This is a genomic window from Paraburkholderia sp. SECH4 (assembly GCF_030511745.1).
GTDB lineage: Bacteria > Pseudomonadota > Gammaproteobacteria > Burkholderiales > Burkholderiaceae > Paraburkholderia > Paraburkholderia madseniana.
This window is the reverse complement of record NZ_JALOCP010000012.1, coordinates 1-113963: the sequence shown is the minus strand read 5'-3', so window position 1 is coordinate 113963 and position 113963 is coordinate 1. Positions and strand designations below refer to the sequence as shown.

General features: G+C 62.7%; 109 protein-coding genes, 2 tRNA genes, 1 other RNA gene and 2 pseudogenes (1 of these 114 running past the window's edge). 48 read left to right on the top strand and 66 right to left on the bottom strand.

The features are described from left to right. From M0D67_RS18330 to M0D67_RS18275, 12 genes are all read right to left on the bottom strand, one after another. Nucleotides 1-515: the start of a MucB/RseB C-terminal domain-containing protein gene (locus tag M0D67_RS18330; RefSeq protein WP_154560649.1), read on the bottom strand. 529 nt of this gene lie to the left of the window's left edge; 515 of the gene's 1044 nt are visible here — the first part of the coding sequence; the start codon lies at nucleotides 513-515; its stop codon lies beyond the left edge, outside the window. 4 nt (nucleotides 516-519) lie between these two features. After that, on the bottom strand, nucleotides 520-1146 hold the full coding sequence (locus M0D67_RS18325) for a sigma-E factor negative regulatory protein (RefSeq protein WP_154560648.1): 627 nt from the start codon (nucleotides 1144-1146) through the stop codon (nucleotides 520-522). 82 nt (nucleotides 1147-1228) lie between these two features. Continuing rightward, the gene (gene rpoE / locus M0D67_RS18320; protein ID WP_006051939.1) at nucleotides 1229-1828 is read right to left on the bottom strand and encodes an RNA polymerase sigma factor RpoE; all 600 of its coding nucleotides are present in this window, start codon (nucleotides 1826-1828) and stop codon (nucleotides 1229-1231) included. 100 nt (nucleotides 1829-1928) lie between these two features. After that, a complete protein-coding gene (locus M0D67_RS18315; protein WP_266239341.1) occupies nucleotides 1929-2219 on the bottom strand; it encodes a hypothetical protein in 291 nt (96 codons plus the stop codon). A 212-nt stretch (nucleotides 2220-2431) separates the two neighbouring features. After that, nucleotides 2432-3670, bottom strand: coding sequence for a beta-ketoacyl-ACP synthase II (gene fabF, locus M0D67_RS18310; RefSeq protein WP_093640472.1), 1239 nt, complete (start codon nucleotides 3668-3670; stop codon nucleotides 2432-2434). 329 nt (nucleotides 3671-3999) lie between these two features. After that, on the bottom strand, nucleotides 4000-4239 hold the full coding sequence (gene acpP / locus M0D67_RS18305) for an acyl carrier protein (protein WP_004197638.1): 240 nt from the start codon (nucleotides 4237-4239) through the stop codon (nucleotides 4000-4002). A 151-nt stretch (nucleotides 4240-4390) separates the two neighbouring features. Then, nucleotides 4391-5140, bottom strand: a complete 750-nt coding sequence (gene fabG, locus M0D67_RS18300) for a 3-oxoacyl-ACP reductase FabG (RefSeq protein WP_154560647.1) — start codon at nucleotides 5138-5140, stop codon at nucleotides 4391-4393. An 84-nt stretch (nucleotides 5141-5224) separates the two neighbouring features. Further along, nucleotides 5225-6160: an ACP S-malonyltransferase gene (fabD, locus tag M0D67_RS18295; protein WP_154560646.1), complete on the bottom strand. Its 936-nt coding sequence runs from the start codon at nucleotides 6158-6160 to the stop codon at nucleotides 5225-5227. 111 nt (nucleotides 6161-6271) lie between these two features. After that, a complete protein-coding gene (locus M0D67_RS18290; RefSeq protein ID WP_266239340.1) occupies nucleotides 6272-7261 on the bottom strand; it encodes a beta-ketoacyl-ACP synthase III in 990 nt (329 codons plus the stop codon). Further along, entirely contained in the window at nucleotides 7261-8367 is a 1107-nt protein-coding gene (plsX, locus tag M0D67_RS18285) for a phosphate acyltransferase PlsX (RefSeq protein WP_097390021.1), read from the bottom strand. The genes M0D67_RS18290 and plsX overlap by 1 nt, the downstream gene beginning before the upstream one ends. A gap of 172 nt (nucleotides 8368-8539) precedes the next feature. Next, a complete protein-coding gene (rpmF, locus tag M0D67_RS18280; protein ID WP_006051932.1) occupies nucleotides 8540-8719 on the bottom strand; it encodes a 50S ribosomal protein L32 in 180 nt (59 codons plus the stop codon). A 101-nt stretch (nucleotides 8720-8820) separates the two neighbouring features. Continuing rightward, the gene (locus M0D67_RS18275) at nucleotides 8821-9465 is read right to left on the bottom strand and encodes a DUF177 domain-containing protein (RefSeq protein ID WP_154560644.1); all 645 of its coding nucleotides are present in this window, start codon (nucleotides 9463-9465) and stop codon (nucleotides 8821-8823) included. 256 nt (nucleotides 9466-9721) lie between these two features. On the opposite strand from M0D67_RS18275, the gene M0D67_RS18270 reads away from it, so the two are divergent. Further along, nucleotides 9722-10339 (top strand): Maf-like protein, encoded by a 618-nt coding sequence (locus tag M0D67_RS18270; protein ID WP_266239339.1) that lies wholly within the window; start codon nucleotides 9722-9724, stop codon nucleotides 10337-10339. Continuing rightward, on the top strand, nucleotides 10336-11055 hold the full coding sequence (locus tag M0D67_RS18265) for an SAM-dependent methyltransferase (RefSeq protein WP_154560642.1): 720 nt from the start codon (nucleotides 10336-10338) through the stop codon (nucleotides 11053-11055). Before M0D67_RS18270 ends, M0D67_RS18265 begins: the two co-directional genes overlap by 4 nt. 117 nt (nucleotides 11056-11172) lie before the next feature. On the opposite strand, the gene M0D67_RS18260 is transcribed toward M0D67_RS18265, so the two are convergent. The 4 genes from M0D67_RS18260 to M0D67_RS18245 are packed head-to-tail and all read right to left on the bottom strand — an operon-like array spanning nucleotide 11173 to nucleotide 14298. Beyond that, entirely contained in the window at nucleotides 11173-12177 is a 1005-nt protein-coding gene (locus M0D67_RS18260) for a S49 family peptidase (RefSeq protein ID WP_154560641.1), read from the bottom strand. Nucleotides 12178-12210: 33 nt separating this feature from the next. After that, on the bottom strand, nucleotides 12211-12603 hold the full coding sequence (locus tag M0D67_RS18255; RefSeq protein ID WP_154560670.1) for a Rieske 2Fe-2S domain-containing protein: 393 nt from the start codon (nucleotides 12601-12603) through the stop codon (nucleotides 12211-12213). Between the two features lie 8 nt (nucleotides 12604-12611). After that, nucleotides 12612-13271, bottom strand: a complete 660-nt coding sequence (locus M0D67_RS18250) for an HAD-IIIA family hydrolase (protein WP_154560640.1) — start codon at nucleotides 13269-13271, stop codon at nucleotides 12612-12614. Beyond that, nucleotides 13264-14298, bottom strand: coding sequence for an RluA family pseudouridine synthase (locus M0D67_RS18245; RefSeq protein WP_171925412.1), 1035 nt, complete (start codon nucleotides 14296-14298; stop codon nucleotides 13264-13266). Before M0D67_RS18245 ends, M0D67_RS18250 begins: the two co-directional genes overlap by 8 nt. Nucleotides 14299-15030: 732 nt before the next feature. Here M0D67_RS18245 and M0D67_RS18240 point away from each other — a divergent pair. From M0D67_RS18240 to M0D67_RS18215, 6 genes are all read left to right on the top strand, one after another. Beyond that, nucleotides 15031-18357, top strand: coding sequence for an Rne/Rng family ribonuclease (locus tag M0D67_RS18240; RefSeq protein ID WP_266239338.1), 3327 nt, complete (start codon nucleotides 15031-15033; stop codon nucleotides 18355-18357). A gap of 221 nt (nucleotides 18358-18578) precedes the next feature. After that, on the top strand, nucleotides 18579-19688 hold the full coding sequence (gene moaA / locus M0D67_RS18235; protein ID WP_266239337.1) for a GTP 3',8-cyclase MoaA: 1110 nt from the start codon (nucleotides 18579-18581) through the stop codon (nucleotides 19686-19688). 12 nt (nucleotides 19689-19700) lie between these two features. After that, a complete protein-coding gene (mobA, locus tag M0D67_RS18230) occupies nucleotides 19701-20315 on the top strand; it encodes a molybdenum cofactor guanylyltransferase MobA (RefSeq protein WP_154560637.1) in 615 nt (204 codons plus the stop codon). A 74-nt stretch (nucleotides 20316-20389) separates the two neighbouring features. Further along, the gene (gene glp / locus M0D67_RS18225) at nucleotides 20390-21691 is read left to right on the top strand and encodes a gephyrin-like molybdotransferase Glp (protein WP_266239361.1); all 1302 of its coding nucleotides are present in this window, start codon (nucleotides 20390-20392) and stop codon (nucleotides 21689-21691) included. Between the two features lie 99 nt (nucleotides 21692-21790). Further along, nucleotides 21791-22066 (top strand): hypothetical protein, encoded by a 276-nt coding sequence (locus M0D67_RS18220; protein WP_054036190.1) that lies wholly within the window; start codon nucleotides 21791-21793, stop codon nucleotides 22064-22066. Beyond that, nucleotides 22066-22554 carry a GNAT family N-acetyltransferase gene (locus M0D67_RS18215; protein WP_154560636.1) on the top strand — a complete coding sequence of 163 codons (489 nt, stop codon included), beginning with the start codon at nucleotides 22066-22068 and terminating at the stop codon, nucleotides 22552-22554. The genes M0D67_RS18220 and M0D67_RS18215 overlap by 1 nt, the downstream gene beginning before the upstream one ends. A gap of 27 nt (nucleotides 22555-22581) precedes the next feature. Here the strand turns inward: M0D67_RS18215 and rmuC are convergent, their stop codons facing one another. From rmuC to pncB, 5 genes are all read right to left on the bottom strand, one after another. Continuing rightward, nucleotides 22582-24030: a DNA recombination protein RmuC gene (gene rmuC / locus M0D67_RS18210; RefSeq protein ID WP_154560635.1), complete on the bottom strand. Its 1449-nt coding sequence runs from the start codon at nucleotides 24028-24030 to the stop codon at nucleotides 22582-22584. Next, nucleotides 24027-25016: a D-glycerate dehydrogenase gene (locus tag M0D67_RS18205; protein ID WP_154560634.1), complete on the bottom strand. Its 990-nt coding sequence runs from the start codon at nucleotides 25014-25016 to the stop codon at nucleotides 24027-24029. Before M0D67_RS18205 ends, rmuC begins: the two co-directional genes overlap by 4 nt. 66 nt (nucleotides 25017-25082) lie before the next feature. After that, nucleotides 25083-26510: a sodium:proton antiporter gene (locus tag M0D67_RS18200; RefSeq protein ID WP_154560633.1), complete on the bottom strand. Its 1428-nt coding sequence runs from the start codon at nucleotides 26508-26510 to the stop codon at nucleotides 25083-25085. Between the two features lie 67 nt (nucleotides 26511-26577). Further along, the gene (locus M0D67_RS18195) at nucleotides 26578-27240 is read right to left on the bottom strand and encodes a lactate utilization protein C (RefSeq protein WP_154560632.1); all 663 of its coding nucleotides are present in this window, start codon (nucleotides 27238-27240) and stop codon (nucleotides 26578-26580) included. Nucleotides 27241-27423: 183 nt separating this feature from the next. Further along, entirely contained in the window at nucleotides 27424-28620 is a 1197-nt protein-coding gene (gene pncB / locus M0D67_RS18190; protein WP_154560631.1) for a nicotinate phosphoribosyltransferase, read from the bottom strand. 280 nt (nucleotides 28621-28900) lie between these two features. On the opposite strand from pncB, the gene fdxA reads away from it, so the two are divergent. The 8 genes and pseudogenes from fdxA (at nucleotide 28901) to M0D67_RS18150 (ending at nucleotide 33565) form a co-directional block, all read left to right on the top strand. After that, nucleotides 28901-29224 (top strand): ferredoxin FdxA, encoded by a 324-nt coding sequence (gene fdxA, locus M0D67_RS18185; protein WP_054036179.1) that lies wholly within the window; start codon nucleotides 28901-28903, stop codon nucleotides 29222-29224. Nucleotides 29225-29339: 115 nt separating this feature from the next. Beyond that, nucleotides 29340-29415: transfer RNA gene (locus tag M0D67_RS18180), tRNA-Asn, on the top strand. Between the two features lie 62 nt (nucleotides 29416-29477). Further along, nucleotides 29478-29553: transfer RNA gene (locus M0D67_RS18175), tRNA-Asn, on the top strand. 227 nt (nucleotides 29554-29780) lie between these two features. Beyond that, the gene (locus tag M0D67_RS18170) at nucleotides 29781-30257 is read left to right on the top strand and encodes a CreA family protein (protein ID WP_154560630.1); all 477 of its coding nucleotides are present in this window, start codon (nucleotides 29781-29783) and stop codon (nucleotides 30255-30257) included. Between the two features lie 134 nt (nucleotides 30258-30391). Further along, the gene (locus tag M0D67_RS18165) at nucleotides 30392-31219 is read left to right on the top strand and encodes an AraC family transcriptional regulator (protein ID WP_154560629.1); all 828 of its coding nucleotides are present in this window, start codon (nucleotides 30392-30394) and stop codon (nucleotides 31217-31219) included. A gap of 86 nt (nucleotides 31220-31305) precedes the next feature. Next, nucleotides 31306-32019, top strand: a pseudogene (locus M0D67_RS18160) (AzlC family ABC transporter permease); the annotation flags it as partial. Between the two features lie 122 nt (nucleotides 32020-32141). After that, nucleotides 32142-32465 carry an AzlD domain-containing protein gene (locus M0D67_RS18155; RefSeq protein ID WP_154560628.1) on the top strand — a complete coding sequence of 108 codons (324 nt, stop codon included), beginning with the start codon at nucleotides 32142-32144 and terminating at the stop codon, nucleotides 32463-32465. A gap of 329 nt (nucleotides 32466-32794) precedes the next feature. Then, entirely contained in the window at nucleotides 32795-33565 is a 771-nt protein-coding gene (locus M0D67_RS18150) for a DUF4088 family protein (protein ID WP_154560627.1), read from the top strand. 8 nt (nucleotides 33566-33573) lie between these two features. On the opposite strand, the gene M0D67_RS18145 is transcribed toward M0D67_RS18150, so the two are convergent. Both M0D67_RS18145 and M0D67_RS18140 read right to left on the bottom strand, forming a co-directional pair. Next, complete coding sequence (locus M0D67_RS18145) at nucleotides 33574-35790, bottom strand: ATP-dependent helicase (protein ID WP_266239336.1); 2217 nt, start codon at nucleotides 35788-35790, stop codon at nucleotides 33574-33576. 189 nt (nucleotides 35791-35979) lie between these two features. Continuing rightward, nucleotides 35980-36435, bottom strand: a complete 456-nt coding sequence (locus M0D67_RS18140) for a hypothetical protein (protein ID WP_154560625.1) — start codon at nucleotides 36433-36435, stop codon at nucleotides 35980-35982. Between the two features lie 313 nt (nucleotides 36436-36748). Between M0D67_RS18140 and M0D67_RS18135 the strand changes: the two genes are divergently transcribed. The 4 genes from M0D67_RS18135 (at nucleotide 36749) to fumC (ending at nucleotide 41965) form a co-directional block, all read left to right on the top strand. After that, entirely contained in the window at nucleotides 36749-36967 is a 219-nt protein-coding gene (locus tag M0D67_RS18135) for an RNA-binding S4 domain-containing protein (RefSeq protein ID WP_054036168.1), read from the top strand. A 237-nt stretch (nucleotides 36968-37204) separates the two neighbouring features. Then, nucleotides 37205-38617 (top strand): MATE family efflux transporter, encoded by a 1413-nt coding sequence (locus M0D67_RS18130; RefSeq protein ID WP_154560624.1) that lies wholly within the window; start codon nucleotides 37205-37207, stop codon nucleotides 38615-38617. A gap of 254 nt (nucleotides 38618-38871) precedes the next feature. Continuing rightward, nucleotides 38872-40548 (top strand): phospholipase D family protein, encoded by a 1677-nt coding sequence (locus tag M0D67_RS18125; protein ID WP_168435706.1) that lies wholly within the window; start codon nucleotides 38872-38874, stop codon nucleotides 40546-40548. Nucleotides 40549-40564: 16 nt separating this feature from the next. Continuing rightward, nucleotides 40565-41965: a class II fumarate hydratase gene (fumC, locus tag M0D67_RS18120; protein WP_154560623.1), complete on the top strand. Its 1401-nt coding sequence runs from the start codon at nucleotides 40565-40567 to the stop codon at nucleotides 41963-41965. A gap of 163 nt (nucleotides 41966-42128) precedes the next feature. On the opposite strand, the gene M0D67_RS18115 is transcribed toward fumC, so the two are convergent. The 4 genes from M0D67_RS18115 to M0D67_RS18100 all read right to left on the bottom strand — a co-directional run bounded on the left by M0D67_RS18115 (nucleotide 42129) and on the right by M0D67_RS18100 (nucleotide 45392). Then, the gene (locus M0D67_RS18115) at nucleotides 42129-42635 is read right to left on the bottom strand and encodes an acyl-CoA thioesterase (RefSeq protein WP_154560622.1); all 507 of its coding nucleotides are present in this window, start codon (nucleotides 42633-42635) and stop codon (nucleotides 42129-42131) included. Nucleotides 42636-42781: 146 nt separating this feature from the next. Then, entirely contained in the window at nucleotides 42782-43843 is a 1062-nt protein-coding gene (locus M0D67_RS18110) for a GlxA family transcriptional regulator (protein WP_266239335.1), read from the bottom strand. After that, entirely contained in the window at nucleotides 43843-45111 is a 1269-nt protein-coding gene (locus M0D67_RS18105; RefSeq protein WP_266239334.1) for an MFS transporter, read from the bottom strand. Before M0D67_RS18105 ends, M0D67_RS18110 begins: the two co-directional genes overlap by 1 nt. A 137-nt stretch (nucleotides 45112-45248) precedes the next feature. Continuing rightward, nucleotides 45249-45392: a hypothetical protein gene (locus M0D67_RS18100; RefSeq protein ID WP_166618192.1), complete on the bottom strand. Its 144-nt coding sequence runs from the start codon at nucleotides 45390-45392 to the stop codon at nucleotides 45249-45251. 246 nt (nucleotides 45393-45638) lie between these two features. On the opposite strand from M0D67_RS18100, the gene M0D67_RS18095 reads away from it, so the two are divergent. Both M0D67_RS18095 and M0D67_RS18090 read left to right on the top strand, forming a co-directional pair. Further along, nucleotides 45639-46352, top strand: a complete 714-nt coding sequence (locus M0D67_RS18095) for a helix-turn-helix transcriptional regulator (RefSeq protein WP_154560619.1) — start codon at nucleotides 45639-45641, stop codon at nucleotides 46350-46352. Nucleotides 46353-46534: 182 nt separating this feature from the next. Further along, a complete protein-coding gene (locus M0D67_RS18090) occupies nucleotides 46535-49135 on the top strand; it encodes a DUF6600 domain-containing protein (RefSeq protein WP_266239333.1) in 2601 nt (866 codons plus the stop codon). Between the two features lie 125 nt (nucleotides 49136-49260). Here the strand turns inward: M0D67_RS18090 and M0D67_RS18085 are convergent, their stop codons facing one another. Both M0D67_RS18085 and M0D67_RS18080 read right to left on the bottom strand, forming a co-directional pair. Beyond that, nucleotides 49261-50232: a thymidylate synthase gene (locus M0D67_RS18085; protein WP_266239332.1), complete on the bottom strand. Its 972-nt coding sequence runs from the start codon at nucleotides 50230-50232 to the stop codon at nucleotides 49261-49263. 164 nt (nucleotides 50233-50396) lie between these two features. Next, the gene (locus tag M0D67_RS18080) at nucleotides 50397-51791 is read right to left on the bottom strand and encodes a sigma-54 dependent transcriptional regulator (protein ID WP_097390052.1); all 1395 of its coding nucleotides are present in this window, start codon (nucleotides 51789-51791) and stop codon (nucleotides 50397-50399) included. Nucleotides 51792-52327: 536 nt separating this feature from the next. On the opposite strand from M0D67_RS18080, the gene M0D67_RS18075 reads away from it, so the two are divergent. From M0D67_RS18075 to M0D67_RS18035, 9 genes are all read left to right on the top strand, one after another. Then, entirely contained in the window at nucleotides 52328-52888 is a 561-nt protein-coding gene (locus M0D67_RS18075; RefSeq protein WP_154560616.1) for a hypothetical protein, read from the top strand. Between the two features lie 62 nt (nucleotides 52889-52950). Continuing rightward, nucleotides 52951-53442: a hypothetical protein gene (locus M0D67_RS18070; protein WP_154560615.1), complete on the top strand. Its 492-nt coding sequence runs from the start codon at nucleotides 52951-52953 to the stop codon at nucleotides 53440-53442. After that, nucleotides 53439-54086, top strand: a complete 648-nt coding sequence (locus tag M0D67_RS18065; RefSeq protein ID WP_154560614.1) for a hypothetical protein — start codon at nucleotides 53439-53441, stop codon at nucleotides 54084-54086. Before M0D67_RS18070 ends, M0D67_RS18065 begins: the two co-directional genes overlap by 4 nt. A gap of 29 nt (nucleotides 54087-54115) precedes the next feature. Beyond that, the gene (locus tag M0D67_RS18060) at nucleotides 54116-55519 is read left to right on the top strand and encodes a hypothetical protein (RefSeq protein WP_154560613.1); all 1404 of its coding nucleotides are present in this window, start codon (nucleotides 54116-54118) and stop codon (nucleotides 55517-55519) included. Between the two features lie 169 nt (nucleotides 55520-55688). Beyond that, a complete protein-coding gene (locus tag M0D67_RS18055; RefSeq protein ID WP_233464871.1) occupies nucleotides 55689-56303 on the top strand; it encodes a C39 family peptidase in 615 nt (204 codons plus the stop codon). Between the two features lie 99 nt (nucleotides 56304-56402). Then, entirely contained in the window at nucleotides 56403-57110 is a 708-nt protein-coding gene (locus tag M0D67_RS18050) for a peptidase C39 (RefSeq protein ID WP_233464870.1), read from the top strand. Between the two features lie 101 nt (nucleotides 57111-57211). Then, entirely contained in the window at nucleotides 57212-58651 is a 1440-nt protein-coding gene (locus M0D67_RS18045; RefSeq protein ID WP_233464869.1) for a hypothetical protein, read from the top strand. Nucleotides 58652-58675: 24 nt separating this feature from the next. Then, nucleotides 58676-60283 (top strand): sigma-54 dependent transcriptional regulator, encoded by a 1608-nt coding sequence (locus tag M0D67_RS18040; protein WP_266239331.1) that lies wholly within the window; start codon nucleotides 58676-58678, stop codon nucleotides 60281-60283. 71 nt (nucleotides 60284-60354) lie between these two features. Then, complete coding sequence (locus tag M0D67_RS18035) at nucleotides 60355-60855, top strand: dihydrofolate reductase (RefSeq protein WP_154560610.1); 501 nt, start codon at nucleotides 60355-60357, stop codon at nucleotides 60853-60855. 169 nt (nucleotides 60856-61024) lie between these two features. Here M0D67_RS18035 and pmbA read toward each other — a convergent pair whose 3' ends face one another. Next, nucleotides 61025-62395, bottom strand: a complete 1371-nt coding sequence (gene pmbA / locus M0D67_RS18030; protein ID WP_054036131.1) for a metalloprotease PmbA — start codon at nucleotides 62393-62395, stop codon at nucleotides 61025-61027. Between the two features lie 234 nt (nucleotides 62396-62629). Here pmbA and yjgA point away from each other — a divergent pair, with 234 nt between their 5' ends. Both yjgA and mog read left to right on the top strand, forming a co-directional pair. Beyond that, nucleotides 62630-63241 carry a ribosome biogenesis factor YjgA gene (gene yjgA / locus M0D67_RS18025; RefSeq protein WP_154560609.1) on the top strand — a complete coding sequence of 204 codons (612 nt, stop codon included), beginning with the start codon at nucleotides 62630-62632 and terminating at the stop codon, nucleotides 63239-63241. Continuing rightward, nucleotides 63222-63866, top strand: a complete 645-nt coding sequence (mog, locus tag M0D67_RS18020) for a molybdopterin adenylyltransferase (protein WP_171925362.1) — start codon at nucleotides 63222-63224, stop codon at nucleotides 63864-63866. The genes yjgA and mog overlap by 20 nt, the downstream gene beginning before the upstream one ends. A gap of 22 nt (nucleotides 63867-63888) precedes the next feature. Here mog and orn read toward each other — a convergent pair whose 3' ends face one another. After that, nucleotides 63889-64506 carry an oligoribonuclease gene (gene orn / locus M0D67_RS18015; protein ID WP_154560607.1) on the bottom strand — a complete coding sequence of 206 codons (618 nt, stop codon included), beginning with the start codon at nucleotides 64504-64506 and terminating at the stop codon, nucleotides 63889-63891. A 190-nt stretch (nucleotides 64507-64696) separates the two neighbouring features. Between orn and M0D67_RS18010 the strand changes: the two genes are divergently transcribed. The 3 genes from M0D67_RS18010 to M0D67_RS18000 are packed head-to-tail and all read left to right on the top strand — an operon-like array spanning nucleotide 64697 to nucleotide 67245. Then, nucleotides 64697-65956: a M48 family metallopeptidase gene (locus tag M0D67_RS18010; protein ID WP_171925363.1), complete on the top strand. Its 1260-nt coding sequence runs from the start codon at nucleotides 64697-64699 to the stop codon at nucleotides 65954-65956. After that, entirely contained in the window at nucleotides 65953-66894 is a 942-nt protein-coding gene (gene rsgA / locus M0D67_RS18005) for a ribosome small subunit-dependent GTPase A (RefSeq protein WP_154560605.1), read from the top strand. The genes M0D67_RS18010 and rsgA overlap by 4 nt, the downstream gene beginning before the upstream one ends. A gap of 30 nt (nucleotides 66895-66924) precedes the next feature. Next, complete coding sequence (locus M0D67_RS18000; protein WP_093640613.1) at nucleotides 66925-67245, top strand: DUF2007 domain-containing protein; 321 nt, start codon at nucleotides 66925-66927, stop codon at nucleotides 67243-67245. 15 nt (nucleotides 67246-67260) lie between these two features. On the opposite strand, the gene M0D67_RS17995 is transcribed toward M0D67_RS18000, so the two are convergent. The 6 genes from M0D67_RS17995 to rpsP form a co-directional block, all read right to left on the bottom strand. Further along, a complete protein-coding gene (locus tag M0D67_RS17995) occupies nucleotides 67261-68199 on the bottom strand; it encodes a CobD/CbiB family protein (protein WP_154560604.1) in 939 nt (312 codons plus the stop codon). A gap of 115 nt (nucleotides 68200-68314) precedes the next feature. Continuing rightward, entirely contained in the window at nucleotides 68315-69031 is a 717-nt protein-coding gene (locus M0D67_RS17990) for a CoA pyrophosphatase (protein WP_154560603.1), read from the bottom strand. Between the two features lie 93 nt (nucleotides 69032-69124). Next, nucleotides 69125-69514, bottom strand: a complete 390-nt coding sequence (gene rplS / locus M0D67_RS17985; RefSeq protein WP_012433948.1) for a 50S ribosomal protein L19 — start codon at nucleotides 69512-69514, stop codon at nucleotides 69125-69127. Between the two features lie 144 nt (nucleotides 69515-69658). Next, entirely contained in the window at nucleotides 69659-70426 is a 768-nt protein-coding gene (gene trmD, locus M0D67_RS17980) for a tRNA (guanosine(37)-N1)-methyltransferase TrmD (RefSeq protein ID WP_054036120.1), read from the bottom strand. A gap of 24 nt (nucleotides 70427-70450) precedes the next feature. Continuing rightward, nucleotides 70451-71185, bottom strand: a complete 735-nt coding sequence (gene rimM, locus M0D67_RS17975) for a ribosome maturation factor RimM (protein ID WP_266239330.1) — start codon at nucleotides 71183-71185, stop codon at nucleotides 70451-70453. A 117-nt stretch (nucleotides 71186-71302) separates the two neighbouring features. Continuing rightward, a complete protein-coding gene (gene rpsP, locus M0D67_RS17970; protein ID WP_006476550.1) occupies nucleotides 71303-71557 on the bottom strand; it encodes a 30S ribosomal protein S16 in 255 nt (84 codons plus the stop codon). 274 nt (nucleotides 71558-71831) lie between these two features. Between rpsP and M0D67_RS17965 the strand changes: the two genes are divergently transcribed. Beyond that, nucleotides 71832-72938: a sorbosone dehydrogenase family protein gene (locus tag M0D67_RS17965; RefSeq protein ID WP_174825290.1), complete on the top strand. Its 1107-nt coding sequence runs from the start codon at nucleotides 71832-71834 to the stop codon at nucleotides 72936-72938. Nucleotides 72939-73031: 93 nt separating this feature from the next. Then, nucleotides 73032-73499 (top strand): NINE protein, encoded by a 468-nt coding sequence (locus M0D67_RS17960; protein WP_266239329.1) that lies wholly within the window; start codon nucleotides 73032-73034, stop codon nucleotides 73497-73499. A gap of 16 nt (nucleotides 73500-73515) precedes the next feature. Here the strand turns inward: M0D67_RS17960 and M0D67_RS17955 are convergent, their stop codons facing one another. Beyond that, nucleotides 73516-74661 (bottom strand): PA0069 family radical SAM protein, encoded by a 1146-nt coding sequence (locus M0D67_RS17955; RefSeq protein WP_171925364.1) that lies wholly within the window; start codon nucleotides 74659-74661, stop codon nucleotides 73516-73518. 98 nt (nucleotides 74662-74759) lie between these two features. Next, the gene (locus M0D67_RS17950) at nucleotides 74760-75248 is read right to left on the bottom strand and encodes an Lrp/AsnC ligand binding domain-containing protein (RefSeq protein ID WP_054036112.1); all 489 of its coding nucleotides are present in this window, start codon (nucleotides 75246-75248) and stop codon (nucleotides 74760-74762) included. Nucleotides 75249-75417: 169 nt separating this feature from the next. On the opposite strand from M0D67_RS17950, the gene M0D67_RS17945 reads away from it, so the two are divergent. Next, a complete protein-coding gene (locus tag M0D67_RS17945; RefSeq protein ID WP_154560599.1) occupies nucleotides 75418-76704 on the top strand; it encodes a D-amino acid dehydrogenase in 1287 nt (428 codons plus the stop codon). A gap of 152 nt (nucleotides 76705-76856) precedes the next feature. Here the strand turns inward: M0D67_RS17945 and M0D67_RS17940 are convergent, their stop codons facing one another. From M0D67_RS17940 to M0D67_RS17915, 6 genes are all read right to left on the bottom strand, one after another. Continuing rightward, entirely contained in the window at nucleotides 76857-78647 is a 1791-nt protein-coding gene (locus M0D67_RS17940; RefSeq protein WP_266239328.1) for an acyl-CoA dehydrogenase, read from the bottom strand. Between the two features lie 103 nt (nucleotides 78648-78750). Beyond that, nucleotides 78751-79686: an electron transfer flavoprotein subunit alpha/FixB family protein gene (locus tag M0D67_RS17935; RefSeq protein WP_154560597.1), complete on the bottom strand. Its 936-nt coding sequence runs from the start codon at nucleotides 79684-79686 to the stop codon at nucleotides 78751-78753. Between the two features lie 13 nt (nucleotides 79687-79699). Then, nucleotides 79700-80449 carry an electron transfer flavoprotein subunit beta/FixA family protein gene (locus tag M0D67_RS17930; RefSeq protein ID WP_171925366.1) on the bottom strand — a complete coding sequence of 250 codons (750 nt, stop codon included), beginning with the start codon at nucleotides 80447-80449 and terminating at the stop codon, nucleotides 79700-79702. Nucleotides 80450-80697: 248 nt separating this feature from the next. Next, complete coding sequence (locus M0D67_RS17925; RefSeq protein ID WP_266239327.1) at nucleotides 80698-81498, bottom strand: MetQ/NlpA family ABC transporter substrate-binding protein; 801 nt, start codon at nucleotides 81496-81498, stop codon at nucleotides 80698-80700. 34 nt (nucleotides 81499-81532) lie between these two features. Further along, entirely contained in the window at nucleotides 81533-82186 is a 654-nt protein-coding gene (locus M0D67_RS17920) for a methionine ABC transporter permease (protein WP_054037200.1), read from the bottom strand. Then, nucleotides 82176-83210, bottom strand: a complete 1035-nt coding sequence (locus M0D67_RS17915) for a methionine ABC transporter ATP-binding protein (protein ID WP_154566318.1) — start codon at nucleotides 83208-83210, stop codon at nucleotides 82176-82178. Before M0D67_RS17915 ends, M0D67_RS17920 begins: the two co-directional genes overlap by 11 nt. 251 nt (nucleotides 83211-83461) lie before the next feature. On the opposite strand from M0D67_RS17915, the gene M0D67_RS17910 reads away from it, so the two are divergent. Then, the gene (locus tag M0D67_RS17910; RefSeq protein ID WP_171925367.1) at nucleotides 83462-84364 is read left to right on the top strand and encodes an alpha/beta hydrolase; all 903 of its coding nucleotides are present in this window, start codon (nucleotides 83462-83464) and stop codon (nucleotides 84362-84364) included. A 152-nt stretch (nucleotides 84365-84516) separates the two neighbouring features. On the opposite strand, the gene M0D67_RS17905 is transcribed toward M0D67_RS17910, so the two are convergent. Together M0D67_RS17905 and M0D67_RS17900 are read right to left on the bottom strand one after the other, a co-directional pair. Continuing rightward, nucleotides 84517-85317, bottom strand: a complete 801-nt coding sequence (locus M0D67_RS17905; RefSeq protein ID WP_266239326.1) for an enoyl-CoA hydratase — start codon at nucleotides 85315-85317, stop codon at nucleotides 84517-84519. A gap of 63 nt (nucleotides 85318-85380) precedes the next feature. Then, a complete protein-coding gene (locus tag M0D67_RS17900; RefSeq protein WP_154566315.1) occupies nucleotides 85381-86304 on the bottom strand; it encodes a histone deacetylase family protein in 924 nt (307 codons plus the stop codon). Nucleotides 86305-86546: 242 nt separating this feature from the next. Here M0D67_RS17900 and mltB point away from each other — a divergent pair, with 242 nt between their 5' ends. Then, nucleotides 86547-87734, top strand: coding sequence for a lytic murein transglycosylase B (gene mltB, locus M0D67_RS17895; RefSeq protein WP_233465106.1), 1188 nt, complete (start codon nucleotides 86547-86549; stop codon nucleotides 87732-87734). A gap of 163 nt (nucleotides 87735-87897) precedes the next feature. On the opposite strand, the gene cysM is transcribed toward mltB, so the two are convergent. The 17 genes from cysM to gyrA form a co-directional block, all read right to left on the bottom strand. Beyond that, a complete protein-coding gene (gene cysM / locus M0D67_RS17890) occupies nucleotides 87898-88800 on the bottom strand; it encodes a cysteine synthase CysM (protein WP_154566313.1) in 903 nt (300 codons plus the stop codon). Nucleotides 88801-89076: 276 nt separating this feature from the next. Next, the gene (locus M0D67_RS17885; protein ID WP_154566312.1) at nucleotides 89077-89475 is read right to left on the bottom strand and encodes a helix-hairpin-helix domain-containing protein; all 399 of its coding nucleotides are present in this window, start codon (nucleotides 89473-89475) and stop codon (nucleotides 89077-89079) included. 77 nt (nucleotides 89476-89552) lie between these two features. Next, the gene (rfaD, locus tag M0D67_RS17880; protein WP_154566311.1) at nucleotides 89553-90545 is read right to left on the bottom strand and encodes an ADP-glyceromanno-heptose 6-epimerase; all 993 of its coding nucleotides are present in this window, start codon (nucleotides 90543-90545) and stop codon (nucleotides 89553-89555) included. A gap of 146 nt (nucleotides 90546-90691) precedes the next feature. Further along, nucleotides 90692-91699 (bottom strand): D-glycero-beta-D-manno-heptose-7-phosphate kinase, encoded by a 1008-nt coding sequence (gene rfaE1, locus M0D67_RS17875; RefSeq protein WP_302273457.1) that lies wholly within the window; start codon nucleotides 91697-91699, stop codon nucleotides 90692-90694. Next, nucleotides 91653-93068, bottom strand: coding sequence for a UDP-glucose/GDP-mannose dehydrogenase family protein (locus M0D67_RS17870; protein ID WP_154566309.1), 1416 nt, complete (start codon nucleotides 93066-93068; stop codon nucleotides 91653-91655). Before M0D67_RS17870 ends, rfaE1 begins: the two co-directional genes overlap by 47 nt. 126 nt (nucleotides 93069-93194) lie before the next feature. Further along, complete coding sequence (gene lapB, locus M0D67_RS17865) at nucleotides 93195-94370, bottom strand: lipopolysaccharide assembly protein LapB (protein ID WP_154566308.1); 1176 nt, start codon at nucleotides 94368-94370, stop codon at nucleotides 93195-93197. A 69-nt stretch (nucleotides 94371-94439) separates the two neighbouring features. Beyond that, entirely contained in the window at nucleotides 94440-94733 is a 294-nt protein-coding gene (locus tag M0D67_RS17860; RefSeq protein WP_054037219.1) for a lipopolysaccharide assembly LapA domain-containing protein, read from the bottom strand. A 348-nt stretch (nucleotides 94734-95081) separates the two neighbouring features. Next, entirely contained in the window at nucleotides 95082-95408 is a 327-nt protein-coding gene (locus M0D67_RS17855) for an integration host factor subunit beta (RefSeq protein ID WP_028200079.1), read from the bottom strand. Nucleotides 95409-95512: 104 nt separating this feature from the next. Beyond that, complete coding sequence (gene rpsA, locus M0D67_RS17850; protein WP_063496917.1) at nucleotides 95513-97246, bottom strand: 30S ribosomal protein S1; 1734 nt, start codon at nucleotides 97244-97246, stop codon at nucleotides 95513-95515. A gap of 159 nt (nucleotides 97247-97405) precedes the next feature. Further along, nucleotides 97406-98092 carry a (d)CMP kinase gene (gene cmk, locus M0D67_RS17845; RefSeq protein ID WP_171925368.1) on the bottom strand — a complete coding sequence of 229 codons (687 nt, stop codon included), beginning with the start codon at nucleotides 98090-98092 and terminating at the stop codon, nucleotides 97406-97408. Nucleotides 98093-98127: 35 nt separating this feature from the next. After that, nucleotides 98128-99432, bottom strand: coding sequence for a 3-phosphoshikimate 1-carboxyvinyltransferase (gene aroA, locus M0D67_RS17840; RefSeq protein ID WP_233468701.1), 1305 nt, complete (start codon nucleotides 99430-99432; stop codon nucleotides 98128-98130). 18 nt (nucleotides 99433-99450) lie between these two features. Next, nucleotides 99451-100392, bottom strand: coding sequence for a prephenate dehydrogenase/arogenate dehydrogenase family protein (locus M0D67_RS17835; RefSeq protein WP_168435966.1), 942 nt, complete (start codon nucleotides 100390-100392; stop codon nucleotides 99451-99453). A 51-nt stretch (nucleotides 100393-100443) separates the two neighbouring features. Then, nucleotides 100444-101556 carry a histidinol-phosphate transaminase gene (hisC, locus tag M0D67_RS17830; protein ID WP_154566305.1) on the bottom strand — a complete coding sequence of 371 codons (1113 nt, stop codon included), beginning with the start codon at nucleotides 101554-101556 and terminating at the stop codon, nucleotides 100444-100446. 81 nt (nucleotides 101557-101637) lie between these two features. After that, nucleotides 101638-102720 carry a prephenate dehydratase gene (pheA, locus tag M0D67_RS17825; RefSeq protein ID WP_154566304.1) on the bottom strand — a complete coding sequence of 361 codons (1083 nt, stop codon included), beginning with the start codon at nucleotides 102718-102720 and terminating at the stop codon, nucleotides 101638-101640. A gap of 78 nt (nucleotides 102721-102798) precedes the next feature. Further along, a complete protein-coding gene (gene serC, locus M0D67_RS17820; RefSeq protein WP_154566321.1) occupies nucleotides 102799-103881 on the bottom strand; it encodes a 3-phosphoserine/phosphohydroxythreonine transaminase in 1083 nt (360 codons plus the stop codon). 356 nt (nucleotides 103882-104237) lie between these two features. After that, nucleotides 104238-104840 carry a DUF2059 domain-containing protein gene (locus M0D67_RS17815; RefSeq protein ID WP_154566303.1) on the bottom strand — a complete coding sequence of 201 codons (603 nt, stop codon included), beginning with the start codon at nucleotides 104838-104840 and terminating at the stop codon, nucleotides 104238-104240. Between the two features lie 123 nt (nucleotides 104841-104963). After that, on the bottom strand, nucleotides 104964-107552 hold the full coding sequence (gyrA, locus tag M0D67_RS17810; RefSeq protein WP_266239325.1) for a DNA gyrase subunit A: 2589 nt from the start codon (nucleotides 107550-107552) through the stop codon (nucleotides 104964-104966). A 546-nt stretch (nucleotides 107553-108098) separates the two neighbouring features. On the opposite strand from gyrA, the gene ompA reads away from it, so the two are divergent. From ompA to M0D67_RS17785, 5 genes are all read left to right on the top strand, one after another. Beyond that, nucleotides 108099-108749 carry an outer membrane protein OmpA gene (gene ompA, locus M0D67_RS17805; RefSeq protein WP_097390093.1) on the top strand — a complete coding sequence of 217 codons (651 nt, stop codon included), beginning with the start codon at nucleotides 108099-108101 and terminating at the stop codon, nucleotides 108747-108749. A 219-nt stretch (nucleotides 108750-108968) separates the two neighbouring features. Beyond that, the gene (gene ubiG, locus M0D67_RS17800) at nucleotides 108969-109667 is read left to right on the top strand and encodes a bifunctional 2-polyprenyl-6-hydroxyphenol methylase/3-demethylubiquinol 3-O-methyltransferase UbiG (RefSeq protein WP_154566320.1); all 699 of its coding nucleotides are present in this window, start codon (nucleotides 108969-108971) and stop codon (nucleotides 109665-109667) included. Between the two features lie 33 nt (nucleotides 109668-109700). Beyond that, nucleotides 109701-110414 carry an HAD family hydrolase gene (locus M0D67_RS17795; RefSeq protein WP_154566301.1) on the top strand — a complete coding sequence of 238 codons (714 nt, stop codon included), beginning with the start codon at nucleotides 109701-109703 and terminating at the stop codon, nucleotides 110412-110414. A gap of 190 nt (nucleotides 110415-110604) precedes the next feature. Continuing rightward, nucleotides 110605-110974, top strand: a transfer-messenger RNA (tmRNA) gene (gene ssrA, locus M0D67_RS17790). A gap of 245 nt (nucleotides 110975-111219) precedes the next feature. After that, complete coding sequence (locus M0D67_RS17785) at nucleotides 111220-111588, top strand: hypothetical protein (protein ID WP_154566300.1); 369 nt, start codon at nucleotides 111220-111222, stop codon at nucleotides 111586-111588. Nucleotides 111589-111710: 122 nt separating this feature from the next. Here the strand turns inward: M0D67_RS17785 and M0D67_RS17780 are convergent, their stop codons facing one another. Further along, a complete protein-coding gene (locus M0D67_RS17780; protein ID WP_154566299.1) occupies nucleotides 111711-111977 on the bottom strand; it encodes a hypothetical protein in 267 nt (88 codons plus the stop codon). Nucleotides 111978-112086: 109 nt separating this feature from the next. Continuing rightward, nucleotides 112087-113166 carry a substrate-binding domain-containing protein gene (locus M0D67_RS17775; protein WP_154566298.1) on the bottom strand — a complete coding sequence of 360 codons (1080 nt, stop codon included), beginning with the start codon at nucleotides 113164-113166 and terminating at the stop codon, nucleotides 112087-112089. 134 nt (nucleotides 113167-113300) lie between these two features. Here M0D67_RS17775 and M0D67_RS17770 point away from each other — a divergent pair, with 134 nt between their 5' ends. Further along, a complete protein-coding gene (locus M0D67_RS17770; RefSeq protein WP_154566297.1) occupies nucleotides 113301-113786 on the top strand; it encodes an NAD(P)H-dependent oxidoreductase subunit E in 486 nt (161 codons plus the stop codon). Next, a pseudogene (locus tag M0D67_RS17765) lies at nucleotides 113783-113963 on the top strand (formate dehydrogenase); the annotation flags it as partial. The gene M0D67_RS17770 and the pseudogene M0D67_RS17765, both read left to right, overlap by 4 nt.

Sequence of the window (113963 nt, the reverse complement as noted above, 5' to 3'; positions counted from 1 at the left end):
TACGCGTCTTTCGGGTCGAGCTCGATCACCTGGCTGTCGATACCCGCGACGCGGTCGTCGCCGAGCAGCTTCGGCTCGTACACAGACAGCACCTGCTCGCCGCTTACAGCCAGCAGCGCAGGAAACGAATCTTTGTTCTGGCGCTTCTCGACCACGCACAGATGCCGCTCAGGCACGAACGTGTAGAGATCTTCGTTGTGGCGAAGCATTTTGCGCGGCTTGCCGTCGAGACTTTCGAGTTGCTCGAATTCGCCGTCAGTACGGGTCGCGTAGTGCGCGATCCGCGACGTCTGAACGAAATTACCGCGCTGATAGACGAACGCGCCCTCGTAGTTCTGCTGCTGGGCGGCCTGATGGATTCGATCGAGCAGCTCCGCGGCCGTGCGACGGGCGACGAGTGGATCGTCGGTTTGCGCAAAGACCTGCGGCGTGGCGGACAACAATACGGCTGCGCAGAACAGAAATACCGGCAGCCGCCCCCAGATAGTCGTTTTATTCAACCGCGGAGTCTGCATCAAACTATTGGCCTTGCGTAGAAACGGCGGCAGCGCGAATCAGCGGCATCGAGCCCGGTATGACCGGTTGTTGCGCGAATTGCTGGTGAGCTTCCAGGTACTGGTCGAGACTGGCGTCGCGAATGATGTTGGCGTCTTGCGCGACCGGCTGGAGCGTAGCGGCCGGCACCGATGCCATGGCCACCCGTTGCAGCGAATCGCCATGCGACTGGGTCGACGCGACTTGCGCCACACCCGGGCCGCCCGGCACGCCTTGCAGTTGCGGCACGACGATCCACGTCAGCGTGGCAGCGGCGGCGGCGACAGCAAAGGCCGGCACAACGCGGCGGCGCAGCGCCAACAAACGGCGCGCGACCGGCATTGCGGCAGGCGCGAGCACGTGCGGCTCATTGTCGAAACGCGCCGCAAAACCGTTCAGGAACGCGCTGCTCGCCGCCGGGCTGACCGCCAGATCGTCGGAACGCAGAGCGTCGCCGATCAGGTGATAGCACGACCAGGCGGCACGATCTTCGCCGTCCAGTTCGGAAACAAACGTGTTCAGATGCTCTTCGCCGAACAGCTCACCGTCGACAAAAGCGGACAGACGCTCGCCGCGCGAGCTGGCTTGCGATTGCATCGAGACCGACCCCATGATGCTCCCCATCTTACAAATACCCCGTAGTGACACCACTAATCCAGATATTGCACCCGCGCCCCGTCCGGCGGGCTGGTGTTTACCAGCGCTTGCCTTCAGGTGTGTCAAGCAACGGACGCAATTTTGCCGCAATGGCTTCGCGAGCGCGGAAAATTCGTGATCTGACTGTGCCAATTGGGCAACCCATCATCTCAGCGATTTCCTCGTAACTCAAACCTTCAATTTCACGAAGAGTAATGGCGGTACGCAACTCTTCCGGTAAAACCGCCATCGCAGCATTGACCGTCTCAGCGATCTGCTTGCTCATCAACATCGACTCAGGCGTGTTGATATCCCTTAGTTGGTCGGCGTCCGAGAAAGTTTCAGCTTCTTCAGCATCTGCTTCGGTCGAAGTCGGTGCGCGCCGCCCTTGGGTCGCAAGGTAGTTCTTTGCCGTATTGACCGCAATCCGGTACAACCACGTATAAAAGGCCGATTCGCCGCGAAATTGCGGCAACGCCCGGTACGCCTTGATAAAGGCGTCCTGAGCGACGTCTTCCACTTCGGCCGGGTCCCGCACGAGACGGGAGATCAGCCGGAGAATCTTGCGGTGGTATTTGGAGACCAGAAGCTCGAACGCGGCCTTGTCGCCCTTCTGGACGCGCTCGACCAGCACCTGATCAATTTCTTTTTCGCTCACCTGATAAATCCGTTAACTATAGGGCGCATGGCGGGGGACCATTGTAGCGTCCCCATCATCGCGGCACGTTACTCCGGTAACACGGTTACAGTCGTTACAGTCACGCACCGGCGCCACGCCGGCCCAGCACGGCCAGCTCCCGGAAAACGGACGCAGGAAGCGCGTCAGCAGCAAGAAGCAGCGTGCGGGAGCGTCCATGATCCGGCGCCAGCGCCAAAACGAGCAGGCGACCGCTCCATTGCGCACAGCCGGCAATGCGGCCTTGCGCCAGCAAATTGCCGGCCCGGTTCCAGGCGGACAATCCGTCCGGGCCGATTTTCAGCGCGACCGGCTGCGCATGCTCATGTTTTACCGCACAGAGCGTCAGCAGCGTCCACACGGCAAGCGTCAAGGGAACCGCCTGCCAGGCGCCCAGATGCGACGCGAAGCAGGTATAGACAGCGCGCCAGTCGCCATCAGGACGAACACCCCCAAAGCGGCGCACATGGCAACGGAGCGCCGCAACGTAATCCGCTGCGGCGCTCCGTCGGGCGTTGCCGATTCGAGGGAAACCGCCGGGCAAGCCGGCGTTTTCGACTGGTGTGTCACCAAACGATCGGGCGATCAGGCGCGCTTGAAGACCAGCGTGCCGTTTGTGCCGCCGAACCCGAACGAGTTCTTCAGCGCAACGTCGATCTTCATCTCCCGCGCAGTGTTGGCGCAGTAATCGAGATCGCAGGCCGGATCCTGATTGAAGATGTTGATCGTCGGCGGCGACACCTGATGATGCACGGCAAGCACGGTGAACACGGATTCCAGACCGCCGGCGCCGCCCAACAGGTGACCGGTCATCGACTTGGTCGAATTCACGACCATGTCTTTTGCGTGGTCGCCGAAAGCGCGTTTGATGCCGGTGGTTTCAGCCAGGTCGCCCAGCGGCGTGGACGTGCCGTGCGCGTTCAGGTAATTCACCTGATCCGAATTGATGCCCGCGTTCTTCAAGGCGGCCAGCATGCAGCGGCGCGCACCGTCACCATCTTCCAGCGGAGCGGTCATGTGATAGGCGTCGCCGCTCATCCCGTAGCCGCTGATTTCGGCGTAAATCTTCGCGCCGCGCGCCTTCGCGTGTTCGTACTCTTCGAGCACCATCACGCCAGCGCCTTCGCCCAGCACGAAACCGTCGCGATCCTTGTCCCACGGACGGCTCGCCGTTGCCGGATCGTCGTTGCGCTGCGACAGCGCCCGCGCCGCCGCAAAACCGCCGACGCCGAGCGGCGACACTGTCGATTCGGCACCGCCTGCGATCATCACGTCGGCGTCGCCGTATTCGATCAGGCGCGAAGCCTCGCCGATACAGTGCAGACCCGTCGTACACGCGGTAACGATGGCGAGATTCGGACCCTTGATGCCGAACTTGATCGACAGGTGGCCGGAGATCATGTTGATGATCGATGCCGGCACAAAGAACGGCGAAATACGGCGCGGGCCGCGATTGAGCAGCTCGGTTTGCGTCGCTTCGATCATCGGCAGGCCGCCGATGCCCGAACCGACCACCACGCCGATGCGCTCCGAATTCTCGTCGGTGACTTCGAGGCCGCTGTCCTGCATCGCCTGGATGCCGGCCGCGACGCCGTAATGGATGAACGTATCCATGTGGCGCGCTTCCTTACCGGGGATGTAGTCCTCGATATTGAAGCCCTTCACCTCGCCGGCGAAACGAGTCGAAAAGTTCGACGCATCGAACTTCGTGATATTGGCAATACCCGACTTGCCGGCGACCAGATTGGCCCAGCCGTCGGCAACATTATTGCCAACAGGCGAAATCAGCCCCAGGCCTGTAACAACAACACGACGGCGGCTCACGGTAACCCCTTTTTCATAGATGACAAAAGCACAAAAGCCACAGCGGCCACAGGAACCTGCCCTGTGTGCCCTGTGGCTGTTAGCCGCCCCTACCCCTGGCGCTTCGCACCAGGTGCCCCCGAGGGGGGCAATCCCCCAAGGGGACTTCCTTCGGGGCGGAAAACGCAGGGCGGCCCGGCGTTTTCTTGAAAGTCGGCAATCGCGCGAAAAGTTGCGCTGTCAACATCGCTGCCTCCTGCACGGCAAAAAGCGCCAGCCCTGCTGGCGTCGGAAACCGACACGGCAGGGCGTCATACGCCGCCAACGCAGGAACGCAGGCGCGGATGACTTTAGGCCTTGACGTTCGCGCGAGCGTAGTCGATCGCTTGCTGAACGGTAGTGATCTTCTCGGCTTCTTCATCCGGAATTTCCATGCCGAATTCGTCTTCGAGGGCCATCACGAGTTCAACGGTGTCGAGCGAGTCGGCACCGAGGTCGTTCACGAACGAAGCTTCGTTCTTGATCTCAGCTTCTGCAACGCCCAGTTGTTCTGCGACGATCTTCTTGACGCGCTGTTCGATATTGTCCATTACCCCTCCAAGGGAAAAGAAGTTCAAAAATACAGGTGCGCGCATTTTATCAGGTTTGACCCGGCAAAAAAGCGGCGCATCGGGTTCCTGTCAAGGCATGCGCCTTACGCTTTTGCAAACGCATCAAGGCGCGGATAGTAACCGAATTTGGTTACGACATGTACATTCCGCCGTTCACATGCAATGTCGTGCCGGTGATATAGCCCGCTTGCGGCGACGCGAGGAACGCCACGGCATGCGCGATATCGTCCGGGCTGCCAAGGCGGCCGAGCGGAATCTGCGTCTTCAGCGCGGTTTGCTGCTCTTCCGGCAGGGTCTTGGTCATGTCGGTGTCAATGAAGCCCGGCGCGACGCAATTCACCGTGATGCCGCGGCTGCCGATCTCGCGTGCCAGTGCGCGCGTCATGCCTGCTACGCCCGCTTTCGCGGCTGCATAGTTGACCTGCCCGGGGTTGCCTGCCGAGCCGACCACCGACGTGATGTTGATGATGCGGCCGCCCTTGGCCTTCATCATCGGACGCAGCACTGCGCGCGACAGGCGGAAGACCGACTTGAGATTGGTGTCGATCACCGCATCCCAGTCGTCGTCCTTCATGCGCATGGCGAGCTGATCCTGCGTGATGCCGGCGTTGTTCACCAGCACGTGCAGCGCGCCGAATTCCTTCACGGTGCCGTCGATCAGCGCTTCGGCTGCGGCGGCGTCGTTCACGTTGAGCACCGCGCCGCGGCCGCTCAAGCCAGCCGCGTTAAAGGCTTCGCTGATCGCTGCCGCGCCGCTTTCGCTGGTTGCCGTGCCGATCACTGTCGCGCCCTGGCGCGCCAGTTCCATCGCGATTGCACGGCCAATGCCGCGCGACGCGCCCGTCACGATTGCGATCTGCTTGTCGAGAGTCTTTTCCATCTGTCAGTCCGGATGCCCTTTCGGAGGGCTGATTGATTCTTGATGTCGAGCCTGGCGCCTTGCTTGCGCCCTATGAAGCGGCGTTCAGCCTGCCGTCACCAGCTTGAGCGTTTCTTCGAGCGAAGCCGGGTCGAACACCGAGGCGCCGACCAGATTGCCGTCGATACGCTTCGTCAAGCCCGCGAGGACCTTGCCGGGGCCGCATTCGATCACATGCGTGACGCCTTGCGCCGCCATTGCCTGCACGCTTTCGACCCAACGCACCGGGCCTGCTGCCTGACGCACCAGTGCGTCCTTGATCTTTGCCGGCTCGTTGACTACGGCGACGTCGACATTGTTGATCACCGGAATCGACGGCACCTGCACGTCGACGCTGGCCAGATACTCGCGCAATTGATCCGACGCGGGCTTGAGCAGCGACGAGTGGAACGGCGCAGACACCGGCAGCGGCAACGCGCGCTTTGCGCCCTTCGCCTTCGCGACTTCGCAGGCCTTTTCGACAGCGGCCTTGTGACCGGCGATCACGACTTGCGCCGGCGCGTTGAAATTCACTGCTTCGACGACACCCGCGACCGACGCTTCGGTGCAAACCGCGCGGACTGTGTCGTCATCGAGGCCGAGAATCGCGGCCATGCCGCCAACGCCGACCGGCACGGCCGTTTGCATAGCCTGCGCGCGAAACCGCACGAGCGGCACAGCATCGCGAAACGCGATCGCGCCCGCCGCGACCAGCGCGGTGTATTCGCCGAGGCTATGGCCGGCGACGATAGCCGGCTTCGGGCCGCCCGCCTGCTGCCACGCGCGATAAATCGCGTACGCGGCGGTCAGCATGACCGGCTGGGTATTGGTGGTGAGGTTCAGATCTTCGGCGGGGCCTTCGGCGATCAGCTTGCCGAGGTCCTGATTGAGCGCGTCGGACGCTTCCTGAACCGTCTCACGCACGACCGCGTGATCAGCGAATGCGTTGAGCATGCCGACCGACTGCGAACCTTGCCCAGGAAAAACGAACGCAAATTTCATATCGTCCCCAAAATCGGTGTTGTCAGATGTGGGTGGCGCGCCCGGTTGATGGCAAGCGCGCTCAAGCGTAGCCGAGCGCCGCAAGGAGCGCTCGCCATAACGTCGCCGCTATCAGTAGCGGATAACCGACGCGCCCCAGGTGAAGCCGCCGCCAACGCCTTCGATCAGCACGTTCTGGCCGCGCTTGATGCGGCCGTCGCGCGCCGCGACGTCGAATGCGAGCGGAATGGACGCAGCCGACGTATTGCCGTGCTCGCCCACCGTGACGACCATGCGTTCCTGCGGCAAGCCAAGCTTGCGGCAGGTGCTTTGCATGATGCGGATATTGGCCTGATGCGGAATCAGCCAGTCGATCTGCTCGGCCGACAGATTCGCTTTTGCGAGTGCCTCGACTGCAACCTTTTCGAGCACATTGACCGCGAGCTTGAACACAGCCTGGCCGTCCATATGCAGGAACGCGCTGCCCTCGATCACGCCGCCGTTCACATTGCCCGGCGTGCAGAGAATGTTCGAATGGCTGCCGTCGGCATGCAAAGCGCTCGCCAGCACGCCCGGTTCTTCGGACGCCTGCAGGATCACCGCGCCGGCGCCGTCACCGAACAGCACGCAGGTGGTGCGATCCTTGAAATCGAGAATGCGCGAGAAGGTTTCCGCGCCGATTACGAGCGCCGTGCGATGCTGGCCGCCGCGAATCAGGCTATCCGCCATTGCCACCGCGTAAGCAAAGCCGGAACAAACGGCCTGCACGTCGAATGCCGCGCCGTGGTTCTTGATGCCGAGCTTGTTCTGCAACAGGCACGCCGTACTCGGAAACACGAAGTCAGGCGTGGAGGTTGCAACGATGATCAGATCGATGGATTGCGGATCGATATCGGCCGCTTCGATCGCGCGCTGCGAGGCGAAGAGCGCCAGATCGCTGGTGGTGACATCGGGTTCGGCGAAGTGGCGTGCATGGATGCCCGTGCGGGCAACGATCCACTCGTCGCTCGTCTCGACACCTTGCTTGGCGAGACGTTCGGCCAGATCCTGATTGGTGACGCGCCCGGGCGGCAGGTAGCTGCCGGTGCCCAGCACGCGGGAATAAATTGTCGATTGAGCCATTATGCCTTCGAGGATTGCGCAGCGTAGGGCTCGGCTGGCTGGCCTGCGATCGGGCTTGCGTGACCCGCACCGCTTGCATCGCGCGCTGCCTGTTCGAGAGAACCTGCATTCTCTTCCATTGCTCGCGCAAGGCGTTCCAGCACGCCGTTTTTGACGGCATCATACCCGCGTTTGATAGCCCACTCAAACGCGTAGGCATCCGCCGAACCGTGGCTTTTGATCACCAGCCCACGCAGGCCCAGCAACGCGGCGCCGTTGTATTGCCGATGATCGACGCGTTTCTTGAAACGCATCAATACCGGCAAGGCGAGCACCGCCATCACCTTGGTGAGCCACGAGCGGCCGAACTCTTCCTTGATGATGTTGGAGAGCATCTGCGCGAGGCCTTCCGACGTCTTCAGCGCGACATTGCCGACAAAACCGTCGCAGACGATCACGTCGACCGTGCCCTTGAAGATGTCGTTGCCTTCAACGTTACCGTGAAAGTTAAGTGTACTCGCGCGCAGCAGTTCGCCGGCACGTTTGATGGTGTCGTTGCCCTTGATGACTTCTTCGCCGATGTTGAGCAGGCCGATGGTGGGCCGCTCCTTGCCTTCGAGCGCGGACACGAGCGCGTGCCCCATCTCCGCGAACTGCAGCAGATGCTGCGGCTCGCAATCGACGTTGGCGCCCAGGTCGAGCATCATCGTGTAGCCATTGGGATTGGGCAGTGCTGACGCAATGGCCGGGCGCTCGATGCCCGACAGCGTTTTCAGCACATAGCGCGAGACCGCCATCAGCGCGCCGGTATTGCCGGCGGAAATGCAGGCTTGCGCCTCGCCTTCCTTGACGCGATTCAGCGCTACGCGCATGGATGAGTCTTTTTTCTTGCGCAGCGCGACTTCGACCGGATCGTCCATGGCGACGATTTCGGAAGCAGGTACGACGGTCAGCGCCGGCAGGTCTTGAGCCTTCAACTTCTTTAGCTGCGCACGAATCGCACTTTCAATGCCGACGAGCAGCAGCTCAGCATCGGGATGCGAACGAACGAAGTTGACGGCTGCGGGAACGGTCACGGACGGGCCGTGGTCGCCTCCCATGCAATCTATCGTGAGCTTTACTGTCATGGAGTGCGACGAATTTCAGGCGCCCTGCATGGGACCACAGTAAGCGCTACAGCGCCAACTGCGATCGACACAAAAAAGCGGCAGATGAATGCCGCCTTTTTGCCGAGCCGGGAAAATGTCAAGCGAGCCGATCGCCACGCGAAACGCCAAGGGGCGCAACGCAGTGAAACGATTAGTCGTTCTTCGTCTTGACGACTTTCTTGCCGCGATAGTAGCCGTTCGGGCTAACGTGGTGACGCAGATGCACTTCGCCCGTGCTCGGTTCCACGGCCAGCGGCGCTGCCGTCAGGAAATCGTGCGAACGGTGCATGCCGCGCTTCGACGGCGACTTCTTATTTTGTTGAACTGCCATGACTAACTCCTAAAAATTTTCCGAATTCTAACACAGCCCGACCCGGTGTCCGCCATTGACCGAATGGCCAATGCGCCCGCTTCGCGCTCCCATGCAACTGTTCAGTGCTTCTTGTCGCCCGGCTCACCGCGCTTGAGACTTTCGAGCGCCGCAAACGGATTAGGCCGTTCGGGCTCACCGCCCTCACCAGCTTCGTCCGGCGCAGCCTCGTCGCCCTCGCCTTCTGCTCCAGCCACACCAGAGACGAGGCTCTCGTGCACTTCGGGACACACCTCGTGCTTGGGCACGAGCGGCAAGGAAAGCAGCAACTCTTCTTCGATCAAGTCGATGAGATCGAACTGGCGCGAGCCCACGATCACTTCGACTTCATCCTCATCGAGCGGAAACTCTTCGGCTTCCGCCTCAGTGCTGACGATCCGGTAAGTTGCATCGACATTGAACGCCTGCAGATACGGTGTCATGCACCGCTGACATTCGAGCCATGCAGCACCGTGAATCGCCAGCCTCAGATAAGGCTGCGGACCCTCGGTGCCGTCGTCCTGCAATTCCGGCTGCGTCGCCCCTTCGGCTTGCCAGGTGAACGCGGTATCGCGGTCTGGCGCTTCAACCGGGACTTCGTTTAACATGCGCGGCAGTTGCGAGACGCGCACGACACCCGCGGCCTGACGCCCACTCCGCGCAAATTCGAACAGATCGATATCGTGCGGGTCGGACAGACCAGCAGGGTTGCCAGGATGTTGAGTCATGTGCGCTCCTGCGTCGGCAAGGATTTCGCCGGGGGTAAATCGGTTTGCAAAGCAGTCCGCGGAACTCATGCGCTGCCCGGCGTTGCTCAGTATGCCCAAGCGCGTTACCTAAGCAGCGGCCCGCCTGTGCAATAGCATACCGATGAAAAGCCCGAAATCATATCCGTTTTGTCTTTTCGAGTCAAACACTTAAGCCCGTACACGTGCGCTACCCGCACAACCCCGTACGACCCGCCTCTCTAGCCGTTGGTTGCACATGCCAGATTCCCTCAATCGCCCGCCACGCCTGATCCTGGCGTCGAGTTCACCCTATCGCCGCGAGCTGCTTGAGCGCCTGCGGATTCCGTTCGAAGTCGTCGTGCCGGCGATCGACGAAACGCCGCTCACCGGCGAAACGCCCGAAGTGACGGCCCTGCGCCTCGCCGAGGCAAAAGCCCGTGCGGTGGCAAACAACCTCGGCGCCGGTGAAGCCGCACTCGTCATCGGCTCGGATCAGGTCGCCACCTACAACGGCCTGCAGATCGGCAAGCCCGGCACGCACGACAAGGCACTCGCCCAACTGCAGGCAATGCGCGGCCGCGAAGTGCTGTTTCATAGTGCGCTGTGCCTGTTCGACAGCCGTTCGGGGGCGGCACAAGCCGTCGACGTCATCACTCGCGTGCAATTCCGCGACCTGCCGGACGCCGCGCTGGACGCCTATCTGCGTGCCGAAACGCCCTACGACGTGGCGGGCAGCGCCAAATCCGAGGGCCTCGGCATCGCCGTGCTCGAAGCAATTCACTCGGACGACCCGACCGCACTGGTCGGACTGCCGCTGATCGCACTGTCGCGCATGCTGCTCGCAGTGGGCTATCCACTCCTGGGGGCGCAATGAGCGGCACCTTATATCTGATCCCGAACACACTAGGCGAAGGCGATGCCGACGCGCTCGACGCCGTCCTGCCCGCGCCGGTGCGCGCCCGCGCGGCGTCGCTCAGCTATTACATCGGCGAAAACGCGAAAACCACTCGCGCCTTCCTGAAAAAAGTCGGCACCGAAAAGCCGATCCAGGAAATCGAGATTCGCGAACTGAACGTCAACACGCCGGCCGGCGAGATCGACAAACTGCTCGCGCCTTTGCTTGCGGGGACGGATGCGGGTCTCGTGTCCGAAGCCGGCTGTCCGGCGGTCGCCGATCCGGGCGCCCTGCTGGTGCGCCGTGCGCATGAGCGCGGCGTGAAGGTCGTGCCGTTTGTCGGACCGAGTTCGATTCTGCTGGCGTTGATGGCTTCCGGTCTGAATGGCCAGAGTTTTGCGTTCCACGGCTATCTGCCGGTCGACGCCACCGAACGGGCCAAGCGCCTGCGCGACCTGGAACAGCAGTCGCGCAAAGCCAAACAAACGCAGATCTTTATCGAGACGCCCTATCGGAATAAGCCACTGCTCGACACGTTGCTGGCGACGTGCGCGCCGTCCACGTTGGTCTGCGTCGCCGTCGATCTGACGCTGGAAACGGAAACCATCGCCAGCCGCACTGTGGCCGACTGGAAAAAGAAACCGGCTCTCGATCTCCACAAGCGGCCGGCAATTTTCCTGATCCTCGCCGTCTGACCGCTGCTGCGGCTCAAGCAGATCAGCTTGCCGATCGGTCGCGGTTTAACTAGCGGCAAAAACAAAAAAGCCCCGCGCGGTCGACACTCAACCGCACGGGGCTTTTTCCGCATTAGATCACCGCAAATTCATCTTCCCGCCAAGCGCCATCGCATGAACGGCGCCACTGCCGACTGCCGCACCGAACTTGCGCGCTACGCGGTCCGTAATGCTCTCCTTGACCGTGTAGTCGACGATATCCGGCGCCTTGAAAAGGTCGCGCGCGACGTAGTCCGCGTCGCCGAAACCATCTGCAAGCCCCAGTTCGACGCTCTTCTGCCCCGTCCAGAAAAGGCCCGAGAACATGTCCGGCGTTTCGTGCAGGCGCTTGCCGCGACCTTCACGCACGGCGTCGATGAACTGCGCGTGGATCTGATCGAGCATGTCCTGCGCATGTTCGTCCATCTTCGGGGTTTCCGGCGAGAACGGGTCGAAAAAGCCCTTGTTCTCACCCGAAGTGTGCAGGCGGCGCTGGATCCCCAGCTTATCCATCAAGCCCGTGAAGCCGAAGCTATCCATCAGCACGCCAATCGAACCAACGATGCTCGCCTTGTCCACGTAAATCTTGTCCGCCGCCGCGGCCGCGTAATAGCCACCCGATGCGCACATGTCGCCGACCACGACATACAACGGGATCGACGGATACTTGGCGCGTAGCCGGCGGATCTCGTTGTAGATAATGCCGGCCTGCACCGGGCTGCCGCCCGGGCTGTTACAGCGCAGGATCACGCCTGCCGTACCGGCGTCGCCGAACGCACTTTCAAGCGCAGTGTTGACATCTTCCGCGTTCGCGTTCGTATCAGCAGAGATTTCGCCGTCAAGCGTGATCATGGCCGTATGCCGGCCTGTGGCCGTCACCTTGTCGCCCGAGAATTCGAACGCGCCCCATACCGCCAGCAGCAGGACGATCAGGAACACAAATCGGAAGAAAATCTTCCAGCGGCGTGCCGCGCGCTGCTCGGTGATTGCCGCAAGCGCGATGCGCTCGAGCGCGGCGCGCTCCCACCCCGGCTCATCGGCAGGCGTGCGGGGACGGCCTGTCAGGGACGGTTCCTTCGGTTCGGGAGTCAAATTGTCGGACATGCGGTGCAGTGGAAAGGTCGAAGAGGAGAAAAATCAGGGCGTGGCCGGACGCAGTTCACCGTCCGGCAGCCAGAACACGGCACGGCCTTCAGGTGTGTCCCGCTCGTCAACCTGGACGGGACGCAACCGGCCGCCTCGGCACGGGCCGCCGACGCATTTGCCCGTATCTGGCGCGTAAATCGCGCCATGTGTGGCGCACATCAAGTATAAACCGGACGATTCGAAGAACTGCCCTTCGGCCCAGTCGAGTTCCATCGGCACGTGCGCGCAGCGATTCAAATAGCCGTATGCACGGCCATCATAGCGAACAAAAAATATCACGACGTCGCCACCGCCGAGCCTGGCCGCGCGCCGCACGCCGGCGCCGCCATCGACCAGTTCTTCGGACGCGCAAATGCGAACCGCTTCCGTCGCCGTCTCGGTCATACCCGTACTCACGCGTTCTCTCGCAGCCAGCCGGACAGGTCGGTCACGCTGGAGGCGACGAATTTCGGCGACAAAGCCGTCAACGAGCCGGCAGGATGCGCGCCGTATGTGACACCAATGCCCGCGACGCCCGCATTGATCGCCATTTGCAGATCGTGCGTCGTATCCCCCACCATCACCGTGCGCGCCGGATCCTGCCCCAGTTCACGCGTAAGCTCGTGCAGCATCGCGGGATGCGGCTTCGAGAAGGTTTCGTCCGCACAACGGGTGCCGTCGAACAGGCTCGTCAGACGCGACTGGTCGAGCGCGCGGTTCAGCCCGACGCGGCTCTTGCCGGTCGCCACCGCCAGCAGATAACCCTGATCGCGCAATTCCTGCAGCATCTCGCGCACGCCGACGAACAGCTCGGTGGTCTGGTCCTTCACTAAATAGTGGAAGCGATAGCGCTCCGCCAGACGCGGGTAGTCGGACGGAGCGAGCGTAGGCGCGGCGATTTGCAGCGCGTCGCGCAGGCCGAGGCCGATCACGTAGCTGGCGGCCTCATCGGCGGGAACCGGCAGACCGAGATCGCGGCATGCCGACTGGATGCTGCGCGTGATGTGCGCGGTCGAATCCATCAGCGTTCCGTCCCAGTCGAAGACGATCAGATCAAATTGCTCTCTAGCCATGCGGTGTCGTCTCCGGGTTTGACCCATTTCGTAATTCACGTAATTCATTGAGCTGCGCCACGAAACTGCGGCATTCGGCCGGCAGCGGCGCCTCGAACTGCACGGGCGCGCCGGTTGCCGGATGCGTCAGCTTAAGGCGGTATGCGTGCAGGAACATGCGTTTCAGGCCAGGCTTCGCATTGGCGCGGGCCAGCGCCTTGTTCAGCGCGAAGTCGCCGTATTTGGCATCGCCGACGATCGGCAGTTCCAGATGCTGCAAATGGACGCGAATCTGATGCGTGCGGCCGGTCTTCAGTTCCGCCTCGAGCAGCGCGTACTCCGGCCAGCGGTCAATCAGATTGAAAACCGTGTGCGACGCGAGGCCGTCGGCCTGGACGCGCACGCGCCTCTCGCCGTCCGCAGTCAAATACTTATGCAGCGGCTCCTTGACCGCGCGGCGGCGGCCCCAGTCACTCGCCCATTCGCCGTGGACGCACGCATAGTAGCGCTTATCCATCTTGTTCTCGCGAATCTGCTCGTGCAGATTGACGAGCGCGGAGCGCTTTTTGGCGAGCATCAGGATGCCGGACGTTTCACGGTCCAGCCGATGCACCAATTCGAGGAATTTCGCCTGGGGCCGGGCTTCGCGCATCTGTTCGATCACGCCGAACGCGACGCCGCTCCCACCGTGAACCGCCACACCGGCCGGTTTGTCGATCACGAGCATATGCTCGTCTTCAAAAATAATTTTGAAATCGGCGCTCGGCACCGGCGCCTGGGCGATCGCCTCGTTCGGTTGAGCGACGCGGATGGGCGGCACGCGCACCAGATCGCCCAGTTCGAGGCGGTACTGCGCGTCTATCCGACCCTTATTCACACGCACCTCGCCGCTACGCAGGATGCGGTAAATATGGCTTTTTGGCACGCCCTTACAGACGCGCAAAAGGAAGTTATCAATGCGCTGTCCGGCCGCACTGTCGTCGATCTCGATCATCGAGACCTGGTCGCTTGCGACCGATTTCTGGGATATTTTGCCTAACTCTTTCATTATGAATATAATTTGCCCAGCAGTCTGCGGCGGCCGGCGCAGTGTCCGGAATTCGGGCGGATTGCGCAGGCGCAAGCGATAAACCGTTATTTTACTTGCGCCGGGGTCTGGTTGCTCACCCTGAAAATGAGATGCAACATGTTGCACGCACGAAGTCAGTGCCCGGCAGGGACGGCGCCCACAGGCGCGTTCGGTCAAGGTCGGCTTCGACGGTAACGGAATTTTGGTAAAAAAGAATTTAACTTTCAGCTTCGGTATCGGGCGGTCTGACGCCTTGCTGTAGGAAGCTGCGAGTTGCGAAAATACGGCGTGCGCCCGAGGCGTCTTGTAGAAAATACAAGACATGGCGACGTCAAAATGAGGCGAGACACCCCCAGCGAGAAAAGACGCGCCGACTGCGCGAACTTCCCGCTGCGGCATGACCGCAGCCTCCGGCCCTCCGGTCACGCGCCCAGTTGGCGCACCGGCGCGAGTGGACGAAAGGCTTATGAAGGTCTGCTGGCAGAACCCGCGGCGTGTCGGGTCGTTATTTGAAGCCGTGTTCGCATGTGCCCTGCGGCACCGTGCCCATTTTTCAATGGGGCCGGGCCCTCTCAGGCAATTCTCCCGCCATTTTTCCCGCTCCAGCGTGCTTGTGAAAACACAATAAGGCGCGGCATGCCGCTGCCCTCGTGGCTCTCGCGACTGACAACCGCGCAGCTGAGGGCTAGCTAAGCCGCCTGGAGCCGTTCAATGAAACGAATGTTGTTCAACGCGACGCAGCAGGAAGAACTGCGCGTCGCCATCGTCGATGGGCAAAAACTCATCGATATCGACATCGAAACCGCCGGGCGCGAACAACGCAAAGGCAATATTTACAAGGGCATCATCACCCGCATCGAGCCGTCGCTCGAAGCCTGTTTCGTCAACTACGGCGAAGACCGCCACGGCTTTTTGCCGTTCAAGGAAGTCGCCCGCCAGTATTTCCGTGACGGCGTCGACATGCGCTCCGCGCGCATTCAGGACGCCCTCCGTGAAGGCCAGGAACTGATCGTTCAGGTCGAAAAGGAAGAACGCGGCAACAAGGGCGCGGCCCTCACCACCTTCATCTCGCTCGCCGGCCGGTATCTGGTTCTGATGCCGAACAACCCGCGCGGCGGTGGCGTATCGCGCCGGATCGAAGGCGACGACCGCCAGGAACTGCGCGAAACCATGGCGCAACTGCAATTGCCGGAAGGCATGAGCATCATCGCGCGCACGGCCGGGATTGGCCGCTCCGCCGAAGAACTGCAGTGGGACCTGAACTACCTGATGCAACTGTGGCGCGCCATCGAAGCTGCGTCGCAAAGCGGTTCGAGCGGCCAGCCGATGCTGATTTATCTCGAATCGAGCCTCGTTATTCGCGCGATTCGTGACTATTTCCAGCCGGATATCGGCGAAATCCTGATCGACACCACCGAAATCCATGACCAGGCTCGCGCCTTCATGGATATCGTGATGCCGGATAATGTCAGCAAGGTGAAGCGGTATCACGACGACGTGCCGCTTTTCTCGCGCTTCCAGATCGAACACCAGATCGAAACCGCGTACTCGCGCACGGTCCCACTGCCTTCGGGCGGCGCTATCGTGATCGACCACACGGAAGCGCTGGTCGCGATCGACGTGAACTCGGCACGCGCCACCAAGGGCGCCGACATCGAGGAAACGGCTGCACGCACCAACCTCGAAGCCGCCGACGAAGTGGCCCGCCAGTTGCGTCTGCGCGACCTGGGCGGCCTGATCGTGATCGACTTCATCGACATGGAATCGGCCAAGAGCCAGCGCGAAGTCGAGCAACGCCTGAAAGACGCGTTGAAGCACGACCGTGCACGCGTCCAGATGGGCAAGATCTCGCGCTTCGGCCTGATGGAACTGTCGCGTCAACGTCTGCGCCCGGCTCTGTCGGAAGGCAGCCATGTGACCTGCCCGCGCTGTAACGGCACGGGCCACATCCGCGATACCGAATCGTCCGCGCTGCAAGTGCTGCGGATCATTCAAGAAGAAGCGATGAAGGAAAACACCGCGGCGATCCATTGCCAGGTGCCGGTCGAAGTGACCGCCTTCCTGTTGAACGAAAAGCGCGCCGAAATCAACAAGATCGAATCGCGTTTCAAGGTCAACGTCGTTCTGATCCCGAACAAGCATCTCGACACGCCGCATTACAAGCTCGAGCGCCTGCGTCACGACGATGCACGCCTCGACGAGCCGCGCGCTTCGTGGAAGATGGCCGAAGAAGCAGCCCGCGAACTGGAATCGGAAACCGGTTACAGCAAGCGCGCCGAGGAAGTGAAGCCGAAGCAGGAAGCCGCGGTCAAGGGCATTACGCCCGAGAAGCCGGCCCCGAGCGCGCCGGTCCGTCCGGCGGTAACTCCGGCACCGGTGGCCGTCACTCCGGCCGGCGGCGGCTTTATCGGCTGGTTGAAGAATCTGTTCGGCATGCAGCCGGTCGCGCCAGCGCCTGTCGCACCGGCTACGACCGAAAAGCAGACGCGTCCGCAACGCGGCGAACGCACGGAGCGCGGTGAGCGCACCGGCGAACGCGGCGGCGATCGCAACCGCAACCGCCGTAGCGGCGCAGGCGGCCGCGATGCAGCAGGCCGTGGCGAAGGCACGACCGGCGGCCGTCAGGCTCAGGGGCCGCAGCCGTCGCAGCGTCGCGAGGAACGCGAACCGCGTGAAGCACGCGAAGGTCGTGAGCCGCGTGAAGCACGTGAATCGCGCGAGCCGCGTGCTAATCGTGAGCAGCGTGAACCGCGTGAGGCCCGTGAAGGACGCGAACCGCGCGAGGCTCGTGAGCCGCGTGAAGGTCGCGAGGGCCGCGAAAACCGTGACCGCGACAATCGCGGCACCGATCGTGCGGAAACCGTCGAGGGCGCACCGCGCGCCGAACGTGGCGAGCGTCAGGAACGCGGTGAACGCCGTGAGCGTGGCGAGCGCGCTGAACGTGGCGAACGCCGCAAGCAGCAGCCGGAAGCCGCAGATGCATTGACGCAGAACGACACGCAAACGGCTGAAGAACTGGCGCAAAACCAGACCGCCTTGGGCGAAAACGGTATGCCGGTCGATCAGGAAGCGGTGGCGCGTGAAGGTGAAGAGCGTCGTCGTCGCCGTCGCGGCCGTCGTGGTGGTCGTCGTGAGCGTGAAGAAGACGTGAACGGCAACCTGGCTGCGGACGTTGCGGAAGGTGAAGGCGACAACACCAATGTGACCGATGACGCACCGGTGCGCACCGCGCATCAAGCGGTCGAGCACAAGGCTGAAGTCAACGAAGCGACTGCTGTTAAGCCGGTGGAAGTGGTTGTCGCTGCTGTCGCGACGAAAACCGTTGTCGTCAGCGAATTGCACGCTGTAACCGAAACGCCGGCTCTGGCCGTCGAGCAGGCTGCGAAGGCGGAAACGGTTGTGCCGGTCGCAGAAGCGCCGGTGGTGCCGGTTGCGTTCGAGCAGGCAGTGGAAGCGCCGGTGGCGCAAGCCGTTGCCGCGCCGGTCGAAGCCGCGCAAGTTGCGCCGGCCGTCAGCGAGACGGTTTCGTTCGCCGAACCGGTCGCTCGCTTTGAAGCTCAGGTTGAAGCCCCGGTTGAAGCTCGGGTCGAAACGCCGACAGTTGCTCCGGCAGTTGAGGCGCAAGCCGCACCGGCTCCAGTGGAAACCATCGCTCCGGCAGCAGTGGTCGAAGCACCGGCCGCCCAGCCGGCACGGCAAGCCGATATCTTCGAAGCGCAACCGGTCGTTGCAGCGGTCGCACCGGCAGTTGAAGCGGTCGTTGAACCGGCAGCAGTCGAGCCGGCGCCCGTTGCCGTTGCTGTGCCGCAAGCGCCGCAAGCGCCACGTTATGCCGGTGTGTCGGCTGAAGCCCTGAAGCCGGTGCTGGAACAAGCCGGTCTCGTCTGGGTGAACACCGACGCCGACAAGCTGCGGGCCGCGCAGGAAGCTGCTGCGCAAGCGGCCAAGCCGGTTCGCGTGGGTCGCGAGCGTAAGGCATTGCCGCCGGTCGAAACTGCGCCGATGCAAATGGTAGAAACCGGTAAGCATCCGCAGTAAGCGAACCGCCACCATGCAAAAAGCCCGCCCTCACCGGCGGGCTTTTTGTTTTATGGGCGCCGCGCACCCGTCCGCTTGCGGGCTTTATTCCACTCCCCGTATACCCGGACGGCGTCTGGAGGCCGGCAGCCGCTGGATGCATTTCCGCTAGAATGAAGATCTAGGTTCCAATCGCAGCAGCACTTGAGCAGCCCGAAACGAAGCATCAAGCGAAGCAATTCATGTCCCGACGCATCATCCCTGTTGCCGATCTCAGTGCGGTGCCGGTCATTACCGGCCCCGTGCAGGCGCCTAGCGGCGCGTTGCACGACACGCTGGCGCGCCCGCTGCGCGATCTGCGCATCTCGGTGACGGACCGCTGCAATTTCCGCTGCGTCTACTGCATGCCGCGCGCGGTGTTCGACAAGGATTACGCGTTCTTGCCGCATAGCGCATTACTCAGCTTCGAAGAAATCGAACGGCTGGCGCGGCTCTTCGTCGCACATGGCGTCGAGAAAATCCGTCTTACGGGTGGCGAGCCGCTCCTGCGCAAAAATCTGGAATTCCTGATCGAACGGCTCGCGCAACTCGCCACGCCGGAAGGCCGCCCACTCGATCTGACGCTGACCACCAACGGCTCGCTGCTGGAGCGCAAGGCGCGCAGCCTGAAAGACGCCGGCCTGACCCGCGTGACGGTGAGTCTCGACGCGCTCGACGACACCCTGTTTCGCCGCATGAACGACGCCGACTTCGCGGTCGCCGACGTGCTGGACGGGATCGCCGCGGCGCAAGCGGTGGGGCTCGCGCCGGTGAAAGTCAACATGGTCGTCAAACGTGGCACCAACGACGGCGAAATCGTGCCAATGGCGCGTCATTTTAAGGACTCGGGCTCGGTACTGCGCTTTATCGAGTACATGGACGTGGGCACGTCGAACGGCTGGAACATGACCGAGGTGCTGCCTTCCGCCGACGTCGTGACGCGCATCGCCGAGCATTTCCCGCTCATGCCGCTCGAAGCGCACAGTGCGGCAGAAACCGCCCAGCGCTGGGGTTACGTGGATGGCGGTGGCGAAATCGGCGTGATTTCGAGTGTGACACGCGCGTTTTGCGGCAGTTGTACGCGAGCGCGTCTGTCGACCGAGGGCAAGCTGTATCTGTGCCTGTTCGCCTCGTCCGGTCACGATCTGCGCGCGTTGCTTCGCAGCGGCGCGAGCGACGCCGATATCGCCACCGCCGTCGCCGAAATCTGGCAAGGCCGCAGCGACCGTTATTCGCAATTGCGCGGCAGCAATGCAGCCGCACCCCGCGCGCAGGACGCCCGCCGCGTGGAAATGTCGTACATCGGCGGCTAAGCGGCCGCGCCCATGAACCCGGCTCGCGAACACATCACCGGTCTGGTCCTGGCGGGCGGACGCGGCATGCGTATGGGCGGCGTCGATAAGGGACTGCAAACGCTGCACGGCGAGCCGCTCGCCGCTCACGTGCTGAAGCGACTCGCACCGCAAACCGGCGCCCTCCTGATCAGCGCCAATCGTCACCCTGAGGCCTACACGGCGCTGGGCGCGCCGTTCGGCGCCAGGGTGCTTGCCGATACCCTACCCGGCTTTCCTGGACCGTTGGCGGGCCTGCTCGCCGGGCTGCGCGCGGCCGGCACCGCGTACGTACTAAGCGCACCCTGCGACACGCCTGGACTGCCCGCCGAACTCGCAGCCCGCCTCACGCAAGCACTCGACTCGAATCAGGCCGACATCGCCACCGTCACGACCACCGACGCCGAAGGCCACGTCTCGCTCCATCCCGTGTTCGCGTTGCTGCGCACGAGCCTCGCCGACGACCTGGCGGCCTTTCTCGAAGCCGGCGAGCGTAAGGTCCGCGCGTGGTACGCGCGCCACAAGACGGTCGAAGTCGCCTTTACCGACGAGCGCGCGTTTTACAATATCAATTCGTTACAAGAACTCGCCGACCTCGAGCGTTGTTGAGGCCCCGGTTGAAATCCCGCTCCGGCCGCACGGCAACAGCCGCTTCCGCCGCCGATCGCGACGTCCAGCCCTTCATGACCACGCTTAACGAATTTTCCCGCTGCGTCGCGCAGTACGATCCTCATGCGCTACCTGTTTCGGCCGCCCAGGCGATCGTCCGTCAGTGGGCCACGCCCGTCACGGCGGTCGAACGCGTGCCATTGCGCGATGCGCTCGGCCGCGTGCTGGCGGCCGATATCGTCTCGCCGATCGACGTCCCGTCGCACGACAATTCGGCCATGGACGGCTACGCGTTCAACGGCGCGGCATTGGCAACCAGTGAATCCACGATCGATTTGACGATCGTCGGCAAAGCGCTGGCCGGTCATCCGTTCCCGGGCCTCGTGGACACGACGCAATGCGTACGCGTCATGACGGGCGCCTCTATGCCGGCTGACTGCGACACCGTCGTGCCGCAGGAGCTTGTCGAGCGCAGCGCCGATTCCACCTCGATCCGTTTTGCGGCCAACGCCTTGCGGGGCGGCGCCAATCGGCGCCTCGCCGGCGAAGACCTCGCCCGCGGCCATGCCGCGCTACGCGCCGGCCGCATCATACGCGCGTCGGACCTCGGTTTGCTCGCTTCGCTCGGCATTGGTGAAGTCAACGTGCGGCGACGCTTGCGCGTCGCGTTTTTCTCAACCGGCGACGAATTGCGCTCGCTCGGCGAGCCGCTCGACCCGGGTTCGGTGTACGACAGCAACCGCTACACGCTGTTTGCGATGCTTCGGCGCCTGAACATGGATACGCTCGATCTGGGTGTGGTGCGCGACGAACCCGCGGCGCTCGAGGCTGCATTGCGCAGCGCCGCAGCCAGCGCCGACGTGGTGTTGACGTCGGGCGGCGTCTCGGTGGGCGAGGCGGATTTCACCAAGCAATTGCTGCAGACGTTCGGCGACGTCGCCTTCTGGAGTCTCGCGATGCGTCCGGGCCGGCCGCTCGCTTTTGGCCGCGTCTGGTCCGGCGAACATCCGGGTCTCGGGCTACCCGCGTTATTCTTCGGCTTGCCGGGTAATCCCGTGGCCGTGATGGTGACGTTCTACCAGATCGTGCGCGAAGCGTTGCTGCTGATGTCCGGCGCGACGCCGCAGGCGCTGCCGGTCTTGCGCGCCGCCAGCCGCCAGGCCATCCGCAAGCGCGCCGGCCGCACCGAGTACCAGCGCGGCGTCGCCGGGCAGGATGCGCACGGCCAATGGCATGTCACGCCGACCGGCTCGCAAAGCTCCGGCGTCTTGAGTTCTATGAGCGAAGCAAATTGTTTCATCGTTCTCGGGCACGATGAAGCCGATATTGGCGAGGGCGAGCACGTCGATATCATGTTGTTCGACGGCCTGATCTGACGCCTGACTGCACGCTTTCACGGCGGCGTTTTACGGCCGCGCCGGCAGCCGCATTTGCAGCTTTACCCATTACCACTACGACACACGGGTTTGACTTACATGAAAAAACAGATCTCGTTCATTGCACCGGGACAGACGGCCAAAGCGCTTATCCTCGTGTACCTGACATTCTCGGTGCCGATCGTGCTGCTCGGCGTGCTGGTGGCGTTCATCCGCTATGGCTCGGTCGAACTGAGCACCGTGTTCAGCGCGCTGCTGCTGAACGCGATTCTCGGCTTCATCCTGCTGTGGATTGCGTGCCACGCCTACAACTGGGTGGCCTCGCGCTTTGGCGGCATCGAAATCCAGTTGACCGACGCGCCGGAAGAAGCGTAATGCCCGCGACGATCCGCACCGCGACACCCGCGGATACGAGCGCTATCTTCGCGCTGACGTACGAGCTGGCCGAATTCGAAAGCCTCACGCACGTATTTGTCGCGACCGAGGACGGATTGCGCGACGCCCTGTTCGGCGCGCGGCCCTCGATCGAAGCGCTCGTCGCGGAAAACGAAGGACGCATCGTCGGCTATGCGCTGTTCTTCCACAATTACTCGAGCTTCGCCGGCAAGCGCGGGCTGTATCTCGAAGATGTCTACGTGCAACCGAGTCAACGCGGCAGTGGTCTAGGCGCCGCGATGCTGGCTAGGCTGGCGGCACTGGCAGTAGAGCGACAGTGCGGACGCTTTGAATGGACCGTGCTCGACTGGAACAAGCAGGCCATTAGCTTCTACGAAAAATTGGGCGCGACAGTGATGCCGGATTGGCGCGTCGTGCGTCTGACGGGCGACGCGCTGGAACAGTTGGCCGCAGCAGCCGCCTCCTGAGTTTTAGTTTGGGCCAACCGTCAGACTCTACTGTTCGTCGGGATCCACGCCCGTCAGCGCATCGCCGAGCAACCCGCTCGCCTCTTCCCCCGGCAACGCCTCGACGTCACGCAGCTTACGGTTCATGACGCGGGTGCGCGTTTCCGCGGCTTCGATCGAACGCGTAACGGTTTCAAGCTGCGCCTTGGTCCTGGCCAGCACGTCACCGAATTTTCCGAACTCTGTTTTCACCGCGCCGAGCACTTGCCACACTTCGCTCGACCGCTTCTCGATCGCTAGCGTTCGGAAACCCATTTGCAGACTATTGAGCAAAGCGGTCAGCGTGGTCGGGCCGGCAATCGTCACGCGATAGTCGCGCTGCAGCAGGTCCGTCAGGCCCGGCCGACGCAGGACTTCTGCGTACAGGCCTTCGGTCGGCAGAAATAGCAGCGCGAAATCGGTGGTGTGCGGCGGCGACACGTACTTTTCTGCGATCGTGCGCGCCTCGGCGCGAATCCGCGCTTCAAGCGCGCGCGACGCCTCCTCCACCGCAACCGGATCGGCACGTTCCTGAGCCTCGATCAGCCGCTCGTAGTCTTCGCGCGGGAACTTGGCGTCGATCGGCAGCCAGACCGGCGTAGCTGGACCACCCACCTCCGCGCGGCCCGGCAGTTTGATTGCGAACTCGACGCGATCGGCGCTCTTCGGTACCGTCGCGACGTTCTTTGCGTATTGATCCGCCGTGAGCAGTTGTTCGAGCAATGCTTCGAGCTGCACTTCTCCCCACGTGCCACGCGTTTTGACGTTAGTGAGCACTTTCTTCAGATCGCCGACACCCGCAGCCAGCGTCTGCATTTCACCGAGACCGCGATGCACCTGTTCCAGCCGGTCCGACACCAGCTTGAACGATTCGCCCAGGCGTTGTTCGAGCGTGGCGTGCAATTTTTCGTCGACGGTGCGGCGCATCTCGTCGAGCTTGGTCGAGTTGTTGGCCTCGATGTCTTTCAGCCGCTGCTCGATCGTCGCACGCACTTCGGCGAAGCGGCGATCGTTCGCCTCGGTGAGTTGACCCAGTTGCAGGGTCAGCGTGTCGCCGAACTGCTTGAGCGTGCGCCCTTGCTCATCGCGTGCCTGCTGGGCCTGCTGCTGCAGGCTGTGGCGCACTGCGTCGAGTTGCTGCGCGAAGCCATCGATCTTGCCGCCCTGCACCGTCGTCATACTGCTGAATTGCGATGCCAGCGTTTGCTGAAAGTGTGCGAATCCGCTGCTCTGCTCGGTACGCGAGACGCGCGCCGTTTCGGTGATGTCATTGCGCAGTTGCCGCTCGAGCCGCTCATAAGCATGCGACTGCGCATCCGCCGCTGTGTCGATACGTTCGCTGAGATTCTCGAATTGCTCGCTTCCGTCAGCGCGACTAAGGCCGCGCATCAGCAATGCCAACGCGATGACCAAGGCGACCGCCAGCACGGCAACGGCCGCCACCAGAATCATTGTCATGAACGCGCCCTGCCGATGACCTCGGGGTTGATCGGATTCGGTGGCCGGCCGGCGCGCGGGCCTTCACCCAGCGCTGCGATCAGATTGTCCGCGGCGAGGTTTGCCATGGCGCGGCGCGTTGCCTCGGTCGCGCTGGCGATGTGCGGCGTCAGTACGACATTCGGCACGGTCAGCAGATCCGGATTCAGATTCGGCTCGCCTTCGTAGACATCGAGACCGGCGGCGGCGATCTGCTTCGTACGCAGTGCTTCGACCAGCGCCGCATCGTCAACGATGCCGCCGCGTGCGATGTTGGTAAGCGTTGCGGTCGGCTTCATCTGCGCGAGTTCGGCAGCGCCGATCGTATGGTGGTTTTCCTTCGTGTACGGCAAGACGAGCACCACGTGATCGGCGCGCTGCAGCAGGTCCTGTTTGGACGCGTATTCCGCGTTCAACTCCGCCTCGATCTCCGGCGCGACTCGCGAACGGTTGTGATAGATCACCTGCATGTTGAAACCCTTCGCGCGACGCGCCAGCGCCTGCCCAATCCGGCCCATGCCGATCACGCCGAGTGTCGAACCGTAAAGGTCGGTGCCGAGAAAACCGTCATAGGCCCACTTCTGCCATTTGCCGGCGCGCAGCCAGTGCTCCGATTCGGCAATGCGGCGCGCCGCGGCCATCATCAGCGCCCAGCCGAAATCGGCGGTCGATTCGTTCAGCACGTCCGGCGTGTTGGTGCCGAGTACGTTCGCCGCGTTGAACGCAGCCATGTCGAAGTTGTTGTAGCCCACTGCCATGTTCGACACCACGCGCAGACGCGGCGCCGCTGCGAGCGCCGCCGCGCCGACCGGATCGCCCGCGGTCAGCGCGCCGTCTTTATCCGCGAGACGTCGCGTCAACTCGTCTGCGGGCAACACATCGCCCTGGTGCCAGTCGACATCGAAATACTGTTTGAGCCGTTCGATCACATCGGGAAAGATCGGACGGGCGACGAGGATCTTCTGCATTGCAATTCTCCGGAAAGCGCGTCGAGTCCAACGACCTCGGCGTCAGGATAAGCGTGAAATCAGGCGTCAAAAAAACAGCCAGCCGGTGACGAGAAACAGCGGCATGAGCACCACAACCGACCAGCCGAGATACGAAAAAAAGCTCGGCATGCGAATGCCGCGCGACTCCGCGATCGCTTTCACCATGAAGTTCGGTGCATTGCCGATATACGTGTTGGCGCCCATGAACACCGCGCCGGCCGAGATCGCCGCGAGCGTCGTGGCACCGGTGGTCATCAATGTCTGCGCGTCGCCGCCGGCCAGGTTGAAGAACACCAGGTAGGTCGGCGCATTGTCGAGAAACGACGATAGCAGGCCAGTCGCCCAAAAGTACATCAGGTCGTGGGGCTGACCGGACGGGTTGACCAGATGGACGATGCCGGCGAACGCGCCCGCCTCACCGGCACGCAGGATCGTGATGACCGGCGCGATCGTCACGAAGATGCCGGCAAACAGTTTGGCGACCTCTTCGATCGGTGCCCAGTTGAAGTCATTACCCGCGCGTGCCGCGCGCGGCGTCAGTGCCAGCGAGAGCAAGGTGACGCCGATCAGCGCGACATCGCGCACGGCATTTTGCAACGCGACGTGCGTACCGAAAACGTCGAACACGATGTCTGACTTCCAGAACCCACTCATCAGAACCAGCGCAATCACGGCAGCGAGAAGCACGAAGTTGATCCTGCCGTCGACGCCTAGCGGCGGCGAATCCGGCGTCGGGTCGAGAAAGCGCGAACGCTCTTCTTCACGCCGATGAAAATAGTACGAATCCAATGCATAGAACGCGGCCAGCAGCACGACGCAGACAAACAGCATCGGCAACGCCAGATGCGTGGTGGTCCAGAAGAAACTGACGCCTTGCAGGAAGCCGAGAAAGAGCGGCGGGTCGCCGAGCGGCGACAACGAGCCGCCCGCGTTCGCGACCAGAAAGATGAAGAACACCACCACATGAACGACGTGCTTGCGATTGTCGTTAGCGCGCAGCAATGGGCGGATCAGCAGCATCGCCGCACCGGTCGTGCCCATGATGCTGGCCAATAGTGTGCCGAGCGCGAGAATCGCGGTATTCAGACGCGGCGTGCCATGCAGATTGCCGCGCACGCAGATGCCTCCCGCGACCGTATAAAGCGCCGTCAGTAACACGATGAACGGAATGTATTCTTCGAGCACCGCGTGCACCAGCGTTCCGAATGCGGCGCCCGTGCCGAAAGCAAGCGCAAACGGTACCAGGAAGAGCAACGCCCACGCTGCCGCGATCTTGCCGAAATGGTGATGCCAGAATGCCGGCGCGACCAACGGAAACACCGCGATAGACAACAGCACGCCCGCAAAGGGCAAGCCCCACAATGCCGACAAGCTCGCGCCGTCGATCGTAGCCGCCGATGCCAGTTGAGGCCACCCTGCCAGCGTCAATGCAGCGGCGAGCACCATGCTCGCCCCTACGGCATGTCGTTTCATATTCTTGAAGTCCTTGTAACTGCGGGCAGCCGTGCGCGCCGCAAGGAGACAGCGACGCGTGCCGCGCTCAGGCGCCACGTACGACGATCACATGCACCCGATACGGCCCATGTGCGCCAAGCACGATAGTCTGTTCGATATCGCCGGTGCGCGATGGCCCGGAGACAAAATTGACGGCGCGCGGAAGTTCACCGCGTTCGCTACGGATCAGCCCGAACGCCTCTTCATGTCCCGAGACGATGCGCGAAGCCGGCACGATTGCAATATGCGTTTCCGGCAACAGACCTGCCGATGCGTAGGTTTCCGGTCCGGACAACAGAACGAGCGTGCCCGTCTCGGCGGTCGCACAGAAGCAGCCAGTGAGCCCGACCACGTCGCCGTCTTCAGGTTTGCGGAATTCGACGTTGAGGCCGGCTTCGGCCCATTGCAGATCTTGCAGGGTTTGCCATGCGATAGCCTGCAGCGGCAAAGCGTGTTCAGTGAGGTAGCGATGCGCGGCGGAAGGCACGTCGCCCAGCGATTCGACGGTATCGACGGTGGTCGCCATTCTCTGCGCTTCTTCGATGAAGCGCGTGGTCAGATCGGCCGGCATCTCCGGACGCGGACCCTCGGGATGGCGCGCCAGATAATCCGCAGCCGCCTCGCGCTCGGGAGCGGACGGTTCAGGCTCACGCCCCTGCGCTGCGCGGATGCGCGCCAGGATGTTGCGGCGGGCAATCGATGTGTCCATATGCGAAATCCTCGTGTCGACAGCCGTGCGATATGGCGGGAATTATACCGGCCACCCTGGGCGCGAACACCCTGGCCGAACGGCCTGGGGCAACGTATCGACCACGCGGCGAACACGATCTCAGCAAGATATCGACACAAGACAGCGGCGCATAAGTCGCACACGCGCCGCGCAGACGCCACGTTACTTCGCAGCGTCTTCCTCGGGCTGCGCAATGCCGAACACCTGACGCAGATACGCGAGATAGGCCTTGTCTTCGCACATGTTCTTGCCCGGCGAATCCGACAGCTTCGCCACCGGCTGACCGTTGCAGCGAACCATCTTGATGACGATCTGCAAGGGGTTGTAGCCCAGGTCGTTTGTCAGATTGGTTCCTACGCCGAATGCCAGCTTGCAGCGGCCGCGGAAACGCTCGTACAGTTGCAGCACTTTGGGAATGTCGAGCGCGTCGGAGAACACGAGGATCTTGGTGCGCGGGTCGCAGCGGTTCGCCTCGTAGTGCTTGAGCAGGCGCTCGCCCCAGTCGAACGGGTCGCCGGAATCGTGGCGCGCGCCGTCGAACAGCTTGCAGAAGTACATGTCGAAGTCGCGCAGGAACGCCTCCATGCCGTACACATCCGACAGGGCGATACCCAGGTCGCCGCGATACTCCTTCGCCCACATCTCGAAGCCGAAGATCTGCGAATCGCGCAACCGCGGACCGAGCGCCTGACACGCCTGCAGGTATTCATGCGCCATCGTGCCGAGCGGCGTGAGGCTGTGCTTCATCGCGTAGAAGACGTTGCTGGTGCCGGCGAATTGTTCGCCGAGGCCGTCTTTCAGCGTGAGGATCACTTCTTCGTGCCATTGCTTCGAGAAGCGGCGGCGCGTGCCGTAGTCGGCGATCTTGCAGTCGGCGAATTCCGGGCGCGCGCCGAGCAGCTTGATCTTCTCGACGAGACGGCCGCGCCCTTCGCTGTAGTCAGGTTTCTGCTGGGTGTTGCGGAAGTAGACTTCGTTGACGATCGCAAGCATCGGGATCTCGAACAGGATCGTGTGCAGCCACGGCCCCTTGATCTCGATGTCGATTTCACCATTGCCCTTCGGCGAGGGCGAAATCGAAATGTATTTCTCGTTCAAATGGAACAGCGCGAGAAACTCGATGAAGTCGCCCTTGATGAAGCGCATGCGCCGCAGGTAGTCGAGTTCGTCGTCGGTGAAGCGCAGATCGCAGAGCTTGCGCACTTCGTCGCGAATCTCGCCGATATACGGCACGAGGTCGACATTCGGCGTGCGGCAGCGAAACCGGTACTCGACGTTCGCCGCGGGAAAGTGATGCAACACCACTTGCATCATCGTGAACTTGTACAGATCGGTGTCGAGCAGCGAAGTAATAATCATGATGGTGCGAACTGGACTGCAGGAAAAACGGAAGGCTTGGCTCGACCAACCGCGTCAACCCATGCGCGTGCGGCGCGCCCCGTGCGCGCCAACCTGACGCATGTTACCCGAATGCATCCGGATTCAGCACGCCGGCGGGCGGCGCTCGCCGGACGCCATAAACTAATCACAAAAACGTATAAAAGCCGTTGCCCGATGCTGCATGCGGCTCTTGACGTTACGTTACAATAGCGTTTTTGGCGTTTCGCCTCCCCTGATTCCGCATGCAGGAGCTGCCTGAATGACTCACGTTGTGACCGAAAGCTGCATCAAGTGCCGCTATACCGACTGCGTCGATGTGTGCCCGGTGGACTGCTTTCGCGAAGGTCCCAACTTCCTCGCGATCGACCCCGACGAATGCATCGACTGCGCCGTGTGCGTGGCCGAATGCCCGGTGAACGCCATTTATGCCGAAGAAGACGTGCCGGGCGACCAGCAGCACTTCACCGAGCTGAATGCCGATCTCGCGAAGAACTGGCCGAGCATCACCAAGACCAAAGCGCCGCTGCCGGAAGCCGACGAATTCAAGGACGTGAAGGAAAAGCTGGCCCTGCTCGTACGCTGAGCGGCGCGGCCTGCACCCCGCTGTTGCATTCGGACCAAATCGAGATGAATGCAGGGTATTGACAGGCGCCTAGTCACCTCCTACAATTTCGCTTCTCTGCTGTTTGTTGTTCTGTTCCTCGATAGCTCAGTCGGTAGAGCGCCGGACTGTTAATCCGTAGGTCCCTGGTTCGAGCCCAGGTCGAGGAGCCAAGAATTGCAAAAGCCCGTTAACCAATACGGGCTTTTTTATGTAGATCAAGTTGTACTGCTGTTCCTCGATAGCTCAGTCGGTAGAGCGCCGGACTGTTAATCCGTAGGTCCCTGGTTCGAGCCCAGGTCGAGGAGCCAAAATTTTGAAAGGCCCGCATTCGTGCGGGCCTTTTTGTTTTGGTCTGGCCTATTTGAATGCCGGATCCGGTGGCTTGAATCGGGGGGCGACGGTCCGTTCCGGCCGGAAGATTGCGCATGCCCCAGAGCATTTGCACTGACCCTCTGGCGGACACGCCGTTATACGATGGCGCTTTATCGACGCCGATCTCTCGCGCCCAACCCAAGCACTCATTCCCGGCCCTCCCATGAATCCCACCGTGTTGCGCATCGCACTTGCAGTCACTACCGCCCTGCTCCTGTCCTCGGTCCACAGCGAAGAAGTCGGCAGCGTCAATACCAACTTCCGCATTACCGGTTCCGATCGCGTGGTCGTCGAGGCCTATGACGATCCGCTCGTCCAGGGCGTGACCTGCTACGTGTCGCGGGCGCGCACGGGTGGCGTCAAGGGGACACTGGGCATCGCCGAAGATCCGACCGAGGCGTCGATCGCTTGTCGGCAAGTGGGCGCGATTCATTTCACCGGCCCCGTGAAGCAGCAATCCGATGTGTTCTCGGTCAGCATGTCGCTGATCTTCAAATCGCTGCATGTGGTGCGGGTGGTCGACGCGAAGCGCAACACGCTGGTGTACATGACTTACAGCGACCGCATCGTCAGCGGCAGTGCGAAGAACAGCGTGAGCGCCGTGCCGATGCCGGCCGGCACGACAATTCCGGTCAAGTAACCGCCGCCCCGCGGCAAAGCTCACAGCGCAAAGACATACACGCGTGAGTCACCGCAAAGGCCACGGCGCGCTACACTGACTGGTCATGCCGGATCGCCGGTACTACCGGACCGCAGGATCGCCAGACTTTCACCATGACCGCCCATCGTTTCCAGGATTCCGCCCGCTACTGGCGTACGCCGCTTTTGCCCGGCGCGGATCTGCTCACAGCGGAATATCACGATCACGAGTTCTCGCCGCATTGGCACGATGCGTACACGATTCCGGTGATCGTCGCCGGCGCCGAGGGCTATCGGTATCTCGGCTCGGACTATGTCGCCGAAGCGGGCAGCGTGCCGATCATCAATCCGGGAGAACTGCACACGGGCTCCAAGGCTGTCGAGGCAGGCTGGCGCTATCGCGTGATGTATGCGCCGGTGGATTTCATTCACGAGCTTGCCAACGACGTTGCCGGCAAGCCGCAAGCATTGCCGTGGTTCGCGCCGGGCGTCATCCGCGATCCCGATCTGGCGCAGCGGCTGGCGCGCGCGCACTGTCTGCTGGAGGCCGGCGACGATCCGCTCGCCGCCGAGGCCGCGATGCTTGACGCGCTGTCCACCTTGCTGGTCCGCTACTCGCAAACGCAGCCGGAAGCGTGGCGCCTCGCCGCCGACGACGCCCGCGTCGCGACGATGCAGGAGCGCCTGACCGGCGACCTCGCCGAAGCTGTCACGCTGGCCGAGGTCGCGCAGGCAGCGGGACTCTCGCCCTTCCACGCCGCGCGCCTTTTCACGCAGACCACCGGATTGCCGCCGCACGCGTGGCGCAATCAGGTGCGCTTGCAGCGCGCGCTCGCGCCATTGCGAGCGGGCGTTTCGGTGACCGATGTCGCCGCGGCAAGCGGTTTCACGGATCAAAGCCATTTCACGCGCCATTTCAGGCGCATGTTCGGCGTGCCGCCGGGGCGCTGGCAAGGCAGTTGACGCACGCTTCGCCCCCATCCACCGCAAGAACGTACAAGCCCCCGCCCAGCCTTGCCCGCTATCCTTTGCGCATCAAGGAGGCAAGATTGACCCATTCCAACCCAGGCCAGCCCTCAAGCACAGGCCACTTAAAAGAATTCACCGCCGGCGCGCGCGACATCATCCCGATGATGGTCGGCGCGGCGCCCTTCGGCGTGATCTTCGGCACCCTGGTCGCGTCCGGCCCGCTGCATCTGTGGCATGGACAACTGATGTCGCTCGTCGTGTTCGCCGGTTCCGCGCAATTCATCGCATTGGGCCTGATCGCCGGCCACGCGAGTTTTGCGGTGATCTGGGCGACCACGCTCGTCGTCAACCTGCGTCACGTGCTGTATAGCGCGACGCTCGCGCCGCACGTCGCGCACCTGCCCTCGCGCTGGCGCTGGGCGCTCGGCGCGCTGCTCACCGACGAAGTCTTCGCGGTCGCGTGGGAACATTACCGGCATCGGGAGCCCGGCACGGTCGGCCCGCACTACTTCTTTGGCGCGGGTCTGGCCATGTACCTGAACTGGCAGATCTGGACCGTCGCCGGCCTGCTGTTCGGCGCGGCCTTTCCGGGCCTGCAGTCGCTCGGGCTCGATTTCGCGATGGTCGCCACTTTCATCGCGATCGTCGTGCCGCAGCTCGTCGCGCTGCGCTATATCGCTGCGGCCGCGACCGCGGGCACGCTGGCTTTCTTCTGGCAGGCGTGGCCGTACAAGCTCGGCCTGCTCGGCGCCGTGTTCGCGGGTGTGGCAATCGGTGTCTTGCTGTCGGCGCCGCGATTTGGGCGAGGCGCGCGGGGAAATCGCGAATCCTCGCGAGCAACTTCGCGCGAAACCTCACAGGGCCCCCACCGGGAAGCCCCGCGGAAAACCTCAAAGGAAACCATGGAGGCGTCGCGATGAACTACGTCGTTCTGATCCTCGGCATGGCCGCCATTACGTGGGTGATCCGCGCCGCCGTCTTCGTGCTCGGCGACCGGCTGGTGTTTCCGCCGCTCGTGCGCACCGCGCTCGGCTTCGTGCCCGTTACCGTGCTGACGGCGATCATCGTCCCGATGGCGGTCTCGCCGCACGGCGCCGGCGCCGAACTGACCTGGCGCAATCCGCAACTGGTCGGGGCGCTGGCCGCCATCGTAGTCAGCGCGCTGACGCGCCGACCGCTCCTGACCATCGCGGTCGGCCTGACAGTCTTTTTTGTCTGGCAAGGCGTTGTGCTTAAATAGGCGCTGTTCGACGCCTACATCGCGTGCAAACGGCGCCCAGATTGCCATAGGCGCCAGGCGCGGCGGGCTCGGGATTGGGGTGGCGCCCGCCATGCGCTGCCCTAGCAGGCGACGCATTCCTCTAAAGCCGCCGCCGGCGCCTCGCGCACCCTTAAGTTTTCCCTGAATCCGCCGATAAGATGTCGAGGTCCGCTCGTCGGGATACGTCCCGCTGGTTACGCGGCAACAGGCAGCAATCAACCGCGCCGGCATAGGCGTCGCGTCTCACGGGGTCCGTGCGCGAACGCCGACATGACGAAGCAGCGCGGCAGGACCAAACGGGATAACACATGGGTCAGATCACCCTCACACTCAAAGACGAGACCATTGCGACGCTACGCAAGGACTTCGACGCATTTCTGCGGGTTTCGCTGAAGCTCGATCCGCAGTTCGCGACGCCGTCGTTTGAGGACTTTTTGCGCGCCAAGCTGCTCGACAACATGGTGCCGCTAACCGAACACGCGGTTCAGCGGATGTTGCAGGGCGGCCAGTACGCATGGGCGAAACGCACGCTGGACAAGGAATTCCCGGACGTCGTCGCGATCCTGATGAGGCAGGCGGGGGAATTCGGTTTCGGCTTTGCAGCCCGTTCGGAATGGACGCCGGAAGAGCTCGCCAAGCAGTGCCGCGACTGGGCCGCTGCCATCGTCAAGGAAGCGGAAGGCGACGCGGCGTTGATCGATCCTCTCGCGGCGCAGATCAAGAGCGCCGCGCAGGACATCCAGGCGCTCGAGGAAGTCATGCAGACGCCGGCCTGGCGTCTGGTGGAATCGCTGCGTCAGCGCGTCTACGAAGCCAAAGTAGCGTGCGAAACGAGCGTGGGCAGCACTGCGCGCGAAAAGCTCGGCGAACTGCGAGGACTGCTGCGCCTGGGCATTTCGCACGGCTCGTTCCAGAAGCAGGAAGCGCAGCAGATCATGGAGTATTTGCGCCTGCTGAAGCCGGAGATTTTCGTCGAAGAACCGTATGACGTGTTCTCACGCCTCGCCGCCTGGCTGCGCAATTTCTTTGTGCCGCCACGGCCGGTGCCGCAACAGCAACAACAACGGCAGTCACGGTAAAAGCAGGTTCAATCCCACATCTTTCTGAGCTTCGCCCCAATCTCGATCTTCGCTTGCGCCGCCGTTGCCAGTCCCGCCGCTGTCGGCGCGCTCGGCAACGGCACGCGCGGCCAGGCGTAGGCGTCGAACAAGGGCATCAGATGCGCCGGAATGAACCGCGTGCGCGACGCCCACACGTGACGGTCGCCCATATGGGTCTGGTTGTGCACGTAAAAGCGCTGCGGCACGACGATATGCAGGTCTTCCTTCGCGCGCGTCATCGCCACGTACAACAGGCGGCGTTCCTCGTCGATTTCCTCTTCGCTGCCGGTGCCGAGATCGGATGGAATGCAACCGTCGACGCCATTCAGCACGAACACGTTGCGCCACTCCTGCCCTTTCGCCGAATGAATCGTTGACAGGATCAGGTAGTCCTCGTCGATCAGCGGCACGCCGGATTCGTCGCTCGTCGCGTCGGGTGGATCGAGTGTCAGCTCAGTCAGGAAGCGTTCGCGCGACGCATAGGTGCCCGCGATGCTTTCCATCTGCAGCACGTCCGCATGACGGATCGCCGCGTCCTCATGGTTGCGCTCGAGATGAGGCTCGTACCAGCGCCGCACCATTTCGAACTCCGCCGGCCACGGCGTCTGCCGGCCGTACACGCTCGACATCAGCTTGACGAACGGATGCCAGTCCTCCTGCGCGCGAGCGGGCGGCGCAAAGGCGGCCAGCGCGCCACCGGCGCTATGGGTGAAATCGGCCGGATTGCCGGCGCCCACCCGGGCCACGACCTCGTCCAGCACCTTAGCAGCGGTGGCGGGGCCGACGCCCGGGAGCAATTGCACGACGCGAAAACCCGCGACACGGTCGCGCGGATTCTCCGCCCAGCGCAGCACGGTGAGCATATCCTTGACGTGCACCGAATCGAGAAACTTCAGGCCGCCGAACTTCACGAACGGAATGTTGCGCCGGGTCAGTTCGATCTCGAGCGCGGCGCTGTGATGCGCGGCGCGGAACAGCACCGCCTGTGACTTGAGCTTCATGCCCTGCTCGCGCGCTTCGAGCACCTGTTCGACGATATAGCGCGCCTGATCCGCTTCGTCGGCGACCGTCACCAGACGCGGGCGCTGCGCCGATGCTTTGTCAGTCCACAGATTCTTCGTATAGCGCTCGCTGGCGAGCTCGATCACCGCATTCGACGCCGCCAGAATCGGCCCGGTCGAGCGGTAATTGCGCTCGAGCGTGATCTGCCGCGCGGGCGGATTGAAGTGCGCCGGGAAGTCGAGAATGTTGCGCACGGTCGCGCCGCGAAACGAATAGATCGACTGGGCGTCGTCGCCGACCACGGTCAAGCCGCGGCCGTCGGGTTTCAGCGCGAGCAGGATCGACGCCTGCAGGCGGTTGGTGTCCTGATACTCATCGACCAGAACGTGATCGAAGCGCGCCGACAGATCAGCCGCGATCGCCGGCTCCGCGGCCATATGCGACCAGTAGAGCAGCAGGTCGTCGTAGTCGAGCACGCTCTGCTTCTGCTTGGCTTCGACGTACGCGGCGAACAGCATGCGCAGATCGGCTTCCCACTCGCGGCACCACGGAAACGCGCTGTTGAGCACGTCGGCAAGCGACGCGCCGGTGTTCACCACGCGCGAATAGATCGCAAAGCAGGTCCCCTTGGCTGGGAAGCGCCGCTCTTTCGCCGACAAACCGAGCTCGTGGCGCACGAGATTCATCAGGTCGGCGGAATCCTCGCGGTCGTTGATCGTGAAGGCGGGCGCGAGGCCGATCAGGTCGGCGTATTCGCGCAAAAGCCGCGCGCCGACGCTATGGAAGGTCCCTGACCAGGTCAGCCCTTGCGCCAGCGCAGCCCGCGTACCGAGCGCCGCACCAGCGATGCGCGTGACGCGGCGGGTCATTTCGAGCGCGGCGCGGCGTGAGAAAGTGAGCAGCAGAATACGGCGCGGATCGGCGCCCTTCACCACCAGATTGGCGACCCGGTGCGCCAGCGTGTTGGTCTTGCCGGAGCCGGCCCCCGCGATCACCAGCAGCGCGCCCGGCGGCGCGTTGGGGCTGTCGGCGCCGTATTCGACGGCTTCGCGTTGCGCGTCGTTGAGCTTTGCGAGCCAGGAGGCGGTATCGGTATCGTTATCGGTACCGGAAGCAGACGGTGGCGAAGATTCAGCGACGGAGAGCACAGTGGATTCGGGCCTGAGGTGGAATTGACGCGGCGACGCATACTGTATATCCATACAAGTATCAGAGACAAGCGGCCCTTTTTTCCCTGCCGCCCCCAAAAGAAATGACCCGGGCGCTTACGCGCTCCGGGCCATTTCTTCGCGAGGGCACTGCGAGACTTTGACGAAGCCCCGCAGCAAGGTTGGCTGAGGCAACGGCTAAGCTTGTTGTCGAAGCGCCTTGTGTTTCAGAAGAACTCTGGCTTAGTGCTTCACGTCGGCGCCGTTGTCCTGATCGGAAGCCTGACCCTGCATATTTATCTTCATTTCGTTGTTGGCTGCCTGCTTGTCAGCCTTCTGGTTGACCTTGGCGTCGCGCACCTGCTCCTTGTACTGCGACTTGGCAGCCTTTTGCTGCTGCGCCAATTCCGCCTTGGACGCCTTCTTCGACGCCTTGTACTCGGCGTTAGCCTGTGCGTTGGCGTCGCGCTTCTGGACCAGCGGATCGGTCGAACCCGATGCCGTCAGACGCGTCGGCGCCGGCGTCACCGGCTGCACACCTTGCGCGGCCGGTGCTGCGGGTGCGACATCGGCGCCTTGGGCCTGGACCTGTGCCTGGCCGTTCACACCGGCGGCCGGTTGCGCGGTCTGCGCGAACGCCGCGGTAGCGGCAAAAGCAGTCAGGGCGGTACCAATCAGGAGCGTACGAATCTGAGTCATGGCTAAATCCTCTCTAAGGTTGTTCTGACGCGGGCGCCGTATCCGGCGCGGCACATTGACGTGCGCTTCATCCAATGCGCACCTCGCCCGGTCTATTCGTCGCTGGAAAAATCCAGCAAGCTTTCCTACAGACCCGCACTTTACGAGTGAAGTTCGTGATATGCGACCCGTGTTACGGAACGTTTCATTTTCTGACAACTACATAACATCTGCTTGCAATCGCCCGAATCCGGTCCGGGAGCACGGGGGACTATTCATTCAGGGCAAGCTTCTGGCTTATCATGCGAACCCTTTGCTTCAAGGCGCAAACGCCATGCCCAACCTCGATTTCACACTGACCGGCGACTACGTCGAACTGCACAATCTCCTGAAGATAACGGGGCTTGCGGACAGCGGCGGACAGGCAAAAATGATGGTCGCGGACGGCGCGGTGACCGTCGACGGCCGGGTCGAAACGCGTAAAACCTGCAAAATCCGCGCGGGCCAGGTCGTGCTGCTGGGCGATACGCGCATCGCGGTGCACGAGGCTTGACGCGCCAAGTCCGAAAACTCGGGGGATCGCGCGCACCAAAATCGTGCCTCTTCCATCGACATCCCCGCGCCTAAGCAATAAGCTGTCAGTTTCGACAGACAAACAATCGGCTGACAGCCGCCCTACGCTCCGGTGAGCCACCGCATTTCGCCGCCTCACCGGCAGCACGCAAGCCCCGCGAATCGGCCGGGCTGCGCCCTCCGCCACGCTGTCGCCCCTTCCGCTTCCAAGCGCTCCATGACTCAATCCGGCTTCACCCGGGTGGCCGCCCGGCCGCCGACCCTGACCCGCCACGCCGCCGACACCGCCCGGCTCGCCGCGCCGCTCGCCATCGCGCAACTTTCGCAAATGGCGATGGGCGTCACCGACACGATCCTGCTCGGCTCGCTCGGCCCCGACGCGCTGGCCGCCGGCGGCCTCGGCGCCAACCTGTTCTTCGTCGTGGTCACGCTGCTGCAGGGCGTGCTCACCTCCGTCAGCGTGAGCGTCTCGCATGCGCGCGGCGCGCAGGACGAAGGGCGCGTGCCGCATATCTACTGGACCGGTCTCGTGTTGTCGGTGCTGCTGTCGGTGCCCGCGTTCTTCCTGCTGTCGTTCGCCACGCCGATCCTGCTGGCCTTCGGCGAACCCGCGCTGCTCGCGCACAACGTCGGCGAATACGCGGCGGTGCTGCGCTGGGGCTCGCTCGGCAGTCTGATCGGCGTCGGCCTGATGCGCTCGTTCCTGCCAGCCATCGGCGCGGCCAAGCGGCTCCTGTGGGTGTCGCTCGTCAGCGTGTTCGTCAACGGCTTTCTCAACTACGGGCTGATTCACGGCGTCCACGGACTGCCTCGCTTGGGCTTTCTCGGTTCGGCGGCGGCCACCTCGATCACCGTCTGGCTAAGCGCGCTCGTGCTGATGGCCTTGTTGCATCTGCGGCCACGCTATAAGCATTTCGTCGTCGCGACGCGGCCGAACGTGCCGCTAATGGGCGAGTTGTTCGGCATCGGCTGGCCGGTCGCGATCACCTATGGCGTCGAATCGACGCTGTTCCTCGCCACCGGCCTGATGGTCGGCCTGCTCGGCGAATCGCAACTGGCCGCGCATCAGATCGCCTTGAACGTCGCCTCGGTGGCCTTCATGGTGCCGCTCGCGATCGGTCAGGCAGCCAATGTGCGGATCGGCTACTGGTCCGGCGCCGGCCAGCCGCTTGCCGCACGCCACGCGGGTTTCGTCGCGCTCGCGCTCGGCGTCGGCTTCATGACGCTGTCGGGCATCGTGCTGATCGCCGCGCCGCACTGGATCGTCGGCCTGTATCTGCATCTCGACGACCCAGCCAACGCCGCCACGGTGACGTTGGCAAGTTCGCTGCTCGGCGTGGCCGCGATCTTCCAGATCGTCGACGGCATGCAGACGGTTGGCTCAGGCTGCCTGCGCGGCCTGAAGGACACGCGCGTGCCGATGATCGCGGCGACGTTCGGGTACTGGGTCATCGGCTTTCCGACTGGTTATGTGATGGCATTTCACTTCGGGCTGGGGGCGCGCGGTTTGTGGTGGGGACTCGCGGCCGGCCTTGCCAGCGTTGCGCTTCTGATGACGCTGCGCTTTCACAAACTGAGCTTGCGGCGCGTGCCAGTTATGCCCGGCACGCCGCCGGCCCCTTCGGCCTGAAGTCACCTGAGGTCGACCTTAACCCGCCATTTCGCGGATGGTTGCGGGCGCAACCATCGTTTCCCGGCAAACACACCGCGAACGATAAAATGCACCCTCTGGCAAAACCGCGCGCACCCGCGCGATGCACGTCGCAGTCACACGGAAGATCGAAAGCCCACACGCCTGATTCCCCTTAGAATGCATTTCTCGACAGCGTGAGCACGCTACGCGCGCTGCCGCCATGAGAAGCGTGCAATCAAGGGAGAGCCGGCGTGTCGTGGCATCAAAATCAGGATCAGACTGCACCGCACCGCACGTGCGCGTTCAGCACGGCCCGCAGGAAGACCCCTTGGGAGACGACGAGACATTTCTTCCTGCTGTGCTGCGCAACGGCATTTCTGACCGCTTGCGCGACCAAGCCGCCCGCCACCGCATTCGACCGTCCGGTCACCCACGCACTGTCCGCCACTCAACCAACGCCGCTTCACACGGCCCTCGCGCCGCTCGAAGCCGCGCATCCGAATCAGTCCGGTTTCCGGATACTGTCGAGCGGCACCGACGCCTTGCAGATGCGCATTGCGCTCGCACGTGCGGCGACGAAAACCCTCGACATGCAGTACTACATCGCCAACGAGGACACCACCGGCAAGCTGCTGCTCGGCGCCGCCCTCTACGCAGCCGATCGCGGCGTGAGAGTGCGCATGCTGGTCGACGATCTGAACTTCAAGGACATCGACCAAACGATGGCGGGTCTGAACTCGCACGACAACATCGAGATCCGCGTTTTCAATCCATTCGGCAGCGCGCAGGAAGGCGTATTCGAACGCACTACGAACGTGTTCACGCAGATCGGCCACTTCACGCGCCGCATGCACAACAAGTCGATGATCGCCGACAACCAGTTGGCCATTGTCGGCGGCCGCAATCTCGGCGACGAATATTTCAGTGCGAGCGAAACGCTGCAGTTCCGCGACCTCGACGTGCTGGCCGCCGGCCCGGTAGTCGCCGACGTCTCCGCCAGTTTCGACGACTACTGGAACAGCAGCATCGCCTATCCGCTGCGGGCGCTGAACAAGCAGAAGTTCGATGCGAAAGAACTCGACCAGACGCGCGACGATTTACGCCAGCACTGGCGCACCAACGCCGACCCGTACAACGCGAAACCGCTGAACGCTTCGCCGCTCGCCACGCAGATTGCCCAGGATCAACTTGGCTTGACGTGGGCGCCGGCCGAATTCAAAGCGGACTTGCCGGAGAAAATCGAACATCCCTCGCCGGACTACGTCAGTCCGCCAATGCAGCGACTGGGCGAGCTGATGCACGACGCGCAGAAAGATTTTCTGATTATTTCGCCCTACTTCGTACCGCACGAGAGCGGCGTCAAGGCAGCCGGCGAACTGACGCATCGTGGCGTACGCATCGCCGTGCTGACCAACTCGCTCGCGGCGACCGACGCGGTAGCGGTACAAGCCGGCTATAGCCCCTTCCGCGTGCCGCTGCTGCAACAGGGCGTGGAATTGTATGAATTCAAACCGCAGCAGAAGGCGCGGCGTGTCGGTTTCGCCGGATCCAGCTCGCGAGCCAGCCTGCACGCAAAGACTTATGTCATCGACCGCAAGATTCTGGTGATCGGCTCGATGAATCTCGATCCGCGCTCGGCCAATCTGAACACCGAGCAGACGCTGGTCATCCATAGCCCGGCGCTCGCCGAGCAGGTTGCACAGATCTTCGAACGTGCCATCGCGCCCGAAGCAAGCTACCAGGTCACGCTCGCCGACGCGGCGCAACTCGCCTATCTGCGCTCGATCGGCGCGCCCCTCTCGCCGCTCGTCTGGACCGACGTCGAAGACGGCGCGCGCCGCACCTATATCTTCGACCCCCAAGCGGGTTTTTACCGGAACGCGCTAACGGGTCTATTCTCCTTATTGCCTGTCAACGCAGAACTTTGAAAAGCGGAGTTGAACCATGACTGAAGACGTACGAATGGAGCGCGACACGTTCGGTGAAATCGCTGTGCCGAACGCTCGTCTATGGGGCGCGCAGACCCAGCGCTCGCTGCAGAATTTCCGCATTTCGTCTGAAAAACAATCGCCCGAACTGATCACCGCGCTGGCCGTCATCAAGCGCGCCGCCGCCGAGGTCAACCAGGGTCTGGGCGTGCTCGACGAGAACAAGGCCAAGGCGATCATGCAGGCGGCCGACGAGATCATCGACGGCAAGCACCCTGAAGAATTTCCGCTCGCGGTCTGGCAAACCGGCTCCGGCACGCAGACCAACATGAACCTCAACGAGGTGATCGCGAATCGCGCGAGCGAGCTGCTCGGCGGCGAGCGCGGTGAAGCGCGCAAGGTGCATCCGAACGACGATGTGAATCGCGGCCAGTCGTCGAACGACGTGTTTCCGACGGCGATGCACGTGGCCGCCGCCTACGCGATCGTCAAGCATCTGCTGCCCGCGCTGAAGACGCTGCGCGAGACGCTCGACGGCAAGGCGAAGGCCTTCGCGGACGTCGTCAAGATCGGCCGCACGCATCTGCAGGACGCCACGCCGCTGACGCTCGGCCAGGAGTTTTCAGGCTATGTCGCGCAACTCGATCACGGCATCCGTCACGTGGAATCGGCGCTGCCGCATCTGTACGAACTCGCCCAGGGCGGTACGGCAGTCGGCACCGGTTTGAACGCGCATCCGCAGTTCGCCGACAAGGTGGCGGCGGCAATCGGCAAACTGACCGGCTTGCCGTTCGTCTCCGCGCCCAACAAATTCGAAGTGATGGCCGCGGCCGATGCGCTGGTGTTCGCGCATGGCGCGTTGAAGACGGTGGCGGCGAGCCTGAACAAGATCGCAAACGACATCCGTTGGCTCGCGAGCGGCCCGCGTTGCGGCCTCGGCGAACTGTCGATTCCGGAGAACGAACCAGGCAGTTCGATCATGCCGGGCAAGGTCAATCCGACCCAGTCCGAAGCCTTGACGATGCTGTGCGCGCAAGTGTTCGGCAACGACGTCGCGGTGAATATCGGCGGTGCGAGCGGCAACTTCGAGTTGAATGTGTTTCGGCCGATGATTGCGCACAACGTGCTGCAATCGGTCCGTTTGCTCGCCGACGGCGCGCACAGTTTCAACGACAACTGTGCTGTGGGCATCGAACCGAATCGCGAGCGCATCGATACGTTGCTCAACGAATCGCTGATGCTGGTAACAGCGCTCAATCCGCACATCGGTTACGACAAGGCCGCGCAGATTGCGAAGAAGGCGCACAAGGAAGGTACGACGCTGAAGGCGTCGGCGCTCAAGCTCGGCTATGTCACCGAGCAGCAGTTCGACGAATGGGTGCAGCCGAAGGATATGGTCGGGCATTCGGCGGGGTGATCGCCGATGGGATCGGCCGGAGCTTGGCCGATCCGGCAGATTGGCTGACGTGAATGCAAACAGCAGGCCGCGCGGACGCAATGTTCGCGCGTCCTGTTGTGCATGCCCCTGGCAAGCGGCGGCACGTCCCCGCAAGGCGTGCCGATGCCGACCGAGGCGCCCCTTAAACCTTCCCCTGCGCCACTTCTTCCGGCTTCAGTTCGACGATCGCGTCGAGCGCTTCCTTCACGTCCATCGCGTACCTGGCAAGGCGCTTCTGTTCATCTGTTTCCGGTACGAACGCCGGCACCGGCACGGGGTGGCCGTTCTCGTTGACCGCGACCATCACCACCAGGCAGTCCGTGGTTTGCAGCAGCTCGCCGCCCTTCGGATCGCCTGCCTGCACCGACACGTGGATGTGCATGCTGGTACGCCCCGTCGCCACGACGCGCGCGCGCAGCTCAACCAGGTTGCCGACGAGAATCGGTCGACGGAATCGGATATTGCCCACGCTGACCGTCACGCAGTAGCGCCCCGACCACACCGCCGAGCACGCGTACGCGGTCTCGTCGATCCACTTCATCAACGCGCCGCCATGCACCTTGCCGCCGAAGTTGACCGAGCTGGGCTCGGCGAGAAAGCGGAAGGTGGTTTCGGAACGGTCCAGGGGCGCTAAGGCAGGGGTGCTCATCTTGACTCCGGTCAATCGGACGCATTTAAAGGAGGCGATTATACGAGCGCAATATTGACCCCGTCGCGGATTGGGTGGGGTTATGTAGCCGAATGTCGGCCTGGACGAGCGCAATGCTTTCGTCGAGCTTTCGTTTAGGAACCCGCTTAACCCGCCGCCACAACCGCAGAAACCGCCGCGCGCTGCGGCACGACCGCCGACTCGAAACGCTCCCGATACTCCAGCGGCAATACGCCGAAGCGCCGCACAAAGGCGCGCCTCAAATTCTGCTCGCTGCCGAAGCCACAATCGAGCGCAATCCGCTTCAGCGGCCGGCGCGACTCCGCCAACGCCCGCGCGGCCGCCTCCAGCCGCAGTGCCGACACCGTTTTAGCCGGCGTGCGGCCAACCTCGTCGACGTAGCGTCGGGCGAAAGTCCGCGGACTCATCTGCGCGCGCTCGGCCAGCCGCTCGACCGACAGGTCGTCGCGCAAATGGCCCGCCATCCAGCTATGCAACGCCTCGAATGGTCCGCCTGCCGAGGCCTGCGCTGCCAACGCCGCGCTGAATTGCGACTGGCCGCCGGGCCGCTTCATGAACACCACCAGCCGCCGCGCCGCCTGCATCGCGACCGCGTGGCCGACATCTTCTTCGATCAGCGCCAATGCCAGATCGATTCCCGCCGTCACGCCCGCCGATGTCCAGACGACGCGCCTTTCTTCGCCATGGCCCACGTCGCGGATAAAGATCGGATCAGCGTCGACCTGTACGTTGGGAAAGCGGCGCGCGAGATGCGGCGCTTCCCGCCAATGGGTGGTCGCCCGGCGGCCGTCGAGCAGGCCCGCCGCAGCCAGATAGAAGGCGCCCGTGCAGACCGAGCAGACGCGCCGCGCCTCCGGCGCACGACGCCTGATCCACGCGACGAGTTCCGGCTGTAATGTGCAGTGGTCGTCGATCGGGACGCCGGGGACGATCAGCGTGTCGATCGGCTGGTCGTCGAGCGAATCGAGCCGTTGCGTGACGACCGGCAGGCCAGGAAAGGTTTGCAGCACGCCGCCGTCGATCGACGCGACCGTCGTGCGATAGGCGACCGGCTCGGCAGCGTTGCCAGACTTACCCGCCGCAGCCACCATCGTCAACTCTGCGCGCCAGAACGCCTCAAGCGGCCCGCACGCATCGAGCAGCACGAGTTCAGGAGCGACCGCGAAAACAATATGACGTGCAGTCATCAGGACACCCCCGCAGCAAGTTGACGCTTCCTCGACCACGCATACGCCACCGTAGCCAACGCCGCCAACCCCAACAGCGGAAAAATCGCGGCATTGATCGTCGCCCAGCCGAAGCGCGCCAGCAATTGTCCGGCGAACAGCGAGCCCAGCGCGGAAAACGCAAACGTCGTGAATTCGCTGGTTGCCTGCGTCTTGGCCCGCTCGGACGGCCGGTACGATTGTGCGAGCAGCGTCGAGCCGCCGACGAACATGAAATTCCACCCCACGCCCAGACATGCGAGCGCCGCGTAGAAGTGCGGCAGATCGGTCGAGCGCAGCGCCAACACACCGCACAGCGCCGACAGCACGATCCCCGCACCGATCACCGGCAACACGCCGAAGCGCCGGATCAGCCGCGCGGAAAACAGCGACGGCGCGAACATGCCGACGAGGTGCCATTGAATGATCGCCGCGCCGTCGCCGATCGTGTGGCCGCACGCGACCGCAGCAATCGGCGTCGCGGTCATCACGAACATCATCACGGCGTAGCCGAGCGCGTTATTGGCGAGCGCCGCGGCAAAGATCGGCTGCCGTACGATTTCGCCGAGCGGCCGCGCCGGTTCGTGCGTCACGGCCGCACTCGCGGACGGTGCGGCGTCGCGATACAGCAGCGCCAGCATGGCGATCGATACGAGCCCGAAGCCGGTGACAAGCGCATAGGAGCCGGCGAACGCCACCGGCGCGAGCCAGTCCTTGCTCCATGCGGCAAGAAGCGGTCCGCAGACGGCTGCTACCACGCCGCCGGTGAGCACCGTCGAAATTGCGCGGCTTTTCCCTTCGATTCCGACGGCGTCCGCGGCCGCCAGCCGGTAGTACTGCGCGAACGCCTGGAACACACCGACGGTCGCCGTGCCGGCGCAGAACGCCCAAAAGCTGTGATGAAAGATCGCCCACACCGAGACGGCCCCGCCCAGCGCGCCGACACCCGCGCCGAGCATGAAGCCCGCGCGCCGTCCGATGCGCGCCATCAGGAACGACGCGAAGATGGTGGTGAGTGCGGCGGCGACGGTAATCAGCGAAAACGGCAGCGTCGCGAGCGCCTTGTCGTCGGCAAGCGTGTAGCCGACCAGACCGGTCAAGGTCAGATCGATCGAGACCGATGAGGTGTAGAGGGCCTGGCAGACCGCCAGCACGCGCGCGGCGCGCCGGCTATGAGGGTCGGCGTGGCCGGAGCCGGTTTGAGTGGCGGCAAAGGAAGAAACGGTGGAGGGAGCAGTGGGTGGCGGCATCGGTAGGCCTCGGACGGCGAAAGTGGCGATGCCTGGATCGTCACATGACCGGAGGTGGCAGGAATGACAATGATGCATCAATTCCAGCCAGTCGCCGCACTCGTCCACCTGAAAATGGGGCCGCACGCGCCTCGCACTTACTTGCGGACCGTAACGCCTTCGTCGATCGTGCCGTACATCGTGATGCTGCCTGTGCCCGGACCCGAACTCGAGCCGGAACCGCCCTGCACGCACGCGCTGAGCAGCAGAACTGCGGCAGCGGCGGCAAGAAGAAATTTCATGACAGCGTGTTCCTGCAAGGACAGGGTTCGATTCTAGCCTGGCAGGCTAACGCGACGCCAAAGCGGCATCGCTGTACTGGAACGCAGAAGCAACGCCCCGCCGAAGCACGCACTAGCCCGCCCTGCCCGCCGGATTTTCGTAGCCACTGCATTCGACCATTCACGCTAAGCTGAAACATCGAATACGGCAGCCAGATACAGTGGACTGCATGGCGCCCTGCCCGCGCCGCCAACCGGAGACGCCTGATGCCCACCACCCTCACCGACGAACAGAATCACTTCCCCGGCTTAAGCCGCATCGGTGCGCTGCTCGCCGACCCTGGCCGCGCCGCCATGCTGTGGTCGTTGATGGACGGCAGCGCCCGCCCGGCCGGTGAACTGACGATGATCGCCGGGCTCTCGCCGTCGGCGGCCAGCGCTCATCTGGCGCGTCTGACCGACGGCGGCCTGCTCGCGCTCGAAGTGCGCGGCCGGCATCGCTATTTCCGGATCGCCTCGCCGGATATCGCTGCCTCCATCGAAGCGCTCGCCAATGTTGCGCAGGTCAGCGCCCCGCAACGGGCCGTGCCGCGACCGGTGCGCACCGTGCCGGTCGACATGCGCTACGCCCGCACCTGCTACGACCATATGGCAGGCGAACTGTCGGTACGGGTGTTCGAGCGGCTGGTCGAGCGCGGCCTGCTGACGCTGCACGGCTCGTCGCTCGAAGCCACTACCGACGGCGCCGCCTGCTTCGCCGAGTGGGGCATCGACATGTCCGCCCAGAAGAGCCGCCGGCGCCGCTTCGCCTGCACCTGTCCCGACTGGAGCGAACGGCGTCCGCACCTGGGCGGCGCGCTCGGCGCAGCGCTGCTCGATTCGTGGTCGGCGCATGGCTGGGTCGAACGCACTGAGCGGCCACGGATCTTGCGCATCACCCCGGCAGGCCACCGCCATTTCGACGCGTTCCTGGCCGCTTGAAACACGCTTAACTGATTGACGTGATTACAAAATTTGCGCATTCAGCTTACGAAACGCCCCATCGAGACCTTTTGTTACAGGCTCGTGAGGGAGCCTTACAAAAGTGGGGGCCTTGAAACAATCCGTACGGGTAGAGTGGTTCTCACGGATGCTGCACAATGCGCGTCCGTCGGAGCCAAATCATGAGAACAGTGACCACACCCCAACAATCGAAACGCCGGATCACCGGCTACACGCTGATCGCCGCCGCGGCGTTCCTGTTCGCGGCGCAAGCCACCTTCGCGCAGGAAGCCGAACAGGCGCCGCCAGGGGCTGCTTCACAGAACACCGATCCGCCTGGGCGTGTTGCGCGTCTGAACTACACCGCCGGCGCCGTAACCACCGAACCGGCCGGCGCAACCGACTGGTCATACGCACAGATCAATCGCCCGCTCACCACCGGCGATCAATTGTGGAACGATCAGAATGCGCGCTCCGAACTGCACATCGGCTCGACCGCGGTACGCCTCGGCCAGTCCACCAGCCTCGACATCCTCAATCTCGATGACAACAGCGCGCAGTTGAAGGTCGCGCAGGGTACGTTGTCGGCGCGGGTGCGCGGACTGGCGCCCGGCTCCTCCTATGAAATCGACACGCCGAATCTGGCGCTCGGCCTGAACGGCCCGGGCGACTATCGCGTCGACGTAGCGCCAGACGGCAGCAGCACCACCGTCACCGTGCGCAGCGGCAGCGCGACCGTGTACGGCGACAGCGGCCAGGTGCCGGTCGCGGCCGGCCAGCAGATCCGCTTTGCCGGCACCAACCTGCAACAGGTCGGCGACAACGGCGCGCCCGGCCTCGACGGCTTCGATCAATGGGCGGCGAGCCGCGACGCTGCGGAAGACCGCTCAGTATCGGCGCGCTATGTGTCGCGCGACATCCCCGGCTATCAGGATCTCGACGCCAACGGCACGTGGCGCAGCAGCCCGCAGTACGGTGAAGTGTGGGTGCCGCGTGAGACACCCGCCGGCTGGGCGCCTTATCACGACGGCCATTGGGTATGGCAAGCACCGTGGGGCTGGACCTGGGTCGACGACGCACCGTGGGGCTTCGCGCCCTACCACTACGGCCGCTGGGCCTACGATGACGACTCGTGGGCATGGGTGCCGGGACCGGTGGTGGAAAGCGAACCGCCCGTCTACGCACCGGCGCTGGTCGCCTTCGTGGGCGGCGGTGGCGACGGAGTCAACTGGGGCGTGAGTCTCGCGATTGGCGGCGCGGTCGCGGCCGGCGTCGCGTGGTTCCCGCTGGGCCCGGGCGAACCGTGGCATCCGCACTGGGGCGATCACGACCATTGGAGCCCGGGTTACTACAACCGCGTCAACAACACCACGGTCGTCAACAACTACAACCGCAACGTGACGAACGTGAATGTGACCAACATTCACAACACGTACATCAACTATCGCGCGCCGGGCGGCGTGACCGCGGTGCCGGCGACAGCCTTCGTGCACGGTCAATCGGTTGGCCGCTTCGCGCAGAAGGTCGATCCGCAACAGTGGCGCAACGCGCAGATCAATCCGGGCGGTCCGGGGATCGCGCCGGTGAAGGAAAGCTTTGGACCGGGCCTGCGTAACGCGAATTACCGTCCGCCGGCCGGCGTGACGGCGCGTCCGGTCGTCGCGACGCGCAGTCCGGCCGTGCCGGCGGCGTACCACGACAGTCTCGCGCAACGTTTTGCGCAGAGCGGCGGACGTGTGCCGGGCGCGGGCGAGCCGATCGTGCGAACCTCGGTGCCGGCTCACATGGCGGGCGGTCCGGGGGTCATGCCGGCGCAGAACGTGCGGGTCGTGCAGTCGCATATGGCCGGACGGACGCCGGGCGCAGCGCCGGGTGCACCGGGTGCGCCTAATGGCATGCAACAGGCAGGTCAGCGGCCGGGCGAAGCGCCGCTCAACGGTCAACCGCAACGTGGCGGCGAACCGCAGGCGCGGCCAGGCATGCCGCCGCAAATGGCCAACGTGCATCAGCAACCTGGCGAGGCAGCTCGTCCGTCCAATGGCGTGCCCCGTCCGCCGCAAGCGAACGGCGCCAACCCGAACGCTTTCGCGCAACAGCACGGCGCACCGGCGCAAGCCGGTCAGCAACCCAGTGCGGAAGGACGGCACGAGCCTGCATGGACGCAACCGCATACGCCGATGGCCCAGCAGGCGCAGCAGCATGGTGCCCCGCAGGAACAGGCTCGCCAGCCGGAGGCACGTCCTGGGCCGCAGCAACAGGTTCAGCGCCAGCCAGAAGCGCAGCCGCCGCGCGCACCTGAAGTGCGCGCCCAGCCGCAGGCGCCCCAGCCGCAACAGATGCAGCAGGCGCAGCAGCAACCGCGCCAGGAATATCGTCCGCAGCCGCAACAGGTACAGCAGCCGCGTCCTGAACCGCAACCGCAGCAAGTGCAGCAGCCACGTCCGGAGCCGCGCCCGCAACCGCAGCAGGTACAGCAGCCGCGCCCTGAGCCGCGCCCGCAACCACAGCAGGTACAGCAGCCGCGCCCTGAGCCGCGCCCGCAACCGCAACAGGTGCAGCAGCCACGCCCTCAACCGCAACCGCAACAGGTGCAGCAGCCGCGCCCTCAACCGCAACCGCAACAGGTACAGCAGCCGCGCCCTCAACCGCAACCGCAACAGGTGCAGCAGCCGCGCCCTGAACCGCGTCCGCAGCAGGCGCAGCAGCCGCGCCCCCAGCCGCAACCGCAGCACGCCGACCAGCATTCGAGCGGCGGCAATCGTGACGAGCATCACAAAGGTTAAAGGTTACGCGCGCAGCTAGATGCGCTGACAACCCGATAGCCGGAAAGCGGCAAGAAAAAACCCCCGCGATTCGCATCGCGGGGGTTTTTCTTTGAGCGGGCTGCGAGCAGACGCTCAGAGCGCGTTCAGACCGCCATCGGCGCCGTGAGCGGCTCGTGATGCCGGTAGCCGACCAGCGAGAAGTCCGACGGCTCGATCTTCTCGAGCCATTCCGGCTCATACACACCGGTTTTCGCGTAGTCCGGCACACGGTCCGAGATCGCGAAAGCCGGGCTTTCATACGGCTCGCGCGTGAGCTGTTGCTGCAGCATGTCGAGCTGATTCTCGTAGATGTGCGCGTCGCCGATGAAGTAGGTGAACCAGCGCGGCGTATAACCCGTCAGCCGGCCAACCAGATGCAACAACGCCGCGCCTTCGGTCAGATTGAACGGCGTGCCGAGGCCGACATCGTTGCTGCGAATGTACAAACACAGCGAAATTTCGCGCCGCGCAACATTCGGCAGGAACTGATAAAGCAGGTGGCAAGCCGGCAGCGCGATCTGGTCCAGCACGGCGGGGTTCCAGGCATGAAACAAAATTCGCCGGTCGGCCGGGTTCTGCATGATCGTGTCGAGACACTGCCGCAACTGGTCGATCGCCTTGTACAGCAGCACCTTGGGGCTGCCGTCTTCTTCGAATTCCGTCACCACCTGGAAGCCGCGCGCCGTGGCGTCGGCCAACTGCGCGCTCGCGCCTGCGTCCAGCACCTTGTAGGCCGGCCACTGGCGCCACTGCACGCCATACACGTCGCCGAGATCATCCGGGCCCTGGCGATACGGATTGGCGAGCCATTGCGGATTCTGGTTGGCGTTCGCGTCCCACACCTTACAGGCGAGGTCGCGAAAATCCGCGGCGCTGCGCGAGGCGCGCAGAAAGCCGACCAGCTCGCCCACCGCCGATTTGAACGCCAGTTTTTTCGTGGTGACGGCGGGAAAGCCCTGCTGGAGGTCGAAGCGCAACATGGCGCCCGGCATGCTGATGGTGCGGATGCCGGTGCGGTTCTCCTGCCACGTGCCGGTGTCGAGAATCGTGCGGACGAGGTCGAGGTATTGTTTCATGCGGGTTCCTTCGACGAAGCGCGCCCTTGGGTCAGGTGCATGCGCCACGGAGATTGAGCGGAAAACCCGATTTTAACAAGCGCAGCCGGGCGGCGCCCGGTCAAGGTGCGTCGCCGAGAAAATATCGGTGGCTAAGTGGGCAACTAAGTGGGCGACCAAGCCCGTCAGAGATGCGGTACCGAGGCCGGCAATTCGCCGTGCGGCGTGACCAGCGGTTCGCCTTCCATATGGCGCATGCCGTGCGAGCACAGCAGGCGATACAGCGTCACGCGCGAAATGCCGAGTTCCTGCGCGGCGTCGCCAAGACGACCGCGATGACGCAGCAGCGCGAGTTCGATGGCCTGGCGTTCGGCCGCTTCGCGCGCTTGCGCGAGCGAGACGGGCACGATCTCCACATACTCGGCCAACTCGAGATCGCGGGCCGTGATCGCGCGCCCTTCCGACATCACGATGGCGCGCCGCACGCGATTGATCAACTCGCGCACGTTACCCGGCCAGCCGTAGTTATGCAGCGCCGCGATAGCGTCGGGCGCGAAACCGCGCAGACGGCGGCTTGCATCTTTCTTGAAACGTTCCAGCATGTGCCGCGCAAGCAGTTCGATATCCTTACCACGTGCACGCAACGGTGGTTCGTCGATTTGCAGCACGCACAAACGGTGATAAAGGTCGGAGCGGAACCGCCCTTCGATCATCGCGGCCGTCATATCTACGTGGGTCGCCGAGATGATACGCACATCGACGTCGATTGAACCGTGGCCGCCGAGCCGCTCCACCTTGCGTTCCTGCAGGAAGCGCAGCAGGCTCGCCTGGCTTTCGAGCGGCAGATCGCCAATTTCGTCGAGAAACAGTGTGCCGCCGTTGGCCGCTTCCACGCGGCCGATCTTGCGCTGATTGGCGCCGGTGAACGCGCCGCGCTCATAGCCGAATAGTTCGGATTGCAACAGATGCGGTGGAATCGCGCCGCAGTTGATCGGCACAAAAGGCGCATTGCGGCGCGCCGAGCGTTCGTGGATCGCGACCGCGGTCAACTCCTTGCCTGTGCCCGATTCGCCCGAGATAAACACCGGCGCGTCGGTCATGGCCACTTTGCGGATCGAGCGGAACAGCGCGAGCATCGCGTCGCACGAACCGACCATTTCGCCTTCCGCGCCTTGCGACCCATCGTTCGATGCCGGCTCGCCGAGCGAGATCATGCCGTATGCATGGCCGACCGAATCGACGATCCTGTCGCCCGAGTAAGGCACCGTTACATAGTCGAAACAATAGTCCCGCACGAGCCGGCGCAAGGCCGCGTCCTGCAATTGTCCGGGGGTGGTCGCCGCAACCCAGCCGACGTTCGGCATGGTAAGGCAGGACTCGAAGGCGGCAATCTCGTGTGGCTGAAAATCGCTAGACAGATCGAGCAGGCCGCCCGCCGCCATTCCGGCGCGAACAGCACGGCGCACATCGCGCGCCGACCCAACGACTTCGACATGCCAGCCGCGCTGATGGAAGCGAGTATTCAGTTCCGCGCTCGGATCGCGTGAAACGTAAATCAGTTGCCGCGTTGCGGGTTCCATTATTCAGATCCTCTCGTCAACGAACGTTAAGGATGACGCACGCACCTGAACTTCAGTTCAGACACGCTGACTCGTTCGGGATTCGCGATATAGCAAAAACCGAACGGCCATTCCATTCCGTGCGGACAGCTGATCCCCAAGAAAGCGGCGTGTGTGTTTGAGACGGCCCGTTAGCGGGCTTTTTTAAATCTGAAGCTGTTTTCGAGAGCTTACTATACACGCGCCGCTTGGAAAACAATTATGCGAATTTAATCGGAGACTCCTTGTCCAGCAAGGCCAAGCGGCCGATGAATAGTTATTCAGCTTATGAATAAAAGCATTGTGGAAGCGCTTTTCCTGGCGTTCACCCCAAGGTACTTCATACCTTCGGATTTAACGAATTACAGGTATTTTCTGCCTGCCGTTTCAGCGCTGAAACGTTTTTGTCCGATTTCTTCCCTGTTACTCCGCGGTATGCGGGTCACATCCAGACGCACCAATGGATTGCGACTCATGGCACATGTTTCGCTAAATGCTGTGCACCAAGGAGACACATCATGCGACTCGCTTTCCGCATCGACCTGAGCAGCATTGCACCTTGCGCCGCACTATGCGCCGCCGCGGTGACCTTGACCGTGCTGTCCGCTGGCGTCAATGCACAGGAATCCGCACAACCTCAATCCGCCACGATGGCCGAAACCGCCGATGCCGGTTCCGCCACCCTCGCGAGCACGACGCTCGCAGCGGTGGCCTCGCCGAACCCGACGGCCACGGATGTCACGAATACGGCGAGCGTCGCCGCGGTGGACAACACCGTGGCCGCCACGAACGACAGCGCCGCGCCCCGCAACGATCTGGCCGGCAACGCGCTGAGCATTCCCGCCGACGCCGCGTCCGTGACCGATCTCGTGCTGGACGACCAGGCGCTGTCCCACCAACGCGGCGGCTTCGGCGGCATGTTGATGGTCTCCGCGACGCCGCAACTGATGCGCGGCTTTAACACCGGTGGCAACGGCGTGACGCTGTGGGACGAAATCGCCCCGCCGTCGCAGTTGCCGGTTCCCGTCGACGTCGCCCGCTCCGCACAAGGCAACATCACGAGCTACCAGAGAAATTAGCGCAACGACCCGCTCGCTGCCGAAGACCGCACCGACCGATCGTCCGCCCGCAAGGAACTGACATGAACGCTTCAACCCAGAAGGCGGGCAGCCGCCACCGCTGCGCAGCCTTGCTGTCCGCGCTGCTCGGCGTGCTCGCTGCCGGCGCCGTGACGAGTGCCACCGCGCAGCAGGTGAGCCAGCCGGGCAACCTCGTCATCGAGCGCGACATCACGCCACGCGATGCGTTCGTGCCGGTGCCGAAGAGCCAGGACCCGATCGCAGTCCAGGTTCAAACCTTCCCGAGGGCGACCTTCGATCGCGCGATCGGCACGATGGCGAGCGACCTCGACCTGAACGGCGCGCACGGCACCGCCGGCATCTCCGGCAACGGCTATATGCCTGCGCTAGTCGGCGCCAACGGTATTACACACATGCTGGCGGGCAACGGCAACAACGTTCCGGTCGGCGCAGGCGCCAGCTTCGGCGGCGCAGGTGGAATCGGCAGCTCGATTGCCCAGTCGGTCAACGGTGCACTCGCCCCCCTGGGCGCCGCTCTAGGAGCCATGAAATGACAACCTCACGCGCGCCGGCCAAGCGCCTTCCGTCACGCAAACAGTCGCGCTGGCCCCTGCTCGCCTGGGCATTGCTTGGCTGTGCGAGCTTCGCGGCCCATGCCCAAACGGTGCCGGCCCAGATCGACGCGCAGTCGCTGATCGGCAACGGCGCGGTCATCGGCGCCACCGGGGTTATCGCCATCAACGAGGCATCAGGCCTCGATAACGTACAAGCGAACCAGGGCGTGCTCACCAACGGCAAAGTCCCTCTCAACCTGATCGGAAGCTCGCAGAGCGCGTCCACGAACGCCAGGACGACGGCCGCCAGGAGCACGATCGGTAGTAATGCATTTTCAAACACCTCTGGCCTTATCGAAGTGAATCAGTCGGCGGGTGTAGGGAATCTTCAGCGGAACAGCGCCGTTATCGGAACTGGGCCGATTGAAGGGGAGATCGTAGCGGATGGGGTGCTATCCGCTACGACCGCCAAAGGCGGTGGCCTGGGAAGGTCCGGCGAAAACCACGACGCACGCGAGGTATCCATCGGTGCGGACGCGCTCAAAAACGTCAGTGGGATCGTCCAGATCAACCAGACAGCCGGCTCAGGTAACGTCAGTTCAAATAGTTTTGTGCTCCGTCCCCCGGCGGGCACCTTTTTCTAACGAGCCACACTCTTTATCGGAGCGTCATCATGAAGCGCACAATCATTGCAGCGGCTGTTCTGTCGACGATGGCAGCAAGTTCGGCTTATGCAGAAGGATGCACGGCCGGCTGCGACCCGGCTGAGCTTTTTACGGCCACGAACGTCTACACCGAAATCGGCGAATTCGGCTTCATTACGCTGCACGGCAAGGTTAACGTGTCGAGCAGTTCCGGCGCCACGGTCAACAACACGCAAAGCGTGAACATCGGCGGCGTCGACATGAAAACGCCTCCGCAGAGCTATGTCTCCGGCAACGTGACCACAACCGTCAACACGACGGATAGCTGGAATCATGCGAGCGGCAGTGGCAGCGGCTGGGGTGTGAGCCAGTCGTATAGCGACCACGCCTGGGCCTATAACAAGACCAACACGCAAACCAGCACGGCCTCGTCGAGCTCCTCGTTTAGCCAGGGCGGCGGCTCCGCTGCGGGTATCGCGTCGTCGTATAAGGGCTACGACTACGTGAACACACATGCCTCCGCGAACGGCTTCATCGCAGCAGGCTTTATCGCTGGTCTCGGCGGCGGCCCCGGCGTCATCTTCGGCGGCGTCGCAGCGGGCTTCGCCGCCGCCCTGAACACGCACGCCTCGGACAACTACGGCGGCGGCTTCGCTGGCCAGGCAGCCGGCTACAGCGTGGAGTGGGGCAGCACCGCAGCAGCCAGCGCGAGCACGGCGACGGAAAGCAGCAGCGGCCATGGCGAAAAGGTCAGCGCCAGCTACTCGTCAAACAGCCACGCCTACGGATGGACCCATAACTACGACGACAGCAAGGGCTCCGTCACGGTCACGGGCAGTGTGACCCAGCACATCAACACCGAAACGCCGACGACGATGTCCGCCGGCATCGGCGATCACGCGCTGGATACCGCGAGCGGCAACATTGGCGTCAACATCGCCACCGGCGTAGACAACGCCCAGTCCAACGACGCCGCCCTGTCGAACATGGATGTCGGCCCTGTGTTCGGCACTGCACAGATCTACTCGACTCAATCGTCGAGCGGCAAGGCGAAAGTGGGAGACTTCAACTTCGTTGCTTCCGTCGGCGCAGGCGCGCTGGCAAATGCGACGGGCAATATCGGGGTGAACGTGGCCTCGGGCGCGGGCAACGTGCAAAACAACAGCCTGGCAGCATCGGCTACGACAGACAGCAGCAGCAGCGGGATGGGCTGGGAGCATAACAAGGGCGGCAAGCAAGGTGGCGAAGTCATCGCAAGCGACCAGAACTGCCAGACCGCGGAAGCAGGTGTCAAAGGCCAGTTCACCGGCTCGTCGATGCTTGGCGCGGGTGCTCTCGCCAATGCTACCGGCAACATCGGTGTGAACATCGCGTCGGGTGTAGGCAACCTGCAACACAACGGCCTTGCAGTCGCCAGCGTGTCGCATCAGTAAGTAGAGCTGCATCGCAGGAAGACGCCGGTCAGCCTTCGTACTGACCGGCTGTCTCCCCAGGGGGGAATAGACCATGTTCGGGGTGAGCAGGGTAACGCCTGGCTTTTTTCTGGCACTCTTCGCTGGACTCGTGCTGTCGCAAACGGGTCACGCGCAGAGTGCCCTTTCCATGAACGCAGCAGCGGGCGTGCCGTTCGACGTGAACGTGCGCTCGATCCGCGAGATCCGCTACAACCACATCGTTTCGCAGCGTTACGACTACAGTTGCGGCTCGGCCGCTCTGGCCACGTTGCTGAAGTACGGCTACGGGATCGATATTCCCGAACCCGAAATGATCCAACGCATGATGGTGTTTTCGACACCAGAGGTGGTGGTCAAGAACGGCTTCTCGATGCTTGACATGAAGAAGTTCGTCGAAACGATCGGCCTGCGTGGCCGCGGTTTCCGCGTCACCCCTGAAGCGCTCTACCACCTGCAGATTCCTGTGCTCGTGCTGATGAACAGCGACGGCTACGAGCACTTCGTGATCGTCAAGCACGCGGAAGACGGCCGCGTCTTCATTGCCGACCCGGCGCTCGGCAACCGCATCGTCATGGAAGACGACTTCGTCAAGAAATGGAACGGCCTCGTGTTCGCGGTCGTCGGCAAGCCATTTATGGAGGATTCTCCGCTCTTGCAAGGCAACGAGTCGCTCGCGCTAAAGCTGCGCGAACGTGCGCTGGAAAACGGTACGGCAGCGACTCCCTTTGTTGAATACGGTTTGATCAAGGCAGAGTTGTTCTGACTCATCATGGACCGAAACTTACTCACCATAGGCTGTGCGTTGTGTTTCACAACGTGCGGCCTCGCATCAGTCGCACACGCTGCCGAGCAGACATCTACGGTGTTTGAAGACGTCGGCGCCCTCAAGCTGCAACCTGTCGACGACGCCATCCTTGCCAACCAGACCGGAAAAGGCATTGATGGGGACATCATTTCGGGTGTCGTTATCACCCTGCTGTCGCAATGGCAGTTGCCGAACGGCGGCACCGCTGTCGCCTCGGGCTCGCTCGCGATCGGTACAAACACGTCCAACCAGCCGAACGTCAAGTTCAATTCAGCGGCCTCGGTGACCGGCCCGAACGTGCGCGAGGGCAGCGGCGCCAACCGCAACGCCAGCGCGACCGGCGGGCAGAACGTCAACGTCAACGGCGTCTCGCAGATTACCCAGGTGGCAGGCAACGGCAACCTCGGGACGAACCAGGCGCTGATCGATTTCGACGCCTCGCCAGGCAGCCTCGCGGGCGGGTCCTATAACAATGCAACGTCGGCCGCAGCAAGCAATGCGAACGGCTCGGTGAAAGCCTCCGTCAGTCTCGCCAACGGCGGCATTTCGATTTCGTTGCGGACGCCGGGCGGTATCGCCACCCAAACCATCGCGCCGTCCAGCGCGCAACAGGCCGGCATGATTGCCCAACTCTTGCAGATCGCAGGCAATAACCAGCAAGTCGCCAACCAGTTGCAACTGCATTTGCAGACGCAGCAGATGTCGGCCCCGATGCTGCGCCAGATTGGCGTACTACAAGCCCTGCAAAACACCGTAAGGAGATAACACGGGCCGCCGCCCGACCAGGTAGGAGACCGAAGTACCAAACGACCGCGTGATGCACAAGGAGACATGCGACGCGCAGTCAGAACACCGGGGGAACAAAAATGATCAGATTTTCAAAGACTGGGGCGCCGCGCATGGCGTTGGCGGCTATTCCAGCCGCCGTCATGCTTTTCGCGCTATCGCAGGGGGCCGGCGCGCAGGCGCTCGCCGATCAATCGATCGAAGAACGGCTGAACACGCTCATGCGTGTCGTCAGCGAGCAGCAAAAGCAGATCATCTCACTCGAACGGCAGGTCACGAACCTCGAAATGTCGCAGCGCGGCCGCGGCGCACCGGGTTACGGTGAGCCGGCCGGCAACGGCGCGGTCGCCGAGCAACCCGGCGCAGACGGCCTGCCTGTGCCGCTGCCGCCGCTTGCCCAGGTGAACCCGGGCACCCCCGCGCCGGGGGGCGCCACGGGTACCGCGACAGGCGTGCCGGTCACTCCGCCGGTGCCGGAAGGCAGCAGTGGCGGCGGCCTGCCGGCAGCGACCGACGGCAGCGGTGCGATCGGCCAGACGCAGAAGGCCGCGCAACCGGTGCGCACCCAATCGGAAGACGCAGTGGTGCAAAGCCAGCAGCACACGCCGCTGTTCGAGCACAAGCTGACCCTCGACTGGGGTATCAACGATACCTACTACGACCGCCGCCAGTTGCAACTGTCCGGCTTCCTCGCGCTCGATGCGATTTTCCTCGGCAACATCAACCTCGGCGAGACCAAGTCGCACCAGGTGATGGCCGACCTCGACACGCGCTACGGTCTGACCGACCGCATCAGCGTCGACGTCGACGTGCCCTATATCTACCGGCATAGCAACTTCATCGTCGGCGGAGCCGGCGGTGCGGCAAATTCGGTCTCGGACGCCTCGGCAAATTCGAGCGATATTGGCGACGTCAACTTCGGGATCTACTACCAGTTCCTGAAGGAAACCAACAATCTGCCGGACCTGGTCGGCAGCCTGCGCATCAAGGCGCCGACCGGTTCGTCGCCGTTCGGCATCAAGCTGGCGCAGGTCGATGCCAACAACACCAACCTCGTCGCCCCCACGAAGCTGCCCACCGGCACCGGCTTCTGGAACATCACGGCGGGCCTGTCGGTGTTGAAGACCTACGACCCGGTCGTGCTGTTCGGCAGCGTTTCGTACACCTACAACATTGCCCGCTCGTTCTCGGACATCTCGTCGGTGATCGGCCAGACCGAACCGGCGACGGTCAAGATCGGCGACGTCGTGCAGTTCGGCGGCGGCGTGGCGCTGGCGTTCTCGGACAAGGACTCAGCGAGCATTTCGTACACCATGGCGCTGGAACCCGAGTCGCAGACCAAGGCGCCAGGCGGAACCTATTCGAAAGTGCCGGGCAGCGAGACCACCGCTGCCGCACTGACCTTCGGCTTGAATCACGTAGTGAACAAGCACTTGACGATCAACGGTTCGGTATCTGTCGGCCTCACGCCCGACACGCCGAACTTCGTGATCGGCTTGCGCTTTCCCTACACTTTTTGACGTGCCAACGATACGAGGTTGATCGTGCGCGAATCACCCCATCTGAGCAGCGTTACACCGCCCTCCGGCGCTCATCTGTCGATTGCCCGAGCGTCAGACGTTTCTGCGACACGAGCAGCCGAAGTCCTCGTGGGGCGGCCGTCGGAAGTCTCTTTGGCGCGACCTCACGAGGCCGCTCCGGAATGCTTGCACGAGGCCTCCGTCGCAGCGAATGGGAGCGGTCTGCTGCACGCGCGGACCGATCGGGCGCTGCTGTACGTCGCACGCTCGCCGGACGAGGCGCTAAGCGCCCATCTGAAGAGCCGCGGCTGGCACGTGATGGTAGCCCGCTCGGCGCATGAGGTCTCGCGCCTGCTCAGGCCCGACGTGATATGCGCCGGCATCGTCGACCTGGCCAGCTTTGCGCCGCGCGACCTTGGCGGGTTCGAAACGAGCCTGCGTCAACAGCAGATCGGCTGGATTGCGCTCGCCACTGCGGAACGCCTCACCGACGTCAACGTGCGGCGTCTGATCCGCCACTACTGCTTCGACTACGTCAAGACACCGGTGGCCAACGCCACGATCGACTACCTCGCCAGTCACGCATTCGGCATGGTGACGTTGTGCGATGCCGACGAGATCCCGCCTGCCGCGCCCGCCGCCGACGACGAAGAAGAGATGGTCGGGACCTGCGAAGCGATGCAGCAACTCTTCCGCACGATTCGCAAAGTCGCCAACACCGACGCCAGCGTGTTCATCTCGGGTGAATCCGGCACCGGCAAGGAACTCACGGCGTTGGCGATCCACGAACGCTCGCCGCGCCGCAAGGCGCCTTTCATCCCCATCAATTGCGGCGCGATTCCACACCATCTGTTGCAATCCGAACTATTCGGTTACGAACGCGGTGCGTTCACCGGCGCGAACCAGCGCAAGATCGGCCGGGTCGAGGCCGCGGACGGCGGCACCTTGCTGCTCGACGAAATCGGCGACCTGCCGATGGAAAGCCAGGCAAGCCTGCTGCGCTTTTTGCAGGAAGGCAAGATCGACCGGCTCGGCGGCCGCGAATCGATCCCGGTGGATGTGCGAATCATTTCGGCGACCCACGTGGATCTCGAGATCGCGATGCGCGACGGACGGTTCCGCGCCGACCTGTTCCACCGCCTGTGCGTGCTGCGTGTCGACGAGCCGCCGCTGCGCGCCCGCGGCAAGGACATCGAGATTCTTGCGCATCACATCATGCACAAGTTCAAGACCGACAGCGCGCGCAAGATCCGTGGCTTTACGCCGTCGGCGATCGAGGCAATGTACAACTACGGCTGGCCCGGCAATGTCCGCGAACTGATCAACCGGGTGCGCCGCGCGATCGTGATGGCGGAAAACAAGCTGATTTCCGCCGAAGACCTCGACCTCGCGCAGTTCACCGAGCAGGAGACCATGAGCCTCTCGCAGGCGCGCGAGGCCGCCGAGAAGCGCGCGATCGAAGCAGCGCTGCTACGGCATCGCCACCGACTAAACGAGGCGGCGATCGATCTGAATATTTCGCGCGTCACGCTGTACCGGCTGATGGGTCACCACGGCTTGCGGGAGCTGAGCGCCGTTGACGAGAAGGCGTCGTTTGAACCGAGCGCCGCCGACGAGGCTGCCCATGAATGATGGGGCGCCTCGCGCGGCACCGTGTTGCACCTCAGGTAGAATCATCCTGGTTACGTTCCCCTTTCCATTCGATGACGACGCTCACCCTGATCGTCGCTCGCGCCAATAACGGCGTGATCGGCCGCGACAACCAGTTGCCATGGCGACTTCCCGAAGACCTCGCGTTCTTCAAGCGCACCACGATGGGCGCGCCCATCATCATGGGCCGCAAGACGCATGAATCGATCGGCCGGCCGTTGCCGGGACGCCGCAACATTGTCGTGACACGGGATGCCGCACGGCGCTTTCAGGGCTGCGACGCGGCCACCACGCTCGAAGACGCGCTGAAGCTCGCCGCCCAGGATCAGGCGCCGGAAGCGTTTCTGATCGGCGGCGCGCAGTTGTATGCGGAAGGTTTGCGTCAGGCGGACAAGCTGATCATCACCGAGATCTCCGCCGACTTCGAAGGCGACGCCACGTTCCCCGAGCTCGATGAAGGCGAGTGGGAAGAAGTCGCACATGAAACGCATCGCGCGGACGCGCCGAATGACTTCGATTACGCGTTTGTGACGTATAAGCGTAAGGGCACTTGAGGGTGTTGCAGCGCGCCTGAATGACGGTCTGCGCTTCGCGCATTCGTCATTCACCGTCACCCAACACGCACGCATAAAAAAACGCCACGCGGTTGCTCGCGTGGCGTTTCTGTTTGCAGCGCCGTTGTGCAGCCCTGCTGCGCAGCCGGTCGGCGCTTGATCGAACCGCCTACTGCCCGGCGATCGTCATCCGTTCGATCAGCACCGAGCCCGTTTCCTTGGTGCCGCGCGTGATCGTATCCGCGCCGATCGCGACGATATGGCGGAACATCTCCTGCAAGGTGCTCGCCACCGTGATTTCCTCGACCGGATACTGGATCTTGCCGTTCTCGACCCAGAAGCCCGACGCGCCGCGCGAATAGTCGCCCGTCACGTAGTTCACGCCCTGCCCCATCAGTTCGGTCAGCAACAGGCCCGTGCCGAGCTTCTTCAGCATTTCTTCGAAGTCGTCTCCCGGGCGCGTCTTCGAGCTGCGCAGCGACAGATTGTGCGAACCGCCGGCGTTGCCGGTTGTCTGCATGCCGAGCTTGCGCGCCGAATAGGTGGACAGGAAGTAGCCTTCCACCACGCCGTCCTTCACCACCGAACGCTGTTTCGTACGCACGCCCTCTTCGTCGAACGGTGCGCTGCCCATCGCACGCGCGACGTGCGGATCTTCGACCACCTGGACGTGCGGCGCGAACACCGGCTTGCCGAGGCTATCGACGAGGAACGAGGTCTTACGGTACAGCGCGCCGCCGCTCGTGGCCTGGACGAACGCGCCGAGAATGCCGGCGGCGAGCGGCGCTTCGAACAGCACCGGCACCTTGCGCGTGTCGAGCCCGCGCGCGCCGATGCGCGACAGCGCTCGTTGCGCGGCGTAGCGGCCCACCGCTTCCGGATCGGCGAGGTCGGCCGCGCTGCGGGTCGACGTGTACCAGTCGTCGCGCTGCATGTTGCGCGCGCTGCCGGCGATCGGCGCGCAGGCGATGTAGTGGCGCGAGTACGGATAGCCCGCAAGGAAGCCGCGCGAAGTGGCCAGCACGAATTGCGAATGCTGCGCCGAGACGCTCGCGCCTTCCGAATTCTTGATCTGCGGATCGGTGGCGAAGGCGGCGTCTTCCGAGCGACGGGCGATTTCCACCGCTTCGTCGGCCGTCAGATTCCACGGGTGATACAGATCGAGATCGCGCGGCGCGGTTTCGAGCAGGTCTGCTTCGGCAAGACCCGCGCAGTCGTCTTCCGCGGTGAAGCGGGCGATGTTGTACGCCGCCGCGACTGTGTCCTTCAAAGCCTGCGACGAAAAGTCCGAGGTGCTCGCGTTGCCGCGCTTGTTACCGATGAACACCGTCACGCCGACCATCTTGTCGCGGTTGTGTTCGATCGTCTCGACTTCGCCGCGCCGCACGGAGACGGACAGGCCGTCGCCTTCGGATATCTCGGTCGCCGCGTCGGTGCCGCCGAGCGACTTCGCGTGACGAAGGATGTCCGAGGCGATTTCCTTCAGTTCATCCTGGGTGTGCGGAAAAAAGCGCTGCTTGACGTCCATGTCTGCTGCCATTGTCGTTGCCGTCCTGTTCGGGGCCGAGCGGCCCTGTGTGTTCGCCCATGCCACGCACGTGCGTGCGCATTTGCAAGTGCATTTGCGTGCGCGTTTGCGTAGTCACGCATCCCGCGATCATAGCAAGGGTTGCGAAGCCGTACCTGGCATTCGCCGCGTCCGCCGGAGCCGGCGAGCGCACTTGTGCACAGCAGCACGGCGGGCCCGGCGTGCGCGGCAAGCTACAATATCGGTATGACACGCAAAACCCGCATTCAACCCATCGAATCCGCCGAGCCGGAAGTCGACGAGAACGGCTACGACCGTCCCAGCAAGTCCCAGCTCAAGCGCGAAATGCACGAGCTGCAGGAACTGGGCTCGGCGCTGATCGCCCTGCCGAAAGACGCGCTCAAGCGCATGCCGATGCCCGAAAAGCTCGACGACGCCGTGCGCGAAGCGCGCCGCATCACCGATCACGAAGGCAAGCGCCGCCAGGTGCAGTACGTCGGGCGCGTGATGCGCTCGCTGCTGGACGGGGAAACCGCCGCCCTGCGCACCGCGCTCGACACCTATAACGGCGTCAACAAGGCGGAAACGGCCAAGCTGCACTGGATCGAGCGCACCCGCGAGAAACTGCTCGCCGACGACGCCGCGCTGACCGAATTCATCCGCCAGCACCCGAACGCCGATCCGCAGCAGGGCCGCACGCTGATCCGCAACGCCCGCAAGGAGGCGCAGCAAAGCAAGCCGCCGCGCTACTTCCGCGAGCTGTTCCAGTGGATCAAGAACGCCGACGGCCCGTCTGCCGACACCGATTCCGATGCAGAAGACGTGCTGGAAGACGACGATGACGACCGCGACGCGTAAGGCTACACGTAATCATCCGGACGAAATCGTGATCGGCCTCGTGTCGATCAGCGACCGGGCGTCCACCGGCGTGTATGAGGACAAAGGCATACCGGCGCTGCAGGAATGGCTCGGCGCCACCCTGACCTCGCCGTTCCAGGTGGTCACCCGCCTGATTCAGGACGATGCGCCCACCATTTCCGCCACGCTGATCGAACTGGTCGACGAAGTGGGTTGCGATCTGGTGCTGACCACCGGCGGCACCGGCCCGTCGCGCCGCGACGTGACGCCGGAAGCGACTTTGGCGGTGGCGACCAAGGAAATGCCGGGTTTCGGCGAGCAAATGCGGCAAATCAGCCTGAATTTCGTGCCGACCGCGATTCTGTCGCGCCAGGTGGCGGTGATCCGCGAAACCGCGGATCACGCGGCGCTGATCATCAACCTGCCGGGGCAGCCGAAGTCGATCAAGGAAACGCTGGAAGGTTTGCGTGACGCAGACGCTGGCCGCGCCGTGAAGGTGCCGGGGATTTTCGCCGCGGTGCCTTACTGCATCGACCTGATCGGCGGCCCGTATGTGGAAACGAACGCCGACGTGGTGAAAGCGTTCCGGCCGAAGAACGCGGTGCGCGCGCCCCGGCAGGGTTGAAGCTGAAACGACGGCTGATGGATTATTCCGCGGCCGGCGTTTCCGGCACCTGCGAGGCCGCCGGAATCAGGAAGTGCTCGCGGTAGTACTTCAGTTCGTCGATCGATTCATGGATGTCGGCCAGCGCCGTATGCATGGCGCGTTTCTGGAAACCCTTGTAGATCGCCGGCTGCCAGCGGCGGCACAGTTCCTTCAGCGTGCTGACGTCCAGATTGCGGTAATGGAAGAAGCGCTCCAGATCCGGCATCCAGCGCGCCATGAAGCGGCGGTCCTGGCAGATCGAGTTGCCGCACATCGGCGATTTGCCGGGCGGTACATAAGCGCTAAGAAAGTCGCGAATCTGTTCCGTGGCGTCCGCTTCGCTCACCGTCGACGCCTTCACGCGGTCGATCAGCCCCGAGCGGCCATGCGTGTTCTGATTCCACTGATCCATTTTGGCGAGCGTTTCGTCGCTCTGATGAATCGCCAGCACCGGCCCTTCGACCAGGCGGTCGAGCGTCGAATTCGTCACGACCACCGCGATTTCGATGATGCGGTCGGTGTCCGGTTCGAGCCCGGTCATTTCCATGTCCAGCCAGACGAGATTCATGTCGCTGCGCACGAGCGGCGGCTGTTCGGTGGAGTCGAGGATGTCAGTCATGAAGGCAACCCTGATGGCCGGGCAGACGGCTTCTCCGGAAGCGCGCTTGCCGCGGCGATTGTTCGTATGAGATTGGTTTGAGCCGGCTTGGGCCTGCATGGGCCGGGTTTGAGCCGGGTTTGATCTTATCCCCCCGCCGCCGGGCGGGAAGAAACATATAATTCTCGCATAGATACCACGGAATCCCCGGATGCCTACCCTGTACTTCACTGTTCTGTTCGTCGTCGCCGTCGTGGCGATGGTCGGCACCAAGCTGTGGCTCGCGTCGCGGCAGATCCGCTTCGTCGCCGGCCATCGCGAGCAGGTGCCGAGCCAGTTTGCCGGTACCATCGCGCTCACCGCGCACCAGCGCGCCGCCGACTACACCGTCGAACGCACGCGCCTCACCATGATCGAGATCGTCGTCGGCGCGGCCGTGCTGATCGGGCTGACGCTGCTGGGCGGCGTGCAGGCGCTCGATCTCGCGATCTCCGACTGGCTGGGCCGCGGCTACGCCGGCCAGATCGCGCTGGTCGCGGCGGTGATCGCGATTACCAGCGTGATCGATCTGCCGTTCGAGTACTACCGGCAATTCGTGGTCGAGCAACGCTTCGGCTTCAACCGCATGAGCAAGGGCATTTTCTTCCTCGACCGCCTCAAAGGCGTCCTGCTCGGTGCGGCGTTCGGCCTGCCGCTGCTGTTCGTCGTGCTGTGGCTGATGAACCAGGCGGGCAGCCTGTGGTGGCTGTGGACGTGGATCGTGTGGGTCGCGTTCCAGTTGCTCGTGCTGGTGCTGTATCCGTCGTTTATCGCGCCGCTCTTCAACAAGTTCGAGCCGCTCAAGGACGAAGCGCTGAAAAGCCGCATCGAAGCCCTGATGCAGCGCTGCGGTTTCGCCGCAAAGGGTCTGTTCGTGATGGACGGCAGCCGCCGTTCGGCGCACGGCAATGCGTATTTCACCGGCTTCGGCGCGGCCAAGCGGATCGTGTTCTTCGACACGCTGCTCGCGCGCCTGTCGGGCAACGAGATCGAAGCGGTGCTCGCGCACGAACTCGGCCACTTCAAGCGCCGTCACGTGATCAAGCGGATGGTCGTCATGTTCGCGATCAGCCTCGTGATGCTCGCCCTGCTCGGCTGGCTGACGCAATGCGTGTGGTTCTATGAAGGACTGGGCGTGCGGCCGTCGCTGATCGGCGGCAATAGCGGCCTCGCGCTGGTGCTGTTCTTCCTCGCGCTGCCGGTGTTCCTGTTCTTCGTCACGCCGCTCGGCAGCCTCAGCTCGCGCAAGCACGAGTTCGAGGCCGATGCCTTCGCCGCGACGCAAACCGATGCGCAAGACCTCGTCAACGCGCTCGTCAAGCTGTATGAGGACAACGCATCGACCCTGACGCCCGATCCGCTCTACACCGCGTTCTATTACTCGCATCCGCCGGCGTCGCAGCGGATCGACCGCCTGCTGCGGCACGCATGAGCGGCCGCTCCCCGAAAGCGCCGCGCGCGCCGTCCAGCACGCGCGTAGGCGGTCTGGTGATTGCCGCTCATGGGCGGCACTACCTGGTCGCGCCGGAAGACGGCAGCCCGATGCTCCAGTGCTTCCCGCGTGGCAAGCGTAGCGAAGTGGCGGTCGGCGATCGCGTGATTTACGAACCGACTTCGGCGGATCAGGGTGTGATCGTCGAGATCGGCGAGCGGCGCAATCTGCTGTATCGCTCGGATCAGTACAAGTCGAAACTCTTTGCCGCGAATCTCGACCAGTTGCTGATCGTGCTCGCAACCGAGCCGCATTTCAGCGAGGACCTGCTCGGCCGCGCGCTTGTCGCCGCCGAGGCAAACGAGTTGAAGCCGTTGATCGTGTTGAACAAGATCGACGTGACCGGCGCGCTGGAGGGCGCGCGCAGGCGGCTCGAACCGTACCGCGCGCTCGGCTACACCGTGGTCGAAGTGTCGATCAAGACGCAGCCTGATGCCGCGCGCCCCGCGTTGCTCGAGCATCTGCAAGGTCATTCGACGCTGCTGCTCGGCCAGTCGGGCATGGGCAAGTCGACGTTGGTAAATCTGCTGATTCCCGATGCCGAAGTCGCGACGCGCGAGATCTCGACCGCGTTGAACAGCGGCCGACACACCACCACGTTTACGCGGCTCTACCCTTTGCCTGGATCCGATGGCGGGGCGTTGATCGATTCGCCGGGCTTCCAGGAATTCGGCCTGCATCATCTGACCGAAGGCCGGCTCGAACGCGCGTTTCCCGAGTTCCGGCCGCTGCTGCCGAACTGCCGCTTCTACAACTGCCATCACCTGCAGGAGCCGGGCTGCGCGATTCTCGAAGCTGTCGCCGATGGCGGGATCCGACGCGAACGGCATGCCCTGTACGCGCAACTGGTGCACGAAGCCAGCCAGATCGTGCGCTAACGCGCGCCGCTGTCAAACCATGGATTCACGATGAAATTGATGCGCGCGCCGAATCTGATCATCGGACAGCATTGGGTCAATGTGCTGGAGACGGCGGGTATCGCTTGCGAGTTGCATAACCGTTATCTGAACGGCGCGCTCGGCGATATTCCGGCGGATCAGTGCGCACCGGAGCTGTGGCTTGTGGATGAGCGCGATGAGGTGATGGCGCGGCGGTTGATCGATGCGGCTTCACATGGCCCGGCGGCGGGGTCGCCTTCGTGGCGATGCCGTCAGTGCGGGGAGACGCTCGAGGCGCAGTTCACGGTGTGCTGGCAGTGTGGGACGGCGCGTGATCCGCTGGATGGATGAAGCGGTTGGAGCGCATCAGGCAAGCCACACCGCGATCGTCAGCATCAGCAGCAAAATCATCCACAGCACCACCGCACGCCACACCAGACCCACCGCCGATTGCAGCGTGCGCGGCGTGCAGTCGTCGCCGACTGACATCGGGCCGCCGTCGCCGGTGGTCAGCGCATCGAGGCTCGAGGGTTCGGCAAGCGGCCCGCTCAATCGCGCGCCCAACGCGCCGCTGCCCGCGGCCAGCAACACGCCGTCGTTCGCATCCGGCCACTGACGCGCATGGTTGCGCCATGCATAAATCGCGTCTTCGAAATTGCCGACAATCGCAAAGCCCAGCGACGTGAGCCGCGCCGGCACCCAGTCGATCACGAAGAAAGCACGTTGCGCGAAGCTCGAAAACGCCGCCGTGCGATCGTCGGCCGGCCGTGCCCATGCACGCGCCAGATATTCGGCGATCCGATACAGCACCGCGCCCGCCGGCCCGACCGGAATCAGGAACCAGAAGAACACGCCGAACACATGCCGATGCGAGGCGACCACCGCGTGAATCAGCGTATGACGCACGATCTCGCTAACGGGCATATCCACGGTATCGAGCCCGGTCCATTCATTCAGGATTTCACGGGCGCGCGGCACGTCGTCGTTATTCAACGCGAGGTGGATATCCGTGAAGTAATGGCTGAACTGCCGGAAACCGAGCGTGAAGTACAGCACCGCGACGTTCCACAGGAACGCCAGCGCGAAGTGAATGTGATACAGCACGTAGTAGATAAGCGCGACGGCCAGCGTCCAAGGCACCACCACCACCAGCCACGCGAGCAAGCCATGCTTGGGCTTGCCGGCATCGAATCCGTGCGCCGCCGACTCCGCATGGTATTGAAGCAATGCCGCCACCGGATTGTTCAGCGACAGCGCGCGGACCTGTTCAATAATCAGAGCCAGCAATACGGAGAAAAAAGTCATGCGATGCGCCGTGCTTTTCGAGTTTTTACGATTGTTTTATAACGATAGCACAGGGTCGGATGCCACTGAGCACGGACGTTGACAAACACCCAACAAGTGCACAACCCGCGGCGATTCAAGCCGCGAGAAAGCGATAGAAGTTGCGCAGCATCGCCGCCGTCGCGCCCCAGATGAAATAGTGGCCGCCCACCTGCCCCTCGCGATCCGCCGCTTCCGCCGACGCGGGCCGCGGATAGGGCATGGCGAAAAAGCGACGCTGGCCACCTTCGTAACGAAACACGCGCTCTTCGTGATGCGCGGGGTTCATCAGAAAAGCGAGCGGCACTTCGAAGACTTCGGCCACTTCGAACGCATCCGCTTTCAACGTGAAGGGCGGATGCACCAGACCGATCACAGGCGTCACACGAAAACCGGTGCCCGTCAGATAGTCGGGCAACGCACCGAGAATTTCAACGCGCGACGGATCGAGACCGACCTCTTCCTGCGCCTCGCGCAACGCCGTGGCGGTTGCATCCGCGTCGAACGGTTCGTGACGGCCGCCGGGAAAACTCACCTGGCCGGCGTGGTCGTTCAGATGGTCGGCACGTTGAGTCAGGAGCACGGTGAGGCCGTTGTCGCGTACGACCAGCGGCACCAGCACAGCGGCAACGCGCGGATCGACGTGCTGATCGCGCCACGGTGCTTCGATAATCGGCTCAGGCGTCCAGCTCAGACGCTGCTCGAAGCGCGCACGCAGACCGTCGGGCGTCAGGCGCCCGGCAACCACCGGTGGCAGATCGGCACCCGTCGCTTCGACAGGTAGAGTTTCAGGCTCAAAGGCGGGGCGGATCAACGGGTCTCTCGGAATGAGCGGATAGGGGACATTCCGCTATTTTGACCTGGCAAACAAAAAAGCACCCGCGAGGGGTGCTTTTTCTTACAGCTTTTACGCTTCCGGAGCAGCGCGGTCTTTCTTTGCGACCAGCTTTTCCTTGATTCGAGCCGACTTGCCCGAACGGTCGCGCAGGTAGTACAGCTTCGCACGACGCACATCGCCACGACGCTTCACGACGATGCTTGCCAGCAGCGGCGAGTACGTCTGGAACGTACGCTCGACGCCTTCGCCCGACGAAATCTTGCGGACGATGAACGACGAATTCAGACCACGGTTACGCTTGGCGATCACGACGCCTTCGTAAGCCTGAACACGCTTACGCGTACCTTCAACCACGTTCACGCTGACGATCACCGTATCGCCGGGGGCGAATTCGGGGATGGTCTTCTCGCCGAGGGCGCGGCCGATTTCTTCCTGCTCGAGTATTGCAATCAGATTCATCACTGACTCCTATGTCCATCTTGTCGGCGTTCGTACCTGCCTCACAGAAACTGCTTGGCTACGGCCCCGATAGAGGATGGGTTCACATCTGGCGCCGTACACGCATGTGCGGCACCGCCTATGTCCGCTCGAAAGCCCAAGGCTTTACGCCTTCGACACTTCCTTCGCGAGACTCGTAAGCCATGCCTCGTCGGCACGGCTCAACATCTTGTTCTTTCTGGCCTTCACGATCAAATCGGGCCGCTTGTTCAACGTGTTACGCAAGGCTTCACGCCGACGCCACGCTTCGATTTCCGCATGATGGCCGCCAAGCAGCACATCAGGCACACGCACGCCGTCGTATTCCTCCGGACGCGTGTAATGCGGACAATCCAGCAGCACGTCGACGAAACTATCCTGCACCGCCGATTGCGAGTCGTTCAGCACGCCGGGCAACTGACGCACCACGGCATCCATCAACGCCATCGCCGGCAATTCGCCGCCGGACAGCACGAAGTCGCCGAGGCTGACCTCTTCATCGACGACACGGTCGAGCAAACGCTGATCGATCGCTTCATAGCGCCCGCACAACAGGATCAGACCGGGCTCGGCCGCGAACTGCATGACACGATCGTGATTCAGCGTGGCGCCTTGCGGCGACATCATCACGACGCGCGACGCGCCGATGCCCTGCTCCGCCTGCGCCGCTTTCGCCGCGCCGATCGCGTCTTCCAGGGGCTTGGCCAGCATCACCATGCCGGGGCCGCCGCCGTAGGGGCGATCGTCGATTGTGCGGTAGTTGTCGGTAGTGAAATCGCGTGGATTCCACGTGCGCAACCCGTAGCGCTCCTGCTTCGCCGCACGGCTGGTGATACCCCAGTCGGTCAGCGCACGAAACATGTCAGGAAAGAGCGTCACGACATCGAACTGCATCGCTCTCTCCAGTCAGCGAGTTATTTAGTAATCGGTTTCCCAGTCGACGATGATCTGCTTCGCCGCCTGATCCACCGTTTTGACAAAGACGCCGACGAACGGGATCAAACGCTCGCCGGTGACCGGCTTACCGCTTTTGTCGGTATCCGGATATTCGATGCGCAACACCGAGTGCGCACCGTTGTCGATCATGTCTGCAACCTTGCCGAGGTGGACCCCGGCAACGTTCACCACATCCAGGCCGAGCAGGTCGACCCAGTAGAATTCGTCGGCCTCGAGGGCCGGAAATTCGCTGCGGCTGATATAGACGCGCGTGCCGCGCAGTGCCAGTGCCACATCGCGGTCAGCTACGCCGCCCAGATGGGCAACGATACTGTCGCTATGCGTTTTTGCCTGTAATGACGGCGCCGACTTGCGCTCGTGGCCTTTCAGCAACCACCAGCGCTTCGCGCTCAGCAATGCGTCGCCGCCGTGCCCGGCATCCGCATGCGCGGCTACCTTGACCCAGCCTTTGAGGCCGTAAGCGTCGACTATTGCACCGACCTCGACCGCATCGGCCGGCCAGCTTTCCACCGTTTCCGCTCGCATTTCTGCTGCGCTGGAAGCGGCGTTTGCAACTTTGGCTTTCGCCTGCCCTTCGGTCGCTTCGACCGGCTTGCGGACGAATGCACCGAACGGCGCCTGACCAGACGTCTTCGCGCGCGGGGCTGCCGCCTTTGCCTTTACGCGACCTGAATTGCCGGAATCACGTTCAGACATAAGAGAACCTCGCTGCCAACTTCGACGTCTGCTTCAGCAAAACTCGCGCATCGGACTGCTCACGCAAGCTGCGCGAGCCGCCGGCCGAACCGACGACGATACGCATGCTAGCTACCATTAAGCAGCCGGCTGCGCCTTTTGCGCTTCTTTCACGAGACGCTGAACGGTCGGCGACAGTTGTGCGCCAACACCTTGCCAGTACGTCAGGCGGTCTTGAGCGATACGCAGCGACTCACCCTTCGTAGCGACCGGGTTGTAGAAGCCAACGCGTTCGATGAAGCGGCCGTCACGACGGTTACGCGAATCGGTTGCGACGATGTTGTAGAACGGGCGCTTCTTGGAGCCGCCACGAGCCAAGCGGATGATGACCATACTAGAATCCTTGAAAACCGGGGTTCGGAACGACTGAAACACGCGATTATAGCGGGAAACCGACGCCATAACAAACACTTACCGGGATAAACTGCACGACGGGGTTGTGCCGTCCATACAGGCACAGGCCTCGAATCGCGCCGAGACGCCCGAATTACCTGACGGAGCGCCCGTGAAACGCCTGCCGCCATCTGCGTTTTTTCTCGCTTCATTCGCCGTCTTTCGGCGAGTTGCCCGCTTTTCGCTGATTACAGGCTTTTCGCGTGCCGCCCGCATTCAGGCCCTGCGAGCAGGCGCTGCCTTGTTGCTCGCCGCCACGGCCCTGCCGGTGCTGGCCGCGCTACCGGTCGAGCGCATCAAACTGCCGCCCGGCTTCCACATCGAGGTCCTCTCGGACGCCGTACCGAGCGCGCGGGCCATGGCGCTCTCACCGAAGGGCATTCTTTATATAGGCAGCCTTGACGGCCACGTCTACGCGCTCGAATTGCAGAGTGGACGCGTCACGGCTCGCCACGTGGTCGCCTCCGGCCTGGAAACGCCGGCGGGCGTGGCGTGGCGGGATGGCACGCTGTACGTCTCCGCAGTGTCGAAAATTCTACGCTTTGACGCGATTGACGCTCATCTGAATGATCCGCCCAAGCCGGTCGTGGTCACCGACACACTGCCGACAGAGACCCATCATGGCTGGAAATTCATCGCTTTCGGGCCGGATGGCAAGCTGTACGTGCCGCAAGGCGCGCCCTGCAACGTCTGCCTGAAAGACCGCGACCGCTTTGGGATGATCGGCCGCATGGACCCGGACGGCAGCCATTATGAAATCGTGGCGCGTGGCGTTCGCAACTCAGTCGGTTTCGCGTGGCATCCGGTGACACATGAGTTGTGGTTCACCGACAACGGCCGCGACCTGATGGGCGACGACGTACCGGACGACAAACTCAACCGCGCGCCGCGTGCAGGCATGGATTTCGGCTTTCCGTACTGCCATGGCGGCGACACGCCCGACCCCGAATTCGGCAAGGACCATCCATGCAGCGCCTTCACACCGCCGGTTGTCAAACTCGGCGCGCACGTCGCCTCGCTCGGCATGCGCTTTTACAGTGGCTCGATGTTCCCGGCCGCGTATCGCGACAATATTTTTATCGCCGAGCACGGCTCGTGGAATCGCAGCAAGAAGGTCGGCTACCGCGTCGTGCGGGTGATTACCAACCCGGACGGCAGCAACGCGCACCAGGAGGTCTTTGCCGAAGGCTGGCTCCAGCCGGGCGAAGCGGTATGGGGCCGCCCCGCCGACGTGCAGCCGATGCCCGACGGCTCACTCCTGATCAGCGACGACTACGCCGGCGCGGTCTATCGCGTGACCTATTCCGCGCCTCAGCCTTAGCCGTAAGCGCGCCGCGGGCGTAGAATGCGCGTCGGCCCACGCCCACCGACGCCCCGCTCCTTTTCGACAGCCTGTCACTCTGCCCTCGCCTACATGTCCACCCTTGCTTCGACTTCCTCGTATTTCAGATCCAAGACGATTACCGCCGCGCTGGCCTTCTTCTTCGGCAGCCTCGGCGCCCACCGCTTCTATCTGTACGGCTTGCGCGACATCTACGGCTGGGCGCACTTGCTCGGCACGTTGATCGGGATTCCGGGCGCCATGCTGGTGGTGGCGAGCGAACGGGCCTCGATGCTCGGCTGGGTGCTCGCGTTTTTCGGCGCCGTCTCGCTGCTCTCAGCCTTTCTGGCCGCGATCGTCTATGGCCTGCGCCCGGATGAAAAATGGGACGCGCAGTTCAACGTGCAAACCCAGTGCAAAAGCCGCTCTGGCTGGACCGTCATTTTCATCGTGATCTTTTCGCTGCTGATCGGCGCGTTCCTCCTCATGACGGGCCTCGCGATCTCGTTCCAGACTTACTTCGAAGGTCAGGTGCAAGCCGCCAAAGCGCTGTCGCAATGACCCACCGCGCGCCGCGCTAAAAGAGCCTCAATTGTGGATTGTCGCGCGGCGGCAGTTCAGTGCGCACCGGCTCAACCCGGCGAAAATGCGACATATCGAGAATGCCGCGGTCGCGCCGGTTTAGCCCGAGCCGGCGCACAGCATTGTGGAAGCGCTGCTTCAGCAGGTCCGCCCACAAGCCTTCCCCCTTCATTCGAGTGGCGAAGTTCGAGTCGTAGTCCTTCCCGCCCCGCATATCGTGCACGCGACTCATCACCCGATCAGCCCGATCGGGAAAATGCGCCGCGAGCCAATCCTTGAATAGCGGCGCAACTTCCCAAGGCAAACGCAGCACGATGTAGCTCGCATTGCTTGCGCCGGCCTCTGCACAGGCTTCCAGCACACGCTCCATGTCCGGCTCGGTGACGAAGGGAATCACCGGCGCGATGCTGACGCCAACCGGAATGCCCGCCTCGCTCAACGTACGGATCGTGCGCAATCGACGCGACGGCGTGGCGGCACGCGGCTCAAGCGTGCGCGCGATCTCGGCGTCCAGCGTGGTGATCGTGATAGCCGCCATGAACTGCCCGCGCGCCGCCATAGGTGCGAGCAGATCGATATCCCGCTCGATCAGCGACGATTTGGTGATCGCCGCGAACGGATGGCCGCGCTCGCTGAGCACTTCGATCACTCGCCGGGTGAGGCGCAAATCGCGCTCGACGGGTTGCCAGGCGTCGGTATTGACGCCGAGCGCGATCGGCTCCGGGACATAGGACTTCTTCGACAACTCGCGCTCGAGCAACTCCGGCGCATTGATCTTCGCGTAGATGCGGCTTTCGAAGTCGAGCCCCGGCGACAGCCCTAGATAACTATGTGTGGGCCGCGCGAAGCAGTAGATGCAGCCATGTTCGCAGCCCCGATACGGATTGAGCGACACGCTGAACGGAATATCCGGCGACGCGTTGCGCGTGAGAATGGTTTTGGCCCGCTCTTCGAAAACCTGCGTGCGTAAAACCTTGGGCTCGCCGTCTTCCTCCGGCGACGAAAGCCAGCCGTCGTCCACCACTTCACGCTGGTCGACTTCGTAACGGCCTTGCAGGTTCGTCACCGCACCGCGCCCCTTGCGAGGCGTGGGCGGAGCAATCGGAAATTCGTTGGCGGAGTGGGTGTCGGAATCGGTCACGGCTGGAGCACGCAAAATGCAAAACGGCGCAAAACACCTGTATAAATATACAGTGTTTACGCCGTTTGTCGAGTCCAGCTGCGCAACTCCCGCGCGAGCTAATCGCCAACCGCAATCGTCAGCGTTTCCTTGATCTCTTCCATCACCACGTAGCTCTTCGACTGCACCGCGCCGGGCAGTTGCAGCAGGATGTCGCCCAGCAGTTTGCGGTAGTCGGCCATTTCGCCGATGCGCGCCTTGATCAGATAGTCGAAGTCGCCCGAGACGAGGTGGCACTCCAGCACCTCGGGGATCTTCTGCACCTCGCGGCGGAACTGGTCGAACATGTTGCCGCTTTTGTGATCGAGCGTGATCTCGACGAACACCAGCAGCGCCGCGCCCAGTTCAGCCGGGTTCACGCGCGCGTGGTAGCCGGTGATCACGCCGTCGCGCTCCATTCGCTTGACACGTTCGATGCACGGCGTGACGGACAGCCCGACCTGCTCGGCGAGATCTTTCATCGCCATCCGGCCGTCCTGCTGGAGGAGCCGCAGGATCTTGTGATCGAGTTTGTCGAGAGCCCGGATCGGTTGGCGCTGTGTACGCATGGTGTTTTTGCTGAAAATCTTGAAAATACAATAACAAAACCTACCTGACTGTTAATAGTATAGCGGTTATCACTGGGCGATCCGCGTTACACCTCGTTAATCGAACGAATTCAAACGAATCGACAAGCGCACCGCCCTCAGACCTCTTATTGAACATCCTGGAGCAGCTATGCGAGTCGTCGTTTTGGGCAGTGGCGTTGTCGGAGTGACGAGTGCTTATTACCTCGCGCGCGCCGGTCATGAAGTGACCGTCATCGATCGCGAGGCCGGCCCGGCGCTCGAAACCAGCTTTGCCAATGCCGGCCAGATCTCGCCGGGCTACGCGTCGCCGTGGGCCGCGCCGGGCGTGCCGCTGAAGGCCGTCAAGTGGATGTTCCAGAAACATGCGCCGCTCGCGATCCGTCTCGACGGCACACAATTCCAGTTGCAATGGATGTGGCAGATGCTGCAGAACTGCACGTCGGCGCGTTATGCGGTGAACAAGGGCCGCATGGTCCGCCTCGCCGAATACAGCCGCGATTGTTTGCAGGCGCTGCGCGCCGAAACGGGCATCCAGTACGAAGGCCGCACCGGCGGCACGCTGCAGGTGTTCCGCACGCAACAGCAGTTCGACGGCGCCGCGAAAGACATCGCCGTGCTGCGGGACGCCAACGTGCCGTATGAACTGCTGTCGCCGGCCGAACTCGCGCAAGCCGAACCGGCGCTCGCCGCGGTCTCGCACAAGCTGACGGGCGGCCTGCGCCTGCCGGGCGACGAAACCGGCGACTGCCAGATGTTCACCACGCGCCTCGCCGCGATGGCAGAGCAACTGGGCGTCAAATTCCGCTACAACACGCCGATCGACTCCCTCGCCATGGCGGGCGACCGCATCGCCGGCGTGCAGTGCGGCGACGAACTGGTGCGCGCGGATTCGTTTGTCGTAGCGCTCGGTTCGTACTCGACCAAATTCCTGTCCGGTCTCGTGAAGATTCCGGTCTACCCGCTCAAGGGTTATTCGATCACCGCGCCGATCGTCAACGAAGCATCCGCGCCGATTTCGACCGTGCTCGACGAAACGTACAAGATCGCGATCACACGCTTCGACGACCGGATTCGCGTCGGCGGCATGGCGGAGATCGTCGGCTTCGACAAGTCGCTGCGCCAGGCGCGCCGCGAAACGTTGGAACTGTGCGTGAACGATCTGTTTCCGGGCGGCGGCGATACGTCGAAGGCTACGTTCTGGACCGGCCTGCGTCCGATGACGCCGGACGGCACGCCGATCGTCGGCCGCACCCCCGTGCCGAACCTGTTCCTGAACACGGGTCACGGCACGCTGGGCTGGACGATGTCGTGCGGCTCGGGTCAACTGCTGGCCGATGTGATGTCGAGCAAGCAGCCGGCTATCAAGGCGGATGATCTGTCGGTGCATCGCTATCTCGGCGAGATCGGCGGTGCGCATCGTCCGGCTTATGCCTAAGGTTTAATGTTTTAACGCTTCGCGAGCGGTTATGCCGGTTTGTCATCGTAGACGGACCGGCCTGACAAAGAAAAACGGCGCCTCGAAAAGGGCGCCGTTTTTCTTTTTACACACGAGTTTTTGCTACATCGCTCAATAGAAGCAGCGCAACATCAGAACTGATCTTCCGACAACGCCAGCACACTCTCCCCACCCTTCGCGCTGACGATCGAAGCTTCCAACGCCGAAGCCAGCGGCAGCACATGCTCAGCATAGAACTGCGCGGTGGCGATCTTCGCGCCATAGAACGACGGATCTTCAGCGCGCTTTTCAGCCGCCACGAGCAACGCACGCGCCATCTGCCAGCCGCCCAGGACAACGCCCGCCAGCTTCAGATACGGCACGCTGCCGGCGAACACCGCGTTCGGATCGCTCTTCGTGTTAGTGACTACAAAATCGACCGCAGCGCTCAGCGAACGATGCCCTTGGCCCAGATACTTCTTCATCGATTCGAACGCAGCGCCTTGCTGCGCGCCGAGTGCTTCGATCGTTTCAGCCACGTCGGCCAGCAGCGCCTTCGCCACCTTGCCACCGTCGCGCACGGTCTTGCGGCCGATCAGGTCATTGGCCTGGATCGCGGTCGTCCCTTCGTAGATCGGCAGAATGCGCGAGTCGCGGTAGTACTGCGCGGCGCCGGTTTCTTCGATGAAGCCCATGCCGCCATGTACCTGCACGCCAAGGCTCGTCACATCGATCGACAGCTCCGTGCTCCAGCCCTTCACGATCGGCACGAGGTATTCGTAAATCGCCTGATGCTCGGCGCTCTTCGCTTCGTCGGGATGACGATGTGCGATATCGCAGTGAGCCGCGGCGACATACGCCAATGCGCGCGATGCTTCGGTGAGACCACGCATCGTGGCGAGCATGCGGCGCACGTCCGGGTGCTGAATGATCGCCACGGATTGCTTCGCGGAGCCATCCACCGGCCGGCTTTGCACGCGATCCTTCGCATACGCCACAGCCTTTTGATACGCACGATCCGACACGGCAACACCTTGCATGCCCACCGCGAAACGCGCCGCGTTCATCATGATGAACATGTACTCGAGGCCGCGATTTTCTTCGCCGATCAGATGGCCGATCGCGCCGCCGTGATCGCCGAATTGCAGCACCGCGGTCGGGCTCGCCTTGATGCCGAGCTTGTGCTCGATCGACACGCAATGGACGTCGTTACGCTCCCCGAGCGAGCCGTCTTCGTTGATAAGAAACTTCGGCACGATGAAAAGCGAAATACCCTTCACGCCTTCCGGTGCATCAGGCGTGCGCGCCAGCACGAGATGGGCGATGTTCTTCGCCATGTCGTGCTCGCCCCACGTGATGAAAATCTTCGTGCCGAACAGCTTGAACGAACCATCGCCCTGCGGCTCGGCGCGCGTGCGCACCAGCGCGAGATCGGAGCCGGCTTGCGGCTCGGTCAGGTTCATCGTGCCGGTCCACTCGCCGGAAATCAGCTTGGGCACGTAGGTTTGCTTCTGCTCTTCGCTGCCCGCCGTGAGCAGCGCCTCGATGGCGCCATCCGTGAGCAGCGGACACAGCGCGAACGACAGGTTCGACGCGTTCAGCATCTCGATACAGGCGGTGGCGATCAGCTTGGGCAGACCCTGGCCTTCGTAGTCGACCGGATGTTGCACGCCTTGCCAGCCGCCTTCGCCGAACTGGCGGAATGCGTCCTTGAAACCGGGCGTGGCGGTGACCACGCCGTCTTTCCAGCTACTCGGATTGCGATCACCTTCGACGTTCAGCGGCGCCAGCACTTCGCCGCATAGTTTCGCCGATTCTTCGAGCACGGCCTGAGCCGTGTCGAGGTTTGCATCTTCGAAGCCCGGCAGCGTCGCGATATCTTCGAGACCGGCCAGTTCTTTCATCACGAACAGCATGTCCTTGATGGGCGCCGTATAGCTCATTTCAGTTCTCCTCCTGCCTGTCGATAAAAAAAGGGCGCCGGACTTGATAGGTCCTGCGCCCTCTCGTGTGCTGCCAGACGCCTTTTAACCGGCGCTGAGGCGCTTAGCCGAGCTCGCTAACGAGTTCCGGCACGAGCGTAAACAGGTCACCCACCAGACCATAATCAGCGACGCTGAAAATCGGCGCTTCCGCGTCCTTGTTGATCGCCACGATGACCTTCGAGTCCTTCATGCCGGCCAGATGCTGGATCGCGCCCGAGATGCCGACAGCGATGTACAGTTGCGGCGCGACGATCTTGCCGGTTTGACCGACCTGATAGTCGTTCGGCACGAAGCCCGCATCGACAGCTGCACGCGAGGCGCCCAGCGCTGCGTTCAGCTTGTCCGCCAGCGGCTCGAGGACCTTCGTGTAGTTCTCGCCGTTGCCCAGACCACGGCCACCCGAGACAATGATCTTCGCCGAGGTCAGCTCCGGACGGTCCAGCTTTGTCACTTCACGGCTCACGAACTGCGAGAGGCCCGTATCAGCTGCCGCGTCGATCTTCTCGACCGTTGCGCTGCCGCCTTCTGCTGCCACCGGGTCGAAGCCGGTCGTGCGAACCGTGATGACCTTGATCGGATCTTGAGATTGAACCGTGGCGATCGCGTTGCCTGCGTAGATCGGGCGCTCGAACGTGTCGGCGCTGTCCACTGCGGTGATGTCGCTGATCTGCGCGACGTCGAGCTTCGCGGCGATGCGCGGTGCGATGTTCTTGCCGTAGGCGGTCGCCGGCGTCAGGATGTGCGTGTAGTCCTTCGCGATGTTCATCACGGTTGCCTGGACGTTTTCCGCCAGACCCGCTTCGAGTTGCGCCGCGTCGGCCAGCAGGACCTTCGAAACACCTGCAATCTTCGCTGCCGCATCCGCCGCGGCTTGTGCGTTGTGCCCTGCGACCAGCACGTGGATATCGCCACCAATCTTCTGCGCGGCTGCAATCGTGTTCAGCGTCGCGGCCTTAATCGACGCGTTGTCGTGTTCTGCAATAACCAGATTCGTCATTTCGTCCGTCTCCTCACAGCACCTTGGCTTCGGTCTTCAGCTTCTCAACCAGCGTCTTCACATCCGGCACCATCACACCGGCAGAGCGCTTCGGCGGCTCGACGACTTTCAGCGTCTTCAGGCGCGGCGTCACATCAACACCGAGGTCTTCCGGCTTGATGACTTCCAGCGGCTTCTTCTTGGCCTTCATGATGTTCGGCAGCGTCACATAGCGCGGCTCGTTCAGGCGCAGATCGGTCGTGATCACAGCGGGCAGCGTCAGCGACAGCGTTTCAGCACCACCATCCACTTCGCGCGACACCGTAGCCTTACCGTCAGCGACGACAACCTTCGAGGCGAAGGTAGCTTGCGGCAGGTTCGCCAGTGCAGCCAGCATCTGGCCGGTCTGGTTCGAATCGTCGTCGATGGCCTGCTTGCCGAGAATAACCAGCCCAGGCTGTTCCTTGTCGACCAGCGCCTTGAGCAGCTTGGCGACCGCCAGCGGCTGCAGTTCTTCGCCCGACTCGATCAGGATCGCACGGTCCGCGCCGATTGCCAGCGCCGTGCGCAGCGTTTCCTGCGCTTGCGTCACACCGGCCGACACGGCGATCACTTCGGTCGCCACGCCCGCTTCGCGCAGACGAACGGCTTCTTCAACCGCGATTTCGTCGAACGGATTCATCGACATTTTCACGTTCGCGATGTCGACGCCCGTGCCGTCCGATTTCACCCGGACTTTCACGTTGTAATCGACCACTCTCTTGACTGGCACCAGGATTTTCATGCACACGCTCCAAAGTTACGAATACGTCAACCCAACGAACATTATAGCGACTGCCCTCATGGCAGCCTTGTCGCGGGCGCTCTAGCAGAAGGATATCGCTCCTCAGCGGCGTGACGGCAATAACGAACGATCGTTCTATTTTAATCTCGAAAAAACCCGGGAGACAACCCCGGGTTAAGACCTACGACTCTAATTTTGCATTGCCGTCGTGTCTTGTCAGGCGAAACGGCCGAAAAACGGCCGTCGAATCACCAGGCGGTGATCACCGCCCCACCAAACTTGCTTTCGACAAACTGCTTCACTTCCGGCGAATGATACGCCGCGACCAGCTTCGCAACCCACGGCTTGCTCTTGTCAGCTTCGCGGATTGCGATGATGTTCACGTACGGACCCTTCGGGTCTTCGATCGCGATGGCGTCCTGCTTGGGCTTCAAATCCGCTTCCATCGCAAAGTTCGTATTGATCGCGGCGGCGTCCACGTCGTTCAGCGAGCGCGGGATCTGCGCTGCGTCGAGTTCGACGATCTTCAGCTTCTTCGGGTTGTCGACGACATCGAGCGGCGTCGCCTTGAGACCCGCGTCCGCGCGCAGCTTCAGCAGACCTTGCTTCTGCAGCAACAGGAGTGCCCGGCCGCCATTGGTCGGATCGTTCGGCACGGCGATCTTCGCGCCCGGCTGCAATTCAGCCAGCGTCTTCACCTTCTTCGAATAGATGCCCATCGGGTACGTGACCGTATCGGCAACACGAATCAGCTTGTAGCCGCGGTCCTTCACCTGGGCCTGCAAGTACGGGTCATGCTGGTAGCTGTTTGCGTCCAGGTCGCCACCGGCGAGCGCCGCGTTCGGCTGCACGTAGTCGGAGAACTCGACGATCTTGATGTTCAGACCGTTCTTCGCCGCGACCGTCTTCACGACTTCCATGATCTGCGCGTGCGGGCCGCCGGTGACGCCGACCTTGATCGTGTCTTCAGCGTGAGCCGTGGTGGCGGCAGCGAACAGCGACGCGGCGCCGAGTGTGGCGGCCAGCTTGAGAACGAAACGACGTTGCATGATGGACCTTTTCCGAATCTATCGATTCTGTTGTTTACTTATGGCTCAAACGACGCACGAGCCAATCCCCGAACGACTGCACCAGTTGCACGAAGACGATCAGGATCACCACGACCGTCACCATCACTTCCGGCAAGAAACGCTGATACCCGTAACGAATGCCCAGATCGCCGAGCCCGCCGCCGCCGATCGCACCAGCCATCGCCGAGTAGCCGACCAGCGAGACAAACGTGATCGTCAAACCGGCGACCACACCCGGCAGTGACTCCGGCAACAGCACCTTGAAAACGATCTGGCTGGTGGTCGCGCCCATCGCCTGCGCCGCTTCGATCAGACCGCGATCGACTTCGCGCAAAGCCGTCTCGACCAGACGCGCAATGAACGGCGCCGCGGCGATCGTCAGCGGCACCACGGCCGCAGCCGTACCGATCGACGAACCCACCACGAGACGCGTGAACGGAATCACGGCAACCAGCAAGATGATGAACGGCGTGGAACGCACGGCATTGACGATCACGCCCATCACGCGGTTCACTGCGATGTTCTGCAAGACGCCCTGACGGTCCGTCAGATACAGCAGCACGCCCAGCGGCAAACCGACCGCTGCGCCGACCAGTCCGGAGATGCCCACCATCACAAGCGTTTCCCAGAACGACTGGACGAACATATCGAACATTTCACTCAACATACGACAGCTCCTCTACCACAACACCCTGTTCGCGCAGATAGGTCAGCGCCTGTGCGACCTTCGCCGGTTCGCCGCCCGCGAGCACCGCGAGCGAGCCGAACGCCTGCCCCTGGATCTCGTCGATTTGGCCATGCAGGATGTTGAAGTCGAGTTCGTAGCGGCGAATCGTTTCCGACAGGATCGGCTGATCGACACCCGAACCGGTGAACGCCAGGCGCAACAAATGGCCGCTGCCGGTCTTCAGGCGTTCGGCCACGCGTGCCTTCATCGCGGGCGGCAGTTCCTGTGCGATCACGTCGCCGATCAGCGCGCGCGTCACTTCATGATGCGGTTGCAGGAACACGTCGATGACCTTGCCCTCTTCGACCACACGGCCGGCATCCAGCACCGCGACGCGGTCGCAGACCTGCTTGATCACGTCCATCTGGTGCGTGATCAGCACAATCGTCAGGTTCAGTTCGCGATTGATGCGCTTGAGCAGATCGAGGATCGAGCGCGTGGTTTCGGGATCGAGCGCCGACGTCGCTTCGTCGGAGAGCAGCACCTTCGGCTTGCTCGCCAACGCACGCGCGATACCCACACGTTGCTTCTGCCCGCCGCTGATCTGCGCCGGATAACGATCCTTCTGCGCCGACAGGCCGACCAGTTCGAGCAGCGGCAGCACGTTCGCCTCGATCTCGTCGCGCTTCATGCCGGCGAGTTCGAGCGGCAACGCCACGTTCTCGTAAACCGTGCGCGACGACAGCAGGTTGAAGTGCTGGAAGATCATGCCGATTTCGCGACGCGCCTCGCGCAACTGCGCGGCGGGCAGCGTCGTCAGATCACGGCCGCTGACGACGATGTTGCCTTCGCTCGGGCGCGTCAGCAGGTTGATGGTGCGCACGAGCGTACTCTTGCCCGCGCCGCTGCGGCCGATGATGCCGAACACCTCACCCGCCGGAATCGACAGATTGACGTTATGCAGCGCTTCGACCCAGCCCCGGGGTCCGGCGAACCGCTGAGAGATATTGCGTATTTCGATCATGGAAAAACGAAACGGCGGAGTTTGCCAACGAGCGTTATGCGCTCCCGACAAGCGGCCGCCGTTGCTTTTATTGGGATTTGAGGCCGCAATTCTACCGCAGCGTCGTCATTCCCTTTAATAATCAATTTCGATCTTTTCATAACCACAGAGCATTAGAGGCGTGCCCGGCGCGAGATGCTCGCGCGTGCGCACCTGCTGCGACTATGATCGGGCGAATCGAAATCAGGCCCCATCCAGGATAAACGGCAGCTATGGAAACAACCCGATCCGGCAATGTGCGTCCCGCAGCGGCCGCGCCAAAAGGCGGCGCCGCGCTGCGCTCCACGGTCACGACGAGCGACGGCATCGAACTGCCGTTGTATCGCTGGCCCGCCACGACACCGCTGCGCGGCACGGTCGCGCTGGTGCACGGGCTCGCGGAGCACGCCGGGCGTTACGCAGCACTGGCGGATCGGCTGAACTCGGCCGGCATCGAACTCGTCGCTATCGATTTGCGCGGACATGGGCATGCGCCGGGCAAACGCGTGTGGGTCGACCGGTTTGACGACTATCTGCTCGACGCACAGGCCTTGCTCAATGAAGCGGCAACCAGTTGTGCACCGCTGTTCCTGATGGGCCACAGCATGGGCGGCGCAGTTGCTGCGCTTTACGCGATCGAGCGACTCGAGGCAAGCGGGCGTCGGCTAAGCGGTCTGATCCTGTCGAGCCCCGCGCTCGCGCCCGGCCGCGATGTGCCGCGCTGGATGCTCAAGGTGAGCCAGGTGATCAGCCGCATCTGGCCGACCTTCCCGGCGATGAAAATCGACGCGGCTTTGCTTTCGCGTCTTCAAACGGTGGTGAACGCCAATCGCAATGATCCGCTGGTTCATCACGGCGCGATTCCGGCGCGCACAGGCGCGGAGTTGTTGCTGGCGATGGCGCGCATCGAACGCGGCCGTGCGGGACTACGCGTGCCGCTGCTGGTGTATCACGGCACTGCCGACAAGCTCACCGAGCCCGAAGGCAGCCGTGATTTCGGCGCGCATGCGGGTTCGCCGGACAAAACGCTCACGATGCACAAAGACAGCTACCACGAGACGATGAACGATCTCGACCGGGATCGGGTGATCGGCGCACTGATCGATTGGATCGAAAAGCGTTTGCCAAAAACCTGAGCGCCGGACGGCGTGTCGACATGGACAAACAGAGTTCAGTGGGTCGACGCGAGGACGACGCTCCAAGTTTCAGCATTGGCCGGCATTTAGAACGCTCAAGTATCTGGACGAGTGATACGGGGGCGGACTTCGACAAGAACGGCCCAGCCCGGCTAGCGCTTCCAGTCAGGCGCCCGTTTGTCGATGAACGCCTGCACGCCTTCGAGCGCGGAGTCGTCCATCATGTTGCAAGCCATGGTCTGGCCGGCTAACTGGTACGCTGCTTCGATCCCCATTTCGAGCTGGCGATAGAACAGCCCCTTGCCGGCGCTCACCGCTTCGACGGGTTTCGCGCAGATGCTCTTCGTGAGCCGCGCGACCTCTGCATCGAGCGCGTCCGCCGGCGCAATGCGATTCACCAGTCCCTGCTGCTTCGCCTGGAGAGCGTCGATGAAATCGCCGGTGAGCAGCATTTCGAGCGCCGCCTTGCGCGACAGATTGCGCGACAGCGGCACCGAAGGCGTCGCGCAGAAAAGACCCAGATTGACACCCGAGACGGCAAAGCGCGCGGTGTCGGCAGCGACTGCCAGATCACACATCGCGACCAGTTGGCAGCCGGCCGCCGTGGCGATGCCGTGCACACGCGCGATCACCGGTTGCGGCGAGCGCTGGATCGTCAACATCAGTTTCGTGCAGCGCGCGAACAAGGCCTGGTAGTAAGCCAGCGACGGCGCCGCGCGCATTTCCTTCAGATCGTGCCCCGCGCAGAACGCGCGACCGGCGCCGGCGATCACCACCACCCGCGCGTTGGAGTCCGCCAGCGCCGTCAGCGTCGACTGCAATTCGTCGAGCAAGGCTTCGGAGAGCGCGTTGAAGGCATCGGGCCGGTTCATCGTCAAACGGACGACACCCGGCACGCCGTAGGCGTCGTGTTCGATTTCGACCAGCGACGCACTGCGCACCTCGGCATTCATGGCTCGCTCCTCGTTGAATTCGTGCATTTCACGACGTTCGCGCAGCTTTTGTCGCGTGACAACTCAGATCCCGGCCAGCGAGCGCACGTGCGCCACCACGCTGCGCCCCAGCGCCGACAGGTTGTACCCGCCCTCGAGACAACTGACGATCCGTCCCTGCGCATAGCGCTTCGCGATCTCGCGCACCTGATCGGTGATCCATGCGTAGTCGTCTTCGACGAGGCCCATGTTGCCAAGATCGTCCTCTCGATGCGCATCAAAGCCGGCCGAGATGAAGATCATCTCCGGCTTGAATTCATGCAGGCGCGGCAGCCACATCATGTCGACCGCCTCGCGCACCGCCATGCCTTTCGAGCGTGCCGGCATCGGCACATTGCACATGTTGGGCGCCTGATTGTCAGCGCCGCTGAACGGATAGAACGGGTGCTGGAAGATGCTGCACATCAGCACGCGCGAATCGCCCGAAAAGGCTGCTTCGGTGCCGTTACCGTGATGGACGTCGAAATCGATGATCGCCACGCGCTGCATGCCATGCACTTCAAGTGCGTGACGCGCGGCGATCGCGACGTTGTTGAAAAAGCAGAAGCCCATTGCACGCGCCGGCTCCGCATGGTGGCCCGGCGGGCGCACGCTGCAGAACGCGTTGTCGTAGCGGCCTTCGATCACGGCGTCGGTCGCGGCCACCGCAGCGCCAGCCGCGCGCAACGCGGCCTGCAACGTGTGCGGGTTCATGGACGTGTCGGGATCGATTTCGGCAAGACCTTCCACGGGCGACTTGCTGCGGACGTAATCGATGTGGGCTTGCGTATGCACGCGCAACAGCGCGGCTTCATCGGCGAGCGGCGGCGACTCGCGCTCGATCAGCGAGTCGATGCGGCTCGCGATCAATTGATCTTCGATTGCCTGCAGGCGCGCCGGGCATTCGGGATGCCATTGCCCCATATCGTGCAGCAAACAATCTGCGTGGGAATAAAAGGCTGTTGCCATGATTCTCGTCTGCGGCGCGGCGCTTTCTCAGCGCGCGCGGCGTGTCTCCGTCCATGGGCGCACACACTGGGCGCGCCAACATTTGCCAAGTTACCACACCATGCGACTGTGACGCGCTGGGCACAGTTTTGCAGAAAGCGTCGGGTATACTGCCCTGTCCGTTTCCCCCTGTCTCTTTCGCACTGCGCCCCTAGCTCACTATGACCGTCAAGCTTGCTCTGTCTGCACGAAACCGGCTACGCATGAAGACCCTAGCCGCCGCACTGTCCGTCGCATCGTGCATGTTCATGGCAACCAGTCCGGCGATGGCGCAAAGCGCCGCGAAAAAGCCGCCGGTGCTGCTCGCGCAAAGCCAACCGCAACCGGCAGTGCCGCAAGGGCAAACCTTCGAAGAAGAGATCATCCCGCAGCGCTACGCGAATAACCCGAATGTCGACGCGTTCATCAGCGACATGTCCGCGCGCTATGACTTCGACGAAGCCGCATTGCATGCGTTGTTCGCTCGCGTGAGCTATTCGGCTACCGCGGTCAAGCTCGTCACACCGTCGCCCTCCCCGACGATCAAGAACTGGCGCGTGTATCAGTCGCGCTTTCTCGACCAGGTGCGCATCAACGCCGGCGTGCGCTTCTGGCGCGCCAACCAGGCCACGCTGCAACGCGCCTATGAAGAGTTCGGCGTGCCGCCGGAAGTGATCGTCGGCATCATCGGCGTGGAGACGATCTATGGGCGCTTCATGGGCAACTTCCGCGTGCTCGACGCGCTGACCACGCTCAGTTTCGACTATCCGAACACCGCCAATCGCGCGGATCGCCAGGCGACCTTCCGCAAGAATCTTGAAGATTACCTGGTCTGGACGCGCGATTCGCAAATCGATCCGACCACCGTGCTCGGCTCCTACACCGGCGCGATCGGCATTCCGCAGTTTCTGCCGAGCAGCATCGTGCAATACGCGGTGAGCTACGACGGCAACAAGCAGATCGATCTGCGCACAAGCCAGGCGGATGCGATCGGCAGCGTGGCGAATTATCTGCGCCAGAACGGCTGGGAAAACGGCCGGCCGGTGGTGTGGAAGATCGGTACGGACGCCGGCAGCCTGGGCGTAGCGCAAGCGGCCGCCGACGGTAAGCCGGAGCCGCATTGGCCACTGGATCAATTGCTCCGTGCCGGACTGCTGCTGAACGAGCCGGGCGTCGATATCGCGACGGAAGCCGGCACGCCGGTGACCGTGGTGGATCTGCCGTCGCCGGGGCGTGGCACCGAGTACATGCTGGGCCTGAAGAACTTCTATGTCCTCACGCGCTATAACCGCAGTTTCTTCTACGCACTGGCGGTTTATCAATTGGGCGAGCGGGTCAAGGCTCAGATGGAAGCAAGCGACGCGGCGAACGCCAGCAGCAATGCTGCGCCGCCGGTCGCGGCCTCGCAATGAGCTGAGCGGCGGCGGTTGTCAGGCACTCGGTTGCCAGACACTCACCGCGTCACGAACGGGTAGCAAGCGACATAAAAAAGCGCCGGTTAGCCCGGCGCTTTTTCATTGACCAACTCGCATTGGCCAACTCGTTTTGAGGGCCACCCAATGCGCCGCAGCGCGATCAAGCCGGGAACACACCCGTCGACAGATACCGGTCACCCCGATCGCAGACGATAAACACGATCGTCGCGTTCTCGACCTGGCGCGCGACGCGCAACGCCACCTCACAGGCCCCGCCCGACGAGATGCCGGCGAAGATTCCTTCGACCGAGGCCATACGCCGCGCCATCGCTTCGGCTGCGGCCTGGCTCACGTTCTCGACGCGGTCCACACGGCTACGATCGAAAATCTTCGGCAGATAGGCCTCCGGCCATTTGCGAATGCCCGGAATGCGCGAACCCTCTTCCGGCTGCGCGCCGATGATCTCGATCGCCTGATTCTGTTCCTTCAGATAGGTGGACACGCCCATGATCGTGCCGGTCGTGCCCATCGACGAGACGAAGTGCGTGATGCGCCCTTCGGTGTCGCGCCAGATTTCCGGACCGGTACCTTCGACGTGCGAGGCCGGATTGTCCGGGTTCGCGAACTGGTCGAGGATGATGCCCTTGCCTTCGCGCTGCATCTGTTCAGCCAGATCGCGTGCGTATTCCATGCCGCCCGTCACCGGTGTCAGCACGATCTGCGCGCCGTACGCGGCCATGCTCTGACGGCGCTCCACCGACAGGTCCTCCGGCATGATCAGCACCATCTTGTAACCGCGGATCGCCGCAGCCATCGCCAAGGCGATGCCGGTATTGCCGCTGGTCGATTCGATCAGCGTATCGCCCGGCTTGATGCGTCCACGCGCTTCCGCCTTCTTGATCATCGACAGCGCCGGACGGTCCTTCACCGAGCCCGCAGGATTGTTGCCCTCGAGCTTCGCAAGGATCACGTTATTGCGGCTGCGGATCTCGTCGTCAGGGAGCCGGACGAGTTGCACGAGCGGCGTATTGCCGATCGTATCTTCAATCGTTTTGTAAGCCATATCGGGTCTGGTGCTGTCGATGCGCGGAGTCTTCAATCCATCGATTCTAAACCACCGTGCGCACGGCTGCCGTGCGGCCCTTCTGCCCGCATGGATGCAGGTGCTGGCGGACGAGCGCGCGCAACGCAAAAAGCCCGCGGCTGAGAACCGCGGGAGCCAGTCATCTGCATGACAGCTAAAGGAGTGTTCTTACCCACTCCGACCATGAAGGGGAACGACGGTAACGGACTGGGCGCGAGAGAGGTGACCCGCCTCGCGCGCACGGCCCGCGTCAGGCTATTTCTTCACCGCCACAGTGGCGTTCTTTGGGGTTGCGGCCGCGCTAGTCGAGTTAGCCGCGTTGGCGCCATTGCCCGCAGCGGCCGCGCCTTTGCTTTGTGCAGACGCCGCAGCCTGCGGGTTAGCAGCCGCGCCAGCCGGACCGACAGCGAGACCCTCCGCCTGCAGGCGCTCGACGGTATGCCCGCCCATGCCTTTGACGCGCTTGCCGAGATCGGCCGGGTCCTTGAATGGACCATGCGCTGCACGCTCGTCGAGAATGGCTTTCGCTTTGGCAGGACCGATGCCCTTGATGCCGCGCAGCGCATCCTCGTTAGCCGTGTTGACGTCGACCGCCGCATACGCGTGGCCGAAAGCGGCCAGCATGGCCGCGGTAACCAGAATTTTTCGAAACATATGGAATCTCCCTCGTACAACCGGTTGGCGACCATCACCAACCGGGAGATTCCAGTTTAAAGAGGTATCCGAAAGATTTACACCTGGCCGAATAGCCAACGTACGTAGCGATCGACACCTTCCTGCACGCTCAAAAACGGCGCGTCGTAGCCGACGGCACGCAGCTTGGTCTGGTCGGCCTGCGTGAAGCACTGGTACTTGCCGCGCAATGCATCGGGGAACGGAATATATTCGATCAGCCCGCGCTGCACCTGCTCCGCGAGCGACAAGGGCGGCTCGTTGTTCAACGTACGCAGCGTGTTGACCACCGTGCTCGCGATGTCGTTGAACGGCTGCGCACGGCCACTGCCCAGGTTGAAGATGCCCGACTTGTCCGGATTGTCGAAGAAAAACAGGTTGACCTTCACCACGTCTTCGACGGAGACGAAGTCGCGCGTCTGCTCGCCGGCGGCATAGCCGTTGTATTCGCCGAACAGCTTGACCTTGCCTTCCGCGCGGAACTGGTTGAAGTTGTGAAACGCGACAGACGCCATGCGCGCCTTGTGCGTCTCGCGCGGCCCGTAGACGTTGAAATAGCGGAAGCCGGCAATCTGGCTCTTCGCGGTGGGCAGCACGCGGCGAATCACCTGGTCGAACAGAAATTTCGAATAGCCGTACACGTTCAGCGGCTGCTCGACTTCGCGCTCTTCGACGAAGCGGCTCGAACCGCCATACGTGGCCGCCGAGGACGCATACAGAAACTGGATATTCTGCGCGAGACAGACGTCGAGCACTTCGCGGCTATAGCGGAAGTTGTTGTCCATCATGTAGCGGCCGTCGGTTTCCATCGTGTCCGAGCAGGCGCCTTCGTGGAAAATCGCGCGCACTTTGCCGAAATCGCCACGCTTGAAGCGTTCGACGAATTCGGTCTTGTCGAGATAGTCGTCGATCTCGCAGTCGACGAGATTCTTGAACTTGTCCGCACGCGTGAGGTTATCGACCGCGATGATGCGTTGTTCACCGCGCTCATTGAGCGCCTTCACGAGATTGCTGCCGATAAAGCCGGCCGCGCCGGTGACGATGAGGGTCATGATGATCCTGCAGTAATGGGCTTTGCATGGGATCGGAGTAAGTGCTTTGCACCAACTCCGATCGACAGCTCAGTTGACGCCTCGCGGGTTCCTCTTTTGCCCCCGCTGAAACTAAAGCACAAAGAAGGGGACCCGGCGGGGCTGCATCAATGAAAAAGTTCGTCGTAGGTGACGGTGGCGGTACCGAGTTTGCCGACCACGATGCCGGCTGCGCGATTCGCGAGCCCGACCGCCTCGACCAGCGTAAGACCCGCGCCGAGCATGGCGGCGAGCGTGGCGATCACGGTGTCGCCCGCGCCCGATACATCATACACTTCGCGTGCAACGGCCGATGTATGCAGGATGCCGTCGTCGGCGAAGAGCGTCATGCCCTCTTCCGAACGCGTCAGCAGCAGCGCCTTGAACTCGAGATCGGCACGCAGTTTGGTCACGCGCGCGATCAGATCCTCTTCGGATTTCCACTGACCGACCACCTCGCGCAACTCGGCGCGATTCGGCGTGATCAGCGTGGCGCCGCGATAGCGCTCCCAGTCGTCGCCCTTCGGATCGACCAGCACCGGCTTACCCGCCGCATGCGCCTTGGCGATCATCTGCGTGACGTGCGTGAGACCGCCCTTCGCGTAATCGGACATCAGGATCACGTCGTGCGACGGCAGCAGGTCGTCGAAACGCGCAAGGCCCGCGAGCAACACTTCGTGCGCGGGCGAGTTTTCGAAGTCGACGCGCAGCAACTGCTGCTGACGCGACAGCACGCGCAGTTTGATGGTGGTGAGCAAATCCGGATCGCGTTCCAGATGCGGCGCCACCCCGCTTTCGGCGAGTAGTTGCACGATGCGCTCGCCGGGCTCGTCATGGCCGACCACGCACAGCAAACCCGCTTGCGCGCCGAGCGCCACCGCATTGCGCGCCACGTTCGCGGCGCCGCCGAGGCGGTCTTCCTGGCGCTGCACATGCACGACCGGCACCGGCGCTTCCGGCGAAATACGGTTCACGTCGCCGAACCAGTAGCGATCGAGCATCACGTCGCCGACCACCAGCACGCGCGCCGCGCCAAGGCGTTCGCGCGGCACCATGGTCAGTGCGGACGTGGGTGTGGACTGAGCGGCCTCAGGCATTGCTGGAGACATCGGCCGGAAATTCAGAGGGCTGGGCATAAGGTCGTCCGATCGAGTGATAGTCGATGCCGAGTTCGGTCATCGCGTCCGGCTCGTACAGATTGCGGCCGTCGAAAATCAGCGGTGACTTCAGCACCGATTTCAGGTGCACGAAATCCGGGCTCTTGAATTCCTTCCATTCGGTGACGACCACCAGCGCGTCGGCGCCGGTGAGCGTTTCGTCCTGGGTGCTCGTGAACGTGAGACGCGCTTGCTGCTCCGGCGCATCGTGCAGATCGATAGCGAACACGCGGCGCGCTTCGGCCACCGCCACCGGATCGTACGCGCGAACCTGAGCGCCACGCGCCAGCAATTCAGCGATCACGCGACGGCTCGGCGCCTCGCGCATGTCGTCGGTATTCGGCTTGAACGCGAGGCCCCACACGGCGAACGTACGGCCGCTCAGATCTTCACCGAGCTTGCCCGTGATCTTGTGCACCAACACGTCTTTCTGCTTGTAGTTCACTTCCTCGACCGCTTCGAGAATGCGCAGATTGTGGCCGCTTTCGCTGGCGGCGCGGATCAGCGCCTGCACGTCCTTCGGGAAGCACGAGCCGCCGTAGCCAGCGCCGGCATACAGGAAGTGATAGCCGATGCGCGGGTCCGAGCCGATGCCGCGACGCACCGCCTCGATATCCGCACCGACCCGGTCCGCCAGATTCGACATCTCGTTCATGAACGAGATGCGCGTGGCGAGCATCGCATTGGCAGCGTATTTCGTGAACTCAGCCGAGCGCACATCCATGTACAGCGTGCGCTCGTGATTGCGGTTGAACGGCGCGTACAGACGCTTCATCAGCTCGCGCGCGCGCAGGCCGGCCTCGTCTTCGTCACTGCCGAGCACGATGCGATCGGGACGCATGAAGTCGTCGACCGCCGCGCCTTCCTTCAGAAACTCAGGGTTCGACACCACCGAGAAGCGGTGCTGCTCGCTATTGGCAAGCCCGCGTTTGACCAGTTCCTCTTCGACCACCGCACGCACGCGTTGCGCGGTGCCGACCGGCACCGTCGATTTGTCGACGATCACCTTGAAGCTGTTCATTGTGCGGCCGATGTTGCGCGCTGCTTCGAGCACGTATTGCAGATCGGCCGAACCGTCTTCGTCTGGCGGCGTGCCGACAGCGATGAACTGCACCTCGCCGTGCGCCACGCTCGCTTCGATATCCGTCGAAAACGTGATGCGGCGCGCCGCACGCGTACGGGCGATGATCTCCAGCAAACCCGGCTCGTGGATCGGCACGCCGCCGTTGTTGAGGATTTCGATCTTGCGCGGATCGACGTCGAGACAGAAGACGTCATGGCCGATTTCGGCGAGGCACGCGCCGGTGACGAGACCAACATAGCCCGTGCCGATAATGGTGATTTTCATACGCTTTCCGGTAGAGGTTTCCGGTGAGGGTTTCTCGTAGTGAACAAGGCCGTCATGATCCCACCCGGCCTAATTCGCCGGGCGGGCCGCCGTCGTTGCGGCGCGGCTATGCAATTCCATTCGCTATCAGTTCGACGCCGTGATCGGTTCGACGCGACGCGGCGCATAGGTTTCCCAGCCGCTGCAACCCGGACACTGCCAGTAGAACAGCCGCGCCCTGAAACCACAATTCTGGCACGTATACCGTGGCAGATTTTTGGTGCGCTGGCGAATCAGCGTACGCATCAGTTCGAGCTCACTCTTCCGCGGCTCTTCCGCGACGGCCTCCTGCGCTTCCAGCAGACGCGTCATACCCGCCAGATTCGGCGATTTCTGCATCTGCGAGCGTGCCAGCGCATGCGCGGCGTCGGGCCCGCGTATCGCCGCAATGTGCTGATAGGTCACGTCGAGCAGATCGTTCGACGGATAGCGGTCGACCCACGTCATGAGCAGATCGGCGCCATCCTGCGGGCGGCCGAGCACCTCATAGGCCTTCATCAGCTTTTCCGCGACAAGCGGCAGGTAGGCGGGATTCTGTTCCTCGACTCTCCGCCATTGGGTAATAGCTGCCTCTTGCGAGCCGGCCGTCGCGTCGACGTCGCCGAACAGGATCGTGGCGCGTACGTTGGTCGGGTTCGCCTTCAATGCAAAACCTAGCTGACGGCGTGCCTCGTCTGCATTTTTCTGCTGGAGTGCTTCCTGGGCTAGCTCGCAATGAAACTGCGCGATGTCCTTGTCGAGCGACTCGGCGCCCATTGTTTCCAGATGGCGTGCGACGTCGATCGACTTAACCCAGTCTTTCTCGATCTGGTAGATGGTGAGCAGCGCGCGCTGCGCACCCAAAGCGTAGTTGCCGGTTTCGAGCGAGCGGAAGGTCTCTTCGGCGCGGTCGAGCAAACCCGCCTTCAGAAAGTCCTGACCCAGTTCGTACAGCGCGTGATCGCGCTCGGTGACGGGCAGATCAGTGCGGCTCAGCAGGTTCTGATGCACGCGAATCGCGCGGTCCGTCTCGCCGCGGCGGCGGAACAGATTCCCCAGCGCAAAGTGCAACTCGATCGTTTCCGGGTCGAGCTTGACGACTTCGATAAACGCGTCGATCGCCTGGTCAGGCTGCTCATTGAGCAGGAAATTCAGGCCGCGGAAGTACGAACGCGGCAGGTTGGCGCTTTCGGACAGCAGCGTCTTGAGGTCGTAGCGCGCAGCCATCCAGCCGAACGCAAAAGCGACGGGTATGACAAGCAGCCACCAGAAGTCTAGATCCATGCGATTAATGCAAATGTGCGGGAAAGCGGGAGCGGAAAGCCGCGCTTCAGAAGCGCGGCAGAAGACAACTTAGATCAGCGGCGGCATAGGCGGTTGTTCGACCACCACCGGGGCTTCGCGCGCCACACGCAACTCGCGCTTGAGCCGGCCATTCTCCATGCGCAGGCGCACCATGCCCGGCATTGACGACACCAGCCCGGCCAGCAGCCCCACCACGAAGAACGCGAGGCCGATCAGAATCAAAGGCGCCGACCACGCGTAACCAGCGAGGAAATTCAGCGTAGCAGTTTGTGTATTGGAGAGAGCGAGCACCAGCAGGAGCACGAACACCAGCACACGGATCAGCCAGACGATAAATTTCATGAATAGGTCTCTTGACGGCAGTTGCGGGGTGACGCCGGCTTGATGACGCGTCGCGCCACGGTGTTGCCCGCGCCGAAGTGACCCGTATTGTAATGGATGCCCTCGCGACTGGGCAGGAACTGGCTGATAGAGGACTTACGCGAGGTTTACCTTGCCGCAACAGGATGCTTGGGCAGGTGTGTTCGATTAGGGAATGTGCCGGGCTTAAGGGACGAAACAACGGACGAAAGGCGGACAAAAGATGCGGACGAAAAAAAAGCGCCCGAAGGCGCTTTTTCTGGTCTTTTGCCGTCTGGCTTTGGCCGCTGACGCTACCAATGCCATGCTGCGAACCGCACAGCGAAGCATTTACAGGTCGTCGTCATCCGGCTCGTCGGCCTTCAGCGGCTCGCCCGAACGTCGATCTACCCGTTCGCGCAATTCCTTGCCCGGCTTGAAATGCGGTACGTACTTCTCAGGTACCAGCACCTTCTCGCCCGACTTCGGATTACGCCCGACGCGGGAGGGACGACGATTAAGGCCGAAGCTGCCGAAGCCGCGAATTTCAATGCGATGACCGTTGGCAAGCGCCTCCGACATCGCATCAAGCATCGTCTTCACCGCGAAATCCGCATCTTTAAGTACAAGTTGCGGAAATCGCGTAGCCAGCTGGGCGACCAATTCCGATTTGGTCATACTGCAGCAGACCTCGCAAGAAAACGCCGGGCCACCCCCGTGTTGTTATACCCCCCCTCGCGGGGGACCTGCCGCCAGGCGGCAGGTTTAGGGGCGTTCCTCAATTACTGGTTCTGACCGTCGAGCTTGGCCTTCAGCAGCGCGCCGAGGTTCGTCGTGCCGGTAGCAGCCGAACTCGAATCCGACGAAGCCAGGCCGCGGATCGCTTCCTGTTGCTCAGCCGAATCCTTGGCCTTGACCGACAGGTTGATACCACGCGACTTGCGATCGATGTTGATGATCATCGCGTTGACCTTGTCGCCTTCCTTCAGCACGTTGCGAGCATCTTCCACGCGGTCTTGTGCGATTTCCGAAGCACGCAGGTAGCCTTCGACTTCCGCCGACAGCGTAACCACAGCACCCTTCGCGTCCACCGTCTTGACCACGCCGTCGACGATCGAACCCTTGTCGTTCATTGCAACGAAGTTGCTGAACGGGTCGCCTTCGAGCTGCTTGATGCCCAGCGAAATGCGTTCCTTCTCGACGTCGATGCCGAGAACGATCGCTTCCACTTCGTCGCCCTTCTTGTACTTGCGAACTGCTTCTTCGCCCGTTTCGCTCCACGACAGGTCCGACAGGTGAACCAGACCGTCGATGCCGCCCGGCAGACCGATGAAGACGCCGAAGTCGGTGATCGACTTGATTGCGCCTTGCAGCTTGTCGCCCTTCTTGAAGTTGCGGCTGAAGTCGTCCCACGGGTTCGGCTTGCATTGCTTCATGCCGAGGCTGATACGGCGGCGGTCTTCGTCGATTTCGAGAACCATGACTTCGACTTCGTCGCCCAGCTGAACAACCTTCGACGGTGCAACGTTCTTGTTCGTCCAGTCCATTTCCGACACGTGAACCAGGCCTTCGATGCCCGATTCGACTTCGACGAATGCGCCGTAGTCGGTGATGTTGGTGACCTTACCGAACAGGCGCGTGCCCGACGGGTAACGGCGCGAGATGCCTTCCCACGGATCGTCGCCCAGTTGCTTGATACCCAGCGAAACGCGGTTCTTCTCTTGGTCGAACTTGAGGATCTTCGCGGTGACTTCCTGGCCAACCGACAGAACTTCGCTCGGGTGACGCACACGACGCCATGCGATGTCGGTGATGTGCAGCAGGCCGTCGATACCGCCGAGGTCCACGAACGCGCCGTAATCGGTGATGTTCTTCACCACGCCTTCCACGATCGCGCCTTCCTTCAGCGTTTCGAGCAGCTTTGCGCGCTCTTCGCCTTGGGTCGCTTCGATCACGGCACGGCGCGACAGCACGACGTTGTTACGCTTGCGGTCGAGCTTGATGACGCGGAATTCCAGCGTCTTGCCTTCGTACGGGGTCGTGTCCTTGACCGGACGCGTGTCAACCAGCGAACCCGGCAGGAACGCGCGGATGCCGTTGACCATGACGGTCATGCCGCCCTTGACCTTGCCCGTGATCGTGCCGGTCACGAGTTCGTTGTTGTCGAGAGCCTTTTCCAGCGACAGCCACGAAGCCAGGCGCTTCGCCTTGTCGCGCGACAGGATCGTGTCGCCATAGCCGTTTTCCAGCGCGTCGATCGCGACGGAAACGAAGTCGCCCGCCTGCACTTCTACCTCGCCCGCGTCGTTCAGGAACTCTTCGAGCGGGATGTAGGCTTCGGACTTGAGACCAGCGTTGACGACCACGAAGTTGTGGTCAACACGCACGACTTCGGCGGAGATCACCTCGCCAGCGCGCATGTCTTGCTTGGTCAGCGACTCTTCGAACAGAGCCGCAAAAGATTCGGTATTCGGGTTGGAAGTTTGCAGGTCGGACATAAAAATCAAAATTTGCATGGTTCTCGCGGTGCCCGGCTGGCCGGACGGTCAGCTACAACGGCAAGAATGCGAATGCCACGCGGGGTTAAGGGGTTAATACACGCTCCACGACACTCGCGGAGCACCTACTGACAACGCTACTTCTACTGCGCCCACCGCTCAGATGCCACTCGGACATCAGGCATGCGGGACCCATGCTTCATACCACTGCACCACCTGTTCGACCGCCTGGTCGACCGACAATGCGGAGGTATCAAGCAGCTTTGCATCCGCTGCGGGCTTGAGCGGCGCGGCCGTGCGCTGACTGTCACGCTCGTCGCGCTCACGCAAATCCCGGAGCAAGTCATCTATATTAGCAGAAAATCCTTTTTGGATCAATTGCTTATGCCGGCGCGCCGCACGGGCCTCGACGCTGGCGGTCATAAACACCTTCAGCACGGCGTCCTGGAAGATCACCGTGCCCATGTCGCGGCCGTCGGCGACCAGCCCCGGTTCCTTACGGAAAGCCCGCTGACGGGCCACCAGCGCGGTTCGCACGGGCGCGTGCACGGCAATCGCCGAGGCCCGGCTGCCAACTTCCTCGGCACGAATGTCAGCGGATACGTCGGCGCCGTCGAGCTGCGCCAACCCCTCGCGAAAGGTGATGTGCAGATCGTCGATCAGTTTTACAAGCGCGTCGACGTCATCCGCCACGATGTTGTAGCGCATGCTGGCCAGCGCGGCGAGCCGGTACAGCGCGCCGCTATCCAGCAAATGGAAGCCGAGATTCGCGGCAACCAGCGCGGCCACGGTGCCTTTGCCCGAGGCGCTGGGGCCGTCGATCGTAATGACGGGCGTTTGGTGAAAGGGACGGATCGGTTTCATCGAAAAAGTCGCACGTCAGTCGATTCAGGAGCGAATCAGGGTTGAGCGAGCGCGGTGAAGCGCTCGAAATAGTCAGGGAACGTCTTGCCGACGCACTTCGGGTCGTTGATCCGGATCGGCACGCCGCCCAGGCTCACGAGCGAGAAGCACATCGCCATGCGGTGATCGTCGTAGGTGTCGATCGAAGCGTTCGGAATCAGTTTTCCGGGCGGCGTGACGACGAGGAAATCCTCGCCCTCCTGCACCTTCGCGCCGACCTTGCGCAGCTCGGTGGCCATCGCGGCGATCCGGTCGGTTTCCTTCACACGCCAGCTCGCGATGTTGCGCAGCGTGGTCGTGCCGTCCGCGAATAGCGCGGCGATGGCGATCGTCATCGCAGCATCGGGAATCAGGTTGAAATCCATGTCGATCGGATCGAGCTTGCCGTTGTCGTTACCGACGCCACGCACTTCGATCCAGTCGTCCCCCATTTGCAGGTTCGCACCCATCTTGATGAGCGCATCGGCGAAACCGACGTCGCCCTGGATGCTGGAGCGGCCCACGCCTTCCACCCGCAACGGCCCGCCGCCGAGCGCGCCGGCCGCGAGAAAATATGACGCCGACGACGCGTCGCCTTCCACCATGATCGTGCCCGGCGACTGATAGCGCTGCCCCGCCGGCACGATGAACCGGTGCCATTCATGGCGCTCCACCTTGATGCCGAAGCGCTCCATCAGCTTGATCGTGATCTCGATGTACGGCTTCGAGATCAGCTCGCCGTCCACCTGTACGGTCGTCACGCCGCTTTCCGTGCGCAACAGCGGCAACGTCATCAGCAGCGAAGTCAGGAACTGGCTCGACACGTCGCCGCGCACGCGGATCGGCGCGTCGGCTGTGATTTGCGCCGGCCGAATCCGCAGCGGCGGATAGCCTTCGTTCTCTTCGTAGTCGATCTTCGCACCGATCTGCCGCAAACCGTCGACCAGATCGCCGATCGGCCGCTCGTGCATACGCGGCACACCGTGAATGCGATAGTCGCCGCCATTCACCGCGAGCGCCGCGGTCAGCGGACGCACCGCCGTGCCGGCATTACCGAGAAACAGATCGGCCGTGCGCGCCGTGAACGCGCCGCGCGTGCCGCTCACGACACAGGTGTCGCCTTCGCGCTTCAAGCGCACACCGAGCTTTTCGAGCGCGTCGAGCATCACGCGGGTGTCGTCCGAGTCGAGCAGGTTCGTGATCGTCGTTTCGCCTTCGGCGAGTGCCGCGAGCAGCAGCACACGATTCGAAATGCTTTTCGAGCCGGGCAAACGAACCGTGCCGGACGCACGGGAAAATGGTCCGAGATCGAGGAATTCCATGATTGAGTCCAGTTCCGGTTATTTCGAGGCGTCGCCGAGGGCGGCCCCCGCAGTGCGCTGTTCCTGCCATTCGCTGCGCGCGACGCGCGAGCGCGCGAACACGGCTTCAAGCGCGGCGCCGTCGCCGGCTTCGATCGCCGCGCGCAAGCGCGCGAGCACCGCTGTGTAGGCATCCAGCTCGTCGAGCAGCGCGGCGCGATTCGCCACGCACACATCGCGCCACATTTCCGGGCTCGACGCGGCAATGCGCGTGAAGTCACGGAAGCCGCCGGCGGCGAATGAGAATTTCAGCGCGGCGTCGGGCGAATTGAGAATCTGCTCGACCAGCGCGAAAGACAAAACGTGCGGCAAATGGCTGACCGATGCGAGCACGCGGTCATGCTGCTCGGGCGTCATCTCCCGCACACAGGCGCCGGTTGCACGCCACATCGCGGCAACGCGCTCGACCGCCTCCGGCGCGTTCTCCGGCAGCGGACACAACACGACATTGCGATTCACGTACAGATCGGGCAACGCCGCATCCGGACCGCTCGCCTCACGGCCGGCAATCGGATGCCCCGGCACGAACTGGCCTATGCGTGCGCCGAGCGCCGCGCGCGCGGAAGCCACCACGTCGGACTTGGTGCTGCCGGCATCGGTGACGATCGTGCCTGCGTCGAGAAACGGCGCAATACGTTCGAGCAGCGGCAGGGTCTGCGCGACAGGTGCGGCAAGCAGCACGAAATCCGCACCGGACAACGCCGCACGCAATGCCGCGTCGTCACCCAACGCTGCGGCTTCATCGACCACACCCAACTCGAGCGCGCGCGCCGTCGACGCAGACGAACGCCCGACACCGACCACGGTTCGCGCACCTGCCGGCTCGCCGCGTTCACGCAGCGCGCGCGCGAGCGATCCGCCGATCAGGCCGACACCGAAAATCACCAGCTTATTAAAAGAAAACGCGGCCACGTCGGTCACTGAAAAAGCGCGCCTTTCATAAAGTGAGGCGCGCGGGTCAAAGTCAACCGCTTACGCGGTGGCGAGCGACTTTTCGAGCGCCGCGAGGAACGCTTCGTTTTCTTCCGGCAGGCCGATCGTGATGCGCAGCCATTGCGGCAAACCGTAGTTGCCAACCGGACGAACGATCACGCCCTGCTTCAGCAACGCGAGGTTGACGCGGTTGCCGGCTGTGTCGTCATTGCCGACGCGCACCAGCACGAAATTGCCGTCCGACGGCACATACTCGAGGCCGAGTTTGTCGAAGGCTTCGGTCAAAAGACGATAGCCCTGCGCATTCAGGGCCGCGCTCTTTTCCAGAAACGCCTTGTCGTTCAGCGCCGCGATCGCCGCGGCTTGCGCCAGCGTGTTCACGTTGAACGGCTGACGCAGACGGTTCAGCAGATCGGTCAATTCAGGCTGCGCAATCGCGAAGCCGACACGCAGGCCCGCCAGGCCAAACGCCTTCGAAAACGTGCGCGAGACCAGCAGATTCGGATAGCGGCGCACCCACGCGATCGAGTCGTAGCGCTTTTCCTCCGGCAGATATTCCGTGTACGCCTCGTCGAGCACGACGACCACGTTGCGCGGCACCTTGTCGAGAAACGCTTCGAGCTTCGCGCCTTCGATGAACGTGCCGGTCGGGTTGTTCGGGTTCGCGACGAAAATCAGGCGAGTGTCGTCGGTAATCGCCGCGAGCATCGCGTCGAGGTCGTGGCCGTATTTGACGGCCGGTACGACGATCGCATTTGCGCCCACGCCTTGCGTGGCGAGCGCGTAGACCGCGAACGAATATTGCGCGTAGACGATCGACTGGCCCTTCTCGACGAACGCATGCGCGGCAATTTCGAGAATGTCGTTGCTGCCGTTGCCGAGCGTGACCCACTCGGCCGGCACGCCGTAACGCTCACTCAGCGCTGCCTTCAGTTCGAATGCATTCGCGTCCGGATAGCGGCCGAGTTCGCTGGCCGCTTGCGCCATGGCGCGTTGCGCCGATTCCGGCATGCCGAGCGGATTTTCGTTCGACGCGAGCTTCACGATGGTCGCTTCGTCGAGGCCAAACTCGCGGGCCACTTCCGAAATCGGCTTGCCGGCGATGTAAGGCGCGATCGCGCGCACATAGGAAGGACCGAAGGACGTTGTCATGAAAATCTCCGAACGACTAATTAGTAGTAAGTGAATCTGCGACAGGCGCGCCCAGGCGACATGCACGCACCTGGGCCGACATCAACGAGCACGCGGATACGAGCCGAGTATCTTCAGGAACGCGGCCTTCTGACCGAGTTCGGTGAGTGCGGCGGCAACCGCCGGCTCATCGCGATGGCCTTCGACGTCGATATAGAAGTAGTACTCCCACGTGCCGACGCGCGCCGGGCGCGACTCGAAACGGGTCATGGAAACGCTGTGGCGCGCCAACGGCTCCAGCAACTTGAACACGGCGCCCGGCTCGTTCGCCACCGAAACGATCAACGACGTCTGATCGCTCCCGCTGACGCCGGTGCGCTCCTTGCCGATCATCACGAAACGCGTGCGGTTGTGCGGATCGTCCTGGATGAGGGCATACGCGACCTGCAGACCGTAATGCGTGGCGGCGCGATCGCCGGCGATCGCGGCGACCGTCGGATCGTCCGCTGCCATGCGCGCGGCTTCGGCATTGCTCGACACCGCCTGGCGCTCGAGGTGCGGCGCGTTGGTCGCGAGCCAGCCCTGGCACTGGGCGAGCGCCTGTGCATGCGCGCATACGCGGGTCACGCCGGTGAGGCCGCCGCCCAGCGTCAACAGATTGTGGTGAATCGGCAGCGCCAGTTCGCCGCCGATCGTGAGCTGGGTTTGCAACAGCAGATCGAGCGTGCGCGACACCGCGCCTTCGGTCGAATTCTCGACCGGCACAACGCCAAATTCGGCGGCGCCTGCTTCGACCGAGCGAAATACTTCGTCGATCGACGGGCACGGCAGACCTTCGATCGACTGACCGAAGTACTCGTGCATCGCCTGTTCGCTGTACGTACCAACCGGCCCGAGATACGCGGCCTTGATGCTCTTTTCGAGCGCGCGGCTCGCGGCCATGATCTCGCGCCAGATCGCGCTGATATGCTCGCTGGCCAGCGGGCCGTCGCTCATATCCTGCAAGCGCGCGATCACCTGCTGCTCGCGCTCGGGGCGGAACACCGGCGCGTTGAAATGCTTCTTCACCTCGCCCACTTCGAGCGCCACCGCGGCACGCTGATTGAGAAGCGCGATCAGTTGCGCGTCGAGCGCGTCGATGCGTTCGCGAAGGGGTTTGAGTCGGGTATTGAGTTCGTCGTCCATGCGTGAAAACGGCCCTGCCGGTAGCTGCTGCACAAATGCGTGCTGGAAAGGATGCGCGTGCCTGAATATCGAAGACGATCAGGCGCTGCGCTGTTCGAATTCCTTCATGTATTCGACAAGCGCTTTGACGCCTTCGAGCGGGACGGCGTTATAAATCGACGCCCGCATGCCGCCGACGGACTTGTGGCCCTTTAGCTGCACCATTCCCCGCGCTTTCGCGCCGGCCAGGAAATCTTCGTTGCGCGACTCGTCGGCGAGGAAAAACGGTACGTTCATCCGCGAGCGCGAGCCACGCTCGACCTTGTTCAGATAGAAGCTGCTCGAATCGATCGTGTCGTACAACAGCTTCGATTTTTCGAGGTTACGCGCTTCCATCGCGGCAAGGCCGCCCTGCTTCTTCAACCACTTGAACACCAGGCCCGCGATGTAGATCGCGTACGTGGGCGGCGTGTTGTACATCGAATTGTTCTCGGCGACGGTTTTCCATTCGAACGCCGACGGGCAGACCGACTGCGCGCGACCCAGCATGTCTTCACGGACGATCACCACGGTTACACCCGCCATGCCGATGTTCTTCTGCGCGCCGCCGAACAGCACGCCATATTTGGCGATGTCCATCGGGCGCGACAGGATGTGCGACGAGGCGTCCGCCACCAGCGGAATATCGCCGAGGTCGGGAATCTCGAACGTCTCGACGCCGTGAATCGTCTCGTTGGTACACAGATGCACGTACGCCGGATCGTCCGACAGTTGCCATTCCGAGCGAGCCGGTGCGCGCGTGAAGCCCTCGGCCGTCTGACCGCTCGCCGCCAGATGCACAGTGCCGTACTTTTGCGCTTCCTTGAACGACTTTTGCGACCATGACCCCGTCACGACGAAATCCGCCCGCGCTTTCGCGCCCATCAGATTCATCGGCACGATCGCGTTTTCGCCCAGGCCGCCGCCTTGCAGGAACAAAATCCGGTGGCTGGCGGGCACTTCGAGCAACTCGCGCAGATCGACGAGCGCTTCCTCGTGGATCGACATGAATTCTTTGCCGCGATGGCTCATTTCCATCACGCTCATGCCACTGCCCTGCCAATCGAGCATCTCGTCGGCTGCCTGACGCAGCACTTCTTCGGGCATGGCAGCCGGGCCGGCGGAGAAATTAAAGACGCGCATCGTGAGATCCTGGAAGCTGGCGCGAAAAAACGAACAGATCGCGCAAAAATCGGCGAAGTTAGCAGCCGCGAAGGCAGCCATTGCAAAGTTTGCGACGCGAAACTCGACAACAAGAGTTTGACGACGCGCGTTGGGCGACACGCGTTTGGCAAAATCTTCGCGCCCAAAAAGAAAATGGCCGCCTGCGCGTGTGCGCAAACGGCCATTATCGCATTGTCACCGCCAACCCGCCAAACCCGGCACGCCATATGGCTTGCCTAGCGGCGGCTAGCGCGATGTCAGCGCAGCCTTTCGACCTTTTGACTCAACTCGCTGGCTTATTTAGTCAACTCATTTAGCCAACTCATCCAGCCAATTTACTTAGCCGGCTTGACCGAAGCGACTTCCTTGTCAGCCTGGTCGCGCGTTGCCTTGATCGATTGCGGCATGTACTTTTGCATCAAGCCATTCACGACGTCGCGGCCAACCTGGTCTTGCACCTGGATGAACTTGCGGCCGGTCGGGCTCTTGTAGAACGCGGTCAGATCTTTGATTTCCGACGTGCTGTAGTACTTCGCGTAAGCGTCGTACTGAGCTTGCATTGCGTCCTGGCGGAAGTTGTCCGTTGCGAACACTTGACCTGCGCCGTCAACCAGCTTCGGCACTGCGTTCTTTTGCAGCGTCGGGACGGAAGCCTGCTTCTGCTTGTCCGTCATCGTCTTGTTTTCGCTCAGGGCGTCCGACAGGATAGCCGGAACCAGCTGCTTGGCTTGCATCTGGGCACTGTTGCCGATCGCGCCGACGAGTTTCTGTGCGTCGATTGCATCCAGCAGGTCCTTGATTGCAGCCTGCTTGGCCGGATCAACCGGTGCTGCGGCAGCAGCCGGGGCCGCCGGAGCCGAGCTCTGCAGAGCTTGAGCCATAGCGAAAGTCGGCACGAGAGCAGCCAGCAACATCAGTTGTTTGAATCGTTTTTGCATCATTACTCCCTAAGAGAAATTAACTTGAACTGCAAGCTGCGCGGGATGCGTATCGGCCCGACACGCCATTGTTCCCTGCGCAGCTTTCAACCAATAACTGAGACTGAAAGCTGCCGACGCGAATCAGGCCGCACCACCGTCTTCACCGCCGTTGTCGCCTTCGGCAGGACCTTCGGTGTCGCCTTCCACATCGATATCGGCCTCCGCCTCAGCAACCTGTTGCAGACCTGAAAGCTTGGTCCCTTCGTCAAGGCTGATGAGTGTAACACCTTGGGTTGCGCGCCCCATTTCCCGAATTTCCGATACGCGCGTACGAATCAGCACGCCCGTATTGGTGATCAGCATGATCTGCGCTTCCTGATCCACCAGCGTGGCGGCGACGACCTTGCCGTTACGCTCCGACGTCTGGATCGCGATCATTCCCTTCGTGCCGCGCCCGTGACGCGTGTACTCAGTGATCGGCGTGCGCTTGCCGTAGCCGTTTTCGGTCGCGGTCAACACCGACTGCTGCTCGTCGCCGGCCACCAGCAACGCAATCACGCTCTGGGTGTCTTCGAGTTGCATGCCGCGTACGCCGCGCGCCTCGCGGCCCATCGGGCGCACGTCGTTCTCGTCGAAGCGAACTGCCTTGCCCGAATCCGAGAACAGCATCACGTCGTGCTGGCCGTCTGTAATGGCGGCACCGATCAGGTAATCGCCGTCATCCAGACCGACCGCAATAATACCCTTGCGCAACACGCGGCTGAAGGCTTCCAACGGCGTCTTTTTTACGGTTCCTAGCGCGGTGCCCATAAAGACGAATTTGTCAGCCGAAAATTCCTTTACCGGCAAGACAACCGTAATCTTCTCGCCGTCCTGAAGCGGGAAGATATTGACGATCGGACGGCCGCGCGAGTTCCGCGAACCTTGCGGCACCTCATAGACCTTCACGCTGTAGACGCGACCACGATTCGAGAAGCACAGGATGTGATCGTGCGTGTTCGCGATGAACAGCGTATCGATCCAGTCGTCTTCTTTCATCGCCGTGGCCTGTTTGCCGCGACCACCCCGCTTCTGCGCACTATATTCAGACAGCGGCTGCGATTTCACATAGCCGGCGTGCGACATGGTCACGACCATCTCTTGCGGCGTAATCAGGTCTTCGGTGTTCAGCTCGGTTGCGTTCAGCTCGATCTTCGAGCGGCGCACGTCGCCGAATTCGGCTTTGATCGACGTCAGTTCCTCGACGATGATCGCCGTAATGCGTTCCGGGCGAGCCAGAATGTCCAGCAGGTCGGCGATTTGCGCCATCACTTCGCGGTACTCGCCGATGATCTTGTCCTGCTCCAGACCCGTCAGGCGTTGCAGACGCATCTGCAAGATTTCCTGAGCCTGGGTGTCGGACAAGCGGTAGAGGCCGTCGGACTGCATACCGAACGACGGATTCAAACCGTCAGGGCGATAAGCCTCGCGACCACCGGCCGACGCGTTTTCCGTCTCGGCGCGCGACAACATTTCGCGCACCAGCGACGAATCCCACGGACGCGCCATCAATTCCTGCTTGGCGATCGGCGGTGTCGGCGCGGCCTTGATGATCGCGATGAACTCGTCGATGTTGGCGAGCGCGACGGCCAGACCTTCGAGCACGTGGCCGCGTTCGCGGGCCTTGCGCAGTTCGTATACAGTGCGCCGCGTCAGCACTTCCCGGCGGTGCGACAGGAAGCACGCCAGCATTTCCTTCAGGTTCAGCAGCTTCGGCTGGCCGTCGACCAGCGCGACCATGTTCATGCCGAAGGTGTCCTGAAGCTGGGTCGCCTTATACAGATTGTTGAGAACCACTTCCGGCACTTCGCCGCGCTTCAACTCGATCACGACGCGCATGCCGCTCTTGTCGGATTCGTCGCGGATGTCGGAGATGCCTTCGAGCTTCTTCTCGTTGACCAGTTCGGCGATGCGCTCCAGAAGTGAGCGCTTGTTCACCTGGTACGGCAATTCGTCGACGATGATCGACATGCGCTGACCGCGGTCGATTTCCTCGAAGTGGGTGAGCGCGCGCATCACCACGCGGCCGCGGCCGGTGCGATAGCCGTCGCGAACGCCGGCCACGCCGTAGATGATGCCGGCGGTCGGGAAGTCAGGCGCCGGAATAATCTCGATCAGTTCGTCGATCGTGGCTTCCGGGTTTTTCAGCAGATGCTGACATGCGTCGACAACCTCGTTGAGGTTATGCGGCGGGATGTTGGTCGCCATTCCGACCGCAATACCGGACGAGCCATTGATCAGCAGATTGGGAATACGCGCCGGCAGGATGGCCGGTTCGTTTTCGCTGCCGTCGTAGTTCGGCGTGAAGTCGACGGTTTCCTTGTCGATATCGGCCAGCAGCTCGTGGCCGATCTTTGCCATGCGGATTTCGGTGTACCGCATTGCCGCGGCGTTGTCGCCGTCGACCGAACCGAAGTTGCCCTGACCGTCCACCAGCATGTAGCGCAGCGAGAAATTCTGCGCCATCCGGACGATGGTGTCGTAAACAGCCGTGTCGCCGTGCGGGTGATATTTACCGATGACGTCGCCGACAATACGCGCCGACTTCTTGTACGCCCGGTTCCAGTCGTTGTTCAGTTCGTGCATCGCGTACAGCACGCGCCGGTGCACCGGCTTCAGGCCATCGCGAACATCGGGAAGCGCACGCCCCACGATCACGCTCATCGCGTAATCGAGATACGAACGGCGCATTTCCTCCTCTAGGGAGATTGGCAGAGTCTCTTTGGCGAATTGATCCATTATCCGTATCTTTTACGTGCCAAGGCGACGGCGTGAAGCTCGCTTGAAGCCCAACTCGCCGCGCCTTCGCGTAAGCATTGCAGGCGCAACGCATCACGCGATTCTAACATGCCGCGCATCCGCCCCCGACTGGGGTACGTATACCTATTAGCAGACGAGCGGAAACGGCGCCTGAACGCCCCATGATGAAATCAGGGCAGGCTCGATTTGTGCATGGGGCAATTCGCCGCTCAGCCATGACTGGCGGTGCCTACAGCGGATTGCTTCTGTTGCGCATGCACCACAATTGGAGGGTGATTTGATTGGGGGCAGATTTTTTTATCGTTGGAAGGGAACGATATGGCAAAATGCCAACGCACAAAGAGTTAGACACTGCTCGAAGTCTACACAGCACGTTTTTTGTTCTACACCGATGTTATACTTCGAGCAATGTATGACTTGTCTTCGTCAACAGGCTCGCAGTAAACCTGCGGTAATCTCAATTTCGAGAGGAGAAATATGAATAAACTTTCAAAGCTCGCGTTCATTGCAGCTACCGCAGTTATGGCTGCATCCGCCATGGCGCAATCGGTGCCGGCGTCGCGACAAGCTACGAACGACAACTGGGTGAATGGTACCGGCGAATACGTGTGGATGAACGGCACGAACGAGCTTTGCTGGCGCGATGCATTCTGGACGCCGGCAACGGCCAACGCTAAGTGCGATGGCGCCCTGGTTGCCCAGGCTCCGACCCCGCCGGCTCCGGTTGCACCTCCTGCACCGGCTATTACGAGCCAAAAGATTACGTATCAAGCTGACGCTCTGTTCGACTTCGACAAGGCCATCCTGAAGCCGGCTGGCAAGGAAAAGCTGGACGATCTGGCATCGAAGGTCGGCTCGCTGAACCTGGAAGTCATCGTTGCAACGGGTTACACGGACCGTATCGGTTCGGACAAGTACAACGACCGCCTGTCGCTGCGCCGCGCTCAAGCTGTGAAGTCGTACCTCGTGAGCAAGGGCATCGAATCCAACCGTATCTATACGGAAGGCAAGGGCAAGCGCAACCCGGTCACGACCGGTTGCAACCAGAAGAACCACAAGCAACTCGTCGCTTGCCTCGCACCGGATCGTCGCGTGGAAGTCGAAGTTGTCGGTACTTCGAAGCAGTAAGCTACAAATTACCGCAGTATCAAAGCCCCGCTTCGGCGGGGCTTTTTTTATGCCGCTGCTATGGACGCTGCTCGCCTTCTCCTCCGAGCACGCGCCCGAGCTGCCGGAACAGGATGCGCCAGCGACGGGGCGGCATTTTGCCGCCCCGTCGCTCGGCCTATATACTCAGGGTTTATCCTCGAGCGCCCGCTCAACGCTCTCATCGAGGCAGCTTCCGCCATGACCAACGCCGATCCCCACGAACTGCAGAAATTTAGCGACCTCGCGCATCGTTGGTGGGACCCGAATGCCGAATTCAAACCGCTGCATGAACTCAACCCGATTCGCCTGAGCTGGATCGACGCACACGCGCATCTCGCCGGCAAAACCGTGTTGGATATCGGCTGCGGCGGCGGCATTCTGTCGGAGTCGATGGCGGGATTGGGGGCGCATGTGAAAGGAATCGACCTGTCGACCCAGGCGCTTGGCGTGGCGGATCTTCACAGCCTTGAAAGTGGTGTAACCGTCAGTTACGAAGAAATCGCCGCCGAAGCACTGGCCGCCCGCGAACCGGGCACTTACGACGTCGTCACCTGCATGGAAATGCTCGAGCACGTGCCCCAACCGGCCGCCATTGTCGAAGCATGCAAAACGCTCGTGAAACCCGGCGGCTGGGTGTTTTTCTCCACGCTGAACCGCAACGTGAAGTCGTATCTGTTCGCGGTGATCGGCGCCGAATATATCGCGCGGATGCTGCCCAAGGGTACGCACGACTACGCGCGCTTCATCCGTCCGTCGGAATTGGCGAGCTTCGTGCGCACCGCCGGCCTGCGCACGGTCGACATCAAAGGTATCGTTTACAACCCGCTCAGCAAGCATTTCACGCTGTCCGCCGACACGAGCGTGAACTACATGCTCGCCTGCCGCCGCGACGTCTGATCCGCCCCGACCTGCCCGGACTCAACCCAATCAATGAGCGATCCCACGCCCCTGCCTCAACGCGAAGACAACGACGACGCGCTCGGTCTTTGCCAGGCTGTCCTGTTCGACCTCGACGGCACACTGGCCGATACCGCGCCGGATCTTGCGGCCGCCGTCAACAAAATGCGCCATGATCGCAGCCTCCAGATGGTGCCGCTCGAAGACCTGCGGCCGCTCGCGTCCGCGGGTGCGCGCGGGCTGATCGGCGGGGCCTTCGGCATCGGCCCCGAGGATCACGAGTTCGCGTCGATGCGCGAGGAGTTTCTCGCCAACTATGAAGCAGACTTGTGTATCGAGACCACGCTGTTTCCCGGCATTCCCGAATTGCTCGACGATCTCGACGCGCGGGGCGTGCGCTGGGGCATCGTGACGAACAAGGTAGCAAGGCTCACCGAGCCGCTGATCGCGCAACTCGGCCTCGAAGAGCGCGCCGGCTGCGTGGTGAGCGGCGACACGACCCCGCATTCGAAGCCGCACCCCGCGCCCCTGTTGCACGCCGCACGTGAGCTGGATGTGGTGCCGGAGCGCATCGTCTACGTCGGCGACGATTTACGCGATGTGCAGGCGGGTTTTGCGGCCGGCATGAAGACCATCGCGGCCGCCTATGGTTACTGCGGCAACGACATTCCGCCGACGCAATGGCACGCGCAGCATGTCGTGCACTCGCCCTCGGAATTGCAGAAGCTGCTACGCGACATCGAGTGAAGGGCTGAGCGGCTGCGCGCATACGGCGAACGCGTCAGTCACGGCGCACGCAACGCGGCGCGTTGCCGCTTCGCCACGACGGCACAGCAGCACATCGAGACGGCACGACAACAAGGCAATCAGCCAGGACGTTGCCGTCAAACTATTGTAAAATCTCCGTCTGGCCCAGACATTTTGGGCAACGAACCGCGGGGGCGACCTGGTTTCGACAGGGGTTGCGAAGCGGCTAGGGCATACCGAGGACCCGTCACCTCGTTAATCAATGGGAAAAACGTAACTGCAAACGACGAAACGTTCGCACTGGCAGCCTAAGGGCCGCCGTCCTCTGCCTAGTTCACTGACGGGCTAGAGTCGCAAGACCGGTAGCAATACCGACAGAGGTCATATACGTCAGTTAAGTCTTGGCGGCGTCACGACGCCAAGGTCGAAAATCTAGTGAATCGCCGTCACGCAGCGTGTTCGTCCGCGTCGTGGTGGTTAAATCAAATGACAGAACTAAGTATGTAGAACTAGTCGTAGAGTGCTTCTGGACGCGGGTTCGATTCCCGCCGCCTCCACCAGAACATCGTTTGAAGCTGCACCATCAAGACTCACTCAAAACCCGCAAGCGGCCTGCTGCTTGCGGGTTTTTTGTTGGCTACCTATAAAACAGAAGGCCCGCTCATCGAGCGGGCCTTTTTGCTGGCGCGTATCAAAGCTGCGTGAAGCCAAGGGAATAAACGCATCCCTTCAATCGTTTATTCCGCACGCGCGACCGCACGCTGCGTTCCGCGCGGGACCAACACCAAAATCAGGAGCCGACATCATGCGCAAGACTCTCTTCTGCCTCTCCACGCTGACTCTCCTCGCACTGCAGCAGACTGCTTTTGCCGAAGCCCCGAAGATCGTCGATGGCCGCTTCGTCACTGCGGACGGCATGACGCTCTATACCTTCGACAAAGACACCACGCCCGGCACGAGCGCCTGCACCGGCGGCTGCACGAGCTATTGGCCTGCTGCGGTAGCGAGTTCGTCGGACAAGCCCTCAGGCGACTGGACCGTGATTCCGTCGGCCGACGGCAAACAGCAATGGGCTTATAAAGGCCATCCACTGTATCGCTACGCGGCCGACAAGCAAGCGGGCGACATGAAGGGGGACGGCTTCAAGGACATGTGGCACACGGCGAAGCCATAACCGATAGCCGCTGAACGACGGACCAGAACCGAGAGACTTTATAAAAACACTCAATCGAAAACGCCGGCTGCAAGCCGGCGTCTCGAACGAATACAAAACGGAACACGAAAGCGCTGATTCGCTTATTCGTCTTTAGGACACTGCAAATTACACCCGTTCGGATCGCCATTGTCGCCGCGCTTGCGCATGGCTGACTTTTTGTTGGACTGGAATTTGTCCGAGGGCGCGGACGCCGCAAATGGCATCTGCGGATGCTCGGCAAGACGGAACTGATCTTGCAGGATACCGCCCGGCACACCCGGCGAATTCTGTGCGAAAGCAACCGAAGCGGTGGCGAGAAGCACCCCGGCCGTCGCTGCCGCAGCACATGCGTGAAGAAGAACTTTCATATCGGTTCAGCGCGGCATAGCGCGCGGTTAAGGCGTAAGCGGAAGGATAGAGATTATCCCAAACAAACGCCCGTCGCAGCGGCGACGGCACCAATTTGTTTACAGTTGCTTACACCGCACCTGGACCAAGTCCCACATCGAGATCGAGCAGCTTGCCGCAGTCGCGTGGATCGTAACCTTCGAGCTGTTCGACGCCATGCCGAAACGCCGCGCCGCGCAGCAAACCGATCACCGTTGCGAGCGGCGCGCGCTCCAGGCGGGCGCGGTCGCAGGCGAAGTAATAGTCTTCGTCGACGATCGGAATGAAGTCGAGCCCGAAGTGATGCGCCGCCGGCTCGACGCCAAAACCCACGTCTGCCATGCCGCTTGCCACGAACGCCGCGATCGCCGAGTGCGTGAGTTCCGCCGACGCATAGCCGTTGACCCGATCCGGATCGACTCCGACTTTTCGTAGCGCGAGATCGAGCAGCATGCGCGTCCCAGAACCGGGCTGACGATTGACGAAGCGAATGTCGTCGCGCGCGAGATCGCTCAGGCCGCCGATGCCCTTTGGATTCCCCTTGCCGAGAAAGAGGCCCTGCTTGCGCTTCGTCAGATGCACGAGCACGTGACGCTGCGGATCGAGCCAGCGCCGATAGGTATCGGCGCATGCCGCGCGAAACTCGCCTAGCGGCAAGTGAAAGCCGGCCAGATCACATTCGCCGCGGGCGAGCGCGCTCACCGCGTCCGCGCTGTCGCGGTATTTGATATCGACCGGCAAGTCGTTTGCGACCAGCGCCGTCACCAGCGCCGCCACGGCGTAACCGTGCGACGCGTAGATCCGCACGTCGTCGGCAGCCGGCGCGAGCCAGCGGTTCAGGTCGCTGGCGACTTCGCTCGCCAGCGCCTGCATGTTGCCGTCGAGCCGCTCGCCGCACAGGCGCTGCGCGCGCAGCACGGCCTGACCGAGCTCGGACAGCACCGAACCTCGCCCACGCTCCTTCGCGATCAGCGGGCCACCCAAACGCTCCTCGATGCTGCGCAACAAACCCCACGCGTGGCGGTAGGACAAACCCTTAAGCGTCGCCGCCTGCGCGATGCTGCCGGATTCGTCCACCAGCGCCAGCAGCGGCACGACGTCCGACAGGCTTGCCTCACGGCCATCCGGGCCCTTCACAACCAGTTGCGCCTGGCACTCGATCCTGATCATATATGTTCAACTCTTTCCTATTGCACGAGGCGTATCACCCGCCTATTGTTCGGCTATCCCATATCGAATATACGAAGCATATGTGCGCACATTATGAATGACAAGTGCATATATGACTTTGGAGGAGCCCCCACTTGGACGATTCCATCGCCGTCGCGCCGGAGCAGTTGGTGCAGCGTCACGCGCAGCCGGGCAGGTCGCTGCTAGCGGTACTGCACGCCATTCAGGACGAACTCGGCTACGTGCCGCCCGACACGGTTGCGCCTCTCGCACGTGCCATGAACCTGTCGCGCGCGGAAGTGCATGGCGTCATCACCTACTACCACCACTTCCGCACGCAGCCCGCCGCACCCGTCACGGTGCAACTGTGCCGCGCCGAAGCATGCCGCAGCATGGGCACCGAGGCGCTCGCACAGCATATCGAGGCGCACACCGGCTGCCGTTTCGACGCGGAGCATCGGCATGGCGAGACGGTCGAGCTGGAATCCGTCTATTGCCTCGGCCAATGCGCGCTGTCGCCGGCGATGATGGTCAACGGCACGCTGCACGCGAAAGTGACGCCGCAAAAATTCGACGCGCTCTTTGCCGCCGCCAACAAATGCGTGGAGGTGACGGCATGACGCGCATCTACGTTCCCTGCGATTCGTCGGCGCTTGCGCTCGGCGCCGATGCTCTGGCTCAAGCGATCGAATCCGAAGCCGCACGTCGCGGCATTGCAATCGAACTGGTTCGCAACGGTTCACGCGGTTTGCTGTGGCTCGAACCGCTCGTCGAAGTTGCGACGGCTGAAGGCCGAG

Bases quoted from the DNA above. Each gene is read 5' to 3' on its own strand.
- aroA (WP_233468701.1), bottom strand. From the start codon at position 99,432: ATGGAATTCCTCGATCTCGGACCATTTTCCCGTGCGTCCGGCACGGTT.
- M0D67_RS17860 (WP_054037219.1), bottom strand. From the start codon at position 94,733: ATGAAATTTATCGTCTGGCTGATCCGTGTGCTGGTGTTCGTGCTCCTG.
- mltB (WP_233465106.1), top strand. From the start codon at position 86,547: ATGAAGACCCTAGCCGCCGCACTGTCCGTCGCATCGTGCATGTTCATG.
- rfaD (WP_154566311.1), bottom strand. From the start codon at position 90,545: ATGACCCTCATCGTCACCGGCGCGGCCGGCTTTATCGGCAGCAATCTC.
- M0D67_RS18165 (WP_154560629.1), top strand. From the start codon at position 30,392: ATGACCGCCCATCGTTTCCAGGATTCCGCCCGCTACTGGCGTACGCCG.
- trmD (WP_054036120.1), bottom strand. From the start codon at position 70,426: ATGCAGTTCGATGTCGTGACGCTCTTTCCTGACATGTTTCGTGCGCTG.
- plsX (WP_097390021.1), bottom strand. From the start codon at position 8,367: ATGACAGTAAAGCTCACGATAGATTGCATGGGAGGCGACCACGGCCCG.
- fdxA (WP_054036179.1), top strand. From the start codon at position 28,901: ATGACTCACGTTGTGACCGAAAGCTGCATCAAGTGCCGCTATACCGAC.
- hisC (WP_154566305.1), bottom strand. From the start codon at position 101,556: ATGACAACGTCCTTCGGTCCTTCCTATGTGCGCGCGATCGCGCCTTAC.
- M0D67_RS17920 (WP_054037200.1), bottom strand. From the start codon at position 82,186: ATGTTGAGTGAAATGTTCGATATGTTCGTCCAGTCGTTCTGGGAAACG.
- M0D67_RS18075 (WP_154560616.1), top strand. From the start codon at position 52,328: ATGCGACTCGCTTTCCGCATCGACCTGAGCAGCATTGCACCTTGCGCC.
- M0D67_RS17885 (WP_154566312.1), bottom strand. From the start codon at position 89,475: ATGTTTCGAAAAATTCTGGTTACCGCGGCCATGCTGGCCGCTTTCGGC.
- M0D67_RS18115 (WP_154560622.1), bottom strand. From the start codon at position 42,635: ATGAGCACCCCTGCCTTAGCGCCCCTGGACCGTTCCGAAACCACCTTC.
- M0D67_RS17785 (WP_154566300.1), top strand. From the start codon at position 111,220: ATGCGCAAGACTCTCTTCTGCCTCTCCACGCTGACTCTCCTCGCACTG.
- rimM (WP_266239330.1), bottom strand. From the start codon at position 71,185: ATGTCTGAACGTGATTCCGGCAATTCAGGTCGCGTAAAGGCAAAGGCG.
- rpsP (WP_006476550.1), bottom strand. From the start codon at position 71,557: ATGGTCATCATCCGCTTGGCTCGTGGCGGCTCCAAGAAGCGCCCGTTC.
- moaA (WP_266239337.1), top strand. From the start codon at position 18,579: ATGTCCCGACGCATCATCCCTGTTGCCGATCTCAGTGCGGTGCCGGTC.
- gyrA (WP_266239325.1), bottom strand. From the start codon at position 107,552: ATGCGCCGTTCGTATCTCGATTACGCGATGAGCGTGATCGTGGGGCGT.
- yjgA (WP_154560609.1), top strand. From the start codon at position 62,630: ATGACACGCAAAACCCGCATTCAACCCATCGAATCCGCCGAGCCGGAA.
- M0D67_RS18145 (WP_266239336.1), bottom strand. From the start codon at position 35,790: ATGGATATACAGTATGCGTCGCCGCGTCAATTCCACCTCAGGCCCGAA.
- M0D67_RS18265 (WP_154560642.1), top strand. From the start codon at position 10,336: ATGAGCGGCACCTTATATCTGATCCCGAACACACTAGGCGAAGGCGAT.
- serC (WP_154566321.1), bottom strand. From the start codon at position 103,881: ATGCGCGTCTTTAATTTCTCCGCCGGCCCGGCTGCCATGCCCGAAGAA.
- M0D67_RS18135 (WP_054036168.1), top strand. From the start codon at position 36,749: ATGCCCAACCTCGATTTCACACTGACCGGCGACTACGTCGAACTGCAC.
- mobA (WP_154560637.1), top strand. From the start codon at position 19,701: ATGAACCCGGCTCGCGAACACATCACCGGTCTGGTCCTGGCGGGCGGA.
- fabG (WP_154560647.1), bottom strand. From the start codon at position 5,140: ATGGAAAAGACTCTCGACAAGCAGATCGCAATCGTGACGGGCGCGTCG.
- mog (WP_171925362.1), top strand. From the start codon at position 63,222: ATGACGACCGCGACGCGTAAGGCTACACGTAATCATCCGGACGAAATC.
- M0D67_RS17905 (WP_266239326.1), bottom strand. From the start codon at position 85,317: ATGAATGCCGAGGTGCGCAGTGCGTCGCTGGTCGAAATCGAACACGAC.
- M0D67_RS18250 (WP_154560640.1), bottom strand. From the start codon at position 13,271: ATGGCTAGAGAGCAATTTGATCTGATCGTCTTCGACTGGGACGGAACG.
- M0D67_RS18150 (WP_154560627.1), top strand. From the start codon at position 32,795: ATGGGTCAGATCACCCTCACACTCAAAGACGAGACCATTGCGACGCTA.
- rpsA (WP_063496917.1), bottom strand. From the start codon at position 97,246: ATGCAAATTTTGATTTTTATGTCCGACCTGCAAACTTCCAACCCGAAT.
- M0D67_RS17925 (WP_266239327.1), bottom strand. From the start codon at position 81,498: ATGCAACGTCGTTTCGTTCTCAAGCTGGCCGCCACACTCGGCGCCGCG.
- M0D67_RS18045 (WP_233464869.1), top strand. From the start codon at position 57,212: ATGATCAGATTTTCAAAGACTGGGGCGCCGCGCATGGCGTTGGCGGCT.
- M0D67_RS18325 (WP_154560648.1), bottom strand. From the start codon at position 1,146: ATGGGGTCGGTCTCGATGCAATCGCAAGCCAGCTCGCGCGGCGAGCGT.
- M0D67_RS18140 (WP_154560625.1), bottom strand. From the start codon at position 36,435: ATGACTCAGATTCGTACGCTCCTGATTGGTACCGCCCTGACTGCTTTT.
- M0D67_RS17795 (WP_154566301.1), top strand. From the start codon at position 109,701: ATGAGCGATCCCACGCCCCTGCCTCAACGCGAAGACAACGACGACGCG.
- M0D67_RS18170 (WP_154560630.1), top strand. From the start codon at position 29,781: ATGAATCCCACCGTGTTGCGCATCGCACTTGCAGTCACTACCGCCCTG.
- M0D67_RS18010 (WP_171925363.1), top strand. From the start codon at position 64,697: ATGCCTACCCTGTACTTCACTGTTCTGTTCGTCGTCGCCGTCGTGGCG.
- M0D67_RS17780 (WP_154566299.1), bottom strand. From the start codon at position 111,977: ATGAAAGTTCTTCTTCACGCATGTGCTGCGGCAGCGACGGCCGGGGTG.
- M0D67_RS18240 (WP_266239338.1), top strand. From the start codon at position 15,031: ATGAAACGAATGTTGTTCAACGCGACGCAGCAGGAAGAACTGCGCGTC.
- M0D67_RS18105 (WP_266239334.1), bottom strand. From the start codon at position 45,111: ATGCCGCCACCCACTGCTCCCTCCACCGTTTCTTCCTTTGCCGCCACT.
- M0D67_RS17940 (WP_266239328.1), bottom strand. From the start codon at position 78,647: ATGAGCTATACGGCGCCCATCAAGGACATGCTGTTCGTGATGAAAGAA.
- M0D67_RS17815 (WP_154566303.1), bottom strand. From the start codon at position 104,840: ATGCAAAAACGATTCAAACAACTGATGTTGCTGGCTGCTCTCGTGCCG.
- M0D67_RS18255 (WP_154560670.1), bottom strand. From the start codon at position 12,603: ATGACCGAGACGGCGACGGAAGCGGTTCGCATTTGCGCGTCCGAAGAA.
- M0D67_RS17960 (WP_266239329.1), top strand. From the start codon at position 73,032: ATGTCCACCCTTGCTTCGACTTCCTCGTATTTCAGATCCAAGACGATT.
- M0D67_RS18215 (WP_154560636.1), top strand. From the start codon at position 22,066: ATGCCCGCGACGATCCGCACCGCGACACCCGCGGATACGAGCGCTATC.
- M0D67_RS18245 (WP_171925412.1), bottom strand. From the start codon at position 14,298: ATGAAAGAGTTAGGCAAAATATCCCAGAAATCGGTCGCAAGCGACCAG.
- M0D67_RS18200 (WP_154560633.1), bottom strand. From the start codon at position 26,510: ATGAAACGACATGCCGTAGGGGCGAGCATGGTGCTCGCCGCTGCATTG.
- ompA (WP_097390093.1), top strand. From the start codon at position 108,099: ATGAATAAACTTTCAAAGCTCGCGTTCATTGCAGCTACCGCAGTTATG.
- M0D67_RS17775 (WP_154566298.1), bottom strand. From the start codon at position 113,166: ATGATCAGGATCGAGTGCCAGGCGCAACTGGTTGTGAAGGGCCCGGAT.
- pheA (WP_154566304.1), bottom strand. From the start codon at position 102,720: ATGGACGACGAACTCAATACCCGACTCAAACCCCTTCGCGAACGCATC.
- M0D67_RS17910 (WP_171925367.1), top strand. From the start codon at position 83,462: ATGGAAACAACCCGATCCGGCAATGTGCGTCCCGCAGCGGCCGCGCCA.
- lapB (WP_154566308.1), bottom strand. From the start codon at position 94,370: ATGGATCTAGACTTCTGGTGGCTGCTTGTCATACCCGTCGCTTTTGCG.
- fabD (WP_154560646.1), bottom strand. From the start codon at position 6,160: ATGAAATTTGCGTTCGTTTTTCCTGGGCAAGGTTCGCAGTCGGTCGGC.
- rplS (WP_012433948.1), bottom strand. From the start codon at position 69,514: ATGAATCTGATTGCAATACTCGAGCAGGAAGAAATCGGCCGCGCCCTC.
- M0D67_RS18070 (WP_154560615.1), top strand. From the start codon at position 52,951: ATGAACGCTTCAACCCAGAAGGCGGGCAGCCGCCACCGCTGCGCAGCC.
- M0D67_RS18155 (WP_154560628.1), top strand. From the start codon at position 32,142: ATGAACTACGTCGTTCTGATCCTCGGCATGGCCGCCATTACGTGGGTG.
- M0D67_RS18085 (WP_266239332.1), bottom strand. From the start codon at position 50,232: ATGAAACAATACCTCGACCTCGTCCGCACGATTCTCGACACCGGCACG.
- M0D67_RS18290 (WP_266239340.1), bottom strand. From the start codon at position 7,261: ATGGCTCAATCGACAATTTATTCCCGCGTGCTGGGCACCGGCAGCTAC.
- M0D67_RS17855 (WP_028200079.1), bottom strand. From the start codon at position 95,408: ATGACCAAATCGGAATTGGTCGCCCAGCTGGCTACGCGATTTCCGCAA.
- M0D67_RS17900 (WP_154566315.1), bottom strand. From the start codon at position 86,304: ATGGCAACAGCCTTTTATTCCCACGCAGATTGTTTGCTGCACGATATG.
- M0D67_RS18055 (WP_233464871.1), top strand. From the start codon at position 55,689: ATGAACGCAGCAGCGGGCGTGCCGTTCGACGTGAACGTGCGCTCGATC.
- rpmF (WP_006051932.1), bottom strand. From the start codon at position 8,719: ATGGCAGTTCAACAAAATAAGAAGTCGCCGTCGAAGCGCGGCATGCAC.
- M0D67_RS17935 (WP_154560597.1), bottom strand. From the start codon at position 79,686: ATGACGAATCTGGTTATTGCAGAACACGACAACGCGTCGATTAAGGCC.
- M0D67_RS18090 (WP_266239333.1), top strand. From the start codon at position 46,535: ATGAGAACAGTGACCACACCCCAACAATCGAAACGCCGGATCACCGGC.
- M0D67_RS18195 (WP_154560632.1), bottom strand. From the start codon at position 27,240: ATGGACACATCGATTGCCCGCCGCAACATCCTGGCGCGCATCCGCGCA.
- cysM (WP_154566313.1), bottom strand. From the start codon at position 88,800: ATGGCTTACAAAACGATTGAAGATACGATCGGCAATACGCCGCTCGTG.
- M0D67_RS18110 (WP_266239335.1), bottom strand. From the start codon at position 43,843: ATGACTGCACGTCATATTGTTTTCGCGGTCGCTCCTGAACTCGTGCTG.
- M0D67_RS18275 (WP_154560644.1), bottom strand. From the start codon at position 9,465: ATGACTCAACATCCTGGCAACCCTGCTGGTCTGTCCGACCCGCACGAT.
- M0D67_RS18220 (WP_054036190.1), top strand. From the start codon at position 21,791: ATGAAAAAACAGATCTCGTTCATTGCACCGGGACAGACGGCCAAAGCG.
- M0D67_RS18100 (WP_166618192.1), bottom strand. From the start codon at position 45,392: ATGAAATTTCTTCTTGCCGCCGCTGCCGCAGTTCTGCTGCTCAGCGCG.
- cmk (WP_171925368.1), bottom strand. From the start codon at position 98,092: ATGAAACCGATCCGTCCCTTTCACCAAACGCCCGTCATTACGATCGAC.
- M0D67_RS17915 (WP_154566318.1), bottom strand. From the start codon at position 83,210: ATGATCGAAATACGCAATATCTCTCAGCGGTTCGCCGGACCCCGGGGC.
- ubiG (WP_154566320.1), top strand. From the start codon at position 108,969: ATGACCAACGCCGATCCCCACGAACTGCAGAAATTTAGCGACCTCGCG.
- M0D67_RS18205 (WP_154560634.1), bottom strand. From the start codon at position 25,016: ATGCAGAAGATCCTCGTCGCCCGTCCGATCTTTCCCGATGTGATCGAA.
- M0D67_RS18060 (WP_154560613.1), top strand. From the start codon at position 54,116: ATGAAGCGCACAATCATTGCAGCGGCTGTTCTGTCGACGATGGCAGCA.
- M0D67_RS18270 (WP_266239339.1), top strand. From the start codon at position 9,722: ATGCCAGATTCCCTCAATCGCCCGCCACGCCTGATCCTGGCGTCGAGT.
- M0D67_RS18080 (WP_097390052.1), bottom strand. From the start codon at position 51,791: ATGGAACCCGCAACGCGGCAACTGATTTACGTTTCACGCGATCCGAGC.
- rfaE1 (WP_302273457.1), bottom strand. From the start codon at position 91,699: ATGCCCAGCCCTCTGAATTTCCGGCCGATGTCTCCAGCAATGCCTGAG.
- rmuC (WP_154560635.1), bottom strand. From the start codon at position 24,030: ATGACAATGATTCTGGTGGCGGCCGTTGCCGTGCTGGCGGTCGCCTTG.
- pmbA (WP_054036131.1), bottom strand. From the start codon at position 62,395: ATGGCAGCAGACATGGACGTCAAGCAGCGCTTTTTTCCGCACACCCAG.
- M0D67_RS17945 (WP_154560599.1), top strand. From the start codon at position 75,418: ATGCGAGTCGTCGTTTTGGGCAGTGGCGTTGTCGGAGTGACGAGTGCT.
- M0D67_RS17870 (WP_154566309.1), bottom strand. From the start codon at position 93,068: ATGAAAATCACCATTATCGGCACGGGCTATGTTGGTCTCGTCACCGGC.
- M0D67_RS17995 (WP_154560604.1), bottom strand. From the start codon at position 68,199: ATGACTTTTTTCTCCGTATTGCTGGCTCTGATTATTGAACAGGTCCGC.
- M0D67_RS18000 (WP_093640613.1), top strand. From the start codon at position 66,925: ATGAAATTGATGCGCGCGCCGAATCTGATCATCGGACAGCATTGGGTC.
- M0D67_RS18065 (WP_154560614.1), top strand. From the start codon at position 53,439: ATGACAACCTCACGCGCGCCGGCCAAGCGCCTTCCGTCACGCAAACAG.
- glp (WP_266239361.1), top strand. From the start codon at position 20,390: ATGACCACGCTTAACGAATTTTCCCGCTGCGTCGCGCAGTACGATCCT.
- fumC (WP_154560623.1), top strand. From the start codon at position 40,565: ATGACTGAAGACGTACGAATGGAGCGCGACACGTTCGGTGAAATCGCT.
- M0D67_RS18095 (WP_154560619.1), top strand. From the start codon at position 45,639: ATGCCCACCACCCTCACCGACGAACAGAATCACTTCCCCGGCTTAAGC.
- pncB (WP_154560631.1), bottom strand. From the start codon at position 28,620: ATGATTATTACTTCGCTGCTCGACACCGATCTGTACAAGTTCACGATG.
- orn (WP_154560607.1), bottom strand. From the start codon at position 64,506: ATGACTGACATCCTCGACTCCACCGAACAGCCGCCGCTCGTGCGCAGC.
- rsgA (WP_154560605.1), top strand. From the start codon at position 65,953: ATGAGCGGCCGCTCCCCGAAAGCGCCGCGCGCGCCGTCCAGCACGCGC.
- acpP (WP_004197638.1), bottom strand. From the start codon at position 4,239: ATGGACAATATCGAACAGCGCGTCAAGAAGATCGTCGCAGAACAACTG.
- M0D67_RS18260 (WP_154560641.1), bottom strand. From the start codon at position 12,177: ATGTCCGACAATTTGACTCCCGAACCGAAGGAACCGTCCCTGACAGGC.
- M0D67_RS17930 (WP_171925366.1), bottom strand. From the start codon at position 80,449: ATGAAAATCCTGGTGCCAGTCAAGAGAGTGGTCGATTACAACGTGAAA.
- M0D67_RS17950 (WP_054036112.1), bottom strand. From the start codon at position 75,248: ATGCGTACACAGCGCCAACCGATCCGGGCTCTCGACAAACTCGATCAC.
- M0D67_RS18035 (WP_154560610.1), top strand. From the start codon at position 60,355: ATGACGACGCTCACCCTGATCGTCGCTCGCGCCAATAACGGCGTGATC.
- M0D67_RS18130 (WP_154560624.1), top strand. From the start codon at position 37,205: ATGACTCAATCCGGCTTCACCCGGGTGGCCGCCCGGCCGCCGACCCTG.